Genomic DNA, 114,285 nt, shown 5'->3' with positions numbered 1-114,285 from the left:
TTGTGCGCGGTCGAACCGGAAATCGCGATCCCCAGCAGGAAGGCCCCCACCGCGGCCGACACCTGCATCGCCGAACTGATCCCGGCGATCAGAAGGGCTGCGCCGAGCAACTTCAACAACAACGTCTCACTGTCCGGGCTGTCCAGCACAGCGGAGACGTAGCGTCCGTACCGCAGGGCGATCACCAGGACGACCGAAATCACTATCAGCGAGATGCCGACTGCCTCGAGGCCACCGGCGATACTGACCCCGGCGAGCAACGCGGTGAGGATCGGAAGGTAGACGGCCATCGCGAGGTCCTCGAACACCAGGATGGACAGCACGACCGGAGTTTCCCGGTTGCCGAGGCGGCCGAGATCGGTGAGGACCTTTGCGATGATGCCGGAGGACGAGATGTAGGTGACGCCGCCCAGCACCACCGCCCCGGTGGTCCCCCAGCCGAGGAAAAACGCGACGGCCGCGCCCGGCGCGGCGTTCAGAACCAGATCGACGACACCGGCCATCCACGATCTGCGTAAACCGGTGACGAGCTCCGAGGCCGTGTATTCGAGGCCGAGAAGCAGCAGGAGCAGTACGACACCGATTTCACTGGCGATATGGCTGAATTCACTGATGTCTCCGAGCTGGACGAAGCCGCCACTGCCGAAGCACAGCCCGCCCAGCAGGTAGAACGGGATCGGCGACATGCCGAATCGTGCGGCGAGGCGGCCGAGAAGCCCGAGCGCGAAGAACACCGCGCCCAGTTCGATGAGCGCGAGCGTGGTGGTGTTCACGGGACTGTCAGCCGTTGGCCAGGAGCTTGGCCGCTGCGTCCAGTCCCTCTGTGGTTCCGACGGTAACCAGAAGATCGCCTGACGTGAGCATGAAATCCGGCTTCGGCGACGGGTACACCTCGCCCGCCCGCATCACCGCGACGATCGAGACCCCGGTGCGGGTACGCATCGCCGTGTCCCCGAGCGGACGCCCGTCGAACCGGGAATCTTCCTTGATGTAGAGCTGCTTGGTGCGGATTCCGGGGAGGTCGCGGTGCTCCTCTTCCAATTGGGCCACCAGTTGCGGCGCACCCAGCAGATTGCTGAGGACCGCCGCCTCCTCGGTACTCAACGGCAGGGACGCGGCGCACGCGTCGGGGTCGTCCTGTTTCGACACGATCAGGTCTGTGCGACCGTCACGATGGCTGACGACACCGATACGACGGCCGGAGGCGAGTACGAAGTCTTTGCGTACGCCGATTCCGGGTAGAGGCGTCACTTCTACGTTCATGCCTCCACGGTAGTCCCGCGGGGCGACACGGCGGTGTCGGGCGCGCGAGAGGGTGTTCGGCGACCGGCGCGGCCTTTCGGTTCCGTCACATCAGAGCGGGAAACCGGCCGTCGGAGCCGGGACGGTAGTCCTCGACCGAGGTGACCGCAGCCAACGGCAGTGGCCCGTAGAGGTGGGGAAAGAGCATCGAGGACGGGTCGGTCGGCACACCGGGCTCCCAGAGCACCGGCGAGCCGAGAGCGGCCGGATCGAGCCACAGAATCACCAGATCCGAGCGCCCCGCGAAGAGCCGGTTGGCCGGCAGGTGCACCTGCGCCGGCGTCGACAGATGAATGAATCCGTCGGTGCCGAACGACTCCGGTACCCGTCGGCCGCTTCCGAGCGCCTCATTCCACTCGTCGCGGCTACAGATGTGCACGAGCGGCCGTTCCGAATTCACTCGGCGAGAATAGCGTTCCGACGCGGGAGGGCGAATCAGCTGTCAGCGAACTCATACCGCGAAGTCTGTTCATATTCGCCCTCGTCACGGGGTGTAGCGCAGGTTTCCGAGCTGTTTCGTGTGTGATGCAACACTGAGAAACGCCTACGGGAACAACGCGTAAACCGCAAACGTCTGACAGAGTAGATCCACCGCGCCACCCCGACGCGGCGGACCAAGGCCCCAGGCACTCGGCACCAGTCGAAAGCCAGTACGGAGGAGTCATGCCCGGAACACTGACCAGCCCCCCGTTGACCGCAGCCGACCGGTGCGACCGGTGCGGTGCGGGAGCCCGCGTTCGCGCGGTACTTCCGACCGGAGGAGAGTTGCTCTTCTGCGGTCACCACGCCAACGAGCACGCAGACCGTCTTCGCGAGATGAACGCCACGATCGTGTCCGAAGCCGAAGCTGCAATCTGATACGTCAGCCCGGGTGACCCGTCCCAGGCTCACCTCTTCAGACCGAGAGACCGGCGAGTGCCTGCACTCGCCGGTCTCTTCTGTGTCACCCACATTTGCACGAGCTACCACTGGCGCAGGGTGGCGATCCGATCGGTCAGCTGCTCGACGGTGGCAATGGCCGTCGGCGGTCCACCACAGACGCGGCGCAGTTCCCCGTGGATGGTGCCGTGCGGCTTGCCGGTCCTGTGGTGGTGCATTGCGACGAGACTGTTCAACTCGCGCCGGAGCTGGGCGAGCTGCCCCGCTGCTGCCACCCGCTCGGCGACCTGCGGGACCGGTGGCGGAACGACGGGCGGGGCCTCCGGCTTGCTGATCTGCTCCTGCTGGCGTTGACGAAGTAGCGCACGCATCTGCTCGGCGTCGAGCAGCCCCGGCAATCCCAGGTAATCCGCCTCCTCGTCCGACCCGGAGAAGGTCGCCGTCCCGAAGGACGAACCGTCGTAGATCACCTGATCGAGTTCCGCGTCGGCGCCGATCGAGGTGAACGCCTTCTCGTCCTCCCCGAGCTCGTCCTTCTGCTTGTTCGCGTCGGCGAGGAGGTCGTCGTCGAACCCTTCCTTCTCCCGATGCGGCTTACCCAGTACGTGATCTCGCTGCGCCTCGAGCTGGCTGGCAAGGTCGAGGAGAACCGGCACCGACGGAAGGAAGACGCTGGCGGTCTCACCCTTGCGCCGCGACCGCACGAACCGTCCGATCGCCTGCGCGAAATAAAGCGGGGTTGACGCACTGGTGGCGTAGACGCCGACGGCCAAGCGGGGAACGTCGACACCCTCGGACACCATGCGGACGGCGACCATCCATTTTTGGGTGCTTGCGCCGAATTCCGCGATCCGTTTGGAGGCCGTCGGGTCGTCCGAGAGCACGACGACCGGTTCTTCGCCGGTCACGGCCGTCAACGTCTGGGCATACGCGCGCGCAACCGTCTGATCGGTGGCGATGACGAGTCCGCCCGCGTCGGGCATGCCACCCGCACGTAGCTGTCCGAGCCGGGTGTCGGCGGCGTGCAGCACAGCCGGAATCCAGTCACCCGCAGGGTCGAGCGCGGTCCGCCAGGCACGCGCAGTCTGTTCCGCGCTGAGGGGCTCGCCCAGTCGAGCCGAGAATTCCTCGCCCGCGTTGTTCCGCCACCGGGCCTCACCGGAATATGCGAGGAACACCACCGGCCGGACGACTCCGTCGGCGAGCGCATCGGAATATCCATACGAGTGATCGGCCTTCGACCGGAGAAGCCCCTCACGGTCGGGTTCGTACGTGACGAAGGGAATCGCGCTGTCGTCGCTTCGAAAGGGCGTTCCGGTCAGCGCAAGGCGGCGCGTGGCATCACCGAACGCCTCACGGATCGCATCTCCCCAGCTCTTCGCGTCACCGCCGTGATGGATCTCGTCGAGAATCACCAGCGTGCGCCGGCTCTCGGTGCGCACCCGGTGCTTGAACGGGTGGGAAGCCACCTGCGCGTAGGTGACCACCACACCCTGGTAATCACTCGAGGTCTGCCCGGTCGAGTTGGAGAAGTACGAGTCCAGGGCGATCCCGTTACGGGTTGCCGACTCGGCCCACTGATGTTTGAGGTGTTCGGTGGGCGCGACCACCGTCACCTGGTCGACCGTGCGGTCTCGCAGCAGTTCCGACGCCACCCGTAGCGCGAACGTCGTCTTACCGGCACCCGGTGTTGCGACAGCGAGGAAATCGCGCGGACCGGTGGACAGGTATTTGGCCAGGGCACGACGCTGCCAAGCGCGCAGGGACCCCGCCGCCGGTCGAGCTGGTTCGGTCTGAGCGAGATATGCCTCGGTGCCCACTATCTGCGCCGCCCCGGGACCTACGGTCTCAGCACTCACTGGCGGCCCTCCGCTGACATGGCACTGTTTGCTGCACTCCTCATGTGTCCGTCCGACGTGTTCCGGTCCAGCCCCGCGGGTGCTGTCCGTCAAGGAGCCTAGCGCCCGAGTCCGACTCGAACCGCATTCGCGGCGCCCGGCAGCGGCAGATTCTTTGCGACACGAGGAAGGCAGCGGTGGGCAACCGGGCGTGTCGTCAGGGATGCTGGAGGAATCATGAGCGAAACGCGCGCGAAGGCGTCGGACAGGGGCGCCGCCCGACACCGAGCGCGGTGGCATCCGCTACGCCGGACGCTGAGCGTGATCACGCACACAGCGAGCCAGGCGTGGGACGACTCGATCTTCGCCAAGGCGGCGACCGCGGCGTTCTGGCAGACGCTCTCGCTGCCCCCGCTCCTGCTGGGACTGCTCGGGATGCTCGGTTACGTGGGTGGATGGTTCGGGCCGGACACTGTCGACATCATCCAGTCCAAGATCATCACCTTCAGTGGAACCGTATTCAGCGACAGTGTGGTCGAGGAGATCATCCGCCCCACCGTCGGCGACGTGCTGCGTCAAGGTCGCCCGGAGATCGTCTCCCTGAGTTTCCTGCTGTCGCTGTGGGCCGGGTCGTCCGCGATCTCGACGTTCGTGGACTCGATCGTGGAGGCACACGGGCAGCAGGAGGCACGCCACCCCGTCTGGCAGCGGGTGTTCGCGTTGTTGCTCTACGTTGCTTTTCTCGTCCTCGCGGTGTTCACCCTGCCGCTGGTGGCGCTGGGACCTACCCTGGTCGGCCAGGTCCTGCCCGAGGCGTGGCGCACCATCGGAACGGAAATCGTGGACACGTTCTACTACCCGGGTGTCGGATTGCTCATGATCATCGGCCTGACCACCCTGTACAAGGTGGCGCTGCCGAAGTCGCTGCCCTGGCACCGCCTGCTCGGCGGCGCACTCGTGGCGGGAGTCTTCTTCCTGGGTGCCAGCACGGGCCTGCGGCGGTACCTGAGCTGGGCGACCGGTACCGGATACACGTACGGGGCGCTCGCCGCCCCGATCGCGTTCTTGCTCTTCACGTTCTTCCTCGGTTTCGCCGTGGTTCTGGGCGCCGAGTTCAACGCAACGATTCAGGAGTTCTGGCCGGCCCGCGCGACTCGCATCGATCAGATGCGGGACTGGATCGCCGCCCAAGCCGATAGCCCCTCGGCGGGTCCGGTGACCAACCTCACCCGCCGCATCGCCACGGGACCGATCAACATCATCGGCGACCGCAAACGGCCAGCCGGAAGACATGAGGCCTCCGACGGGGACGCCACACGGGACCGTCCCCGAGACGGCAGCCCGGAAGACGGCAGCCCTGAGAGCGCCGGCCCGGAAGACGGGGTCCTACGGGACAAAACCCCCGCGTCCCCCGGTCTGCGTGAACCGTCGACGCCTCAGTCGCCCTTGCGCAACCCCTCGTAGATCTTCTTGCAATCGGGGCAGACGGGTGATCCCGGCTTCGCGGACTTGGTGACCGGGAAGACCTCACCGCACAGCGCGACGACGTGCGTGCCCATCACAGCGCTCTCGGCGATCTTGTTCTTCTTCACGTAATGGAAAAACTTCGGGGTGTCGTCATCGGTCGACTCGTCAGTGGTGACGTCGGGCCGTTCCTTTGTTTGAGTGCTCACCCCTCAATAATGCCGCAACGGCCCGAGGATCCCACCCCCACGACCCACCGTGTGCATTTGCTCCCCGACAGTGGAACAGTGGAGGCATGGCCCGAAGTGCAGGGTTCGGCGCATCAGGCGAAGCCGGCTCACCGAACAACCCGGTTCTCATCACCGAAGCGGCGCGATCCATCGAGGATCAGCACCGCGCGCGTGTCCGCAAGTACCTGATCATCATGTCGTTCCGCTTCCCCGCACTCATTTTCTCGGCGGCGGCCTACGGCATCTGGGGCAACGCCTGGATCTCCATGGCGATCATCGGTCTGTCCATCCCGTTGCCGTGGATCGCAGTCCTCATCGCGAACGACCGGCCCCCGCGCACCAAGGACGAACCGAGTCGGTACGACCATCGAGACACGACCGCTCTGCCTGCCCCGCCGCACCGAACGATCGAAGGCTGACACCGGAGCGCGACCTGCAACAATGCACCGGTGAACCGCAACATGCTGCTGTCGATCTGCGCTCCCCTGCGAGAAGCTCTCCTTCGCAACCGGTATGACACCGACACCCTGCTCGACACACTGGGTCCGGACATCCATGCCGCACTGGGCCGCAACGAGCCCGTCCCGGTCCGGCGGGCAAGCGCGAGCTGCGGTGAACTCGGAACACTGATCCGGTTGTTCCTGCTGGGCGACGACTGCCCGACCGCCGAGGTCGCGGCAGCACTCCACCCGCTGACCGTCGAGACGGCGGTCGACGCGGGTCTCCTCGAGAGCGATGCCGGTGTCGTCCGCGCGGCACTGGACCTCCGGCCCATCGATACCGGCTCCGGGAATCGGTGGGTGCTCTCGGACCTCGACGGGTCGATGCGCCCCCGCGAGACTACGGTCGATCACGTCATCGGGGTGGGCCACGCGTCTCTGTCCTTGTTGCAGGCCACCCCGGGTGCGCCCGTCAGATCTCTCCTCGACGTGGGAACGGGGTGTGGCGTCCAGGCCCTGCACGGAACGACCTATGCGCAGTCGGTCACCGCGACCGACCTGAACGTCAGGGCGGTGGATCTGGCAGCCGTCACGATGGCCCTCAACGAAGAGGAGGTCGAACTGCTGACCGGGTCGTGGTTCGAGCCGGTGGAGGGCCGCACTTTCGACCAGGTCGTCGCGAATCCGCCGTTCGTCGTCAGCCGAGCGACAGTGGGCCACACGTATCGCGACTCCGGCCTCGACCTCGACGGTGCGAGCCAACTGATGATCTCCCGGTCCCCCGACTACCTGGCTCCCGGCGGCACCGCGACGCTCCTCGCGTCCTGGGTCCACGTCGCGGGAGAGGACTGGCGGAGCCGGGTGGCGTCATGGTTGCCCGCACACGGCATCGACGCGTGGGTGGTCCAGCGGGACGTGGCCGACCCCGCCCTCTACGTGGGCACCTGGATGCGCGACGGTGGACTGGACACCAAGGATCCCTCCACCGCCGCGACGGCCGAGCAGTGGCTCGATCACCTCGAGAGCGCCGATGTCGAGGGAGTCGGATTCGGGTTCGTCTACCTGCGTCGGACCGACGCGCCCAGTGACCTCCTGGCCGAGGATCTCACGCACGGTTTCGACGATCCGCTGGGGGCGGAGGCGCTCGCCTACTTCGACCGGGTGGCGTGGTTACGGGAGAACGACGTGCTCACGGCCCGCTTCCACGTGCAGGAGAGCACAGCGCTCGAGCGGGTCTTCCTCCCCGGTGAGGAGGGGTGGACTCAGGTGGTCGCACGACTGCATCGCGGGAACGGTCCCGCATGGCAGCACGAGATCGACGACCTGGTCGCCTCCCTCGTCGCGGGAATGCGGAGCGACGGTCTCGTTCTGGGAGAACTGATCGATCTCCTGGCTGCCGCGCACGACATGGTTGCCACCGACCTCGCCGAGTCGGCGATACCGCTCGTGCACTCTCTCGTGCGGCACGGTTTGGTGCTGCCGGTGTAGCCGCTGGGGTTCCGTGCGGTTCCCCTTATACGTGTTCTCAGCAACTTCTCAGGACCGAACGCACGAAATCGCAGGTCAGAGCCCTCCTACCGAAAAGTGTCCGGGAACTTTCCGTGCCCGTCGGAGCGTTGATCCCTATGAGACACCACCGATGAGGAGGCAAGTCATGACAAGCCCCAGCACCACTACTCGCATTCGCCCCAGCGCCGCCGATCTGGACGCCCAGAGCCCGGCTGCCGACCTGGTCCGCGTCTACTTGAACGGGATCGGCCGCACCGCTCTGCTGACGGCCGCAGACGAGGTGGAGCTGTCCAAGCGAATCGAGGCTGGGCTGTACGCCGCGCATGTTCTCGAGACCGGCAAGCGACTGTCCCCCGCGAAGAAGCGAGACCTTGCGACGATCGTCCGCGACGGACAGTCGGCCAGGTCGCATCTGCTCGAGGCGAACCTTCGCCTCGTCGTGTCGCTGGCCAAGCGCTACACGGGCCGCGGTATGCCCTTGCTCGACCTCATCCAGGAAGGCAACCTGGGCTTGATCCGGGCGATGGAGAAGTTCGACTATTCCAAGGGTTTCAAGTTCTCGACGTATGCCACGTGGTGGATCCGTCAGGCCATCACCCGGGGCATGGCCGATCAGAGCCGCACCATCCGGCTGCCAGTGCACCTCGTCGAGCAGGTGAACAAACTCGCCCGCATCAAGCGTGAGCTGCACCAGCAACTCGGTCGTGAGGCCACCGACGACGAACTGGCGGAGGAGTCGGGCATTCCGGCCCACAAGATCGCGGATCTCCTCGACCACAGCCGCGACCCGGTAAGCCTGGATATGCCGGTCGGCAACGACGAAGAGGCTCCTCTGGGCGACTTCATCGAGGATTCGGAAGCCACGTCGGCGGAGAACGCGGTCATCGCCGGTCTTCTGCACAGCGACGTTCGCAGCGTTCTGGCCACTCTCGACGAACGCGAGCAGCAGGTGATCCGCCTGCGGTACGGACTCGACGACGGTCAGCCGCGCACCCTCGATCAGATCGGCAAGCTCTTCGGGCTCTCACGCGAGCGGGTCCGCCAGATCGAGCGTGAAGTGATGGGCAAGCTTCGTCAGGGTGATCGCGCGGAGCGGCTGCGTTCCTACGCCAGCTGATCCTTCACTCTGAACCGACTGATTTGTGTCTACCCGCTGCCGGTGCCGGTCTTCGAGACCGGCGCCGGCAGCGTCGCATCTAACGGAGCCTGCGTGGCCCCAGGTCGGCGAAACTCGGTTCCGGACCGATGCGCACCCGTGAGTCGGTGACCAGAGCGCCCTCGGCGGACGCGAGTACGGGTTCGCAGGCCAGTTCCCGTACCTCGGGGAGGTCGTCGGCGAGCGCGGAGATCCGCTGGACCAGATCGACGAGCGCCGACTTGTTCACCGGCACCGCACTCCGGTACCCCGACAGCAGCGGTGCAGCCTTCGGCGCATCGATCAGTTCGGTAGCCGCGTCTTCGGTAAGCGGCAGCACCCGGTACGCGCGGTCCCCGAGGAGGTCGGAAATCACGCCGGCGAGCCCGAACGAGATGAGTGAGCCGAACGACGGGTCGTCCTGCACGCCGACCACGCAGCCGATTCCCTTCGTCGCCATTCGCTGCACGTGAAGGAGGGGTTCACCGGACGCCGCGGCCAGGTCTCGGTAGGCCAACCGAACGGAGTCGGGGCCGACGAGGTCGAGCCGTACACCCCCGAGGTCGGGACGGTGGCGCCACTGCTCACCGGTCGCTTTCACCGCCACCGGGTAGCCGAGTTCGTCGGCCGCGGCAACAGCTTCTTCCTCGGTGGTGGCCGAGCGGAACTCCACCACCTCGACTCCGTAACACGCGAGTAGTTGCGCCGCCTCGTAATCGGACAGCCACCGCCCCGACGACGTGGACAGCCAGGTGTCCACCATCTCTTTCGCCTTCTCGGGGTCGATCCCCGCGGGTCGCACAACCTTGGATGCGGGTTTGCTCTTCCACGCGGCATACCGCCAGGCGCGCGCAAGCGCCAGCGCGGCCCGTTCCGGTCCCGGATAGGACGGAACCGAGCCACGGGTGGGATGCCCGTCCTCGCCCCGCACCGCGAGGACGTCCGGGACGCCCTCCGCTGCGAGGAACGTGGTCAGAACCGGCTTGTCGGCATCGCGGACAGCTTCCTTCAGCGCCTGGGCGAACGGCTCGACCGGTATGGCAACGGGCGGAACGAAGACCGCGATGACCGCGTCGACGTCGGCCGAGGACAGCGCCGTGCGCACGGCACTGGCGAACTCGTCCGGGCCGGCCTGCGGTCCGAGGTCGACCGGGTCGCCGACGTGCAGGCCCTCACTGCGCGCCGCGTCAGCTGCCAGCACCCCCAAGGCGGTGGAATTTCCGACCACAGCGAGCCGCGGCCCCGCAGGCAGCGGTTGATATCCGAACAGGAGGGCGCAGTCGAACAACTGGGAAATCGACCCCACCTGCACGACACCGGCCTGCTCGAACAGTGCCCGCACGATCGAGTCGTCCATTTCGACGCCCGTGGCCGCCAGGGCCGGGGGAACCGCGTGCCGGCCACTCTTCACCGCGACGATCGGCTTGTTGCGGGCGACGCGGCGAGCGATGCGCGAAAACTTCCGTGGGTTGCCGAAACTTTCGAGGTAGAGCAGGACCACCTCGGTAGCAGGATCGGAATCCCAATACTGCAGGAGATCGTTACCCGAGACGTCGGCCCGGTTGCCGGCCGAGACGAACGCAGACAAGCCGATTCGACTGCGGGCGGCCTCGTCGAGGATGGCGATTCCGAGCGCACCGGACTGGCAGAAGAATCCGACGTTGCCAGGGCTCGGGAGCACGGGCGCCAGCGTGGCGTTGAGGGACACCGCGGTGTCGTTGTTGGCCACTCCGAGTGCGTTGGGCCCGATGAGTCGCATCCCGTGCGCCCGCGCCGCGTGCACGAGACGCCTCTCGGACTGCTTTCCGTCGAGCCCGGTTTCGCTGAATCCGGACGAGACCACGACGAGCGCTTTGACGCCTTTGTCGAGGCAGTCGTCCAGAACCGCGCTGATCGACTCGGCAGGGACGGCGACCACGCCGAGATCCACCTCGTCGGGAATGTCGCGGACGGTCGGGTAGGCCCGCACACCCTGGACGGAACGATGCTCGGCATTGACCGGGTACACAGGGCCGGTGAACCCGGCCCGCAGCAGATTGGTGAGCACGGCGTGCCCGACCTTGGCACTGTCGGTGGAGGCACCGATCACTGCAACCGACCGCGGACTGAGCACGTTCCGCATACTGCGCGCCTCGGCCGCCCGCTCCCGGGAATTACGCACCGAGACCATGGCTTCGGTGGGGTCGATCGCGAACTCGAGTTTGAGCACTCCGCCCTCGTAGCTGCGACTGACCTGATAGCCCGCTTCGCGGAACACCGTGACCATGTTGCGGTTCTCCGCGAGGACCTCGGCGACGAACATGGTCAGCCCGTTTTCTGCTGCTGCCCCGGCGAGATGCTCGAGGAGGATCGGCCCGAGTCCCCGCCCCTGGTGCGCGTCGGCGACGACGAATGCCACTTCCGCCGACTTGCCGTCCCCCTCACCGACGAGCCGTTCGTACCGCCCGACGGCGATGATCTCGTCGCCGAGCACCACCACGAACGCCACCCGATTCTTGTGGTCTACGGTGGTGAAGTGCACGATGTCGCGTTGGGACATGGTGGGGTACGGGCCGAAATAGCGTAGGTAGCGGGTACGTTCGGACAACTTCGCGTGAAACGCGACGAGCTTCTCGGCGTCCTCCGGCACGATCGGCCGCAGCGCCACCGCGCCGCCGTCCGCTGCCAGCACATCGACCACCCAGTGATGCGGGTAGTCGTGCGCAGAATCGGGAGCGCCGTCCGTCGATTCAGTCACGAGGATCCTCCGGGTCGAGGCCGAGTAGCGGGAAGCAGGCCCGGCGGGTGGCGATGACTGCGGAGTCGATGCGGGTCAGCGCGCGGTCGACCGAAGCGTTTCCTGTTTCGGGTGTGCCTCCCGGTCCATCCCAGGGCAGGTAGGCGACCTCGCCACCGTCACCCATCGTCTCGGGTAGGTCGACACTGGGTGCGAGCGCGGACGCTTGCTCGCGCCACACCTCGGGTACTGCGGTGCCCGTGTCGATCTCGCGGTCCAGGGCCGCGGCGATGAGGTGTGTCCACGACCGCGGAACTACCCGCACGAGCCCGTAGCCGCCGCCGCCCACAGCCAGCCAGCGACCCTCCGAGTACCGATCCGCAAGGTCACGCATCGCGAGGAACGCTGCACGCTGGCCGTCGACCGTCAGTGACAGGTCGGCGAGCGGATCCTCACGGTGGCTGTCGACGCCACATTGGCTGATCACGATCTGCGGGCGGAACGCCGCGATCGCCCCGGGAACGATGGCGTGAAACCCTCTGAGCCACAGTGCATCCACCGTGCCCGGAAGAACCGGAAGGTTGATCGAGGTACCCTCCGCCGCCCCCTCGCCGACTTCGCTCGACCACCCGGTGTTGGGCCACAACGTCGCAGGATGCTGATGCAACGAAATGGTCAGTACACGTGGATCGCCGGCAAAAGCGTGCTGGACACCGTCCCCGTGGTGCGCGTCCACGTCGATGTAGGCGATGCGGTCGAACCCGTTGTCCAGCAACCAGGAAATGGCGATGGCGACATCGTTGTACACACAGAAGCCGGACGCCCAGCCGGGCATCGCGTGGTGCATTCCCCCGCCGATGCTCACAGCCCTGCGGGTGCGCCCCGATGCGATTTCCTTGGCCGCAGCGAGAGAGCCGCCGGCGAGGATGGCGCTCGCCTCGTGCATCTGCGGAAACACCGGATTGTCCTCGGTACCGAGCCCGTACGGCGCGTCCGCGCCGAGCACGCCCGACGCTTGCGAGTGCCCGGCCTGCTTGACCGCCTCGACGTATCCGGGGGTGTGGATGCGCAGCAGATCTGCGTCGGCGGCCGCGTCGGGGCGAACCAACTCCACACCCTCGAGCGTTCCCAGCGCACGCGCGAGCGACATGGTGAGCTCGAGCCGAGTGGGATTCATCGGGTGGTCCGCACTCCACCGGTAGCTGAGATAGTCCGGACTCCACACGACTACACGGTTCGATACCACTGCAGCCGAATCCTCTCCGGAACTGAACGACGCGGTCATGAACTCACGCTACTGGTCCTCCGCAGACCGTGCGAGCAGACCCCTCCCGGGGCTTGGGGAGCGTGCGAACAGACCCGCCCGGGGCCCGGCCGAGCGCGCTCCGGGAGGGAGCGCGCCGGTGAGGGCCGATGACCGGTAGAATCGGCAAGGACGAAGGGGTGTGAGTGTGAAGGATCTGGTCGACACCACGGAGATGTACCTCCGGACGATCTACGACTTGGAAGAAGAGGGCGTCGTCCCACTTCGAGCACGGATTGCCGAACGACTGGAGCAGAGCGGCCCGACGGTAAGCCAGACCGTCGCCCGGATGGAACGCGACGGCCTTCTCCTGGTCGCCGGTGACCGCCATCTGGAACTGACGGAGAAGGGGCGCGAACTTGCGGTGTCGGTCATGCGCAAGCACCGACTGGCGGAGCGCCTTCTGGTCGACATCATCGGCCTGAAGTGGGAAGAGGTCCATGCCGAGGCGTGCCGCTGGGAGCACGTCATGAGCGAAGAGGTCGAACGGCGGCTCGTGGAGGTGCTCAACAACCCCACCACGTCGCCGTACGGAAATCCGATTCCCGGACTCGCCCTGCTCGGCCTCGAACGCCCGGTGGACGCGCCGGAGACACTCATCCGTCTCACGGACGTTCCTCCCGGTAAGCCGACAGCTGTGGTCGTGCGGCGCCTCGCCGAGCACGTTCAGTCGGATCCCGATGTCATCGGTCAACTGCGTGAGGCAGGCGTGGTTCCGGACGCCCGCGTGACGGTCGAGACGAAACCGGGATCGGTGACGATCACCGTGCCCGGTCACAGCGGGTTCGACCTTTCCGAAGAGATGGCGCACGCCGTCCAGGTGAAGGTCCAGGGATAGTCGATGAAACTTCTCGTCACCGGCGGCGCCGGTTATGTCGGCAGTGTGTGCAGCACCGTGTTGCTCGAGCGGGGACACGAGGTCGTCATCATCGACGACCTGTCCACGGGCAATGCCGACGCGGTGCCGCTCGGTGCCGAGTTCATCGAAGGTGATGTCGCCGACGTCGCCGTGGATGTCCTCGGGACCAGCGGAACTCCCCGGTTCGACGGTGTGCTGCACTTCGCGGCGCAGTCGCTCGTCGGAGAGTCCGTGGAGTACCCGGAGAAGTATTGGCGCGGCAACGTCGTCACCACTCTCGAACTCCTCGAAGCCATGCGACATTCGGGAACGCGGCGGCTCGTCTTCTCCTCGACGGCCGCCACGTACGGTGAGCCGGAGCATTCGCCGATCACCGAAGCGGATCCGACCCGTCCCACGAATCCGTACGGAGCCACCAAACTCGCCATCGACCATGCCATCACGTCCTACGCAGTGGCACATTCGTTCGCCGCGACGAGCCTGCGCTATTTCAACGTGGCGGGCGCGTACAAGTCGGTTGGCGAAAACCGGGTCGTGGAAACGCATTTGATCCCTCTTGTGCTTCAGGTCGCGCTCGGCCAACGCGAGAAGATTTCGATGTTCGGAACCGACTGGCCCACGCCCGACGGGACGGCGGTGCGCGACTACATTCACGTTCTGGATCTGGCCGAGGCGCATCTGCTCGCGCTCGAGTCGTCCATCGAAGGCCGTCACAGAATCTACAACCTCGGCAGCGGTGCGGGATTCAGTGTCCGCGAGGTGATCTCGGCATGTGCCCGGGTCACCGGACTGCCCATCCCGGTGGAGGACGCGCCGCGCCGAGCCGGCGACCCAGCGATTCTCGTCGCGTCCAGTGACCGCGCCATCGCGGAACTCGGATGGCGGCCGGAACACACCGATCTCGATGAGATCGTCGCCGACGCGTGGTCCTATCTGCAACAACTCGGCGACAGGTCCCACGCGGCGCGGCGATGATGCTGTTCTCAGGTGTCGATCGGCGGCGGCAGGGTGACGCCGATCTTCCGCGCTGAGTCGTAGCCGAGACCGGCCAGTTCGCGAACCGCGGCCGGCCGAAGTCCCGACTGCAAGGCGTTGTCCAGGAGCGCGGCCAATGCATGATCGGGATCGGATTCCAGTGCCGCGCAGAAGGCAACACCGGCCAGTGGTCCGTCGCCGCGTACGTACGCGCTGTACCCGAGAAGGGCTGCTGCGGTGGCCCGTTCGGGATCGGGAAGATGACGTGCCAGCAGAATCCACAGCTGTTCGGCGTCGTCGGCATATGCGCTGACGGCGAGTGCGAGAAGACTGTCGCGAACCACCAGATTGTCCAGTGCCAGGGCCAGCTCGACATACTCGTGCGCGGCCACTCCCTGCCCCGAATGCAACCGTGCGATGTGGGCCAGCACGAATTCCAATTCGCGACGATCACCTAGTCTGTCGGTGCGTCCCGCGAATTGGCCTCTCGGCGCGGCGGATTCGCGAACATCGTCGAGGAGTTCGGCGATGCGGACCCGCTCGCCGGCCCGACCTGCCTCTACGGTCGCTTCCAGATCCTCACGGGACGACCGGATCGCCCGGCCACTGACGACCTGCGCCACGGCGACATGAGAGGCCGCCGGATCCGATTGCACACCGTATCGTCCCCCACCCAGCAGTCCGAACCACCGGTTGCCGGCGCCGATGTCGGCGGTCACGAAGACATCGAGCAATTCGGTGGACGTCCGATCCAGGAGGTCCTCGAATTCCGACACGATACTTGCCACTTCGGCCCGTGACGTGTCCGTAGGATCCGCGAATCGGTCGTCGACGAGGACGACCAGCACGCCCGTGGCCTGTTCACGCTCGCATACCACAGCGAATTGGTCCACGGCCGCGTACATGGGTGCAGTCGGCGTATCACCGCCTCCGAGCACGAGATCGTGCCTCATCACGGCCCCGACCGTCGAATCATCCGTCAAACACACGGCCACAATGGACCGTTCCGGACGGAATCCGAGGAGCGCGGGGATCGCGGCGAGGAGATCACCGGGATCGCACAGGCGGAGTTGCTCGGGTGGCAAGAAGTGTCGGCCGGTGGGGTCGGAACCGGACCTGTGTGGAAACGCGGACGTCGTCATGCACTTGACTCTGAACGCGCACCGGAGCCCCTGAATTCACCGACCAGCGACAATGGGTCGGGCTGTGGATGAGCGGCAGGTTGTGGACAAACGGGCAGCCGAGCCGGGCGAATGCGCTGTGGATCCGCGCAGGGTGTCAGAGCCGTGTGCTATCTGCCGCGCTCAGCCTGACCGAACCTTCTGCACCGCTTTCGTGAACACGTCGTCGAGCGCCGAGGTGTCCGCCGTGGCGTGTCCGAAGGACATGAACGTTGCCGACACACGGACATCTCCTACCTGCGCGATCAACGTGAGCATCGACTGCGTGACCTTGTCGCCGTCACTGCCGGATCGAACCGTGCGGCGCAGGGCCAGCGTGTCGTCCGCTCGAATCGGCGGGGCAGGCATGATGTCGGTGGCGACCGTCGATTCGGCACCGCTGGCCGCTACGGTCATCTCACCGCATTTCGCCGTCTGCTGCTCGAGTTCGTCGAGCGGTGTGTCTGTCTTGGCGAGCTCCACCGTGATCGTCGACCGGCTCGCGTTGTCGGTGCCCACGGCCATCACCGTTCCGGTCGGCCCGTAGTCCTGGGTCGGCGGAGCACACTCCGACGGATCGACGACGGCGTCCTGGGGAACACCCGTGAGATCCGGTGCTGCCATCGACACAGCGTGCGGCGGCAGCACGATCGCCTGATATTGGGACGGGAAGTCGGACGGCTCCAACAACAGTGCCGACAAACCCTTGCCGGAGGGCACCCCGGCCGCGATGCTGCTGGAGGGTTGAGCCACACCCGGGACCTCGGACGCGCACGACGCGAGCGTCCCGGCTACCGCGGCAAGCACAGCGACAGGAACGAGGACCGCGCTTCGACTCGTCGTACGCCGCGAACTCACCGTCGACCTCCCGTACCGCTGCTGGCGGCTCGTCAACCGAGCCCTTTCCGCCACTCTGCCAGAAGCCCGCAGTGCCCTCGGGGAGGCAGAGCGTTCAACCTCGCGCAGCCATGGGCCCGCGGATTCGGCACCTCGGTATTCGCGTCCACGCCTTTTTCCGAGAGGAGCTGCCTTTGTCCTGGGCGTATCGTGAAAAGATGAAGACCAAATCGGTTCAATACGAGCTCGCCCGGCGATTGGCCGAGCGGGATCAACTGAACGTCGACATCCTCGAACTCGAGGGTCGGCTCGCACGAGCACAGCGCCGACTTCACGAGTTGTCCACCGAAATCGCTTCGCTGGGGCACGTCGAACACTGAGTGCCGCCCATCCGCCCAGGAGCGCGGATGCCGATCGCGGCGACCTGCCCACACCACGCTGGGCATGGGATCTCGCTGTGGGCGAACACGGAAACGGGGTACACGGGAATTATCCGTTGCCTTCGAGGCGTTCCCCCGAAGCAGACCTCCGCGAAGAATGTCCGACGTATCGATGCCGGAGACGATAGGGGACACTGGAGGTCACGCACGAAGGAGATGAGGTCTGTGATGGACGAACAGTCGAAGATGTACGAGCTCGAGTTTCCCGCACCGCAGCTGTCCTCCGCGGACGGGCAGGGACCGGTGCTGATCCACGGACTCGAAGGTTTCTCCGACGCGGGCCACGCCGTCAAACTCGCCACGACGCACCTCCGGGAGAGCCTCGAGAGCGAATTGGTCGCCTCCTTCGCGGTGGACGAACTGGTCGACTATCGCTCACGTCGCCCGACCATGACTTTCAAGTCCGACCACTTCTCGGACTACGACCAGCCGGAACTGAATCTGTATGCCCTCAAGGACACCGCAGGGACCCCCTTCCTTCTGCTGGCCGGAATGGAGCCCGACCTGCGGTGGGAACGCTTCACCACGGCGGTGCGCCTGCTGGCGGAACAACTCGGTGTCCGGCGCACGGTAGGTATCAATGCGATCCCGATGGCGATTCCGCATACTCGGCCGCTGGGAGTGACTGCTCATTCGACCAACAAGGAATTGATCAAGGACCACCAGCGCTGGGCCGGCGAACTTCAGGTACCCGGCAGCGCGTCGTCGTTGATCGAGTTACGGATGGCGCAGCACGGTCACGAATCGATCGGGTTTTCCGTTCACGTTCCGCACTACCTTGCGCAGACCGACTACCCGGGGGCGGCGGAAACCCTCCTGGAGAATGTTAGTGAGGTCACAGATCTTCAGCTGCCCCTCAACGCGCTCGGCGAGGCAGCCGCACGGGTGAAGGAACAGGTCGACGAGCACATCGCGGGTAACGAAGAGGTCCAAACCGTGGTTCATGCCCTCGAGCGTCAGTACGATGCCTACGTAACGGCTCAGGAGCAGCAGTCGAGCCTCCTGGCCAGCGAGGAAGACCTTCCGAGCGGGGACGAATTGGGGGCCGAATTCGAGCGTTTCCTTGCCGAGCAAGCGCAGCAGGACGGCCATGGAGAGCGCTCCGATGGCGATTCAGGAACAGCGGGCGGGGCCTGACGAGGGGACGGCTGTGCAGCCGCCACCTGGTGGCTGTGCGACCGCCCTGATCAGTTGTTCACCGGACGCCCGTGCAATAGCGTCGAACCGAAGCGGATGATTGAGAGGTCAACATTCGGGAAGTTCACCTAGTTCAGGAGGCGACATGAGCGACACTCGCATTCGTAAGCTCAGGCCTGTTCCCGACGCCGAGACCCGCATGATGTTTCGCACCATCCACGGATACCGTCGCGCGTTCCGCATGGCCGGTGAGGGCCCAGCCCTCCTACTGATCCATGGAATCGGGGACAACTCCTCCACCTGGACCGAGATCATCCCGCATCTGGCCCGCAACTACACAGTCATCGCACCGGACCTTCTCGGTCACGGACGCTCCGACAAGCCCCGCGCCGACTACTCCGTGGCGGCCTACGCCAACGGCATGCGCGATTTGCTCTCGACCCTCGGCATCGACAACGTCACCGTCATCGGGCACTCACTCGGTGGCGGAGTAGCCATGCAGTTCGCCTACCAGTTCCCGCAGATGGTCGACCGATTGGTCCTGGTCTCTGCCGGCGGCGTCACCAAGGACGTCCATCCCCTGCTCCGCCTCGCTTCGGTCCCGATCCTGAACGAGGCACTCAAACTGCTGCGCATTCCCGGGGCAATGCCGACGGTCCGGCTGCTCGGCAATGCGATCGGCCAGCTCAACGGAACCAGGCTCCGCCCCGGCGCGATCCTGCACGACACCCCGGACCTCGTCCGCGTACTCGCCGAGCTCTACGACCCCACGGCGTACGAGGCATACCTACGCACGCTGCGCGCGGTCGTCGACTGGCGCGGTCAGGTGGTTACCATGCTCGACCGGTGTTACCTGACCGAGAACCTCCCGGTGCAACTCATCTGGGGCGACCAGGATGCGGTCATCCCGGTCGCTCACGCCCACCTCGCTCATGCCGCCATGCCGGGTTCACACCTCGAGATCTTCCGTGGTGCCGGTCACTTCCCGTTCCGGGACGACCCGATGCGCTTTCTGCGCACCATCGAGAAGTTCCTCGCCGGCACTCGTCCGCTGGCATTCGACGAGGCCAGATGGCGGCAGATGTTGATTTCCGGTGTCGGCGAGGGAACGATCACCGGCAGTGCGTCCACCCGAATGGCTGTTCTCGACGCCATGGGTTCCGACGAACGCAGCGCGACATAGGCGCGAGAGCGGCGCACTGCTGTACGGCTAGCCTGTAGCAGTGCTTCTTCCCGACCTTCTCCCCGAAGACGCGGATCCTGATTCCGTTTTCGACGCCTTCACCTCATGGACCGAAGATCGAGGTCTGCGGCTCTATCCCGCCCAAGAAGAGTCGATCATGGAGCTCGTCTCCGGCGCGAACGTGATCCTGGCCACGCCCACCGGATCCGGCAAGTCGATGGTCGCGGTCGGTGCGCACTTCTTCGCCATGGCCACCGGCAAGCGCACCTTCTACACCGCCCCCATCAAGGCCCTGGTGAGCGAGAAGTTCTTCGCGCTCTGTGAGGTGTTCGGCGCGGAGAATGTCGGAATGATGACCGGTGACGCCGCCGTCAACTCCCGGGCGCCCATCATCTGCGCGACTGCAGAAATCGTCGCGAATCTCGCGCTACGTGAGGGACCCGACTCCGACATCGGGCAAGTCGTGATGGACGAGTTCCATTTCTATTCCGAGCCGGATCGTGGCTGGGCGTGGCAGGTGCCCCTCATCGAACTGCCCCACGCCCAGTTCCTGTTGATGTCGGCCACCTTGGGTGAGGTCGACTTCTTCTCCACCGACCTCACGAGGCGCACGGGCAGGCCCACCACCGTCGTCGCCGGTACCGAGCGACCCGTCCCGCTGATGTTCTCGTATGCGACCACCCCGGTGAGCGAGACCATCGAAGAACTGGTGACCACCAATCAGGCTCCGGTATACGTCGTGCACTTCACCCAGGCCGCGGCGCTCGAACGTGCCCAAGCGCTGACCAGTGTGAACTTCTGCTCCCGCGCCGAAAAAGATGCCATCGCCGAGGCACTCGGCGGCTTCCGATTCACCACCGGCTTCGGCAAGACCCTCTCCCGCCTCGTGCGGCACGGTATCGGTGTGCACCATGCGGGGATGCTGCCCAAGTACCGCAGGCTGATCGAGAAGCTGGCCCAGGACGGACTGCTCAAAGTGATCTGTGGCACCGACACACTGGGGGTGGGCATCAACGTGCCCATCCGCACCGTGCTCCTCACCGGCCTGACCAAGTTCGACGGCAGCCGCACGCGTCACCTGCGTGCGCGCGAATTCCATCAGATCGCGGGACGTGCCGGCCGCGCCGGGTACGACACCCTCGGCACCGTCGTGGTCCAGGCCCCCGAGCACGAGGTCGAGAACCTGCGGGCACTGGCCAAAGCCGGCGACGACCCGAAGAAACGTAGGAAGGTCCAGCGTAAGAAGGCGCCGGACGGATTCGTCTCGTGGAGCGAGGCCACGTTCGACCGCCTCGTCGCAGCCTCCCCCGAGCCGTTGATCTCACGGTTCTCTGTGTCGAACTCCATGCTGCTCAATGTCATCGCGCGACCCGGCAATTGTTTCGCCTCGATGCGGCATCTCCTCGAGGACAACCACGAGTCGCGGCCCGCGCAGCGTAAGCACATCTTGAAGGCACTGTCGCTGTATCGCGGGTTGATCGACGCCGGCATCGTGCAGCGGCTGGACGAACCTGATGCCGATGGGCGGATGGCCCGCCTCACGATGGAACTGCAACGGGACTTCGCTCTCAACCAACCGTTGTCGACATTCGCGCTCGCGGCGCTGGAACTACTCGACGCGGAGTCGGAATCCTATGCGCTCGACGTTGTCTCGGTCATCGAGTCGACCCTCGACGACCCGCGGCAGGTACTCATGGCGCAGCAGCATGCCGCCCGCGGCGAGGCTGTGGCGCAGATGAAGGCGGACGGAATCGAGTACGACGAGCGCATGGAACTCCTCGAGGAGGTCACGTGGCCGAAGCCGTTGTCCGATGTACTGTTCCCGGCGTTCGAGATGTATCGCGGTGGGCATCCGTGGATTTCGGAGTTTGCGCTGTCACCCAAGTCGGTGGTCCGCGACATGGTCGAGCGGGCAATGACCTTCGCCGAGCTCGTCAGCCACTACGGACTGGCACGGTCCGAGGGACTGGTCCTGCGCTACCTCGCCGACGCCTATCGCGCCTTGCGGCAGACGGTTCCGACGGAAGCTCGGACGGAAGAACTCGACGATCTCATCGAGTGGCTGGGTGAACTCATCCGCCAGGTGGATTCCAGCCTGCTCGACGAGTGGGAATCACTTACCGATCCGGGCGCGGAAGGTGACGTTCAGCAGGTCGCGTTCGGCGCCGACGTCCCACGACCCATTTCTGCCAACGAACGTGCCTTCCGGGTGATGGTGCGCAATGCGATGTTCCGGCGCATCGAGCTGGCGTCACGGCGACGGTGGTCCGAGCTCGAGGCGCTCGGCGACGGCATCGACGCGTACGAGTGGGAAGAACAGCTCCTTCCCTACTTCGACGAGTACTCCACCGTGGGCACCGGCCCCTCCGCGCGTGGACCCCAGCTTTTCCAGGTGGAGGTGGCCCCCGAGTTCTGGCGCGTGCGTCAGGTCCTCGAGGACCCGCAGGGCGATCACGGCTGGGCCTTGACCGCCGTCGTCGATCTCCCCGAGTCCGATGCCGCCGGAGAAGTGGTGTTCGACGAACTCAGCATCGTCGAGGGCTAGCGGTTCACGAACGTCGTTTCCGGGGCTGATCGCGTCGTGCCGCCTTCTTCTCCTTGATACGCACGGCCTCCTGCCGAACCTCGGCCTGGGTGGCGCGCTCCTGTTGCAACCACTCCGGCCGATCCGCCATGAGGCTGTCGATCTCCTCGGTGGTGAGGGCCTCGGTGACCCCGCCACGCGCCAGGCCCGCGATGGAGACCCCCAGCTTCGCCGCGACCACGGAACGCGGGTGCGGGCCGTTGCGCCGCAGTTCGAGCAACCACTCGGGCGGATCGGACTGCAGCGCGGTGAGCTCGTCGCGGGACACGACACCCTCCTGGAACTCGGCAGGTGTGGCTTCGAGGTACACACCCAGCTTCTTCGCCGCGGTTGCCGGCTTCATCGTCTGAGTGCTCTTGTGCGACGTCATGGTGCCAAGAGTAACGAGGATGCGCAGTGGTTCCGACCACGGCCGGTAGCCTGACGGAGTGACAGACGCGGTAGTGCCCCCTTCGTTCCGCCTTGCGTACGTCGCGGGGGTGACACCCACCAAGTGGATCCGGATCTGGAACGAGCGGATGCCCGACGTACCCCTCACCCTCATTGCGCTGTCCGCGGCCGACGCGCCGGCAGCTCTGCGAGACGGCGAGGTGGACGCCGGGCTCGTCCGGGTGCCGATCGACGGGGAAGGCCTCAGCGCCATCCCCCTCTATGCCGAGACCCCCGTGGTCGTCATCCCCCGAGAGCATGTGGTGGCAGCGGTGGACGAGATCGCCGTGGAGGACCTTGCGGACGACGTCGTGCTGCATCCCCTCGACGACATTCTCGAATGGGCAGAATTGCCCGGAGTACCGGCGAAGGAGCGTCCGGCCACGACGGCGGATGCGATCGAGCTGGTGGCGGCCGGAGTGGGCCTCGTCGTCGTACCGCAGTCGCTGGCCCGGCTTCATCACCGTAAGGATCTGACGTTCCGGCCGGTGACCGACGGCCCCGAGTCGCGGATTGCACTGTCGTGGCCCGAGGATCGGAAAACGGAACTGGTCGAGGAGTTCATCGGAATCGTGCGCGGGCGCACGGTCAACAGTTCGCGAGGGCGTCCACCGGCCGAGCCGGTGAAGAAGAAACGTCCGGAACCCGGCGCTACGCGGCAGCAGCGGGCAGCCGGGAACAAGAATGCCCGTGGAGGTTCGGGGAAGCGCGGTGGCAGCCGCGGGAAACCTCGCCGCCGGTCGTGAGTTCGCGGCGCGGGCTCAGTCCCGAGCGGTGAGCCGCCGCCTGCGGCTCAGGCCCGAGCGGTGAGCCGCCGCCGGCGGCTCAGTGCGAAGTAGTGACCGGGGCCGAGTTCGTGAGCAGGGCCGCCAGCTGCCCGTAATCTTCGGCGCGCGCACTCGACGAGCGGAAGACGAGTCCGATCGTCCGGCCCGGAGCCGGGGCGGCAAAGCGTGCGGTGGCCAAGGGGCCGCGCCCGATCTCTACCCGCACGGCACACTCGGGGACCAGCGTCACGCCGAGCCCGCCTGCAACGCACTGGACCACTGTCGACAGCGACGTCGCGCGGGTGTCGCCCGCCATGGGCTGGACCTCCGCCGATCTGCAGAGGTCGAGGGTCTGGTCCCGCAAACAGTGACCTTCGTCGAGGAGCAGGAGCGGCAACGCACCCAGCACCGAGGGCGAGATACCCGTATGTCCGGCCAGCTCATGCCCTTCGGGCACGACCATCACGAAGTCTTCTGTGTACAGCGGTATTTCGGTGAGCCCGGCCGCGCCGCTGGGCAGTGCCATCACCGCGACGTCGAGCGAGCCGGTGCGCAGTGATTCGAGAAGGCGCGCAGTCTGATCCTCGATCACCTGTGGTTCCAGAGCGGGCATGTCCTGCCGGAGGGCCGGCAGCAATGCGGGCAACACGTACGGAGCCACAGTGGGGATCAGTCCGATCCGCAGCGGTCCGGTGAGCCGCTCCCCCACGCCCGCCGCCGTCGCGACGAAACCATCGGTGGCTTCGAGGATGACCTTCGCCTGGCCGAGCAGTCTCTCACCGGCTGTGGTCACGAGGACGCGGCGAGTACTTCGCTCGATCAGCTGTACGCCGAGGCCGCTTTCGAGGGCGGCGAGGGACTGGGAGAGTGTGGGTTGGCTCACACTCAAACGTGTAGCCGCAGTGCCGAAATGGCGGTGTTCGGCCACCGCGACGAACGCACGCAGCTGCGACAGTGTGGGTTGATAACTCTGATCAGCCATGCCTATCAGTGTAGAGACATCTATCGGCTTTACCTTTCAGCCGGTTTCGTGCAGAATGGAATCACACCAGAAAACGCGGGTGCACGACCTTCGTGCCACCCGCTTCCGGTACCGAAACCCTCAACTGCGCCTTCGGGTGTGGTTGCACTGCGTTCGACGTGTTCACAAGACAAGTAGGAGGACGAATATGGCTCTGCTCACCATCGGCGATCAGTTCCCCGCGTACAACCTGAAAGCCGTCATCGGCGGTGACCTCTCCAAGGTCGACGCCCAGCAGCCCGACGACTACTTCACCACGATCACCAGCGACGACCACGCTGGCAAGTGGCGGATCGTCTTCTTCTGGCCCAAGGACTTCACGTTCGTGTGCCCCACCGAGATCGCCGCATTCGGCAAGCTGAACGACGAGTTCGCCGACCGCGACGCGCAGGTGCTCGGTGCGTCCGTCGACAACGAGTTCGTCCACTTCCAGTGGCGTGCCCAGCACGAGGACCTGAAGACCCTTCCCTTCCCGATCCTTTCGGACCTCAAGCGTGAACTGGTCGAGGCCACCGGCGTTCTCAACGCCGACGGTGTCGCCGACCGCGCCACCTTCATCGTCGACCCCAACAACGAGGTCCAGTTCGTCTCCGTCACTGCCGGTTCCGTGGGCCGCAACGTAGACGAGGTCCTTCGTGTCCTCGACGCCCTGCAGTCCGACGAGCTGTGCGCCTGCAACTGGAAGAAGGGCGATCCGACGATCGACGCCGGCGAACTGCTGACTGCGAGCGTCTGAGTCATGACTGTAGAGAATCTGAAGAACTCACTCCCCGAATACGCCAAGGACCTCAAGCTCAATCTGAGTTCCATCGCGCGCAGTACCGTGCTGAACGAGCAGCAGCTGTGGGGCACCCTCCTCGCCACCGCAGCGGCCACCAAGTCGGCGACCACCTTGAAGGAGATCGCCGAAGAGGCGGCCGACTCGCTGTCGGCCGAGGCCTACAACGCAGCTCTGGGTGCCGCGTCGATCATGGGCATGAACAACGTCTTCTACCGCACCAAGGGCTACCTTGACGGTAAGTACGACGATCTCCGCGCGGGCCTGCGGATGAACATCATCGGCAACCCGGGTGTCGACAAGGCCGATTTCGAGCTGTGGTCGCTCGCGGTCTCCGCGATCAACGGCTGCAACCACTGCCTCGAAGCCCACGAGAACACCCTCCGGCAGGAAGGCGTCGACCGTGAGGTGATCTTCGAAGCGATCCGCGCCGGTTCGATCGTCGCGGGTGTCGCTCAGGCCGTCGAGGCCAACGAGACCCTCGCCACCGCGAGCGTCTGACACCTCGCAGAGGTACTCCCGAAGGGCCCCGCTCGCGTACTGCGCATGCGGGGCCCTTCGTCGCTCATCGGAGCGATAGAGTGCGTCAATGCCCCTTCACGTAGACGTCGTCCGGGTATTCACGGACGAGAACGGACGCCACGGCAATCCGCTCGGCATCGTCGATGCGTCGACCGTCCCGCCCGGCGACCGGCAGAAAGTCGCCGCTGCCCTCGGATACAGCGAGACGATCTTCGTCGATCTCCCCGCCCCGGGCGACGACTCCGCCCGCGCGGTAATTTTCACACCCGGAACCGAGCTTCCCTTCGCAGGACACCCCACCGTCGGGCTGTCCTGGTGGCTGCGTGAACGCGGTACCGCAGTGAAGACGCTGGACGTACCAGCCGGACCTGTGACCACCCGGCACTCGGGTGCGATCACCTGGGTGCGGGCAAAGCCGGAGTGGGCGCCCGAATTCTCGCTGTACCCGATGAACAGCGTCAGGGACGTCGAGAATGCCGATCCGAAGAAGTTCGGCAAGGGCCACCACTACCTGTGGGCCTGGACCGACAAGGTGGAGCACTCGATTCGTTCACGAATGTTTGCGCCCGACATGGGCATCGTGGAGGACGAGGCGACTGGAGCCGCCGCCGTCCGTATCACCGCTCACCTCCGGCACGCCCTGCTGATCACGCAGGGCCGCGGCTCCGAACTGCGCACCACGTACGACCCCGCAGGCTGGGTCGAGGTCGGCGGGCGTGTGCGTGCCGAAAAGTCACGAACCCTCTGACGGGCGGTGGCCGCGCCCCGCGGCGAGATCGGCGTCGCTGAGGACGACCTCGATCTCGCGGCCCAGCGTGACACCGGGGACAAGGGGAAGCCGGTCGCCACTCCAGAACTTTCCGGGGTCGTACCAACTCGTGCGGTGATCCCCGGCGAGAAGGCCCATCTCTTCGTAGGTCGTGGCGACCACCTCGGCACAGTAGGCACTTTCGAGACTCCCTGAACGCCTCCTCGTACGACGGCCGAGAGGGAGCCGTCCACCGAACCAGCGAGAAGCGAGTTTCGCGGTCGAGGGGAACGGAGTTCCGTCGAGTCGCGCAATGGTCCGCATCAGCGCGTCTTCCTGTTCCTTCGTCGCGGGCTCCGCGAGCTGCCGCAACCACCCGCGCTGTCCGTAACGGGCACCCCACACCTGGACGGCGGCGCGTAGATCGTGCAACTGCACGCCGCGGTGAAAACGCCCGGTCCACATGTCCTGCAACGAGTGCCCGAGTTCCGCGTGCCACATCAGCGGCGGCAGATCTTCGAGCACCACCGACATGCCCACGTGGTTGACGGGGCTGTTGGTCAGCGTCTGAATGGCCCGGTCCGCCGGCGATTCTCCGCGGAAGATCCAGATGTCTCCGGTGCGGGTGACGTTCACCGCGGTGTCGAGGTCGATACGGGAGCCGGCCGATCGAGCGTCGGTGTGCGAGGGCGCGTGCATGGGCTCTAGCCTAAGGCGATGAGACCCCGAGGCAGACAGTGGTGGAAACTCGTCGGGCTCGCCGGTGTGGTGGGCGTGGCAGCGACCGGTGTCGTTGCGGCCCGCGCAGACCGGCAACGCAAGGCATACACGCCGGACGAGGTCCGCGCCCGGCTCCACGAGCGCTACACCCGCGCCTACGCAGCACGCGACGGGAAGCAGGAGATTCCGTTGACACCGCCTACCTGGCGGGCTCGCTCGGCCGCCGCCCTGCACCGACTCCTCAGCCGGCTACCCGGATCGCACTAGCCGAGTGCGCGTCCGAATCCGTCGGCGAGCGCGCCCACCTGCTCGTCCGTCATGACGAACGCGGGTGAAATCTGCATCGCACCTTGACCGGCGGCACGACTCGAAATTCCGTGCTCGCGAAGAGTCTTTACGAAGGGCAAGGCCTCCGCGGGGTCGGCGAGCTGCACGGCGGCGACAGCACCGAGGCCGCTGCGGATCTCCGCGACCCGCGGGTGGTCGGCGAGCGGTGCGAGGTGCCGATGTAACGAGGCCTCTAGGCGCTTCGACTCCGCGAGAAGGTTCTCCCGCTCGATGATGTCGAGGTTGGCAAGTGCAGCGGCCGCCGCGCCGGCGTGACCACCGTAGGTGTATCCGTGACGCCACCAGACACCGCCCGCGAAGAAGGGCTCCGCCACCCGGGGTGCGATGAAGACCGCTCCCATGGGGACGTAGCCGGAGGTCAAGCCCTTCGCCGTGGTCATCATGTCGGGTTCGAGACCGAACCGCGTGGACGCGAACCAGTCGCCGCCGATTCGCCCGAAGCCCGTGACCACCTCGTCGACGACGAACAGGATGTCGTGTTCACGGCAGATGTCCCGGACCTCGGTGAGGTAACCGTCCGGCGGCAGGTACACGCCACCCGCGCCGATGATCGGCTCGCAGAAGAATGCCGCGATCCGGTCGGCGCCGACCTTCTCGACGAGCTCGAGGAGACTCTTGGCGTCGTCCCATGCCACGGTCGCGGCGTCGGCCATCAACTCGCCGTAGCCCTCCCGGTTGACGGGGATTCCTGCCAGAGCGGTACCCGCGACATGCATGCCGTGGTACGCCTTCTGCCTGCCGACCACGATCGTCTTGTCGGGCCTGCCCATTTCGTGCCAGTAGCGGCGCGCCAGTTTGGCTGCCGTGTCCACGGAGTCGGATCCACCGGAGGTGAAGAAGATCTTGCTGCCCGGCACGGGAGCCAGCGCGGCCAGCCGGTCGGCGAGTGCTGCCGTGGTTGCGGGGACGAAATCGCCGAAATTCGAGAAGTGCGCGACGGTCCGAAGTTGGTCCGCCACAGCGTCCGCGATCTCCGAGCGCCCGTGGCCGACGTTGGTGAACCACAGACCTGCGGTGGCGTCGAGGTAGCGGTTACCCTGATCGTCCCAGATGTACGCGCCGTCGCCGCGGGAGACGACGAACGCGCCGCTCTCCTCCACCGCGCCCATATCCGCGAAGCCGTGCCACAGTGCCGACGCCATGATCATCCCTTCGTGAACCCCACTCCGAGGCGACTATGCCATGTCGCCGGGCAGGGATCTCGCCCGCCTACTTCTCGGCGTAGGCGGTGGGATGCGGTTCCGTGTCGATTCCCGGCAGCCCCCGGCCTCGGATGGAGGCTCCTGCCGTTTCGGCCACGAAGTAGAGCGCCACGAGACCGATCCCGCACGCGATCATCATGTAGAACGCGGGCATCAGCGTGTTGTCCGTCCACTCGATCAGCAGTTCGTTGACGGCAGGCGCCGTTCCCCCGAACAGCGAGGTGGACACGTTGTAGGCGATGGCGAATCCGGCGAAGCGCACGTGCGTGGGAAACATCGCCGGGAACGTTGCGGAGATCGTCGACAGCTGCAGCACGTACAGCAACCCCAGGACGGCGAAAGCCAAGATTGCCCAGGCGAATCCCTGGCGCATCAGCAGATACATCGGCACCGCCAGCACGATGAGACCGACGAGCGAGACGTACCACAACGGTTTTCGTCCGAATCGGTCCGACAACCCGCCCGCGAACGGGATCACCGCCATCATCACGAGTTGCCCGACGATGAACAGCGTCAACGACGCGGTGGACGACAAACCGATCTGGGTTTCCAGATACGTCGGCATATAGCTGAGCAAGGTGTAGTTGGTGACGTTCAGAGCGACGACGAGACCGGCGAGCAGCAACATCGGCCGCCAGTACTCCGTCACCAGATCCTTGAACTCCGTCGCGGCCCCCTCCTCGACTGCCCCTTCCTCGTCGAGTTCGCGGAAGACGGGTGTTTCCTCGAGTTTCGTGCGCAGGTACAGGCCGATCAGACCCATCGGGCCCGCGATCAGGAAGGGAATACGCCATCCCCAGGTCTCCATGAACGGTTCGGTGGACGCCAGCTCCACCGTCAGAACCACGATGGCGCCCAGCGCGTATCCCCCGAGCGTGCCGAATTCGAGGAAACTACCGCAGAATCCTCGCTTCCGGTCGGGCGAATACTCGGCCATGAAGGTTGCCGCGCCGCCGTACTCACCTCCGGTGGAGAAACCCTGGATCATGCGAAGAAGCACCAGCAACAAGGGTGCCCAGAATCCGATGACGTCGTATCCGGGAACAAGTCCCACGCAGAACGTCGCTCCCGCCATCAGCAGGATGGTGAGCGCCAGAACCTGACGGCGGCCGAGACGGTCACCGAGCGGGCCCCAGACGAGCCCGCCGAGGGGTCGCACGACGAAGGAGACAGCGAACACCAGCAGGGCATACAACGTGGCAGAGCCGGTGTCGCCGGGAAAGAAGGACGCCGAAATATACGACACCGTGAACGCATACACGCCGTAGTCGAACCATTCGGTGGCGTTGCCCATTGCCGAAGCCGCGATTGCGCGTCGAAGAACTCCTGGCGGCAGGGCATCCTGGTCGGCTGGTGGATTCTCGTATGCCATGTTCCGCCCCCTCGAGGCCGCTGTCAGGTGAGTCCATTGTGTCCCGAGTGGCGGATGTTGTCGCCACTTTGCCGATTGCCACCGTGTCCGCGGACGCCGATAGTTTCGACCAGCGGCAGTGTGCGCCGACTCATCGACGGGTAGTCGACCGGGATGAACAGTCGCATCATCGCCGTGGCCGTCGACTGCCGCGACGCGCAATCACTGGCCCAATTCTGGTGTGAGGCTCTGGACTATCCGTCGACCCGCCAGTGGAACGACGCGTACGGCCGCACCTACGTCGAGGCGAATCGACCGGGATTTCCGACGCTGCTCTTCCAACCCGTCGCGGAGGAGAAAGCGGCCAAGAATCGACTGCACCTCGACATCGCCCCGTCGTCGCGCACGCAGGACGCCGAGGTGCAACGACTCCTCGCGCTCGGGGCCCGGCTGCTGAGCAACGATTCGAGGGTGCCGTGGGTGGTGCTCGCCGATCCGGAGGGCAACGAGTTCTGTGTTCTTCCCCCGCACCCGGTGGGCGACGATACGGGCGGATAGCGACGCCCTTCGATCAGCGAAGAGACCGCGACACCCGCTGCCGGACCACCCGCCCCCATGCCGCCACCCGGCGACGAGCGGTGTCGATCCACGGATGCTCGGTGACCAGCAGCACGGCGTCCCGCCAGGCACTGGGTGCGGGCAGCGATTCCACCGACCTCGTGACGAGACGATCGAGCGCCTCCGAGACCAGTGACGCCCGTTCCAAGTGCACCATGTGTCCTGCGCCGGGCACCCTGACGAGTTCTGCCTCCGGCAATTGCTCGGCGATCGCCTTCGAATACCGGAACGGCGTCAGGAGGTCCCTGTCGCCGCACAGCACCAGAGTCGGAACCGGTTCGAGGAGCGGCACCGCGGCGGTTTCGTCGTGGTTCTTGAACGAGGGCAGAAAATCGACGAGCGTCTTCAGGGGTGTGTCGTTGATCATCTGTTCGGAGTGCCAGACGATGGCCGGGCTGATACGACGATCACCAAAAGACGCCGACCGCAGAATCGGCGCCAGCACGCGCTTGCTCGCGCCCCGGCCACCCTGGACTACGCGAGGCAGGGCACGTGCCGCCGTGCTGAATCCGGCGACCACCGGCGTGTTGAGGGTCCGCGCGAGGCCGACGTCCCCCAGTGCTCCCGCCGCGGTCGCGATCAGTCCGACCCCCACCACCCGGGAACCGATCAGGTCGGGATGCCGGCCGACATAGGAGAGCACCGCCATTCCGCCCATGGAGTGCCCGACCAGCACGATCGGCCCCTCGGGGACGAGTGCCCGGATCACGGCGTCGATGTCCCGGGCGAGGTGCGGAATCGTGCAGGTCTCACGTCGCGGCACACCTGAATTGCCGTGCCCACGCAGATCGAAGAACACCATGCGGATCGTAGGTCCCCACACCTCTTCGAGGTGTACGCGCTGGAAATGCCAGCCGGTCATCCGGTTGCAGAAACCGTGCACGAAGACCACGGTGAGCGGCGCATATTCGGGACCGACCTCGCGGACGGCCAGCGGAACGCCATCGTCGGCCGCGACGACGCTGCCGCGGTCGCGGCTGAGCAGGTCGAAGTTCTCACCTGCGAACTCGTCGAACATAGTCTCCCAGCCGTTGCCGATATCGGGGTACGCGTCTGACGTTGGTCGTCCTGGAGAATAGCGCGTGGCGACGACCTGTCCCTGCCGCTACGCCCGAGCCGTCGGCTCGTCGACCGCGTTGGCTAGGCTGTAGCTCAGCATGTCCATCACAGCACCGAGCCGGCGAGATCTGAAGAACTCCCTCGGCGAACTCACTTTGCGCGACGAGCACCGGCTCCGCAGGCGACTGGACCGAGCGCGCACGCCCCAGGCGCTCGCCGGCGTCTCGGACGAGATCGCGGCCGCACGCGCCCGCCTCGAGCGCCGGCGGGCGAGCGTTCCCCGCATCGACTACCCCGACGCGCTCCCGGTCAGCCAGCGCCGTGACGACATCGCGCACGCCATCTCGGAGCATCAGGTGGTAATCGTCGCGGGTGAGACCGGCTCGGGCAAGACCACGCAGATTCCGAAGATCTGCCTCGAACTCGGCCGCGGGGTACGCGGGCTCATCGGGCATACGCAGCCCCGCCGGCTCGCAGCACGGACGGTAGCCGAACGGATCGCCGAAGAGGTACACAGCGAACTCGGGGAGACGGTCGGCTATACGGTGCGGTTCACCGACCAGGTGTCGGACGGCACACTCGTCAAACTGATGACCGACGGCATCCTCCTCGCCGAGATTCAGCGCGACAAGATGCTCCGCCGGTACGACACACTCATCATCGACGAGGCTCACGAGCGCAGCCTGAACATCGACTTCATCCTGGGGTACCTACGCCAGCTACTCCCCCGGCGACCCGACCTCAAGGTCGTCATCACCTCGGCCACGATCGACCCTCAGCGGTTCGCCGAGCACTTCGCCGTCGACGGCGTGCCCGCACCGATTGTGGAGGTGTCGGGGCGAACCTTCCCTGTCGAGATGCGTTACCGCCCTCTCACCGTCGAAGTGGGCGATCAGACCTTCGATCGTGATCCCGTCGACGCGGTGTGTGAAGCCGTCGAAGAACTATCGGCGGAAGGGGACGGCGACATCCTCGTCTTCCTGTCCGGCGAGCGGGAGATCCGCGACACCGCGGACGCGCTGCGGGACAGACGACTGCGGGGTACCGACATCGTTCCGTTGTACGCGCGACTCTCCGCGGCGGAACAGCACAAAGTGTTCACTCCCCACACGGGACGTCGGGTCGTCTTGTCGACGAACGTCGCCGAGACGTCCCTGACCGTGCCCGGCATCCGTTACGTCGTGGATCCGGGAACTGCCCGCATCTCGCGCTATTCGGTGCGCACGAAAGTGCAGCGTCTCCCGATCGAGCCGATCTCCCAGGCCTCCGCCCGCCAGCGCTCCGGTCGCTGTGGACGCGTCGCGGACGGCATCTGCATTCGGCTGTACTCGGAAGAAGACTTCGAGTCCAGGCCCCCGTTCACCGAGCCGGAGATTCTTCGCACCAATCTCGCATCCGTCATTTTGCAGATGACCGCCCTCGGTCTCGGTGACATCGCCGCGTTTCCGTTCGTCCAACCGCCCGATCCGCGCGCGATCCGGGACGGCATCGGCCTGCTCGAAGAGCTGGGCGCGATCGAGCAGTCCACCCAGAAGGAGCAGCCGGTCCTGACCCCGGTCGGACGCGAACTCGCCCAGATTCCGGTGGACCCTCGCATGGCCCGCATGCTCGTCGAGGCGCACCGGAACGGCTGCCTCGCCGAAGTCCTCGTGATCGTCTCCGCCCTGTCGATCCAGGACGTGCGCGAACGTCCCGCCGAATTCCAGCAGGCGGCCGACGAGAAACATGCCCGTTTCGCCGTGGAGAACTCGGACTTCCTGGCCTTTCTCGAGCTGTGGAAGTATCTCGGTGAACAACGGAACGAACTGTCCTCCAACCAGTTCCGGAAGATGTGCCGCAACGAATTTCTTCACTGGCTTCGCATCCGCGAATGGCAGGACCTCCATGGCCAGCTCCGCCAGATCACCCGCGGACTGGGCTGGGAGGTGAGCAGTACCTCCACCGCCGGGGAGGCGGCGATTCACCAATCGCTGCTGGCGGGACTGTTGTCGCACATCGGACTTCGCGAGGGCGACAAGCGCGACTTCCTCGGTGCGCGTGGAAGCCGATTCGCCATCTTCCCCGGTTCGAGCCTGTTCAAGAAGCCCCCGCGGTGGGTGATGGCCGCAGAACTCGTCGAGACTTCGCGGTTGTGGGCACGCATGTCCGCGCGGATCGAACCCGAGTGGGCCGAGAAGCTCGCGCCGCACCTCGTGAAACGCACCTACTCCGAACCGCACTGGTCGTCCAAGCGCGGATCCGCCATGGCGTGGGAACGCGTGACGTTGTACGGGATCCCCCTCGTCGCCCGGCGCGCGGTGAACTACGCTGCCATCGACCCCGAAACGTCCCGCGAACTGTTCATCCGCCATGCACTCGTCCAGGGCGAATGGCAAACTCAGCACACATTCTTCCACGCCAACCGCGCACTGCTCGAAGATGTCGAGGAACTCGAGCATCGCGCGCGTCGCCGCGACATCCTCGTCGACGACGACACGTTGTACGAATTCTACGATCAGCGTGTGGGCGCCGAGGCAGTGTCAGCCCGTCACTTCGACTCCTGGTGGAAGGTGGCCCGCCGCGCCACGCCGGACCTCCTCACCTTCACCCAGTCGACGGTCGTCAACGCCGATTCGGTCGCCGTGCTGGGTGGCGACTACCCCGACGCCTGGCGTCAGGGAGACATGCAGTTCCCGCTCACCTACCAGTTCGAGCCCGGGAACGAGGACGACGGCGTCACCGCTCGCATCCCGATCGCCCTGCTCGCCGGTCTCCGGCCGGTGGGCTTCGATTGGCTCGTCCCCGGCATGCGCGTCGAGTTGGTGACGGCCCTGATCAAGACTCTCCCCAAAACCCTACGCCGGCAGGTGGTTCCGGCCCCCGACTTCGCGGCAGCGGCCCTCGCGGCGGTGAAACCGCGTTCCGAACCGCTCGTCACAGCGATGGCTCGGGAGTTGTCGCGACTCGGGGCATGCCGCATCGATCCGAAGGACTTCGATGTCGCGGCACTCCCCGACCACCTACGCATGACGTTCGCGGCCGTGGACGAGAAGGGCACCGTCCTGAGCCGCGACAAGGATCTGGTGGCGCTCCGCACGTCCCTCGCTCCCCGCGTGCAAAAGGAAGTCGCGAAGGCGGCCTCCGCTTCCGAGCGGCCCCCTGCGCTCACCTGGACGCCGGACACGCTCGGTTCCCTCGAGCCGACGGTGACCCGAGAACTGGGCGGGCAAAAAGTCACCGGCTATCCCGCCCTCGTTCCCGAGGGCGATGGTGTCGCCGTCCGTGTCCTGAGCACACCGTCCGAGCAACGGGCGGCTATGCGCGCCGGAACCCGCAGGCTCCTCCTCGCCGCCGTACCGACCCAGGCCAAGACGGTCGTCACCGGGCTGAGCAACACCCAGCGGCTGACCCTCGGCCAGAATCCGGACGGCAGCCTCGACGCGTTGATCGACGACTGCCGCAATGCCGCGGCTGACCAGTTGATCGCCGCCCACGGGGCGCCGATCCGCACTCCCCGTGACTTCGACGCGCTCGTCGCCGAGGCGCGAGCGGCGATGGCCCGCGAGGTCGCAATTCTGCTACGCCTCGTCCTGCCGATTCTGGAATCTGATCACCGACTGGCCGTGGTTCTCGAACGGGCCACCGGGGAGGCTGCCGACGATGTGCGGGAACAGCGCGCGGCGCTGCTCTTTCCTCGATTCGTTGCCGAGACCGGATCCGCGCGGCTCCGTGAGCTACCTCGGTATCTCACCGCCGCCGCCGCACGCCTCGAATCGCTCCCCGGCAGTGCACCCCGCGATCGGAAGGGAATGGACGTCCTCGACCGCGTATATGCAGCATATGAACGCACGCTGGCAACGCTGCCGGAGGAGCGGCACCATTCGCCCGACATCGACGCGATCCACTGGATGATCGAGGAACTCCGAGTCAGCTTGTTCGCCCAGACGATCGGGACACCGATACCGGTGTCCGAAAAGCGGGTTCTCAGCGCGATGCAGAAGGTGCGCTGATGGCCGAATCGGGTGTCATTCGCTTTCGCGGGACTCGCGATGAGCGCGTAGTTCTTTGATTTCGCGCGCGAAATCTTCCGCCGAACTGAACGAGCGGTACACGGACGCGAAACGCAGATACGCGACCTCGTCCAGATCCCGGAGGGGACCCAGGATGGCGAGCCCGACCTCGTTGCTGGGAATCTCCGCGGAACCCGAGGCCCGCACGGCATCTTCGACTTGCTGGGCAAGAAGATTCAGTGCGTCGTTGTCGACCTGGCGGCCCTGGCAGGCGCGCCGAACGCCGCGCACCACCTTCTCCCGACTGAACGGTTCGGTGACACCGCTGCGCTTGACGACCGAGAGGACCGCGGTTTCCACGGTGGTGAACCGGCGGCCGCACTCGGGGCACGAGCGTCGCCTGCGGATGGCCTGACCTTCGTCAGCTTCCCGGGAATCGACCACACGTGAATCGGGGTGCCGGCAGAACGGGCAGTGCATGGCGATTCCTTCGTCGTAGCCGTCGTGGCCGCGGCTTTTCGCCTCCCCCGATGGCGAACCGACGAATACGGATTCACGCAGCGGATGCACGATCTCGACGCGACCACACGAAGTGGTGGGACTGACAGCATTCGAGACTACTCGTCTGTCGATCGGCGGAGGCATGCAGAGCCACCACGATCACCGGGTGCCGGACGCAGGAACGATCAACGTCTGCCCCGGATGCACGACGGAGTCCGACATGGCATTGAGTTCCATGATCTGTTCGACGACCCGCGCCACAGGACGGTCCGGTAAGACAGTCGCGGCCACGGCAGCGAGAGTGTCGCCCTCCCGGACCTGAACGACCTCGGTCGCGCCCGACGACCCCATGTCGTCGACGGTGGCAAACTGCGCCACTCCCACGAGGCCCAACAGAACTGCGGCCGTGATCGCGATGCTTGCGAGGACCATCCGCCAACCCACGTCGCTTCCCCGATGCGCGTGCTCGGCGCGAGACATGCGTGACCGGGTGCCGTAGGCGACCGTTCCGGCTGCGGGACGGCGAAGGTCACCCTCGACGAAACGCCGGCGGGGCCGTGTCCGGTACGACCGCCCCCCACGCGAGCGGACGACGCGTGACCCGGCGCCCGACCGAACCGCGCGCGGGCCGAGTGCCTGCCGATCCAGGACGGCCTGGCCATCCACTTTTCGGCCGTTCAGTACTGATTGCCGATGGAGAACTGACTGCCGATGGAGAACTGCGTTGCTCATCGGGACCTCCGCTGCTCGAATCCGATTCCGTCCCGCCAGGCGTGGGAGTCTGCCGGGTGTTCGATCACGCGTTCGAAAGAACACATGTTCGATTTCTACCACGGCGGTCCGACAAAGTCTTCCCTTCGCGGTCGAACACGTGCACGACACGGTCGAACAGGTGTTTGATACTGCGGCGGAACCGAGATAGATTCGAGGCAACGAAACAACAGTCACATGCGACCCAATTTCGAGTGGATCCGCACGACCCACACCACACGATCCACATCCGCACGGCAGAAGATCGACACGACAAACGGAGGCCCCTCGCCATGAAGGACGACAGCTCGACCGACGGTTCGGCTCCACAGGTGAGCGGCGGCACCGCCGCCGGGTTGACCGATCGGCAGCGCCGCGTCCTCGAGGTGATTCGGACGTCCGTGAACGAACGGGGTTACCCGCCGAGCATCCGGGAGATCGGCGACGCGGTGGGCCTCACCTCGACGTCGTCGGTCGCCCACCAGCTCCGCACGCTCGAACGCAAGGGCTTTCTCCGCCGCGACCCCAATCGTCCACGCGCCGTCGACGTGCGCGGTGTGGACGAGGTCGCCGCAGGCGCCGCCGCGAACGCTGCCAATGCGGGCAATGCTGCCCGCGCCACCACCGGCCCCTTGGCCGCGGTTCCTACCGGTGTCGAGGGCGCACCGCTACCGGAGCCGACCTTCGTGCCGGTTCTCGGCCGAATCGCCGCAGGTGGCCCGATCCTCGCGGAGGAGGCTGTCGAGGACGTCTTCCCGCTTCCCCGCGAACTCGTGGGCCAGGGGTCGTTGTTCCTGTTGAAGGTGGTCGGTGAGTCGATGATCGACGCGGCGATCTGCGACGGCGACTGGGTGGTGGTGCGTCAGCAGAACGTGGCGGAGAACGGTGACATCGTCGCCGCGATGATCGACGGCGAGGCCACGGTGAAAACCTTCAAGCGCACGAAGAACGAGGTGTGGCTGATGCCCCACAACGCGTTGTTCGAGCCGATCCCCGGCAACGAGGCCGTGATCCTGGGCAAGGTCGTCACCGTGATGCGCAAGATCTAGAGGGCAGTCCTCACACGGAAGAGCCCGCGGCACACGCCGCGGGCTCTTCCGTGTCCTCGAGATGTCGCTGACCGGGTCAGAGGTTGAGCCCCCGACCGATGATCTCTTTCATGATCTCCGTGGTTCCGCCGTAGATCGTCTGCACACGGGAATCCATGTAGGCCTTGGCAATCGGGTACTCCTTCATGTACCCGTACCCACCGTGCAGCTGCAGGCACCGGTCGATGAGCCGGACCTGGGCTTCGGTGGTCCACCACTTGGCCATGGCGGCTTCCTGGACGGAGAGCTTCTCGTCGTTGAGCAGTTCGATGAACTTGTCGACGAGGACGCGTACAGCTGTTGTCTCCGTAGCGAGCTCGGCGAGTACGAAGCGCGTGTTCTGGAAACTGCCGATGGACTTGCCGAAGGCCTTCCGGTCGCGGCAGTACTGGATCGTCATCTCCAGTGCCGACTCCATGGCCGCCGCGGCCACCACGGCAATCGACAGACGCTCCTGCGGGAGATTCTTCATGAGGTAGAGGAAGCCCATTCCCTCCTCACCGAGCAGATTCGCCGCCGGAACACGCACGTCGGTGAAGCTCAATTCCGCGGTGTCCTGGGCCTTCATGCCGATTTTGTCCAGGTTGCGGCCGCGTTCGAAACCCTCCATGCCCCGTTCGACGACGAGGAGGCTGAATCCCTGCGCGCCCTTGTCGGGATCGGTACACGCGACGACGATCACGAGGTCTGCGTTGATGCCGTTGGTGATGAAGGTCTTGGAACCGTTGAGAACCCAGTCGTCGCCGTCACGAACCGCACGGGTCTTGATTCCCTGCAGATCACTGCCGGTACCGGGTTCGGTCATGGCGATCGCCGTGATCAGCTCACCGGAGGCGAACCCGGGCAACCAGCGCTGCTTCTGCTCCTCGTTGGAGAGCTCGAGCAGGTAGGGGGCCACCACGTCGTTGTGCAGTGTGAAGCCGATGCCGCTGTATCCCCCGCGCGTGGTCTCTTCGGTGATGATCGCGTTGTACCTGAAGTCGCGGACACCGCCGCCGCCGAACTCCTCCGGCACCGCCATACCGAGAAAGCCCTGCTTACCGGCCTCGACCCACACGCTGCGGTCGACAATGTTCTGTTCTTCCCACTTGGCATGGTTGGGTTCGGCGTGCTGGGCGAGAAACTTTCGGTACGACTCACGGAACAGTTCGTGCTCCGGTTCGAACAGGGTGCGCTCCACGCCGACTCCTCATATCAAACTTGTTCGGGTACGTCTCGTTCGACGGTAGAGGTGGCGGACGCAGCGGAGAATGACCCAGGTGATCGCGATTCGTGACCCATCCGGTTCGGTCAGGACCTGCGGAACCTCGCGAGCGACCGCATGACGGGATAGGCGACGAGGATGCCGATCGAACCCCAGGCGATTCCGCCGAGCTCCACCGAGCCGATCGTCAGTGTGAGGTCCCCGATGCCGGCAACAAGCGCCGCCGCAACGACGGTCAGATTTACCGGGTCGGTGAAATCGACCTTCGCCTCCATCCAGATGCGGACACCCAGGACGCCGATGAGCCCGTACAGCACCAGAGTCGCGCCGCCGATGACACCGCTCGGGACGGTGAAGACCAGGGCACCGAACTTGGGTGAGAATGCCAGGATCACGGCCGTGGCGGCAGCAACCCAGTACGCCGCGGTCGAATAGACCCGTGTCGCGGCCATGACCCCGATGTTCTCGGCGTAGGTGGTGGTGCCGGAGCCACCGCCGAATCCCGCCAGGGTGGTGGCGAGTCCATCCGCGACGAGTGCGTCGCCGGCAACGTCGTCGAGTGATCGGCCGGTCATCGCGGACACCGCTTTCACGTGGCCGACGTTCTCGGCGACGAGGACGATGACGACGGGCAATGTCAGCGCGATCACCGACCATTCGAACGTGGGCCCCCGCAACTCGGGCATTCCGAACCAGGCGGCATCGCGCAGGGCGGTCACGCGTTCGTCGGCGAGGCCCCCGGTGATCGCCGCGAAGATCCAGCCGAGGACAACGCCGACCAGGATCCCGAGACGGCCGAGCAATCCGGGTCCGAGAACGGTGACGACCAGAATGGCGAGCAGGGTCACGCCCCCGATGAGGGGTTGTGACTCGAACGAATCGACCGCTGTCGGAGCGAGATTGAGCCCGATCAGCGCCACGACAGCGCCCGTGACGACGGGCGGCATGACCGCGTCGATCACCCGGGAGCCCGCCAGTTTCACGGCCACGCCGACCAGCAAGAGGAGCACACCCGCCGCCGCCACCCCGCCGAGCTGGGCGGCGGGACCGGATGCCTGGGATGCCGTCAACGGGGCGATGAATGCGAAGGAGGAACCGAGGTAGCTGGGAATGCGGCCGCGGGTCAGGAGCAGGAAGAGCGCCGTTCCGATCCCGGAGAACAACAGCGTGGTGGTGACCGGGAAGCCGGTAATCGTCGGCACCAAGAGGGTGGCACCGAACATCGCGATGACGTGTTGCATCCCGATCCCGACCGTACGGGGCCAGGTCAGACGCTCGGCAGGTGCAACGACCTCGCCGTCGGCAATCCGCCTACCGTCACCGTGCAGGGTCCACCCGAAGGCCTTCGCGGGGGCGGCCTGGTCGGAACCCCCTCCGACCGGGCCGTCGGAGGCGTCGGTTTCTCTTCTCGTCACAGTTGGCCAATAGTAGGGACGATCTGCGAATTTCGCGCCGTGGGGCCCGAAACGACACGGCAAGCGTCGTCAGCCCAAGACCCGAGCCGCGACGTTCCGCGCCTCCATGGGATCGCTGGTGGCCAGTACCTCCTCGGCGGCGCGACGGCACTGTTCCTGGGACACCGTGCCTATCTTGGCGCCAACGCCGGACACCGCAGCACCTGCGCACGACAGCGACGTCACCCCGAGCCCCACCAGCACGCATGCGAGAAGAGGATCGGCTGCTGCCTCGCCGCACACTCCCACGGGCTTCCCGGCCGCGAGTCCCGCCGCAGCGGTGCGCGCGACGAGGTCGAGGACCGCAGGCTGCCACGGATCGGTGAGCGCCGCGAGTTCGGAGGACATGCGGTCGGCAGCCATCGTGTACTGCGCAAGGTCATTCGTACCGATGGACAGGAAGTCGACGTGCCGGAGCAGGCGGTCCGCGAGCAGCGCCGCGGCCGGTACCTCGATCATCACGCCGGGAGTCAGACCCCGCGCCCGGACCTCGGCAGCGAAGTTCTCGGCCTCCGCGGTGGTGGCGATCATCGGTGCCATCACCCACGGCTGTGACTGAGTCTGTTTCGCCGCAGCAGCGATGGCGTCGAGTTGCCTACCGAGAATGCCCGGGTTCTGAACCGCGATGCGGATTCCCCGGACGCCGAGCGCCGGGTTGGCCTCGTCTGCCGTAGTGGCGAAGCGCAGCGGCTTGTCCGAACCGGCATCCAAGGTGCGGATCACTACCTTCCGACCGGAAAACGCCTCGAGCACCTCCGCGTAGATGTCCGCCTGCTCGTCGACACCGGGTTCGGAATCACGGTCGAGGAAGCACAGTTCGGTGCGGAAGAGGCCGACGCCTTCGGCGGCGGTCTCCCGTGCGGATCTGGCGCCGGCGCCATCCTGCACGTTGGCGAGGATCGATACGGGTCGGCCGTCGCTGGTCTGCCCCGGACCCGACCACGTCGAAATCCTCGCCCGCTCCGCTCGGCCGTGCTCGACCGCGGCCCGCGCTTCGGCCGGATCCGGCTCCACCACCACTTCGCCTGCCGCACCGTCGAGCAGCACGGGAGTGCCTGCCGGAACCGACTCGAGATCGTGTACTGCCACCACGCACGGAATGCCGAGCTGCCGCGCGATGATCGCGGTGTGGCTGGTCGGCCCCCCGAGCAGGGTGACGAGTCCGACGATCGACGCGGGGTCGAGACCTGCGGTGTCTGCTGGAGCCAGATCCCGCGCGCACAGGATCGACGGCGCGTCGGGAACGGGGATGCCTGGTTCGGGTAGACCCCGGAGTTCCGACACGACCCGATCGCGGATGTCGCGCAGATCGGTCACGCGTTCGGCCATCAGCCCACCCATCTTGGTGAACAGCGCCGCAAACTGGTCGGTTGCTTCGGAGGCTGCTTCTTCGGCGGGCGCCCCGCCGGCAATCAGCTTCTGAGCTGCGCCCAGCCATCCCCTGTCTGCCGCCATGGCCGCGTTGGCCTGAAGGACCTCCGCAGCAGCTCCCGACACGGTGGCTGCCCGATCGCGCAGGCGCTGAGCGACCACCGCTGCAGCTTCCTCGAAGCGAACTTTCTCCTGGTCGCGCCCGGATTCGTCCACCCTCGGCAGTCCGCTGGTGACCTCAGGTCGAGCGGCGGGCCAGATGACCGGCGCATAGGCGATGCCCGGCACCACCGGGGTACCTCGCACGATTTCACGGTTCTCGGTCATCGGGTCCTCCTGGCCGGTCGGTTCAGTCATCGCGTGGTTCGCACACACATCAACTCTGTGACGGAGATTACTCTCAACTCTTGACATGTCAACACAGTCGGGCGTAAAACAACATGACACAACATTTCGTGTGATGCGGACCATATCGGACTTCGCCCCGATCGGACTTCCTCACCGAACTTCTTCGAGACAAGGAACGGGGAGACGGTGTACCCGGAAGAACGTCAGCAGGCAGTCACCACACTGATCTCGCAACGCGGCCGCATGTCGGTCGCGGATCTCTCCGACACCTTCGGCGTCACCACCGAGACGGTCCGGCGGGATCTCGCCCTGCTCGAGCGGCTGGGACACGTCCGACGCGTGCATGGTGGCGCGGTGCCCGCAGGATCTCTCACGGTCACCGAACCGGGCATGACGGAGCGGGACCACACCCGCGCCGAGCAGAAGGACCGGATCGCCAAGCGCGCGGCCTCGTTCCTGCCTCCCTCCGGGGGAAGTGTGCTGTTCGATGCGGGAACGACCACCGGCCGGATCATCCCGGAACTGCCGTCCGACGCCGACCTCACAGTGATCACGAACTCCGTGCCCATTGCCGCCCGGCTTGCCGGACTGAACTCGGTCACCCTTCATCTGCTCGGCGGCCGGGTGCGGGGTGTCACCCAGGCTGCAGTCGGCGAGGAGGCATTACGCATTCTCGACGTTCTTCGGGTGGACGTCGCATTCATCGGCACCAACGCCCTGAGCGTCGGCCACGGTCTGTCCACACCGGACACCGACGAGGCGGCGGTGAAGCGGGCCATGGTCCGATGCGCCAACCACGTCGTGGTGGTGGCCGACTCGTCCAAGGTGGGGCGCGAGCACCTGGTGAGTTTCGCACCCATCCACAGCGTCGACATTCTCGTCACCGATTCCGACATCAGCCCCGCAGACCGAGCCCATTTCCACGACCAGGGAATCGAGGTGGTGATCGCATGATCGTCACGCTGACCGCAAATCCGAGTATCGACCGCACCGTGACCCTCGGGGGACGGCTCGAACGCGGCTCCGTCCTTCGCGCTGTCGCCACCCATAACGATCCGGGTGGCAAGGGTGTCAACGTGGCGCGCGCCCTGACCTCCGCCGGCGTCGCCACGGTGGCGATCCTCCCCGCCAACGCCGGCGATCCGTTGCCGTCCACCCTCAGGGACAACAAAATCGAGCACGTCACCGTGGCCATGTCCGGCTCGGCCCGCACCAACATCACGATCACCGAACCCGACGGCACCACCACGAAGATCAACGAACCCGGTGTCCCGATGACGGCTCAGTCCCTCGCCGATCTGCACACCGCGCTTTCCGAGTTCGGTGCGCGTGCCGACTGGGTCGTGCTGGCTGGTTCCCTGCCGCCCGGTGTTCCGACCGACTGGTACGCCACGCTTGTCGAGTCGCTGCGCTCGGCGTCCTGCAAAGTGGCGGTCGACACCTCCGACGCGCCCCTGCTGGCCTTGGCGGAACGCTTTCCCGCTGCCGCACCGGACCTCGTCAAACCGAACAGCGAGGAACTCGCCCAGCTCACCGGCTACGACGGTCGTCTACTCGAAGAGGCCGCGCTGCAGGGCGATCCGACTGCGGCCGCCCACGCAGGAAGGCTGCTCCTCGATCGCGGCGTCGAGACGGTACTCGTCACCCTGGGAGCGGCCGGTGCCGTTCTGGTGACGAACGACGGTTCCTGGTGGGCGACGCCGCCACCCATCGTCGCGCGAAGCACCGTCGGGGCCGGCGATTCCTCGCTGGCCGGCTACCTGGCGGCGCACGTCGCCGGTGCAGCCCCTCCGGAGTGCCTACGATCCGCCGTCGCCTACGGCAGCGCGGCGGCGGCCCTCCCCGGTACCACCCTGCCGAGTCCCGAACACGTGCACAGGGACGCCGTCACTGTGACCGCCCTCACCTCCCCCGCCCCCGATCCGGCCTGACCCGAAGGACACCCCATGTCTCACTCCACTCCCGACCGCGATTCGGGGCCGCAGATCATCAGCGAAGATCTGATCTCCCTGGATTCCGACCTCGGAGTATCCAAGGAGGACGTGATATCCGCGCTCTCCACCCGGTTGGCCGATGCCGGCCGGGCCACCGATTCGGACGCTCTTCGCGACGCCGCGCTGGCACGCGAATCACAATCCGCGACAGGCCTTCCCGGTGGAATCGCCATTCCCCACTGCCGAGCGGAGGCCGTGTCGGCTGCCTCCCTCGGCTTCGCCCGGCTCGCACCCAAGGTCGACTTCGGCGCCCCCGACGGCCCCGCCGACCTGGTGTTCCTCATCGCCGCCCCGGAGGGCGCCGGCGCCGAGCACATGAAGTTGCTGTCCTCACTCGCCCGGGCGCTGGTGCGTCCCGACTTCGTCGGTGCACTGCGCGAGGCGTCCACCCCGGCCGACGTGGTCACCCTCGTCCAGGACGTGCTGTCCCCGGCGCCGGCCACTGCCGCGGCCTCGACACCCGCGCCGACACCGACCGCGGCGCGGACCCCCGCTGCCGCCACACCCGAACGGGCCGCCGCCACACCCGAACGGGCCGCCGAGGAGGCGTCCCGCCACATCGTCGCGGTCACTGCGTGCCCCACCGGAATCGCGCATACCTACATGGCCGCCGACTCCCTCGTCGCCGCCGGTGAGCGCGCGGGGGTGAAGGTGCACGTGGAAACCCAGGGTTCGAGTGGCAGCACTCCACTGGCCCCCGGTCTGATCGCCGGCGCCTCCGCTGTCATTTTCGCCACGGATGTCGGCGTGAAAGGCAAGGAGCGGTTCGCGGGCAAGCCCGTGGTCGCCTCCGGCGTCAAGCGCGCAATCAACGAGCCCGATGTCATGATCACCGAGGCTCTGCGCGCAGGGATGAACCCGTCGGCCGCGACGGTGGGGGGCAGCGCATCCGCCGAGCCCGCGGAACCCGCCGGCTCGATCGGCTGGGGCACCCATCTACGTCAGGTCCTGCTGACCGGTGTCAGCTACATGATCCCCTTCGTCGCCGCGGGCGGCCTGCTGATCGCCCTCGGTTTCCTGCTCGGCGGGTACGAAATCTCCGGACCCGCCGAGGACATCGTCCTGAACAACTCCCTCGGCAGCCTGCCCGAGGGCGGTCTCACCACCTATCTGGGTGCAGTGCTGTTCCAGCTCGGTTCGCTGGCTTTCAGCTTCCTCGTTCCGGCCTTGGCCGGTTACATCGCCTTCGCGATAGCCGACCGACCCGGCATCGCACCCGGTTTCACCGCCGGCGCGGTAGCAGTATTCGTCGGAGCCGGCTTCATCGGTGGCCTGGTCGGTGGGCTCATCGCGGGTGTCGTCGCCCTGTGGATCAGCCGGATCGCCGTTCCTCAGTGGTTACGCGGCCTCATGCCGGTGGTCATCATTCCGCTCTTCGCGACCCTCATCGTGGGTGCGCTGATGTTCCTGGTGCTCGGCCGTCCCCTCGCCGCCATCACGTCCGGCCTGACCAATTGGCTCAACGGGCTGTCCGGTAGTTCGGTCATCTTCCTCGGCATCATCCTCGGACTGATGATGTGCTTCGACCTCGGTGGTCCGGTGAACAAGGCCGCCTATGCCTTCGCGGTGGCAGGACTCAACGTCAACGATCCCGCCTCACTCCGCATCATGGCGGCCGTCATGGCGGCCGGAATGGTTCCGCCGCTGGCCATGGCACTCGCCTCCACCGTTCTGCGGCCGAGCTTGTTCAGTGAGGCGGAACGGGAGAACGGTAAGGCCGCCTGGCTCCTGGGTTCGGCGTTCATCTCCGAGGGCGCCATCCCGTTCGCCGCCGCCGATCCCCTACGCGTGATCCCGTCGATGATGGCCGGGGGCGCTGTCACGGGCGGCCTGATCATGGCGTTCGACGTGACCCTGAGCGCACCCCACGGCGGCATCTTCGTGTTCTTCGCCATCGGCAACCTGCTGTGGTTCCTGGTCGCCCTGGCCGCCGGCGTGGTCGTCGCCGCTCTCTGTGTCGTCGGAGCCAAAGAATTCATCAAACCCGGCGCGTCCGACGCCGAACTCGACCCCGACGTTGCGACAGTCGCAGCATAGGAAATACCACCGCGAGACAACCCGAACAGACCAAGGAGAGATCCATGCCCAGCACCACAGTCGCCGTTGGTTCGTCCATCGGACTGCACGCCCGCCCCGCCGCCGTCATCGCCGAAGCGGTGGCCGCTGCCGGAGTCCCCGTCACCCTCTCGGTCGCGGACGGCGAACCGGTCGATGCCGGCTCCGCACTCCTCATCATGACGCTCGGCGCCACCAAGGGCACCGATGTGACAGTGACCAGCGACGATGCGGATGCCGTCGAGAAAGTGGCTCAACTGGTGGCGGCAGATCTCGACGCATAGGACACACGAAGCCGCCTCATTCCGCGTCCGGAGCCCTGCACGCGCCACCACACCCGGCCAGGCAGGGCCCCGTTCGCGTTGCTACCCCGCGCCGCCGGTTTCGACAGCGGTCAGTCTCCGCTGCAGATGCAGGCGTTCGGGTTCCGTGCCGACGAGGGCGAGCGCCTCCCGGTACGCCGCCGCGGCCTCGGAAAACCGACCGAGGCGGCGCAGCAGCTCACCCCGGGTGGCCGGGTAGGGGCAATAGCCGCGCAGCCGAGGCTCGTGGTCCAGCTCCTCCACCAACGCCAATCCTGCTTCGGCTCCGTCGCGCATCGCCACCGCGGCCGCCCGGTTGAGGGCCACCACCGGCGACGGTGCTATCGCGAACAGGACGTCGTACAGCGCCACGACCTGCGGCCAATCGGTGGTCGCCACATCCGCCGCCTCGTCGTGAAGTGCAGCGATCGCCGCCTGCACTCCGTAAGGCCCGGGCGGGCCACCGGTCAGCGCGGTCAGCACCAGCGCGCTGCCCTCCTCGATCGACGCGCGCTCCCAGCGTCCGCGGTCCTGGTCCTCGAGCAGCACGATTTCTCCATCCGGGCCAGTTCGGGCCGCGCGCCGAGCATGAATCAACAGCATCAGTCCGAGGAGCCCGGCGACCTCTCGTTCGGCGGGCAACAACCTACGAAGGATCCGCCCCAGCCGGATCGCTTCCTCGGCGAGATCGAGCCGTTGCAGGTCCGGGCCCGAACTCGCTGCGTAACCCTCGGTGAAGATCGAATAGATGACCTGAAGCACTCCCGGTAGGCGTTCCGGGAGCTCGTCGGCGCCGGGAACACGGAACGGAATCCGAGCGTCACGAATCTTCTTCTTCGCCCGCACGATCCGCTGGGCCATCGTCGCGGTCGGAACGAGGTATGCCCGCGCAACCTCCGGCGTCGTCAGGCCGGCGAGGCAACGCAGCGTCAGGGCACCCCGATCTTCGGCGGGAAGAGCCGGATGGGCGCAGGTGAAGAAGAGCTGCAGCCGCTCGTCCGGCAGGTCGCTGCCGACCTCCACGGGTGCGACGGGATCCGCCCGATCAGCCTCGACTTGGAGGACGGCGAGCCGGGCGGCATAGGACTTGTCGCGCCGCAACCGGTCGACCGCCCGTCGCCGCGCCGTGGTCAGAAGCCACGCCCCCGGCTTGGCAGGCACACCTTGCACCGGCCAATGAACGAGCGCGGCCTCGATCGCTTCGGAAGACACCTCTTCGGCCAGGTCGAGATCGCCGAAGCGACGGACGAGCGACGCCAGCAACCGACCGCGTTCCTCGCGGAACACAGACTCGACTGTCCGTTCGATCCCAGGCGTCCCCTCGTCCCTCACGGTCAGGCCCCGAAGTCCGCGATCGGCCGCACCACTACGGAACCACCCCCGCGTGCGCCGGGACAGCGGGCCGCCCAATCGAGTGCGACGTCGAGGTCCGGCACGTCGATGACATAGAAGCCGCCCAACACCTCGCGGGTCTCGGCGAAGGGCCCGTCCGTGGTGATCGACCGGTCGCCGTCGGGCCCGACGCGCACCGTCGTAGCGGTGGTCAGGTCGGCCAGCGACTCGCTCGCGACCACGATGCCTGCCTCGGTGACCTGCTTGTCGTAGACCATCCAGTCTTCGACGGTGCACTGGGAGGTCGCATCCGCCGAAGCGGCGTTGATCAGCATCATGTATTTCATGTTCGACTCCTCTTGTCGTTCCGGCACGGTTGCCGTACACCATGACGACGAACGGGACGCAGCAGAATCGACACGCCCTTCAGAACATTGTTGCGATCGGGGCTGTTTTGGGCGACCGGCCCTCACGCCGCACCTATTCAGCGGGGGCGCCGAAGGCACGCGTAGGCCACGACCGCGATGAGCCCGCACAACGCGACTGCCCCCACTCCGATTGACAGCCCGGCGGAGGAACTCTTCTCCTCATCGGACACCGCTTCGGAAGAGGCGTGACCCTGCGCCATCGCCACCGCCCCTCGGAGCACCTGAACCGGGGGTATGGGACCGTCCCGCGCCTCGGAGGCAATGAGAAGATCCCCGTCCTCGGTAAACGCCACCGCCTCACCTTGCGGCTGCGCAGGCAGGTGCACCCGGACGGTGGGACCCGCGGCCAAAGCCGCCGCGACATCACCGTCCGGGGCGGCGAACAGGAACACGTCGGAGTAACTGCGCACCGCCGCAACGGTTCCGTCCGCGGATACCGCACCTCCGGTGAGCATGGTGGAATACACCGCCGGGGCCGTGGTGCCTGCGCCCGTGGTCGCACTGCCGGCCCCGTTCGGTTCCGCGACGTCGAGTGACCCCACCCTCTCGAGCGGGGTCGGCCCGGGACTGGCCAAGGCGTCGACAGAAAGTCCTCCCGCAGGCCGGTACACGATGCCCGGCCCGAAGACCTCCTTCGTCACGATCAGCGGTGTGCCGTCACGCTGGACCAGCACCGTCTCGGCGTCGTGGGGGCCATCCGGATACGTGAGCCGGTGCAATTTCCCCGCCCCGGTCGCGCGGTCCATTCCGATCAGCGCGACCGTCTCCCGCTTGCGACCGTTGTCGCCGATGTCGGCCAGCCACAGACGCCCGTCCGGGCCGGTTGCCAGATCCTCGACGTCGTAGGGATCGACGGGCACCGACAGCCAGCCGGTGACGCCGCAGGAGCCGTCCAGGTCCGCGACAGCACGATCGGAGCCGCTGTCACCGACCGCGTAGGACCGGCCCCCCACCGACACCAGCCCGGACAACTCGTCGAGCGACGCTTCGTCGGGGATCGATCCCGGATCGACTGTGTGCGGGGTGCAGAACGGTTCGAAGTCGGACGCTTCCACGGTGATCTGATCACCCAGGATCGGCTGCGCCGAACCCGTCCCGGTAGTCACCAGGGGTGCACAGAGGGCCACGACTGCGACCGCTCCCGCAGTCAACCACCGGGACCGCTCAGGCACTGCCGGCGTACTGCAGCAGCGCCGACGCCAGGGCCTGCGGCACACGCGCGTGGATCAACGTGCCGTCCTCCTCGTGCGAGGATTCGAGGATCTGTCCGTCGGAGTGGATCCGGGCCATGAGATCGCCCCGCGAATACGGGAGACGCACGTTGACCTCGATCTCGGGTCTGAGCAGCACCTCGTCGAGCTGTGTCCGCAGTTCGGCGATTCCCTCACCCGTGCGGGCGGAGACGAACGCCGCACCGGGCAACAGTCCGCGGAGCTGGGTCAACGTGACCGGATCGGCTGCGTCGATCTTGTTCACCACGATGAGTTCGGGCGGCGCCGGCGCGTCGTTCTCCCGGATCACCTCGGTGATCACGGCATGGACTGCGCGGATCTGATCGAGCGGCAACGGGTCGGCCCCGTCCACCACGTGCAGCAGAAGATCCGCATCCGTCACCTCCTCGAGTGTGGACCGGAAGGCCTCGATCAACTGCGTGGGCAGGTGCCGCACGAAACCGACGGTGTCGGTGAGGATGTACTCGCGGCCGTCGTCGAGCGCAGCCCGACGGGTGGTCGGGTCGAGGGTGGCGAACAGGGCGTTCTGCACGAGCACCCCGGAGCCGGTGAGCGCGTTGAGCAAACTCGACTTTCCGGCGTTGGTGTAACCGACGATGGCGATCGACGGCACCTCACTGCGCAGGCGCCGGGTGCGCTTGGTGTCGCGGGCGGCCTTCATACCCTTGATCTCGCGCCGCAGCTTCGCCATCCGCTCACGGATGCGACGCCGGTCGGTCTCGATCTTGGTCTCACCCGGTCCGCGCAGACCCACACCACCGTTGCTGCCGGCGCGACCACCGGCCTGCCGGGACATGGACTCACCCCAGCCGCGCAGACGCGGCAACATGTATTCCATTTGGGCCAGCGCCACCTGGGCCTTGCCCTCTCGGGATGTGGCGTGCTGGGCGAAGATGTCGAGGATCAGGGCCGTCCTGTCGATGACCTTGACCTTGACGACCTTCTCCAGTGCGGTGAGCTGCGCAGGAGTGAGTTCACCGTCGCAGATGACGGTGTCCGCCCCGGTGGACAAGACGACCTCGCGCAGCTCCTGCGCTTTACCCGAGCCGATGTAGGTGGCGGCATCAGGCTTGTCCCGCCGCTGCACGAGGCCTTCGAGGACCTCGGATCCCGCGGTCTCGGCGAGAGCGGCCAGTTCGGCCATGCTCGACTCGGCCTGCGCTGCGGTGCCCTGAGTCCAGACACCGACCAGGACCACGCGTTCGAGTCGGAGTTGTCGGTACTCGACCTCGGTAACGTCGGTGAGTTCGGTGGACAGGCCGGCAACTCGGCGCAGCGCGCTGCGATCCTCGAGTTGCATCTCGCCGACCGAGGGCCGCCCATCGTCGTGGGCGAACTCACCGGAGTCCGAGATCGGCGATTCTTCTGTGCGATGTGATTTCGTCATACACCCTCATGATCCCACGGAATGTCGAGGGTGCGCACGTCCATTTCGCGCAGGGCGATCAGGTGAGCGCGTTCCACCACGAATCGTCGACAGTGCCCGACGCCACCAGGACGGACGGCCCGCGTAGGGTCGCCCGTCCGTTGGACAGCGAAACAGTGACCTGACCACCGGGAATGCGGACGATGACTTCCCCCGAGTCGGCGCCCTCGTGACGCAAAGCAGCTGTTGCCGCGGCGACCGTTCCGGTCCCGCAGGAGCGTGTCTCCCCGACCCCACGCTCGTGGACCCGCATGTCGACTGCACCCGAATCGATGCGGGTGAGGATCTCGACGTTGACGCCGTGCGGGAAGAAGCCGGGGTCGAAACCGGGCGCGGCGGTCAGGTCGAGCGCGGAGAGTGATGCGGCGGTGAGGTGGGGGTCGACGCACGCCAGATGCGGATTTCCGACGTCGATGCCGATTCCGTTGAACACTTTGCCGTCGAGGGTGGCAGCGCTCGATCCGAGGTCGCGAACCTTTCCCATGTCGACGGTCACCTCACCGAGCGGACCCGCGGCCGAGTGGACGACGACAGGCTTACCCCCGGCACGGCTCCCGACCACGAACTCGTCGCGTGTCTCGAGTCCGGCGGACAGAAGGTAGTGGGCGAAAACCCGGACGCCGTTGCCACACATCTCGGCGAGAGAACCGTCCGCGTTGCGGTAGTCCATGAACCAGTCGTCGGCGGACGTTCCGTCGGGCAGGTCGGCGAGGACACCGGCCTCGGCGAGCGCGCCCGCCTTGGCGACCCGCAGGACGCCGTCGGCGCCGAGTCCGCGCCGGCGATCGCACAGCGCCTTCACCCGCGGCACCGTCAGGTCGAGGCGCACGTCGAGATCGGGAAGGACGACGAAGTCGTTCTCGGTTCCGTGCCCCTTGCTGAAGTCCATGGGTCCCACCTTATCCAACCGGGGTGCGCGCCCACCCGGACCGCGCTTGTCCGCGGCCGCTCATCGTCGCTGCCGGGCGATTTCATAGAGAGCCACGGCACCGGCCGACGGTGCACCGAGCGAACTGGCGGCGCCGCCGATGGGAATGTTGACCACGGTGTCGCAGGCCGCTCGCCACGCGGCGCTCATGCCGCGAGTCTCGTTGCCGATCACCAGAAGTGTGCCTCCGGTGAAGTCGTGGGCGTCGATCGTGACGGAACCTGTCTCATCCGTTCCCACGATGTGCAGATCGGTGCCGGCCGCTCGACGTGCGTCCCGGAAGGCGAGGATGTCGTCGACCGAGGACACGGTGACGACCGGCATCGCGAAGAGCGAACCGGTGGAGGCGCGCACGCTCTGCGGGTCGAACGGGTCGGCGCCGTGGCCCACCACGACGACCGCGTCGGCACCGAATGCGTTGGCGGAGCGGACAAGGGTGCCGAGGTTGCCCGGCGAGCTCGGCCGGTCGAAGACCACGATCAGCGGACTCGCCTGCAGCTGCAGATCTTTCAGTCGCGGTGCGCGGATCTTCGCCACGGCGATCAGTTCCGGGGCGGTGTCGGCCTTCTCGCCCAACTCCCCCATCAGTTCGGCACTGACACCGATCTGTTCGATCGACCGGGCGCCGCGTACGTCGCGGGCCCACTCCGACAGGGGTGGGCCGTCGACGCGGTACAGCAGCGATTCGATCGGCCACTCGTAGTCGAGCGCCAGCGTGAGGGGGCGCACACCCTGAATCAGGAAGCGCCCCGCTTTCGAGCGTTTGCTGCGGTTGGTGAGGTAGGACTGCCACTGCTGGAATCGGGCATTGCGAGCGGTGACCAGGAGATTCGAGGTCGGGCGGTTCCGTCCGGACGGCGTGCGGCTCATCGTTCTCCCGGTGTCGGCGGTTGTTGCAGCATTCGGACGGTCGTGTCGGCGAGGTGTGGATCGCTGCCGTCGACCCAGCGGATACGCGTGTCCCGGCGGAACCACGACCGCTGACGGCGCACATAGCGACGAGTCCCGATGAACGTGCGCTCCCGGGCCTCGTCCAAGTCGTATTCCCCGTCGATCCACGCGAGTACCTGCGCGTAGCCGATGGCGCGCGGTGCGGTCACCCCTTCCCGCAGGCCCACGTCGATCAGACCGCGCACCTCCTCCACGAGACCGCGATCGAACATCAGCTCGGTCCGGAGTCCGATGCGTTTATCGAGCTCCGCGGTCTCCCTGTCGACACCGACAATGCGTGTGCCCCAGCGTGGTTCACCGATGCGGGGCGCAGACGCCGCGAACGGCCGACCGGTGATCTCCACGACCTCGAGGGCCCGCACCAGACGTCTGCCGTCGGTCGGAAGGATGGATGCGGCGGCATCAGGATCCACCCGGCTCAGCTCCGCATGTACTGCGGCGACACCGTGCTCGGCGAGGACGGCTTCCCACCGGGCGCGCACCGAAGGATCGGTGGCCGGGAAGCTCCACTCGTCGAGCAGGGACTGCACATACATCATCGATCCGCCGACGATGATGGGGACGACGCCGCGCGCCGTGATCGCCTCCACGTCACGGACCGCAGCCCGTTGGTAGTTCGCCACCGTGGCGGTCTCGGTCACGTCGAGCACGTCGAGTTGGTGGTGCACGATGCCGCGTCGCTCGTCGGGTGCCAGTTTCGCGGTCCCGATGTCCATGCCGCGATAGAGCTGCATCGCGTCGATGTTGACGATCTCCCCGCCCCACCGTTCGGCAAGGTCGAGGGCAAGCTCCGATTTCCCGGTGGCCGTGGGCCCGACGACCGCCACTGGAACCGGCGACGTCATGGACGCCACTCCCCCACGTGGTACGCCACTCCGTACGGCGCCGCGCTGTAGAGCGTCCGGCAGGAGGAAGGGGGCGCGTCGAACACGCCGGCGAGCACCTGCCACGGAACCCGTCCACCGAGCCCCAGTTGGTTGCACAGCCCCGGTTCGAGGGCGAGAAGAGCATCGCGGTCGCCTGATTCCAGCGCCGCATCGACTCGGGCCTGTACGCCCTCCGCTCGCGGGTCGAACGCACCCGGCGCCTTCGCGGTAAGGGTGTTGGCCCCGTCTGCGACAATCACGAGGCCACGGGGCTCGTCATCTCGGTCGAGGAAGTCCCGCAGTGCCGCGCCGTACTCGGCGCACCGCTCGACCGGCAGGTCGGCGGCTAATATGCGGGCGTCGACCACCGCGTCCGGCGCCCAGGTTCCGCGTATCCATCCGGCTGTCAGTGCCGCGAGCGGTAGCTCCGGGTCCGGATTCTCGGCGTGTCCGGGCCGCAGCGTGATCCGAATGTCGACCCCGTAGCCCAGGTACGTGCCCTGCGCCTCGGAAGGCACATCGACGGTGGTGGCGCCCGCACCTACCGCAACCCACTCGGAGGAGAGCGCCGACAACGCCTTGGCGGCCACCGCCACCGCGTCCCTCAACGATGCCGTCTCTGCTGCCGCTGCGCCCGCCAGTTCAGGGACCAGAAGCGGCGGTGAGGGCACGAGAATTGCGGCGGTGAACACACGCGTCACGCTAGTCGACCGCCCGAACGGACCCGACATCCGATTCGGCGCCTGCACTCGTTCGGTACCAACGGTGCCAGTCTGACCTGATTCAATAGTCCCCAGAGCCCGTACCGGGTTCAATGGAACCAGCCCTGCCGGGTCGGTATGGAGCCGGTAATGCGTTCAGGCAGCCGTGACGCGCGGCAGAGATGAGGAAGCGATGACCGACAGTAGCGACGCACAGCCCGCCGTGGAGCCTGCCGCCGAGCAGCACGACACGCCGAAGCCGAGTGTCCCTAAACCGGGCGGCGCCGCGAAACCGGGTGCACCCAAACCGGGCCCCACGCCGAAGCATGCACTCTCCGCCCCCGCCGTCGCGGCCCCGCCCGGGAGCGACCCCAGCAAGTTCGGCCGGGTGGACGACGACGGCACCGCGTGGGTCAAGACCGCCGACGGTGAACGGCAGATCGGTTCGTGGCAGGCCGGTGACGCTGCCGAGGGGCTGGCCCATTTCGGTCGGCGATTCGACGACCTCGCCACCGAGGTGGCCCTCCTCGAGGCCCGGCTCAACTCCGGAGCCGGAGACGCGAAGAAGACCAAGGCCGCGGCGATCGCCCTAGCCGAATCGTTGCCGACGGCAGCGGTGATCGGTGACATCGAATCGCTCGCTGCCCGACTCGATGCCGTCATCGCCGGCTCGGACGAAGCCGCCGCGCACGCGAAACACGAGAAGGAAAAGTCGCGGCAGGCACATACCGAACGCAAGGAGGAGCTGGCCGCCGAGGCCGAGCGGATCGGCGCGGAATCCACACAGTGGAAGGCCGCGGGTGATCGCCTCCGCGAAATCCTGGAAGAGTGGAAAACCATTCGCGGAATCGACCGGAAGGTCGACGATGCGCTGTGGAAGCGTTACTCCAAGGCGCGCGAGGCATTCAACCGACGCCGCGGCGCGCACTTCGCCGAGCTCGATCGCGAACGGGCGGCGGCGAAGACGAAGAAGGAAGAGCTCGTCGCCCGCGCCGAGGCCCTTGCCGACTCCACCGATTGGGGACCCACCGCCGGGGCGTTCCGTGATCTTCTCGCCGAATGGAAGGCCGCCGGCCGCGCTCCCCGCGAAGCCGATGACGCACTGTGGAAGCGGTTCAAGGGCGCTCAGGACATGTTCTTCGCCGCGCGCAACGCCGCCTCCTCCGAACGCGACGCCGAGTTCGAGGAGAATGCGGTCGCGAAGGAGGAGCTGCTGAAGTCCGCCGGACACATCGATCCCACCAAGGACATCGACGCTGCCCGAGCCGCGCTACGCGACTTGCAAGAGAAGTGGGATGCCATCGGCAAGGTGCCCCGCGAGCGGATGCACGACCTCGAGGGCAAGTTGCGGGCCATCGAGAAGCGCGTGCGCGACGCCGCCGACGAACAGTGGCGCCGCACCGATCCCGAGGCTCTCGCCCGGGCAGCGCAGTTCCGCGAACGCGTCAGCCAGTTCGAGGAACAGGCCGCCAAGGCGACCGCGGCGGGCAAGACCAAGGACGCCGAAAGTGCTCTCGCTCAGGCGCAGCAGTGGCGTGAATGGGCCGAGGCCGCGGAAGGCGCCGTCAGCGGACAGTAAGTCGCGAGAACGGCGTCTTCAGACGTTCCAGTCGCCGCGTCGCTCCGCTTCGGCGGCAGCGGCGCGGCGTTCCTCTTCTGCGGCCAGCTGCAACGCCGTCCTGCTCCACACGACTTTCAGCCAGTGGAAGGTCAGCACGATCACGGTCAGCCAGCCGATGATCAGGCCGATACCCGGACCCGCCGCCTCGACACCCGGCGCCGGAGTCTGTCGGGTCCAGATGGCGAGCATCCCGAAGACGATCGACACGGCCGTTCCCGCGAGCGCAACCCAGGCCAGTGCCCAACGGCGCGTGATCAGCGCCAGCATCGACGCGACGACGCCGAACACCACTTCGAACCAGACGAACAGTCGCGACGGCAAAGTGATGACTTCTGCGCGGGCATCGTCCCCGTAGACCAACACCTCCCAGCCGTTCGCGACACCGGAATGCGGCAAGGTCAGGGACCCCAGCAGAATAACGACAGCGATCGCGACGACCAGCGCCCGCACTCCCGGGTCGATCTCACCGGCGACCTTCTTCTCGGCCGCGTCGAAATCTTTCAGATAGCTCTCGATCGGATCGCCCTCGCCGCTCGGACCGTTGTCCCCGCTGGTGCGATCGTCGTCGTGCGAGGAGGTCATGCGCTGCATCCCATCTGAGCGGGTAGTGGTGCCGGTGCACCGATCTGCGGGAGTCCGAGCCCGACACCGATAGGCGGAGTCTTGGGGGTGACGCCCTTCTCGAAGGAGTCACCGGCGCGGGTGCGACGGTGGGTGAGGACCGGGGTGTCGGCGACCAAGTGGTGCGGGGCCGCCGCGCTCACCACAAGGGTGACGACATCGCCGGGCCGGATGTTGCCGTCGATGTTGCCCTCGGGACGGAAATGGACGAGCCTGCCGTCGCGGGCGCGTCCGCTCATCCGCAACGTTTCCGCGTTCTTGCGACCCTCACCGGCAGCGACGAGCAGTTCCACCTCGGCACCGACCAGCTTCTGATTCTCCTCGAGCGTGATCTCCTCCTGAAGTGCAATGAGACGCTCGTACCGTTCTTGAACGACGGCTTTGGGGAGCTGACCCTCCATGTCGGCGGCGGGCGTGCCCGGACGCTTGGAGTACTGGAAGGTGAAGGCACTGGTGAACCGGGCCTGGCGGACGACGTCGAGTGTGCCCTGGAAGTCTTCCTCGGTCTCACCGGGGAAACCGACGATGATGTCGGTGGTGATCGCCGCGTGCGGCATCGCAGTGCGGACCTTCTCGATGATGCCCAGAAACCGCGTCGTCCGGTACGAACGCCGCATCGCCTTCAGCACGCGGTCGGAGCCGGACTGCAGCGGCATGTGCAGTTGCGGGCAGACCGCCGGAGTCTCCGCCATGGCCTCGATGACGTCGTCGGTGAACTCGGCCGGGTGCGGCGACGTGAACCGGATCCGCTCGAGTCCGTCGATCTCGCCGCATGCGCGGAGCAGTGAGGCGAACGCCCCCCGATCGCGCGGCTGCTCCGGGTCGGCGAATGACACGCCATAGGCGTTGACGTTCTGGCCGAGGAGGGTCACTTCGAGGACGCCCTCGTTCACGAGAGCCTGAACCTCGGCAAGAATGTCGCCGGGCCTGCGGTCGACTTCCTTGCCACGCAGGGCGGGCACGATGCAGAACGTGCAGGTGTTGTTGCAGCCCACCGAGATGGACACCCACCCGGCATACGCCGACTCTCGCTTCGCGGGCAGCGTGGACGGGAACGCCTCGAGGGCGTCGAGGATCTCGACCTCGGCTCGCTGGTTGTGACGCGCACGGTCCAGCAGCGCAGGCAGCGACCCGATGTTGTGGGTTCCGAACACGACGTCCACCCACGGCGCCTTCTTCACGACGACATCGCGGTCCTTCTGGGCCAGGCAACCACCGACCGCGATCTGCATGTCGGGGTTCTTCTCCTTCGCAGGCGCGAGATGACTCAGATTGCCGTACAGCTTGTTGTCGGCGTTCTCGCGCACCGCGCACGTGTTGAACACCACGAGGTCGGGCGTCTGCCCGGTGGCCGCCTTGGTGTACCCGGCGTCCTCGAGCAGCCCCGACAGGCGCTCGGAGTCGTGCACGTTCATCTGGCAGCCGTAGGTGCGCACCTCGTAGCTGCGCTGAGAGTTCTGGTCGATCGTGTCCACGTTCCCAGGGTACGGGCCTCGACAAATCGCCTCGTCGGGGCCGCTGTGCACCACGACACACCGTCGGCACCCGGCAGTAAAGTTTCCGTGACATCCCGAGGATTCTCGGAGTAAATGTCGAGACTGCCGCTTCCACCACATAGGGTCTTCGACTATGACGCAAGCCGACGATGCGACGCCGACACCCCCGACGGGTACGGCCACGTCCATGATCTCGATGCAATCGGTGAACAAGCACTTCGGCGCCCTCCATGTTCTTCAGGACATCGACCTCGAAGTTCCGCGCGGGCAGGTCGTGATCGTCCTCGGGCCCTCGGGTTCCGGAAAGTCGACGCTCTGCCGCACCATCAACCGCCTCGAGCCGATCGACTCCGGGGTCATCGCAGTGGACGGCAAGGTCCTGCCCGCCGAGGGCAAGGCTCTGGCAGCGCTCCGCGCGGACGTGGGCATGGTGTTCCAATCCTTCAATCTGTTCGCCCACAAGACAATTCTCGAGAACGTGATGCTCGCTCCGATGAAGGTCCGGAAGAAGAGCACCGCGGATGCGAAGGCCACCGCTCGCCAACTGCTCGAACGGGTCGGTATTGCGAATCAGGCGGACAAGTACCCCGCTCAGCTGTCGGGTGGACAGCAGCAGCGCGTAGCAATAGCGCGTGCCCTCGCCATGAATCCGAAGGTGATGCTGTTCGACGAGCCGACCTCCGCACTCGACCCGGAAATGGTCAACGAGGTCCTCGACGTCATGACCTCGCTCGCCAAGGAAGGCATGACGATGCTCGTGGTCACCCACGAGATGGGGTTCGCCCGCAAGGCCGGTGATCGCGTCCTGTTCATGGCCGACGGCCAGATCGTCGAAGACTCCGATCCCAGCACCTTCTTCACCGCTCCGGAATCGGAGCGCGCGAAGGACTTTCTCGGCAAGATTCTCAGCCACTGATCCAGTCGAAGGCCGCGGGCGGTCATCCGCTCGCGGGCTTCGGTGGACTGCCCTGTCTCAACCCGTTATTTCTATGGAGAGGAACTCGATGAGGATCAATCGCGCGATTCGTTGGGGAATCGGCGTCATGGCAGTCGCCGTCGTCGCGTCCGGCTGCGGCGGAGGTGAGGAGAAGAGCGCTTCTCAGAGTGCATCCGAGGGCAAGTTGACCGTGGGCATCAAGTTCGACCAGCCCGGTCTCGGCCTGCGTAACCCCGACGGAAGCTTCAGCGGCTTCGACGTCGAGGTGGCCGAATATGTGGCCGGCAAGCTGGGCGTCGCACCCGAGAACATCGAGTTCAAGGAGTCGCCGTCCGCGCAGCGCGAGACCCTGATCCAGAACGGTGAGGTCGACTACATCGTCGCCACCTACTCGATCACGGACGCCCGCAAGGAAAAGGTCGACTTCGCGGGACCGTATTTCGTTGCGGGACAATCACTTCTGGTGAAGTCGGAGAACACCGACATCACGGGCCCCGATTCGCTGCGCGGTGGAAAGAAGCTGTGCTCGGTCACGGGTTCCACTCCCGCGCAGAAGGTCAAGGACCAGTACGCCCAGGATGTGCAGCTGCAGGAGTTCGACACCTACTCCGCCTGTGTCGAGGCCCTGCGTAACGGCGCGGTCGACGCCGTGACCACCGACGACATCATCCTGGCCGGTTACGCCGCCCAGTACCCGGGTGAGCTGAAGGTGGTCGGTGAACCCTTCACCGAGGAGCGGTACGGAATCGGCCTCGCCAAGGGCGACGACGAGACCCGCGGCAAGATCAACGACGCCATCGACGCGATGATCGCGGACGGTTCGTGGCAGACCGCGTTCAACGACACCGTCGGAGCTTCCGGCTACCCGCTGCCTGCACCGCCGACCGTCGATCGTTACTGAGTATTTTCTCTCCGTGTCGGACGGCCTCGCTTCGGCGGGCCGTCCGACACGGTTCGACTCCAACCACCGGGATCTCGGGAGACGGTAAGTGGACCTACTGAGCAAGTACAGCGATCAGCTGATCGACGCCTTCTGGACGACGGTGCAACTCACCGCCTTCTCGGCCATCGGCGCGCTGATACTCGGCACCATCCTCGCCGCGATGCGGGTGTCGCCGATTCCCGTCGCACGCGGCGTCGGCGCCGCGTACGTGACAATCTTCCGGAACACTCCCCTGACGCTCATCATCATCTTCTGTTCGTTCGGGCTCTTCCAGACGATGGGCGTCACTCTCGCCCCCGAACAGTCACCGACTTTCTTCACCGAGAACAACTTTCGTCTCGCCGTTCTGGGTTTGAGCATCTACACCGCAGCCTTCGTCTGCGAGTCGCTCCGGTCCGGTATCAACACCGTGCACGTCGGGCAGGCCGAGGCCGGACGGTCACTCGGCCTCACGTTCTCCCAGAATCTGCGCCTGATCGTGCTGCCCCAGGCTTTCCGAGCCGTGACCGCACCCCTGGGTAGCGTCCTCATCGCCTTGACCAAGAACACCACGATCGCCTCGGTGATCGGCGTCGCCGAGGCGTCACTTCTCATGAAGGAGATGATCGAGAACGAGGCCGCAATCTTCGTCGTCGGTGGCATCTTCGCCCTCGGATTCGTGGTTCTCACACTGCCGATGGGCCTTCTGTTCGGCTACCTGAGCAAGCGATTCGAGGTTGCACGATGAGCAATTCGGCCACTGTCCTCTACGACGCCCCCGGACCCCGCGCGCGGAACACCTACCGCTTGATCTCCGTGGCGGTGGCCGTCCTCCTCCTCGGCATCGGTTACCTCGTCTTCGTAGCGCTCGACGACAAGGGACAGCTGACGTCCGCGAAGTGGAATCCCTTCGTCGAGTCGACATCGTGGACCACGTATCTGATTCCCGGCATCCGCGGAACGCTCGTGGCTGCAGCCGTGTCGATCGTGTTGGCGTTGATTCTCGGCGCGATTCTCGGAATCGGCCGACTTTCGGATCATCGCCCGATTCGGTGGATTGCCGGCGGGATCGTGGAACTTTTCCGTTCCATCCCGGTGCTGATTCTGATGATCTTCTCGTACCAGCTCTTCGCCGAATACGAGGTCTTCAAGTCGAAGTATCTGGCCCTCGCCGCCGTCATCGTGGGTCTCACTCTCTACAACGGCTCGGTGATCGCCGAAATCGTGCGCGCAGGGATCAACTCACTCCCCAAGGGGCAAAGTGAGGCGGCGATGGCCCTGGGTATGCGCAAAGGCCAGATCATGCGGACGATCCTGCTTCCGCAGGCCGTCACCGCGATGCTGCCGGCCATCATCTCGCAGATGGTGGTGGCTTTGAAGGACTCCGCTCTCGGTTACCTCATCGGGTACGTGGAGGTGGTGCGCTCGGGGCAGCAACTCGGCGCCTTCTATGGCAACTACCTGCCCGCGTTGATTGTCGTGGCCATCATCATGATTGCGCTCAACTCGACACTGACCGTGGTGGCGACCCGAGTGGAGAAGCGACTACGTTCCGGCCGCAAGGGTGGAGCGATCCCCCCTGCGGACATCGGGGTCGTCCCTGCGGTCTCGGTTCCGGGACTGGACATCACCGACAAGAGACTGTGATGTGGAGCGGCAGAGGGAACACTGTCCCACCCTGCCGCTGCTCCCGGAATGCTGCGGGGCTCAGCCGTCGTCGAACATTCCGCCGGTGTTTTCGCCGAGGTGCTCGAGCTGTTCTTTGACCACCTCGAATGCCATTCCTTGTGAAAAGCCCCGGCGGGCAAGCATCGACACGAGGCGTCGAACTGCCCGGTCGCGGTCGTCGACGGAAAGCGTCCGCAGCTTCTTCGCGACCAGTTCGGTGGCCCGTTCGCGTTCGTCTTCGCTGTCGATCTGTGCGAGCGCCTCGCTGGCGTGCTCCTGGCCGATGCCTTTGCGACGCAATTCCATGGCAAGCGCCCGCTTGCCTTTGCCGGAGTAGGTGTGCCGCGACTGGACCCATTGCTGGGCGAAGTCGGCGTCATTGACCAATCCGACTTCGCTGAGGCGATCGAGTACACGTTCGGAGATATCGGCCGAGTAGCCCTTCTTCGCGAGCCGCTCGGACAGTTCTGCTCTGCTTCGGGCACGATCCGTGAGGAGACGCAGGCACAATTCCTTGGCCTGCGTCTCCGTCCCACCTTCGCCCGTCGGACGCACGGTCGCTTCCCTAGAAGTCGACCGGGGCAGCGTCGTCCGTCACAGCGGTCACGTCGGCCCCGATCCCGAGCTTTTCCTTAATCTTCTTCTCGATCTCGTCCCGGATGTCGGTGTTCTCCAGCAAGAACTTTCGGGCATTTTCCTTACCCTGGCCCAACTGGTCGCCTTCGTACGTGTACCAGGATCCGGACTTGCGGATGAACCCGTGCTCGACGCCCATGTCGATCAGCGAGCCTTCCTTGCTGATCCCCAGGCCGTAGAGGATGTCGAACTCTGCCTGCTTGAACGGCGGGGCCACCTTGTTCTTGACGACCTTGACGCGCGTGCGGTTACCGACCGCGTCCGTGCCGTCCTTGAGGGTCTCGATACGCCGAACGTCCAGGCGCACCGAGGAGTAGAACTTCAGCGCTTTACCACCCGTGGTCGTTTCGGGGGATCCGAACATGACGCCGATCTTCTCGCGCAGCTGGTTGATGAAGATGGCAGTGGTGCCCGAATTGCTGAGCGCACCAGTCATCTTGCGCAGTGCCTGGCTCATCAGACGGGCCTGCAAACCCACGTGGCTGTCGCCCATTTCGCCTTCGATCTCGGCACGGGGGACGAGCGCCGCCACCGAGTCGATCACGAGAATGTCGAGGGCGCCGGAACGGATCAGCATGTCGGCGATTTCGAGTGCCTGCTCACCTGTGTCGGGCTGCGACACCAGCAGGGCATCGGTGTCGACACCGAGCTTCTGGGCATAGTCGGGATCGAGAGCGTGCTCGGCGTCGATGAAGGCGGCGATGCCGCCGGCAGCCTGGGCATTGGCGACCGCATGCAGAGCGACCGTCGTCTTACCCGACGACTCCGGGCCGTAGATCTCGATGACTCGGCCCCGGGGCAGGCCGCCGATGCCGAGGGCCACGTCCAACGCGATGGAACCGGTCGGGATGACAGCGATGGGCTGACGCACACCTTCGCCCAGGCGCATCACCGAGCCCTTGCCGAAGTTCTTGTCGATCTGCGCAAGCGCCAGGTCGAGCGCCTTGTCGCGATCGTGTGCTTGTGGTGCCATCGTCGGTCCCCATTCTCGAGTTCGTCTGTGCTCTGCGGTCAGGTTAGATCCAGGTACCGACAAGAACCGTGACCACCGAACATCTCCAGCATAGGGGAACGTGTGTTCGATTGTCGCGATCGGGGGTTCGACACGCCGCCTGGAGTGCCGGCCGCCTGATCAGGCAGCGGTGCCGCTCATCTGCGCTGCGGCGGTGCCGCTCATCTACCCGCGGCGGTGCCGCTCATCTACGCTGCGGGGGGACGTCGAATTCGGCGCAGAGTTCTCGCCACACTTCCCGTGGTTCGCGGCCTTCCTCGATGGCTTCGGCGGCGGTTTTGCCACCGAGGCCGAGGAGGACGTGGTCGACGAGCAGTGCGTCGCCGCGCATCTGTCCGAACTCGTCGCGGACCAGTTGGTGAAATTCGGTCAGTCGCACGTTTCCACGCTAGCGGACGCGCGCGGGGCGGGTTGTCATCGCAGTGCTCCGCGGCACACTTCGACCGGATCATCGACTTCGGCGATGGTTTTCGCGGCCCGCTGTGCCGCCTCGGCGAATGCCGCGTGGGACAGCACCTGTTCCACCGCGGCACGAAGAGCATCCGGGCTCGGTGGTCGAACGATGACGGCGCTCCCCTGCCGGACGGCACGGTTGGCCAGTTCCCATTGATCGCCGCCTCCGGGCACTACCACCACCGGGACTCCTGCAAGCAGCGCCTTTGCGAGCATCCCGTGGCCACCCCCGCAGACGACGACGTCGGCCTGCTGCAACATGACGTCCTGCCGTCCGAGCCCGGAGCGCGCCCAGGCCGGGACCGTCGTCGGCGCTCCCTCCAGGATCGAGGCGATCACCCGCACTCCGGCTCCCTCGAGTCCGCTGAGGGTGGTTTCGAGCATGCCTTCGGCGCCGGTGAAGGCGGTGGACGGCGCAACCATGACCAGCGGATCGCTGCCGTCGGGGACCGGTAGTACCTCGTCGGTGGGTTCCCACAACAGCGGGCCGACCACATACGTCTCCGCAGGCCAATCGGGTCGCGGCACCTCGAGCGCAGGGAGGGTGGCGATAAGTCGGCGCACAGGGCCCGGGTCCTCGCTCGGCAGTCCGACACTGACGCGCGCCTGCGCGCGCTGCCGCTCACCCTGCCGGATCGATCGTGCCGTCGCGGCCCGCATGAGGGTATCGCGAATCCGGCCGCGGACACCGGTCCCGGGAGCGAGACCACTACCGATCGGCGGCAATCCCTTCGACGGTGCGTAGAGCGGATGGGGTGACAGTTCGATCCAGGGGATCCCCAACCTCTCGGCGGCCATTCCTCCGCCCGCGGTGAGGATGTCGGAGACCACCAGGTCGGGGTTCATCGCGCGCAGGTCGGGCAAGAGTTCGGTGGAGATGTGCGCGGCCCGTCCGTGGATGCGCGCACCTGCGTCGAGGTCGTCATCGATGGGCCGCGGTGCGAGGCCCCTCAGCAGTTCGGTGGGCACTCCGGCTGCCCGTGCCGGCTCGATCCAGCGGGCGCCTGTGAACAGGACCGGTTCGTCGCCCGCCTCGATGAATGCCAGGCACAAGGCAAGGGCGGGAAAGGCATGTCCGGGATCCGGCCCGGCGACCACAGCGACTCGCACGAGCACAGGGTGTCACACGGCCGTTGTCACCGAGTCTCGAACGCCGATTCGGCAGCGCCCAGCGCCCGCGCCCGGTCGGCGGCGACGAGCCCGATCCGGGTACGCCGGTCGAGGAGATCATCCACGTCGAGCGCGCCCTCGTGCGAGACCCCGAAGTCGAGTTCGGCACGGCTGACGTCCAACCCGTCCACAATCGGCAACAGCATGGCCGGGTCGGCGGCGACGAGCGCGGCTTCGGTCCCGTAGCGGGCGATCAGCGACAACGGCGCGGCCACGTTTCGCAGGGCGTCCGAGGAGGCCGCACCGACAAGAGGCAGAGCGCGAGTGCGGCAGGGACCCGCCGGCAGTCCTGCGAGCTCGACGACGGCGTCGACCGCGTCTTCCGCCATCTTGCGGTAGGTGGTCAGTTTGCCACCGACCACGCTGACGAGTCCCGTGCTCGAATGCAGGACCGCGTGATTGCGGGACAGGTCGGCCGTCGAGCCGTCGCCGGTGTGGAGGAGGGGGCGCAGACCAGCGAAGGTACCCAGAACATCGGAGCGTCCCAGCGGGTTCTCCAAAGCAGTGTTGACCGTGGCCAGCAGGAAGTCGATCTCCTCCTCGGATGCGGCCGGGATGTCGGGCACAGGCCCGGGTGCCGCCTCGTCCGTCAAACCGAGGTACACCCTGCCCAATTGGGCCGGCAACGCGAAGACGAAACGATTGGACGCCCCCGGGATGGGCACGGTCAGCGCGGCGGTGGGATTGCCGAGGCGGCCTGCGGACAGCACGAGATGCGTGCCACGACTAGGCCTGAGACTGATGTCGGGGTCGATCTCCCCCGACCAGACCCCCGCCGCGTTGATCACCGTGCGCGCCTCGATCACCATTTCCGACCCGGTCAACTCGTCACGCAGTGTGGCCGACGTGCCGGTCACCTTGTACGCGCCCGTCCGTGTGAGAATTTTCGCGCCGTGCATTGCCGCCGTACGGGCGAGACCGATCACGAGTCGGGCGTCGTCGACGAGCTGGCCGTCGAACGCGATGAGACCGCCTCGCAACCCCCGCCTGCGCACTGCTGGGGCGAGCTCGGCCACACGGTCGGGACGCACCGTCCGCGACCTCGGCAGGACGGTCGGCGACGTGTGTGCCCCGGCCCGCAAGATGTCGCCCGCGAGGAAACCCGCGCGAACCAGGGTCTTGCCGAACAGGGTGGTGGAGTCGAGGACGGGAACCAGCTGCGGCAGTGCCCGGACGAGGTGCGGGGCCGTCCGGGTCATCAGAATCCCCCGTTCGATCGCACTTTCCCGTGCGATACCGACGTTGCCCGACGCCAGGTAGCGCAATCCCCCGTGCACGAGCTTGGAACTCCACCTGCTGGTTCCGAACGCGAGGTCGCGTTTCTCGACGAGCACGACATTCAACCCCCGCGTCGCGGCATCGAGGGCCACACCGGCGCCGGTCACGCCGCCACCGATCACGAGTACGTCGACGCGCCCGTCGTCTGCCAGCTGGTGCAGTTCGCGCGTCCTGCGGTCGGCATGGAGCGCCGAGGGGTGAGTCGCAATTCCGTCGGTCACCGAAGTCCTCCAGCGCTCTCGTAGTTCGGTGGTGCAAGGTAGGCACCGATCGCCCGGCGCAGCTCTTCGGTAAGCGCATCGTCGGGTAGTTCCTCGGCGACCATTGCCGCTGACTGGACCGCGGACTGTGCGATGAGCAGCACCATGGTGGCGATGTGGCGACTGTCGCCGGCGCGCACGGAGTTCTGTCGCTGGCCGGCAACCACGGCGAGGGCCACCCGGTCGATGATCGCTTTCTGGCTGGTTCCCAGGCGCTCGAGGACGTATGTCGTGAAGAGTTCCTGATCCGAGCGCAGAATCTTGACGAAGAGGGGATGATGTCGCACCGCCGCGGAGACGTCGACGACAGCGTCGACGAGTTGGTCGTATACCGGCTCGTCGAGTGTGAATGCCGGGGTGAGATCGGCGATCTCGCGCGTCATGAGGTCGGCGACCACCGCCCGGGTGTCCGCCCAACGGCGGTAGACCGTCGGTCGGCTGACCCCCGCCCGGCGCGCGACCTCGGCCAGGGTGGTTCTGCGCAACCCGAAGTCGAGGATGCAGGAACGTGCTGCGTCGAGAATGGCGTCGTCGACGCTCGGCGTGCTGTCGTCACGCGACAGAGGATTACGGATAGACATCGTGTGTAACACCGTAACGTATGGGCGATGTTCACACGTAGGCACCGCAGTACTGAAACTGCGCCCGGGACTGTGGGCGTCGGCCGTCAAGTAGAGGCGCGGACGCTAGTTCGGGAATCCCGGCGTTTCCGTCACGGTCCGAGTCTTGCGCCTCCATCGCCACCGAGTCCCGCCACGTTGCCCTACGCCACAGCGCTGCAGGAAGACGGAGTCACTCGAAGTAGTAGAGGTCGAAGCCGACGGCGCGGTCGGCTTCGAATCCGGGCTGTGGGGCGGTGACCGCCTCGACCTGGGCCCGCGCCTGTTTTCCCACGGGGATGTCGGACAGCGCTTCGAGATAGCGTGCATGCTCGGCGAGTGACACAACGGCTCGATCGACGGTGTCCGTGACGTCGACCGCATGAGTGGGTTGCATGGTGTTGACCGCGACCCAGCGCACTCCGCGCCACGGCGGCAGTCCCCTCTCCCCCAGTTCGGGAAAGATCCACTCGTTCGCGGCATCCGCTGCGGCATCGAGGACACTGCGTCCGAGGGCGCGATGGTCGGCACTGTTGGGCTGCCCGGGACCCCAGGTATCGCCGAAGTGTGCGGTCACCACCAGGTCGGGGCGATGACGCCGAATGGCCGCAGCGAGGTCGCGGCGCAGATCCAGACTTTCGACGAGCCGCCCGTCGGGGTAGCCGAGAAACTCCACTTGCGACACCCCGACGACGGCCGCCGAGCGACGCTCCTCCTCCTCGCGGATGGGACCCGATTCACGAGGGTGCAGTCCCGCGATTCCGGCTTCGCCACTGGTCGCGAGCACATATCGGATGTCCTTGCCCTGTGCGGTCCATCGGGCGATCGCCGCTGCCGCCCCGTATTCGATGTCATCGGGGTGGGCGACGACGACGAGCCCGCGATGCCAGTCCTCAGGTACCGGTTGCATAGTTCGAGACTGCACCTCAGAGGCGTGTGATGTCAGACTTCTCGCCGGATCCGGACATCGCCTTGTACAGGAGGTATGCCCCGAACACGACTGCACTGACGACAAGTACCCAGAACAGGCCCTCGATCAATGCACCGACGACGGCCAGCGCGATCCAGATCAGCACGATCGCCAGAACGATTTTCCAGAACATGACTTCCTCCACTCACATCTCCCCGATCGATTCCTGCGCGACATCCGATGGACCCCACTCGTCGGGTACGCACACCAGCCTGGCACGTGGCTGCCCGTAAAGCACCAGGTCATCGCAAAGATCAGGGAAAGTTCAGGGTTGTCCCCCACTCCCCCGAGCCCGGGCGGCGCCGGTCACGACGCCATGGGAAGACATGACAGAGCTCAGCGGTATCGGCGCACGATGTCGTCGATCTCGCCGAGCGCCGCGGCGAGGCCGGCCAGCTTTTCGGTAGCCGACACCAGCTCCGCACGTTCGGTGGCCAGGCCGCCCACTGCCCCGGACGCGCCGGGAACCGTGACTTCGGCGGCAGCAGCTACCAGTTCCTCGAATTGATCGACGCCGTCGTCGAGTTGGGCGGCGGCGGTCGCGATGGCCCGGTGGAGCGACGGCGCTGCTGCCCGGCTTCCGACGGCGGCGCTCTCCATCTCCGCGATGTCGACGGCGACCGCGTGCAGAGCGGCCGCCGCGGACCGCGCTGTGCGGTGGGTGTCCTCGATGTCATCCGGACTGATCGACGCCGAACGACCGAGCACCCCCAGAATTCCGTGGAGTGCGCGCTCGCTGTGCACGAGCCGCTCCATCGGCTCCCGGGCGGCCGAGGAGGGCGACGGAAGGGACCGTCGGTCAGGGCGGCCCGGCGGCGGCACGACGGCGTCGAGCTTCCGGTAACGGTTCAGCGCCATCACTGCCGGCACCGCGAACACGACCGCGCCGCCGCCTGCCATCACCATCGACCATTCGGGGGCAGCGGCGAGGGCGAGGCCCGCAGCACCGGTCGCCGAGGATCCGGACACGATGCCGTAGCGCTGCGCCCACCGGCGAGCGCGTCGCTTCTTCCGTAACAGGCGTTCGCGCGGATCACGCCAGCGCTGAGCAGCCTCGACGACCGACTCACCGGCGTCCCGTAAGGCGCCCTGCACTCCAACGAGGCCGGATACGACAGTGGCCGACCGGACGACACGTCCGGGTCGGCCACCTCGGGTGGAACTCATGGGGATCAGTGTTCGGCTACTGACCCGCAGTGCCGGTCTGGCCCGCGGCGGGAGGCTGCTGGTTGGCAGCTGGGGTAGCCGGGGCGGCGGCGGTCCCACCGGAAGGGAGCGCATCACCCTTCATCGACGCGCGGATCTGCTCGAGGCGGCTGTGGCCTGCCATCTGGATGCTGGCCTGCTGCACTTCCATCATGCGACCGGAGACCGAGTTCTGGGCGAGTTCGGCGGAGCCCAGTGCGTCGGCGTAGCGGCGTTCGATCTTGTCGCGCACGGCGTCGAGGCTGGGTGTATTGCCGGGCGCGGACAGCGTGCTGTCCATCGAACGCAGCGACTCGCTGACCCGCTCCTGCATCTTCGCCTGCTCGAGCTGACTGAGCAGCTTGGTGCGTTCCGCAACCTTGGACTGCAGTGCCATCGCGTTCTGCTCCACGGCCTTCTTTGCCTGCGCGGCGGCCTGGAGCGACTGATCGTGCAAAGCTTTGAGGTCTTCGACGCCCTGCTCTGCTGTGACCAGCTGAGCAGCGAAGGCCTCGGCGGCGTTGGTGTACTGGATCGCCTTCTCGGTGTCACCGGCAGCTTGCGCCTGATCAGCCAGGTTGACGGCCTGCCGGGCATTGGCGTTCAGCTTCTCGACCTCGTCGAGTTGACGGCTCAGCTTCATCTCGAGCTGGCGCTGGTTGCCGATGACAGACGCGGCCTGCTGTGAAAGGGCCTGGTGCTGACGCTGCGCATCCTCGATCGCCTGCTGAATCTGAACCTTGGGGTCAGCCTTCTCATCGATCTTGGAATTGAAGAGCGCCATCAGGTACTTCCATCCCTTGACGAAAGGATTAGCCATGGGTTTGATCCTGCCTCCATCTGTTGCGCCGCGCGATGCGCGACCCGATGCGCGACCGTCACGCACCGGAACAAGGGCTGCGCCCCGACTGCCTGTCTGACCACCGAAGACGAGATCGGCGTTACGTGAAATCTATCGGTTCGGCGGGCGCGGTGCTACGCAGCAGCGAGTGCCTGCGCCGTCGGCGCGGGAATCACGACCCTCGTGTCGCGGGCGATGGTCGTCGAACCGGCCCGTGCGGACGCCTCGGCCGAAGCTCCGTCAGCCGTACGCTCGGCCGACGATCGGTCGGACAGCGACTCGCTGACGTCGACGAGGACATCGGAGAGTGGAACCTCCAATGCATCGCAGATCGCCGCCAGAAGCTCGCTCGAGGCCTCTTTACGCCCCCGCTCGACCTCGGACAGGTACCCGAGGCTCACTCGCGCACTGTTCGACACCTCACGCAGGGTCCGGCTCTGCGAAACGCGCGTGCGCCGAAGACTGTCACCGATTGCCTCACGCAATAGCAGCGCCATCTCGCTCCTCCTTCATCCGTCACCTGTCTCGCCTACTCAACGCGCGAACAGGACCGATTGGTTCCCGACCTTAGCCTGCGGATGTTTCCTGCATGCGATCGAGGAGTTCCGACACGGCCGCAGAAACCGCAGATTTACGGATTCCCCATCTGTCGCCCGCCAATCGCAGTTCGAGCACCGAGTGCCCACCGGCACCGGAGATCCCCAGGAATACCGTGCCCACGGGGTGCCCGTCCTGCGTGTCCGGGCCCGCGACACCGGTCAGGCCGATCCCCCAGTCGGCGGTGCAGCGCACGCGTGCAGCCTCGGCAAGTCCGCCGGCGGTGGACGCGGAGACGGGCCCTTCCGCAGCCAGCGAGACGGGGTCAACGCCTGCAAGGGTCTCCTTGAGATCTGTCGCATAGACGACGAGGCCGCCGCGGAGGATCTTGCTGGCACCCGGAACGCCTGCGATGGTCGCCGCGAGAAGTCCCGCTGTCAGCGATTCCGCAGTCGCGACCGTTTCACCGCGCCGGGTCAGCAGATCCACCAGTTCGCCCACGCGGGTGCCCGGGGTCAACGGGTCGGTCATACGCCGGTGCCCGCCCTCATCTCGACTCGGTGGACCCCGGCACGTAGACGAACGGCCTGGACGACATAGTCGAGCCCGGTGATCACCGTCAGTGCCACGGCAGCGCTCATGAGTACCCAGCCGGCGACATCGAAGGCGTCGGGAAGAGGCAAGAGGTAGAAACCGATCGCGATCGTCTGCACGAGTGTCTTGAGCTTTCCTCCCCTGCCTGCCGGAATGACAGCGTGGCGCAACACGGCGAACCGCAACAGGGTGATGCCCAGTTCACGTACCGCGATGACGACCGTCACCCACCAGGGCAGATCGCCCAGCACAGAGAGACCGACCAGTGCGGCTCCGATCAGCGCCTTGTCTGCGATCGGATCGGCGAGCTTGCCGAAATCGGTGACCAGTCCGTATTTGCGGGCCAGCTGACCGTCGATCCGGTCCGTGATGGCCGCCACCGCGAACACGCCTGTCGCCACCAGCCGCCACACCAGCTCGTGACCGTCGCCGATCAGCAGTACGACCAGGAAGACCGGCACCAGCAAGATCCGCAGAATCGTCAGAATGTTGGCGATGTTGAGTAGTGGCACCTGCGTCTCACTCGCCGGCTCGACAGCGGGGTTCGGAGCCGTCGGGTCATCTGCCGCAGGCCGATCCTCACGCTGCGTACTCATCGGCACACCACGGCGTCGAACTGCGCCCCTGGACGTCCTGGGGATCGGGGAGAAGTCAGAGGCGGTACCGGCACGTGCCTAAGAATATCGGTAGGGCTGTTGGCTAATGTTCACGCCATGACATCTCGGACGCCGAACACCGCCGACAATCAGCTGATCGTGCGGCGAGCACGAACCTCCGACGTGCCCGAGATCAAGCGTCTGATCGACATCTACGCCGGCAAGATTCTGCTCGAAAAGAATCTCGTCACTCTGTACGAATCCATCCAGGAGTTCTGGGTCGCCGAGCGTGACGGCGCTGTAATCGGTTGCGGCGCAATGCACGTCCTGTGGGCCGACCTGGGCGAGGTGCGCACCATCGCAGTCGATCCGCAGGCGAAGGGCCGGGGCGCGGGCCACCAGGTGGTCGCAAAACTGATCGAGGTCGCACGCGAACTCGAACTCGAACGACTCTTCGTGCTCACCTTCGAGGTCGATTTCTTCGCCAAACACGGGTTCGTGGAAATCGACGGCACACCCGTCACCGCGGAGGTGTACGCCGAAATGTGCCGTTCGTACGACACCGGTGTCGCCGAGTTCCTCGACCTCAGCTATGTCAAGCCGAACACCCTCGGGAACACCCGGATGCTCCTCACACTCTGACGAATCCCGGCATCCGGGACGAAATCGGCCCAGCCGTGAGTGAATTTTCCATATCTACAGAGAGCGAAACCATGTCACTGTTCGTAGTGGAGTACACGTATTCGGACGAGACCGCGGCCGGCCGCGACGAACACCGTGCCGCCCACCGGGCCTGGCTCGGTGACCTCGTCGAGCGCAAGACCGTACTGTCTTCGGGTCCGTTCGCCGACGGCAGTGGTGCCTTCATCATCGTCGACGCCGCCGACGCCGAGACCGTGGAGTTGCTGTTCACCCACGACCCGTTTGCCGTCCACAACCTGGTGACGGCGTCCCGGATCGTGGAGTGGATCCCGGTACTCGGCGAGTTCAGTCTCTGACCCGCCGAGTACCGGCCCCAACCAGCGTTCCGCGAGTGAACGCTACGTGACGGAGCTCATGTTCCGCGTCTTGAGGAGGCTGGCCACGGTCGTGACGGCCAGTACCCCGACGATGACGGCGAGAGACGTTCCCGTCGTGATCTCGGGGACCGCGACGTGTTCCCCGCCGTTGACGAAGCCCAGCGTGTTCTCGTGGAGGGCGTGCAACACCAGCTTGACACCGATGAACGCCAGAATGATCGACAGCCCGTAAGACAGGTACACGAGCCGGTCGAGCAGCCCACCGATCAGGAAGTACAGCTGGCGCAGTCCCATGAGCGCGAACGCGTTGGCGGTGAAGACCAAGTACGGCTCCTGAGTGAGGCCGTAGATGGCCGGGATCGAGTCGAGGGCGAACAGCACGTCGGTGAATCCGATGGCGACGAGTGCCAGAAGCAGCGGTGTGACCACGCGCTTGCCGTTGATCCTGGTGACGAGCTTGTCGCCGTCGTAGGAATCCGTGGTGGGAAGAACCTTCTTCACCAGGGCGACGATCTTGCTGTCGCGTTCCTCCTCGACCTCTTTCTCGTGCCCGTGGTCACGTACCAGCGTGTATGCGGTGTAGATGAGGAAGGCGCCGAACAGGTAGAACACCCAGCTGTAGGTGTTGATGGCCGCCGCGCCGACCGCAATGAAGATGCCGCGCATCACCAACGCCATGACGATGCCGATCAGCAGTACCTTCTGCTGGAACTCCCGCGGCACGGAGAACGTCGCCATGATGATCACGAAGACGAAGAGGTTGTCGACCGACAGCGCTTTCTCGGTGACATAACCCGCGAAGTATTCCCCGCCGTACTGGCTGCCCCAGAGCCACATCACGATCAATCCGAACAGGATCGCGATGGCGATGTACACCGTCGACCAGAAGGCCGACTCCCGGAAGCTCGGGGCGTGCGGGGTGCGCACGTGGGCGAAGAAGTCGAAGACGAACAGTCCGAGAATCACCACACAGGTGATGACCCAGACCAGCGGCGAGACATGCATGTAGACAGACCTCCGGTAGACCTCGTTGGGTACCGGAGGTCTCTCCCGCCGAGTCGGACCGAGGTCCGACCGACTGGCAGCCCCGGATCGGCAATGGTGCCGATCGTGCTGACGATGCTGCCACAGAGGTGGGGATACTCCCCTCCAAGTCGCTGACCATTCAACCACATCGCGCCGGAATCGCACATTTCGGACACTGAGTTTTCGGACACTGAGTCCGCTCTACTCGTCGGACGGCGCCTCGTTCGGATCTCCACCGCGGATCGACCACAACAGGCCGTCCAATTCATCGGGCTTGATCAGAACCTCACGCGCCTTGGAGCCTTCGCTGGGTCCGACCACGCCCCGAGTTTCCATCAGGTCCATCAACCGGCCGGCCTTCGCGAACCCGACACGCAGTTTGCGCTGCAGCATCGACGTGGAACCGAACTGGCTGGACACGACGAGTTCGACCGCCTGCAGCAGGACGTCCATATCGTCGCCGATATCGGGGTCGACATCCTTCTTCTCCCCGACCTTCGCCGCGGTGACACCCTCGGTGTACTCCGGCTCCGCCTGGTTCTTACTGAAATCGACCACCGCCGAGATCTCTTCGTCGGTGATGAAGGCGCCCTGAAGACGGGTCGGCTTGCCCGCACCCATCGGGAGGAACAACCCGTCGCCCATACCGATCAGCTTCTCGGCACCGGGTTGATCCAGGATGACTCGGGAGTCGGTGAGCGAGGACGTCGCGAAGGCGAGCCGCGAGGGCACATTGGTCTTGATCAACCCGGTTACGACGTCCACCGACGGCCGCTGCGTGGCCAGCACGAGGTGGATGCCGGCTGCACGCGCCTTCTGCGTGATGCGCACGATCGCTTCCTCGACATCGCGCGGTGCGGTCATCATGAGGTCCGCCAGCTCGTCGACGATGGCGAGAATGTACGGATACGGACGGTAGACCCGTTCACTTCCGAGTGGGGCAGTGATTTCCCCGGACTTCACCTTGGAGTTGAAGTCGTCGATGTGGCGCACCCGATTGGCCTGCATGTCCTGGTAACGCTGTTCCATCTCTTCCACCAGCCAGGCCAGCGCGGCAGCGGCCTTCTTGGGCTGGGTGATGATGGGCGTGATGAGGTGCGGAATGCCCTCGTAAGGCGTCAGTTCGACCATCTTGGGGTCGATGAGGATCATCCGAACCTCTTCGGGCGTCGCGCGCGAGAGCAGCGACACCAGCATCGAGTTGACGAAGCTGGACTTACCGGAGCCGGTCGAGCCTGCCACGAGCAGGTGCGGCATCTTTGCCAGGTTCGCGCTGACGAAGTGGCCCTCGATGTCCTTACCGAGACCGATCACCAGCGGATGGTGGTCCTTCCGCGTCGAGGGCGCGGTGAGGACGTCGGCCAGGCGCACCATCTCACGGTCTGAGTTGGGAACCTCGATACCGACGGCGGACTTTCCGGGGATCGGTGCCAGCAGGCGCACATTGTCGGTGGCGACGGCATAGGCGATATTGCGGGCCAGAGCGGTGATCTTCTCGACCTTGACGCCGGGACCGAGTTCCACCTCGTACCGGGTGACGGTGGGGCCCCGGGTGAACCCGGTGACCGCGGCATCGATCTTGAACTGGTCGAGGACCTCGGTGATCGCCTCGATCATCGCGTCGTTGGCCGAACTGCGCTTCTTCGGTGGATCACCGTCGATCAGCAGCGACGTCGGAGGCAGCGTGTAGTCACCCTCCACAACCCGATCGGTCACGAACTTGTCGACCTCGGGCAGCGGCGGCTCCGGTTCGGGTTCCGGCTTCGGCGCCACCACCGGCTTGGTCCTGGGGCGAGCGGGTTTCGGCGTCGGAACGGGTGGCGGCGGCACCGGCTCCGCCGCGGTCTCGGCGTCCCAGAGTCCCAGCACTTCCGTCTTCGCCGTGTCGCTCACGGTGTATTCGTCGGTGGGATAGTTGTCGGCCGGTGCGCCCTTCGGTCCGGACGCGTAGTCGTCCACCGGGTAGCCGTCGGCGTCGAACAGCGTGGGGTCGTATTCGCCGTCCTCGTAGTACTCGCTGTCGTAGTCGGCGTAGTGGTCGCGGCCGAAGGAAGTGCCGAAGTACGCCTGCAGTTTGCCGGGAACTTCGCGCACCGTGGTCCCGGTGACCAACAGGACGCCGAAGAGCGCTGCCATGAGCAGTAAAGGAGCGGACAACCACACGGTCAGTCCGTCCGTCAACGGACCGCCCGCCGCATAGCCGACGAAACCCGCACCCTGCGCCCGGCCGTCGGCGTCGGTGGGGGCGCCACTCGCGATGTGCCAGAGACCCAGTGCGGGCAATCCCACCAACAGCGACCCGAGCACCAGTCGCGGCCGGATCTCCGGCTTCGGCTCCGTTCGCATCAGTACGACGGCAATGCCGACGCCGATCACGGGCAACACCGCGGAGGCGCCGCCGAATACCGCCCGGACACCGGTTTCGATCCACTCCCCCACAGGACCGCCCGCGGAGAACCAGATGCCTCCGGCGATGACGACACTCATCGCGATCAGACCGAGCGCAATTCCGTCGCGCCGATGTCCTTGTTCGATCTCGGCAGCCTTGCCGACGGTGCGGGTGGTTGCCCCGACACCCTTGGCCACCAGCGACCATCCGGCGCCGATGCCGCGGCCCACCGACTTCAACGGGCTCGCGCCGGACGCCTTCTTCGCCGCCGGCTTTCTCCCGCCGCCGCCGCGGGCGGCACCGGCACGCGGCGAGGTGGCCTTACGCGGAGTGCTGACAGTGCGGGTCGTCCGCGAATTCGGCTTGGACGCAGACGAGGCACCCCGCACGCCCGTCCTTGCCGTGGACGTCGTCGTGCTCGAACCGCGGGCGCTCGCCTTACCTGCCATGGTTCTCAGATTAGTCGCTGCGGCACCTTCCGGACCATCCGCAACACCCGTAACAGCCGTCGACCTGTGCCGAGCGCCTCAGAAGCTACGGTCCAGTGACATGATCGCGGCGACATCCTCGGCGTCCCCCGCGGCCTCGATCCGCACGGCGTTTCTCCCGAACGCGTGCAGGGCCAATTCGGCAGGTTCACCTCGGAGAACGACCTGTCGGGGCCCGGCGTTGCGCACCGTCGCCTGCTCACCCGACGGACGTTCGAGCACCACCGTGACAGGCGCGCGGCGATAGCCGAGCCGTCCCACCTTGCGTGCAAGACCCCACAGGGCGTCCTGGCGCGCTGTGGGGAGAATCCGCGGCTCCCACCCTTCGTGGGCACGGCGCACGTCCTCGTGATGGACGAACATCTCGCCCAGATTCACCTGAGCGTCGACCCAGTACATCGGCGACCACCGCGGAGGACCGGTCCGGACCTCGTCGAGCAGCCGGCTCCACGGGCGCGTCGCCGTCTCGTTCTGGACCCGCTCGGTGTAACCGGCGAGACGGCTGACGAGGATTCCCGGGGCCGCGTCGAGCCGCCGTTCACGGACGACGAGGTGGGCCGCGAGATCCCGGTTGGTCCAGTCCCCACAGAGCGTGGGCGCATCCGGGCCGAACTCGGCCATCGAGTCGACCAGGGCAAGGCGTTCATCTCGGGCGAAGGTCACCCGAACGAATCTACCTGCCGCGGAACTATTTGCCGTCGAACGACGGCACCGCGATCACGGTGGGCACGATCATCGGCCGGCGACGGTACTTGTCCGCAACCCACTTACCCACCACCCGCCGGATCGCCTGAGCGATCCGATGCGCGTCGTTGATGCCCTCCGTGGCCAGGCGCGCGAGTTCCGCCTCGACCAGCTGGGCGGCATCCTTGAGGGCGGTCGGGTCGTCGGAGAATCCGCGCCCGGACACCTCCGGGGTGCTGACGGCGCGGCCGGTGTGGTCGTCGATCACCACGTTGATCGCAATGAACCCGCCCTCCCCGAGAACCAATCGATCCGACAGCGTGGAGTCGCCGACATCACCGACGGACAGTCCGTCGACGTAGACGTGTCCTACCGGCACCTGCCCGACGATTTCGGCGAGACCGTCCACCATGTCGACCACCACGCCGTCCTCGGCGAGCACGATGCGTTCTTCCGGAACGCCGGTGGCCTTGGCCAGCGCGGCGTTGGCGCGCAGGTGCCGCCATTCGCCGTGCACCGGCATGGCATTGGTGGGCCGGACCGCGTTGTACAGGTAGAGCAGCTCACCCGCCGACGCGTGACCGGAGACGTGCACCTTGGCGCTCTGCTGCGTGACCACGGTGGCGCCGCGCTTGGCGAGGCCGTTCACCACCGCGAAGACGGAATTCTCGTTGCCCGGAATCAGTGACGAGGCGAGGACCACCAGGTCGTTGGCCCGGACATTGATCTGCCGGTGTTCACCGCGCGCCATCCGCGACAACGCCGACAGCGGTTCACCCTGAGAGCCGGTGGAGATGAGAACGAGGCGATCGTCGGGCAGGTTCGCCGCGGTGTCGATGTCGACCACCAGACCGTCGGGCACGCTCAGGTAGCCGAGATCCTGTGCGATCTGCATGTTGCGGACCATGGACCGGCCCACGAACGCAACCCTGCGGTTGTAGCGGTGCGCCACGTCGACGACCTGCTGGATGCGGTGGACGTGGCTGGCGAACGACGCCACGATCACACGTTGCTTCGCCTTACCGATGACGTTGTCGAGCACGCCGCCGATCTCACGTTCCGGTGTGACGAATCCCGGCACCTCGGCGTTGGTCGAGTCGACCAGGAACAGGTCCACGCCTTCGTCGCCGAGACGCGAGAAGCCGGCGAGGTCGGTGAGCCTGCCGTCGAGCGGAAGCTGGTCGAGTTTGATGTCACCGGTGTGCAGCACGACTCCGGCGTCCGTCCTGATGGCGACCGCGATCGCGTCCGGGATGGAGTGGTTGACCGCGAAGTACTCACACTCGAACGGGCCGTGTGCCGTGCGCTGGCCTTCCGTCACCTCGACGAGGTTGGGTCGCTGACGATGTTCCCGGCACTTGGCTGCGACGAGCGCGAGCGTAAATCGGGAGCCGATGACCGGCAGATCCGGCCGGAGGCGGAGCAGGAACGGGATCGCGCCGATGTGATCCTCGTGACCGTGGGTGAGGACGACGGCCTCGACATCGGCCATGCGATCCTCGATGTGCCGGAAGTCCGGCAGGATCAGATCGACACCAGGCTGCTGGTCCTCGGGAAACAGCACGCCGCAGTCGACGATGAGCAGTTTGCCCTGATGCTCGAAGACGGTCATGTTCCGGCCGATTTCACCGATGCCCCCGAGGGCGACCACGCGCAGTCCCTTGAAGGGCGCCTTGGGCGGTGCACCGAGCCGCGCGGTCGGATCGGGAGTTGCCGCCCGGTTGTCCGGACGCTTGTTGCCGTTGCCACCGCGACGATAGCGCGAGGGCGACTTGCCGGTGGCGCCCGTCTTGGTGGATGCAGCCTTCACCGGCGCGGATTTCGCCTGCTTCGGCGCAGTGGGGGTCTCCGCGAGCGGGGGTTCCGATTTCGGTTGCTCCGTCGCCGGCGCCGACGGCTCTGACACGGGAGGTGCTGTGGGCTGCTCGGCCGGGCTGGGAGACGGCGGTCCGGCCTGGCGGCTTGCGCTGCGACGACGAGGGGGACGGGTCATGCGAGTACCCCCGCAGCGTGAAGGTCGGCGGCCAGGAGATCGAGCTGATCGTGGGTGGGTGCCACTTGAGGGAGCCTGGGTTCGCCCACGTCGAGACCTATCAATCGCAATCCTGCCTTTGACGCACTGACGCCGCCCAACCGCGCAACGGATCGGATGACCGGGATCAGGCTGAGGTTGATGGCACGCGCCCGGGCGATATCGCCGGCCGCGAATGCCGTGTGGAGTTCACGCAGCCGGGACGGCACGAGGTGCCCGATCACGCTGACGAAACCGGTGGCGCCGACCGCCAACCACGGCAGGTTCAGCGGATCATCGCCCGAGTAGAAGAGGAGGTCGGTGGTTCCGATCAATTCGGCGCCGGCGTTCAAGTCGCCCTTCGCGTCCTTGACCGCGACGATGCGCGGATGCTCGGCGAGGCGGCGGATCGTCTCGGTCTCGATGGGGACGACGGAGCGCGGCGGAATGTCGTAGAGCATCACCGGAAGGTCGGTGGCATCTGCGACGGCAGTGAAGTGGGCGTACAGACCCGCCTGCGGCGGACGCGAGTAGTACGGGGTGACGACGAGGAGTCCCTGCGCCCCGGCGCGGGCGGCGTCGCGCGCGAGTTCGACACTGTGGGCGGTGTCGTTACTTCCTGCGCCTGCGATGATCTTCGCCCGGTCGCCGACGGCGTCGATGACGGCGCGGAGCAGCTCGAGCTTCTCGTTCTCCGTGGTCGTCGGCGACTCACCGGTAGTACCGGCGAGCACGAGAGCGTCGCATCCATTGTCGACGAGGTACGCCGCGAGGCGGACACCCGCGTCGACGTCCAGCTTTCCGTCGGAGGTGAACGGCGTCACCATCGCAGTGGAAACGGTGCCGAACGGACGCTCGACGTGAGAAGCGGAATCACCGTAGGTCATGGTCAGAAGGCTACCCGGTGGCCCAGGTACTTTCGCACACCACTCACAGGTCGGCGGAAAACGTGCTCCGCGCCACTTCCGATCCGTCTCCCCAGTCGACGATCTCGAAGTCGCCGAACACATTAGGTGCCGCCTTCTGCAACTGCCTGAGGCATTCGACAGCAAGTCGCCGAATCTCGACGTCGGCGTGCTCGGTGGCCCGCATGGACACGAAGTGACGCCACGCGCGGTAGTTGCCGGTGACCACCACCCGGGTCTCGGTCGCGTTGGGCAGTACGGCACGGGCGGCCTGGCGGGCCTCCTTGTTCCGCACGGGAAGGCTCGAGGTCTCCGCGAGCTTGGCCTCGAGTGCTTCGAGCAGCTCGCCGTATGCCGCCCGGCTCGCGTCCGTCGCTGTGGCGAAGAGCGCCTCGAGCTCGGGATCACCGGCGATCGCGGGCGGCACGACCACGTTGGAGTCGTTCTCCCGCACGAACCGCTGCGACAACTGCGAGTAGGAGAAATGCCGGTGCCGAATCAGCTCGTGGGTGCATGAGCGGGAGATTCCGGTGATGTAAAAGGTGACGCTGCCGTGTTCCAGGACGGATTCGTGCCCGACTTCCAGGAGGTGGCGAAGATACCCGGCGTTGGTCGCCGTGCGGGGATTCGGCTTCGACCAGCTCTGATAGCAGGCGCGCCCCGCGAACTCGGCCAGCGCCTCCCCGCCGTCGGCGTCCGTCTCCCACGGGATGTCCTCCGGTGGAAAGAACTCCGTCTTCGCGACGAGCTGCACCCTGAGCGACACCGTCTGCGGCACTGCCTGATCCTCCTACCGGACCCGAGAACGGATCCATTCCTGATGCATAAACCCTAGTTGCGCCGTAATTCGGGCTCCGTGCGGGTGGGGGCGCCCATGCGGCGGTCGCTGCCACGCCTCGACCGACACCCTTGACCGACGTCACCGATGACGTCATGCTGGCGTCATGAACCTCGACAGTTACGTCGCCCGGCTGCGCGACGACCTCACGGCAGCCGCAGCCCTCGGCGACGACCGGACCCGGGACACCGCGGCGGCGCTCGCGGCAGCCGTCGAACCGGCGACCCGGCTCCTCCTGCTGTCCGCACTCACCGAATTCGCTGGTGAGGTGTCTTCTGCCCTCGAGAGCCGCACCGTGAAGGTGCGACTGGAGGGTACCGAGGTCGGGGTCGACATTGCCCGCACCACCGCAAGCGCCGCAGGAGCCGAGGACAAGAACACCACCACCGCCGAAGACATCAGCGCCGCCTTCGATGACGCCACAGGTGACATCAGCCGCGTCACTCTGCGGCTGATGGATCAGATCAAGTCGAAGGCAGAGGAGGCCGCGTCACAGAACGGAGTATCGCTGAACTCGTGGGTGTCCCAGGCAGTGCAGGGCGCGCTCAAAGACCATATGCGCCGGAACCTCGGCAACAATTTCTGAAGCGCGGCCGTACTCCCTCCACTCCCCCGGCACCGACGGTGTTCTAATTACGTCGCAACAGCCACACGGTGAGAGTCGCCACGGGCTCGAAGGAGCGAAAAATATGGCCGTTTCCGGCGTCAAAGAGTTCGAGATCAAGGCCGATCCGGCCACGGTGATGGCCGCGATCGCCGCGGTGGATCGGCTGCCCGAGTGGTCGTCTGCTCACAAGTCGGTGACCATCGAAAGCACCCACGACGACGGCCGGCCCCACCGTGTTCGGATGAACGTCTCCATTCTCGGCATCAGCGACGAGCAGGTGGTCGACTACACCTTCGAGGGTGACGACACCGTGTCGTGGCACCTCGTCGAGAGCGGTCAGCAAAATGCGCAGGACGGCTCGTATGTTCTGACCGAATCAGGCTCCGGCACCAAGGTGACTTTCGAGCTGACGGTCGATCCGAAGATCCCGTTGCCCGGTTTCCTCGTGAAGAAGGCGCAGAAGACTGCACTGGAGACGGCCAGCAAGGGTCTCACCAAGTTCGTCGAAAGCCTGTAGTGATCACACTTCTCGCGGTCGCTTCGCCGCGGCCGCGAGAAGTGGGGCGAGATCTCCGCGCTTGTCTACCGTGACTTCGCCCAGCTCGAGCCACTCCGCCATCCGGTACAGCTCGGACAGCAGCGGCTCCACCACCCGCTCGGGACGCGCTCCCGCTTCGACGAAGGCCGACCGCACCTCGAGGGCTCCCCTCGCTCGGTCGGCTTTCACATCGACTCGGGCTACCAACTCGCCGTCGAGTAGGAACGGAAAGACGTAGTATCCGTGCACCCGCTTGTGCGCGGGAGTGTAGATCTCGAGGCGATACCGGAAGTCGAACATCCGCTCCGTCCGCGGTCGGAAAAATACAAGCGGATCGAACGGACACAACAACGCGGCGCCCTCTACCCGCCGCGGCGTCCGGACGTCGCGATGCATGTACGCCGGAACGTCCCAGCCTCGCACGGTGACGGCGTGGAGCACACCGTCCTCGACGAGGTCCTCGACTGCGGGCTTGATCTGCGCCGGCGACAGCCGGTAGTAGTCGCGCAGGTCCGACTCCGTCGCTACTCCCAGTGCCCGTGCGGACCGGCCGACGAGTCGCCGGATCGACTCCTCCTCCGAATACTCCTGCGCAAGAATACTTTCGGGCAGCACTCGGTCGGTGAGATCGTAGTGACGGGTGAACGCGACTCGTTTGTCGACCGCGAGGGCCCCGGCGGCGAACAACTGCTCGCATACGACCTTGGTGTCGCTGCGATCCCACCACGGCCCTTTGCGATCGGGCCGGTCGACCTCGAGGTGCTTCTCCACGTCGCGGGCGCTGCTGGGACCCACCGCCCGGATCACGTCGAGCACATCGGCGGCGAGGGTGGGATTGCGGTCGAGCACCCGGGCCTCGCCTGCCCACCTGCCGTGCCGGTAGCGGTGCATACGCCACCGGAACAACGGCCAGTCCTCGACCGGGATGAACGCCGCCTCGTGCGCCCAGTACTCCGCAAGCATGCGCGGCGTGCGGGCACGGTGCGACCACGCCGCCGAGTCGAGCAGTCCCCGGTCGTAGACGCCGATTCTGCTGAACAGCGGAACGTAGTGGGCCCGAGCCGCCACCGACACCGAATCGATCTGGAACAACCGGATCCGGTCGAGAACCGAGCGGATGTGCCGTCGGGTGGGGATACCCGTCGGCCTGGCCTCGGCAAATCCCTGCGCCCACAATGCCGACTTTCTGGCCGCGGCGGCGGTCATCTCACGCATGACCGCATCCTGTCACCAGGTGCCGACAGTATGAGGCAGGATCGCGGATTAAAACGCCCCAGCGGGCGTCAGATGCCCTCGGCGAGAACCACTGCCACCGTCGCACCGAGTTCGTAACAACGCTCACGTGCTGCCGCGTCGACCGCGCCGGTAAGTTCGAGAGCTTCGGCGGCCTGCGTGAGTGCGAGGCCGGTCACGATCTTCTGTACCGACGTGACCGCGCCGGCCGTGTCGTTGTTGCCGTGTACCCACAGACCGTAGGGGCGGCCCGCGACCGCGTCGAGACAGGGGTAGTACACGGTGTCGAAGAAGTGCTTGAGGGCTCCCGACATGTAACCGAAGTTGGCGGACGTCCCGAACAGGAAGCCGTCGGCGGCGAGAACGTCGGGCACGGTGGCGCCGAGCGCGGGTATCGACCGCACCTCGACGCCCTCGATGTCGGGGTCCCGGGCACCCTTCAGCACCGCTTCGAGGCACTCGCGGGTGACCGGCGACGGGGTGTGGTGGACGACGAGGAGTGATGGCACAGTCGTCAGCGTACGACCGGTTCCGGCACTACTGCCCCGCCCCGCTCTCGCGTTCGAGACGTTCGAGTTCCACGGCCCGCTTCATCGTCTCCCGGGCGCGGCCGCGGTCGCCGGCGTAGTCGTAGGCGCGGGCGAGCCGGTACGAACTCCGCCAGTTGTCGGGGTCCGCCTCCCATTCCGCCTTGACCTGCTGGAAGAGGGCGTCGGCAGCGTCGCGGTCTATTCGTCCGGACGGACGCTTCGGCAGATTCGTGACGTCCAGTTCGAGACCCTCGTCGCCGATGCGACGGGCGAGTTTCTGATGTTGCAGGCCGGCCCGGAGTGTCGCGTAGACGATCCACGCACCGAGGAACGGAAGGATGAGAACACCGACGCCGAGCCCGACCGCGGCGACCCCGCCGTCCTGGATCAGGGCGATCCCACGCTGACCGAGCAGCACGAAATAGAACACGAGCGCGGCGACAAGCAACGCGATCGTGACGACCGTCTTGGTCGACTCGTTACTCTTCACAGGTCGAGGAGCGGGTCGATACCCACGGTGAGGCCGGGGCGGGACGCGATCTGCCGCACCCCGAGGAGTACGCCGGGAGCGAAGGAATTGCGGTCGATCGAGTCGTGCCGGATGGTCAGCGTCTCCCCCTGTGTTCCCAGGATGACCTCCTGATGCGCGACGAGCCCGGCGAGCCGGACGGAGTGCACCCGGACACCGTCCACGTCGGCGCCACGGGCACCGTCGAGTTCGGTGGTGGTGGCGTCCGGACTGAGGCCCAGGCCCGCCTTGCGACGCGCCTCGGAGATGAGCGCCGCGGTCCGGTAGGCGGTGCCGGACGGTGCGTCCGCCTTGTTGGGGTGATGCAGTTCGATGACCTCGACGGAGTCGAAGAAGCGCGCGGCGGCCTCGGCGAACCGCATCGACAGAACGGCTCCGATTGCAAAGTTGGGAGCGATGAGGACCCCCACCGAGGGCTGATCGGCCAGCCACGACCGCACCGTGGCGAGGCGGGTGTCATCGAAGCCCGTGGTTCCCACCACTGCGTGAATGCCATTGGCAACGAGGAAGTTCAGGTTGTCCATCACCACATCGGGGTGCGTGAAGTCGACGACAACCTGAGTACCGGACTCGGTGAACGACTCCAACCGGTCGCCGTGATCGACCTCCGCCACGAGCTCGAGGTCCGACGCCTGCTCCACCGCCTCGCAGATCGCTCGGCCGACCTTGCCCTTGGCTCCGAGAACTCCGACCCTGATGGGTGCTGCTGCGCTCACTTCTCCACGCTCCGTCCAGTCACATCGATTCGCCCGAAAGCCTACGCAACCACCGGGTGACGGCCGAAGTGCAGGGGCCGACCGGGAGATCTTCCTCTCCTCACCCGTATCTTCCACACCCGTAGCCGGGTGCGATCAATCGAAGACGATGATCTGGCGGATCGCGCGGCCCTCGGCGAGTTCGTCCATGCCGTGGTTGATCTGGTCGAGTGAGATGCGGGACGAAATCAGCTTCTCCACGGGCAGCTTTCCCGAACGCCACAGATCCTCGTAGACGGGGATGTCCCGCGCGGGAACAGCCGATCCGAGGTAGCTGCCGATGATTGTGCGGGCCTCGGCCACCAGGGTCAACGGCGAGATCGACGAGCGCGCCTGTGGGGACGGCAGCCCGACGGTGATGGTTTTTCCGCCGGGGGCGGTGGCGGACACGGCCGATTCGAAGGCTCGCGCATTGCCGGCGGCCTCGATCACGATGGGCGCCCGTATGCCGGCCTCCACCAGTTCGGCAGGCGTGTATACCGCCGTCGCACCCAGTTCGAGTGCGGCCTGGAGCTTTTCCGGCACCGAGTCGACCCCGATGACCTCGCCGGCACCCCGCGAGACGGCGGTGAGAATCGCGGCCATTCCGACCCCACCGAGGCCGACCACCATGACGGCCTGACCGGGGCGCGGATTGCCGGCGTTGAGAACGGCTCCGCCTCCGGTGAGAACAGCGCATCCGAGTACCGCGGCCACATCGGCGGGCACGTCGTCACCGACAGGAACGACAGAATGGCGGTTGACCACGGCATGCGTGGCGAAACCGGACACTCCGAGGTGGTGGTGCACCGACTCGTCGCCCCGATGCAGACGCGAGCCCCCGTCGAGCAGGGTTCCGTCGTTGTTGGCTTTCGTACCCGGCACGCACGGCATCTGGCCGTCGGTGGCGCAGCCCTCGCACTGGCCACAGCGCGGCAGGAATGTCATGACGACCCGTTGTCCGACGCTGAGGTCGTCCACGCCCGCGCCGAGTTGCTCGACACGCCCGGCCGCCTCATGACCGAGCAGCATCGGAACCGGCCGGACCCGATTGCCGTCGACGACGGACAGGTCCGAATGGCACAGTCCCGCAGCCTCGATCCGGACCAGAATTTCGCCCGGACCCGGCTCGTCCAGTTCGAGTTCGGCGATAGAGATGGGCGCGGACTCCGCGAAGGGTCGTGTTCGGCCGATCTCTTCGAGCACTGCTCCGCGAATCTTCATCTCGCACGCCTCCTGTTGTCGGGGGTAGCTCGTTACCGGACGATGCCACGCACCGACGCGGGCAAATCACGTTTGCGTCGATACGGCCCTACGACGGCGGCGCCGAAGGGGCGCTGCAACAGCACCCTCGCCACGTCGCGAACCTCGTCGGTGGTGACCGCATCGATCTTCGCCAAGGTTTCGGCGATGCTGCGATGGTTGCCGTAGTTCAGTTCGCTCTTGCCGATGCGGTGCATCCGCGATCCCGAATCCTCCAGGCCGAGAACCAGACCCCCGCGCAGAGACCCCTTCGCGCGGGCACATTCAGCGTCTGTGATGCCGTCGGCGGCGACGGTGGACAGCACCTCTCGGATGACCGTGGCGACCTCGCCGAGGTTCTCGGGCTGGCAGCCCGCATAGACCGAGAACGCACCGGTGTCGGCGAACGTATCGACGCCGGAGTACACGGAATACGCGAGCCCGCGGATTTCGCGCACCTCTTGGAAGAGACGGGAACTGAGCCCGCCCCCGACGGCGGCATTGAGCACCGACAGCGCCCACCGATGCGACTCGTGCCTGCCGAAGGCCCGAACGCCGAGGGAGAGATGGACCTGTTCGCTGTCGCGGTTGGTGAGGCTCAGCGTGGGCGCTGTCCGCAGCCGCAACGCACCGGCGCGGCGAGGCGCGGGCTCGGCCGCCTCCTCGAGATGACCGGCGAACGCCCGGCGCACCATCTCCACCGTGTGCTCGTGGTCGACGTTCCCGGCCACCGCCACCACCATCCGCGGCGGTGTGTACCGGCGAACGTGGAACGAGTGCAGCTGGGTGCGAGTCATCGATTCGATCGACTCGACACTGCCGATCACGGGACGGCCGACGGGGTGGTCGCCGTACAGGGCCGTCAGGAAGGCATCGCCGAGCAAATCTTCGGGGTCGTCGTCACGCATCGCGATTTCCTCGAGGACCACCTGGCGCTCCACGTCGACATCCGAGGAACGGCAGCGGCCTCGAAGCACCACATCGCTTACCAGGTCGACTGCCAGGGGCAGATCTTCATCCAGCACGTGCGCGTAGAAACAGGTGTGTTCCTTCGAGGTGAAGGCATTGAGTTCGCCTCCTACACCGTCCATCACCTGGGCGATGTCGAGGGCACTGCGTGACGGAGTGGCCTTGAAAAGCAAATGCTCGAGGAAGTGCGCGGCGCCCGCGACCGTGGGCTGCTCATCACGGGATCCCACACCGACCCAGACACCGACGGATGCGGAACGCACGCCGGGAACGTATTCGGTGACAACCCGGAGACCGCCGGGAAGCACGGTGCGCTCGACACCGGGATCCGGTTCACGCAGGGTCGACGCTGCAATGGGGGCCGCGACGCGGCGGCGATCGATCTTGGCCATGTAGTGGTTCAGCGGTCCTCGAAAACTGGGCGACGTCGAACGGCAAACTTTACACGGAGACACCGACCGACCCGTTTCCGCCTCCGGCGGGATCACTCGTCGAAGCTACTCGGGCGTGAACCGGCTCTCGAGCCCACATCCGTGGCGGCCAGTACGACGATCCGCTCGATTCGCTGCCCAGGGAGAATCATCTCCCGCTCCTCCAGCATCCGCGCGCGGCCGGCGAGTGCTGGGCCGAACGGAACGTGTTCCGAGGCCACGACCTCGACCCGCAGACCCCGCTCCTCGAGCATGGTTCGCGACTTCTCCACACCGTTCAGGACAGACTGGACGAGGAGAAGAGTGCCGCCCGGAGCGAGGAGATCCGGGACCGCGACGCAGAGGCGGTCGAGGACGGCGCGCCCGTCGATTCCCGCATCCCAGGCCAGCCCGAGAACGCGCCCGCGACCGCGACCGCGGACAGAGTCGTCCGACGCCGGCGAGTACGGCGGATTCGCCACCACCACATCGAAGCGCAGCGTCCGCACCGGGTCGACGAGATCGCCCCGCACCACCCGCACGGTCCGGCGGTTCAGCTTGGAATTGAGCCAAGTGCTGATCACGGCGCGGCGAGACACGTCGACGGCGGTGACCCATCCCGCGCCACCTTCACAGGCGGCCACACTCAATGCGCCGGTGCCACAGCATAAATCGAGCACACGCGTGCCCGGCCCGAGCTCTCGTCCGGCAAGTACCTCGGCGAGCAACCAGGTGTCCCGCTGAGGCCGATAGACCCCGGGCAGGCGAAACAACATGACCGGCTCCCTCCCACGCCGTTGATGACCAGCGTGGGAGCGACCCACAGTTACATGCAACTCGACGGGCCGCATTTCATCCGGTGTTCACGTCGGATCCCGTCCGAGCCGGCTGAAGGCGTCGCGAATCGGGTATATGACGGGGGTGCCCCGTTCCTTTTCCGCCGATTCTCCCGCGCCGGCCGACGCGATTTGGTCCCTGCTGTCACGGCCGTCACGGTGGCCAGAATGGGCTCCGCACATTCGCGGTGCCTGGGCTCTGGGATCTCCGGAGGTGCAGTGCGGGCGCTGCGGGGCAGCACGGGTGCTGTGGTTGATTCCGGTTCCGGTGGTCATCTCCGCCAAGACGCCCGGTCGGTCCTGGACCTGGCGGGTGGGTCCCATGGACCTCGAGCACTCCGTCGAACCCCTCGGTTCCGGCTCGCGCATCACGATGACGCTGTCGGCGCCCGGGCCGGTGGAGCCGGTGCTGGCCGCCACCTACGGGCCGGTCATCGCCCTTCTCGTTCGGCGGCTCGCCCGCGTCGCCGGCGCGGCACCCGCCACCTGACAGTGGTCCCGAATACGCGAGCGGCCCCGCACGAGTAACGTGCGGGGCCGCTCGGCAGGAGCCGGGAGAGACCTACTTCTCGGCTGCCTGCTCTTCGTCCTGCTCGGTGGCCGGCGCAGCGCCGTCCTCCTCGACCGGGATCAGCGAGATCTTGCCGCGGTTGTCGATGTCGGCGATCTCGACCCTCAACTTGGAGCCGACGCTCACGACGTCCTCGACCTTGGCAATGCGCTTGCCGGAGCCCAGCTTCGAGATGTGCACCAGCCCGTCGCGGCCGGGGAGGAGCGACACGAACGCACCGAAGGCGGTGGTCTTGACGACCGTGCCCAGGAAGCGCTCGCCGACCTTCGGCAGCTGCGGGTTGGCGATGGCGTTGATCATGTCGATCGCGGCCTGCGCGGACGGGCCGTCCGTCGCACCGACGAACACGGTGCCGTCATCTTCGATGGAGATGTTGGCGCCGGTCTGCTCGGTGATCGAGTTGATCATCTTGCCCTTGGGGCCGATGACCTCGCCGATCTTGTCGACGGGCACCTTGATGGCCGTCACCCGCGGAGCGAACGGGCTCATTTCGTCCGGAGTGTCGATGGCCTCGGCCATGACGTCGAGGATCGTCGCACGCGCATCCTTGGCCTGCGACAACGCGCCGGCGAGGACCTTCGACGGGATGCCGTCGAGCTTCGTGTCGAGCTGGAGGGCCGTCACGAAGTCCTTGGTGCCCGCGACCTTGAAGTCCATGTCACCGAAAGCGTCTTCGGCACCGAGGATGTCGGTGAGGGCCACGTAGCGGGTCTCCCCGTCGACCTGGTCGGACACCAGACCCATGGCGATACCGGCAACCGGAGCCTTCAGCGGCACACCGGCGTTGAGCAGCGCGAGCGTCGACGCACACACCGAACCCATCGAAGTGGAACCGTTGGAGCTGAGGGCCTCCGACACCTGGCGGATGGCGTAGGGGAACTCCTCGACGCTCGGCAGTACAGGCATGAGTGCCCGCTCGGCCAACGCGCCGTGTCCGATCTCGCGGCGCTTCGGCGAACCGACACGACCGGTCTCTCCGGTGGAGTACGGCGGGAAGTTGTAGTGGTGCATGTACCGCTTGGTGGTCTCGGGCCCGAGGCTGTCGACCTGCTGCGCCATCTTCACCATGTCGAGGGTGGTGACGCCCAGGATCTGGGTTTCGCCACGCTCGAACAGCGCGGAACCGTGTGCCCGCGGCACGAGGGCGACCTCGGCGGAGAGCGAACGGATGTCCGTGATTCCACGACCGTCGATGCGGAACTGGTCGCGCAGGATGCGCTGACGTACCAGCTTCTTGGTCAGCGAACGGAACGCTGCGCCGAGTTCCTTCTCACGTCCCTCGAACTTGGGTGCAACCTGCTCGAGCACCTCGACCTTGACCTCGTCGGTCTTGTCGTCGCGCTCCTGCTTGCCGGCAATGGTGAGTGCGGCACTCAGCTTCTCGGCGGCGGCCTCTTCGACCGCGGCGAACACGTCGTCCTGGTACGCCGGGAAGACGGGGAACTCGCCGGTGGGCTTCGACGCCTTCGCCGCGAGCTGCTGCTGAGCGGTGCACAGCCGCGCGATGAACGGCTTGGCCGCCTCGAGGCCCTCGGCCACGATCGCCTCGGTCGGTGCCTGAGCGCCATCCGCGATCAGGGAGATCACGTTGTCGGTGGCCTCCGCCTCGACCATCATGATCGCGACATCGGCGTCGTCACCGGAACCGGAGACGATGCGGCCGGCAACGACCATGTCGAAGACTGCGTTCTCGAGCTGCTCGACCGTCGGGAATGCCACCCACTGGCCGGCCTTGTTCTCCGCCGAGGTGATGAGCGCTACACGCACACCACCGACAGGACCGGAGAACGGCAGGCCGGCGATCTGGGTGGACGCCGACGCCGCGTTGATGGCGACCACGTCGTAGAGGTCCTGCGGGTTGAGGCTCATCACCGTGACGACGACCTGGATCTCGTTACGCAGGCCGTCGACGAACGACGGGCGCAACGGACGGTCGATCAGGCGGCAGGTGAGGATGGCGTCCGTGGAGGGACGGCCCTCACGGCGGAAGAACGAGCCGGGAATGCGACCGGCCGCGTACATCCGCTCCTCGACGTCCACCGTCAGGGGGAAGAAGTCGAAGTGCTCTTTGGGGTGCTTGCTGGCGCTGGTGGCCGACAGCAACATGGTCTCGTCGTCGAGGTAGGCGACGACGGCGCCGGCGGCCTGCTGAGCGAGGCGGCCGGTCTCGAATCGAATGGTGCGGGTGCCGAAGGACCCGTTGTCGATCACGGCGGTGGATTCGAACACGCCCTCATCGATCTCTACTGCGGAGTTCTCTGTCATCTCTTCTTTTCACTTCCCTCTCGTCTTCGCCGTACCCGCGCGGGCGTTCTCACCCTCCTGGCGAGAACTGCGCACCTGAGGGACATCCCCCTCTCGAGATCTCGGGATGTCGCTGTGCGGAGGCGGCCGTCGATCGAAGTCCCCCGGACCGTGTCCGGACGACCACTACCGAAGACCGACACCACATTCTCGGGTGCATACGGTAGTGCTGCCCTACGGCAGCGAACGCCGATAGCCAGCGAGGCCCAGTCTAAGCAAGGCCACGCCGGCTACCGGAGTGATTGGCGATCGAATGATCGCCGTGCCACGAAACTCAGCGACGCAGGCCGAGACGCTCGATCAGCGAGCGGTAACGCTCGATGTCGACCTTCTGGACATACTTGAGCAGACGACGACGGCGTCCGACCAGCAGCAACAGGCCGCGGCGGGAGTGGTGGTCGTGCTTGTGCGTCTTGAGGTGTTCGGTGAGATCGACGATGCGCTTGGTGAGCATGGCCACCTGCGCCTCCGGCGAACCGGTGTCGGTCTCGTGCAGGCCGTACTCGCCCAGAACCTGCTTTTTCTGTTCGGTGGTCAATGCCACTGTTTTCACTCCTGGTAATGACGTTCGCGTGAAAGGATCGATATTCGACGCGGCCACCGCGAACCGCAGCGCACGCCAGCGGACTACTTTACCAGCTGAAATGCGGCTCGATTACGTTGCGCCGTCCAAGGCGGACAGGATCTCGCGTGACCGCTCCGCGTCGCGCCCCATCGCGACGATCAAATCGTCGACAGAGTCGAATTTTTCCATCCCTCGCAACCGCTCGACCAGATCGACAGCGACGTGCTGGCCGTAGAGGTCGGCCTCACGATCGAGAACGAAGGCCTCCACCGTACGGGTGCGGCCCGAGAACGTGGGGTTGGTGCCGACCGACACGGCCGCCATGTAGCGCTCCCCCGAGGTGACCGTACCCAGATCGACGCCGTGCCCGAGCACGGTGAACCAGGCCGCGTAAACCCCGTCCGCGGGGATGGCCGCGTACATCGGAGGCGCGACATTGGCCGTCGGATAACCGAGCTGACGCCCGCGACCGTCCCCGTGGACGACTACCCCCTCCACCCGGTGGGGCCTGCCCAGCGCCTCCGTTGCGGCGGCCATGTCGCCTGCGTCCACGCACGAACGGATGTAGGTGGAGGAGAAGGTGACGGCGTGCTCGGCGAGCAGCGTGACGCCGTCGACCGCGAACCCGAACCGGTCGCCGATCTGACGGAGCAGGTCGACGTTGCCGGCGGCCTTCTTGCCGAAGGTGAAGTTCTCACCGACGACGACCTCGGCCACGTGCAGACGCTCCACGAGAATTTCGTGGGCATACCGCTCCGGCGTCAGCTTCATGAATTCGGCGGTGAACGGCATGACGCAGAACACGTCGATCCCGAGGTCTTCCGCGAGTTCGGCGCGGCGGGCCAGCGTCGTCAACTGGGCGGGATGACTGCCCGGGCGAACCACTTCCATGGGATGTGGGTCGAAAGTCATGAGCACGCTGGGTATTCCACGCTTGCGTGCAGCCGACACCGCCCGGCTGATCAGTTGGGCGTGACCTCGGTGCACGCCATCGAATACGCCGATCGTGAGTACACAACGACCCCAGTCGGCAGGAACCTCGTCGAGACCACGCCATCTCAGCACGACTGGCAGCCTACGGTGCGGCGCGCCGATGTTCATCTCCGGACCGGCCGGTCCCCCGGGATCGTGTAGGCGGACGTGCCGTCACCTCGCCGTTCTTCCCCCGCGAGTCCCCCTTCGAGGTGTGTCGATGTGTCTGTCCGGTAAGACTTGCCTAAGCTCGGGGCGTGGCCGGAAACAAGAATGACCAGATCGCGACCGAGGACACGGCATCGGAGACCGGCTCCTTGTCGGCTGTGGCGCAGGACTACCTCAAGGTCATCTGGACCACCGGAGAGTGGTCGCAGGAGCGAGTGTCCACCAAGTTGTTGTCCGAGAAGATCGGCGTGTCGGCGTCCACTGTGTCGGAGGCCATCAGGAAGCTGTCCGATCAGGGGCTGGTCGATCACGCCCGCTACGGTTCCATCGCACTCACCGAGGCGGGCAGGGTGGCCGCCATCGGAATGGTCCGTCGCCACCGGCTCATCGAAACGTATCTGGTGCGCGAACTGGGGTACGGCTGGGACGAGGTACACGACGAAGCGGAAATACTCGAGCACGCCGTGTCCGATCTCATGATCAACCGGATGGACGCCAAGCTGGGACACCCGGAGCGGGATCCCCACGGTGACCCCATCCCCACGGTCGACGGTTCGGTTCCGACACCCCCGGCCCGCCAGCTGAGTCACTTCGCGAACGGCGAAAGCGGCCGGATCGCACGGATCTCCGACTCGGACCCGGCCATGCTGCGCTATTTCGATTCGGTCGGCGTGGCACTGGACGTCGAAGTGACGGTGCTCGAGCGACGCGACTATGCGGGGACGGTGTCGGTCCGGCTCGACGCCGGTCCGGACTCCGTCGAACTGGGCAACCCGGCGGCCCAGGCCATCTGGCTGGTGTGAGCTATCTCAGCGTCGCCGGACGAACCACCATCACCGAACTGGCACGCTTGCCGCGTTCCTGCAGCAGTGCGATGGTGGAGCCGCCCGGGTCTATGGCGGCGTACACACCCTTGATTCCGACCGGCTCGAGCCACCGGCCCTGACTGATCGACTCGGCCTCCGCAGCATCGACGAGTCGATGCGGGAACGCGGTCTGCGCTGCCGCGTCGATGTCGAGGCTGACCGCCGGCTCCTCGGCCAACTGTTCGAGGGTGCGGGCATGGTCCAGTGTGAAGGGCCCGACTCGCGTTCGCCGCAACCTTGTCAGGTGACCGCCCACCCCGAGCGCGGCGCCGAGATCGCGGGCGAGAGAACGAATGTAGGTGCCGGACGAACATTCCACCTCGACATCCAGATCGACGAACGTGCCCTCGTCGCGTCGCGCGACCACGTCGAAGCGGGACACCGTCACCGAGCGCGCCGCCAGTTCCACTTCCTCGCCCGCACGAATCCGGGCATGGGCGCGTTGCCCGTCGACCTTGATGGCACTGACGCTCGCAGGAACTTGCGAAATCTCGCCCGTGAGGAGCGCCACGTGTGCGGCGATCTCCTCGTCTCGCACAGCAGAAGCATCGGCCGACGCCAGAGTCTCGCCCTCGGCGTCGTCGGTGGCGGTCGACTGCCCCAACCGAATAGTCGCGGTGTACGCCTTCGTGGTCAACGCCAGAAGCCCGAGCATCTTCGTCGCCCGCTCCACGCCGAGGACGAGGACGCCCGTCGCCATGGGATCCAAAGTGCCCGCATGCCCGACCTTCCGGGTACCGAGGAGTTTGCGGCACCGCGCCACGACATCGTGGCTGGTGATCCCGGCGTCTTTGTCGACGATGAGCAGACCGGCACCGACGAGACCGGAGGAAGGCTTTTCACGCGCAGGCACGTGTTCCGATTCTGCCAGCCGGGCAATCGGCACTCTCACTGCACCGCAATTGTTGTGATGATGAGGCCGTCCGACACCATCCAGCGTCCGTCGAACGACGCCAGCGGCGGCCCGTCGAGGGTCTCCCCCGAGATGAGCAGATTTGAATGAAAGGTGCCCGTGCCGCCATCCGCGGCCTCGAAGGTGATGTGTGCGTCCTCGAAACCCAGCCATCTCCCGGTGAGGGGGAACCATGCCTTGTACGTCGCCTCCTTGGCACAGAACAGCAGCCGGTCCCAGTGCACCGAGTCGTCAGTCCCCGACAGCCACTTCCGTTCCACTTCGAGGCTCACCGCGTCGAGCACACCCTCGGGCAGAGCCTCGTGCGGCTCGGCGTCGATTCCGACGGACCGCACCTGCATCGCATACCCGAGCACGGCGCCGCGGTAGCCGTCACAGTGCGTCAGACTTCCGACGACGCCGCGAGGCCACACCGGCGAGCCTTTCTCTCCCCGGAGAATCGGGGCAGGGTCCACACCCAGCTTCGCCATGGCCAGTCGCGCGCAGTGCCGGGCGCTGGTGAATTCGCGGCGACGTTTCTCCACCGCCCGCCCGATCAGCGCCTCCTCCTGCGGATGCGGACGCAAACCCGGCGGGTCTTCGAAGAGCTCGGCAGACGCCACACCGGAGGGCAGGATCCTCTCGATCACAAAGTCCCCCTCGCCCGCATCTTCTCCACTTCCGCCTCCTGCTCGGGAGTCACCTTGAAGTGACCGCCCCACTTGTTGAGCGTCCCCGGCGGATACTCCGGCACCGGCATGATCTGGCGGAGCAGCTTCTCCGGAAGGCCACGCCGCTGCCACTCCCTCGGATAGCCGAGAGAGACCTCTTCGAACCGCACGCCGTCGTAGGAGGTGGTACGCGGAATGTGCAAGTGCCCGTACACCGCACAGACAGCGTTGTACCGGGTATGCCAGTCCGCCGTCATCTCGGTGCCGCACCACAACGAGAACTCCGGGTACCACAGCACCTGGGTCGGCTCACGCACGAGGGGAAAGTGGTTGATCAGCACCGTCCGGGTGCCGGCGGGCAGCGCATCGAGGCGCTCCTTCGTCGTCTCCACGCGGTGACGGCACCACGCATCCCGGGTGCCGTACGGCTCGCTCGACAGCAGGAACTCGTCCGTCGCTACCACGTTCTTCTCCCGCGCGATCGCGAGGCCCTCCTCCTTGGAGGTGGCTCCGGCGGGCAGAAACGTGTAGTCGTAGAGAAGGAACATTGGAACCAGCGTGACCGGGCCGTCCTCTGCCTCCCACACCGGGAACGGATCCTCGGGAGTGATGACGTCGATCTCGCGGCACATCGTGACCAGGTAGTCGTAGCGCGCGACACCGTGCATCTGGACCGGATCCTTGGCCGTCGTCCACAGCTCGTGATTGCCGGGCACCCAGATGACCTTGGCGAATCTGCTCCGAAGCAGCTTCAGGGCCCAGCGAATGTCGTCGGTCTTCTCGGAGACGTCACCCGCGACGATCAGCCAGTCGTCCGGAGAATCCGGGTAGATCTCCTCGGTGATCGGGCGATTTCCCCGGTGTCCGACATGGGTGTCGCTCACGGCCATCAACTTGGCTGCCACGTCCACTCCCCTTCCCGATCGCGTTTCCTTGTCGATCGCTCGTTGCACCGGTTTGCGTTTCACTCCGCGTCAGGCCTCGGGGTGCCTGGTTTGAAGGTCTGCACCGGTCACCGCCCAGCGGCCGGTGCCGACGCGCCAGACGACCGCGAGCATCCGAAGCACTATGAACACGGTCAACCCCGTCCAGATTCCCGCCAGACCCCAGTCGCGGAGCATCGACAGCCAGATCAAAGGCAGGAAGCCGACCAACGCGCAGGCCAGGGTGGCATTCCGGAGAAACACGACATCTCCCGCCCCGAGAAGCACACCGTCGAGAGCGAAGACCACTCCGGCCACGGGAATGATGGCAACGAAGAACCACCACACCACCGCCATGTCGTCCAGCACCGCAGTATCGGAGGTGAACAGGCCGGGTACGACACTGTGACCGAGCGCGAACATGAGCGCCAACGCCGACGCGAAGAGCGTGGACCACCGCGTGATACGCCACGACAGGCGGGTGGCCCCGCGGGCGTGCCCCGCGCCCAGTGCGGCACCCACCAAGGCCTGTGCGGCGATCGCGAGGGAATCCAGGGTGAGTGCGACCAGATTCCACAACTGCAGGACTACCTGATGTGCGGCGACAGCTGCGGCCCCGAACCGGGATGCGACTGCGGCTGCCGAGAGGAAACACGCCTGGAACGCGAGACTGCGGAGGATCAGGTCCCGGCCGAGGATCATCTGAGCCCGCATCACGCCCCACTGCGGACGCAGCGGCACTCGTTCGAATACCAGCGCACCGACGAAGAGACTGGCCGACACGGCCTGGCCGATCACATTCGCCACGGCCGAACCCTCGAGTCCGAGGAGCGGGGCGCCCCACAGTCCGTGTACGAGCAGCGGACACGCGATCGCCGACACGACGAGGCCCGCGATCACGAACCGTAAGGGCCGCACGGTGTTCTGCATGCCGCGCATCCAGCCATTGCCTGCCATCGCGATCAGGATCAACGGGGCGCCGAACACGGCGATGCGCAACCAACTCGCCGCCGCGTGCGCGATGTCGGAGCCGCCGGCGATCGCCGAAGTCACGGGACCGGCCAGCAGATGAACGAGCGCGACCACCGTCACGCCGATGATGAGCGCAAGCCACGTCGCCTGCACCCCCTCGCGGACGGCACCACGCTCGTCCCCGGCACCGTGCATCCGCGAAGCCCGGGCCGTGGTCCCGTAGGACAGAAACGTCAGCTGGGTGCTGACCTGCGCCAGGATCAGTCCGCCGACCGCAAGACCCGCAAGTGCCAGCGCACCGAGCCGTCCGACGACAGCGATGTCGAACAGTAGATAGATCGGTTCCGCGGCAAGCACCCCCAGCGCCGGGAGCGCAAGACCGAACACCGTGCGCGCAGCTACATCGCCCGAAACCTTCGTCCCAGCCGTTACATCGCCCGTGCTCTCCGAGACTTCCGCCAACAGACCCGAACCTCAGCCGAGCGACTCGACGAGTGACGCCACGATCTCGTCGACGGAGGTGACTGCGGTGTACCCGGCCGCGAACCGGTGTCCGCCGCCGCCGAGGTATCCGGCGACGAGCGAGACGTCCACGTCGGACTTGGAGCGCAGCGAGACCGACCAGGTGTCGTCTGCGGCCTCTTTCAGGACCGCGGCGACCTCGGCCTCCGATGTCGTGCGGACGATATCGATGACGCTTTCGATTTCTTCGGAGCGCAGACCCCGAACATCGGCCTGTCGGATGACGGCATAGACCAGACCACGGCCGCCTGCGGCGCCGGGAACGAATGTGGCTGATCCCAGCACCGTGGACAGCATCGGCAGCCAGCCGAAGGGATGGGTGTCGAGCAGTCGCCGGGCGATCCGGGCACCGTCTATACCGGTCGCGAGTAGCCGCTCGGCGAGGGTGTGGGTCCCGGGCTGGACCCAGCGGAACGAACCGGTGTCGGTCACGAGGCCGGCGTAGAGGCAGTGCGCGAGGTCGGCGTCGATCTCCACGCCCCACAAGTCGAACATCTGAGCCAGGACCGCAGTGGTCGATTCCGCCGACTCGTCCACCAGGTTCATCCGCCCGAACCGGGTGTTGGACCGATGGTGGTCGATGACGAGCGTCTCCGCCGCATCATGGAGGCGGCCCGCGAGCGTGCCGAGCCGCCCTGCACTGCCGCAGTCGACGGTGACCAGCAGATCGACGTTTCGATGCACCTGGTCCGCCGGCACCAGCAGGTGGGTGCCGGGCAGTTCGCGCATCGACTCGGGCAGTTCGTCCGGAGCAGCGAACGCCACCTGCACCGGGATACCTTTACGCTCGAGAACCAAACCGAGCGCAAGGCCGCTGCCGATGGTGTCGGCATCGGGCTGAACGTGACACAGAACCGTCACCGACGTCGCGTTCTCGAGTACGGCGACCGCCTGCGGCAGATACACCTCTTGGCGATCGAGATCAGACAGGGACGTCTCCTGAGTGTGGGTCATGTCGTCGGCGTCAGTCCGCCTGGCGGGAACCGGACGGCTCGTCGACATCCACGTCGTCCGAATCCTCGGTTCGTGGCTCCTTGTACGGGTCCGGGTCTCCGGCCGGGGACGCCGCGGCAGCGACACGGGCGACCTCGTCGTCCGCGGCACGAGCGCGGGCGAGGAGTTCTTCCATATGACGGGCAGTGTCCGGCACGGTGTCCGCGACGAACGTGAGCGTCGGCGTGAATCTCACGCCGGTGCCGGCACCGACCTTGGAGCGCAGAACACCCTTGGCCTTCTCCAGGCCTGCGGCCGCAGCAGCAAGATCAGGTTCCGACTCGAGGTCGGCGCCCATCACGGTGTAGTACACGGTCGCGTCGTGGAGGTCGGCCGTCACCTTGGTGTCGGTGATGGTCACGAACGCCAGGCGTGGGTCCTTGATTTCGTGATCGATTGCCGTCGCAACAATGGTGCCGATGCGCTTGGCGAGCTTGCGTGCCCGGGCGGGATCCACCATGACAATCAGACTCCTCTCCCTGGCCGCTCGATAAGTTTGTGGTCCTACTTTTGCTCTGTCTTTCTCATTCTGCACGCCGAGGCGTCGTGACGACCCGCCGGGCAGGGCATACCGAGTCAGTCCTCGGGCCCGAAAATTCTCCGCCGCACGGCGAGTAGTTGCAGCTCCGGCAGATCTGCAACATGCCGCTCGCAGGTGTCGAGCACTTCGTGTACGTGATCGACGGCCGAGCTCGCCATGGTGACGCCCAGCATCGACCGGCGGTACCGATCTTGTTCGCCGGTTTCCGCGGCGGACACACCGTAGCGACGCAGCTCCGCGAGAACCGGTTTGACCATTGCACGCTTCTCTTTCAGAGATCGCACGTCACCGAGCAAGATGTCGAGCTCGAGCGCACCGACGTACAACTTTCCTCCTTCGGGGAGACGTGCGCTTCTCCGGCCGAACCAGTCGGCCGGAGAAGCGCACGCCGGATAACGCTGCTACGTCACCCCACTCGAAAAGGGAGATCAGTCACGCGGCTTTTCCCGAAGCTCGTAGGCCTCGATGACGTCACCAACCTTGATGTCGGTGTAGGTGACCGTCAAACCGCACTCGTAACCCTCGCGTACCTCGACGACGTCGTCCTTCTCCCGCTTCAGCGAAGAGATGGTGACGGTCTCGGCGACAACCGTGTTGTCACGCAGCAGCCGGGCCTTTGCATTGCGACGGATGCTACCCGAGGTGACGAGGCAACCGGCAATGTTGCCGACCTTGGACGAGCGGAACATCGCGCGGATCTCCGCCTTGCCCAGCTCGACCTCTTCGTAGATCGGCTTGAGCATGCCCTTGAGGGCCTTCTCGACCTCGTCGATTGCCTGGTAGATCACCGAGTAGTACCGGATGTCGACGCCCTCGCGGTTCGCCAACTCGGTCGCCTTGCCCTCGGCGCGGACGTTGAACCCGATGATGATCGCGTTCGACGCAGCGGCCAGGTTGACGTTCGTCTCGGTGACGCCACCGACACCACGGTCGATGACGCGCAACTGCACCTCGTCGTCGATCTGGATGCCGTGCAGCGCCTCCTCGAGGGCCTCCACGGTTCCGGAGTTGTCACCCTTGAGGATGAGGTTGAGCTGCGACGTCTCCTTGAGGGCCGAATCGAGGTCCTCGAGGCTGATCCGCTTGCGGCTCTTCGCGGCCAGAGCGTTGCGCTTACGCGCATTGCGCCGGTCGGCGATCTGACGGGCGATGCGATCCTCGTCGACCACGAGCAGGTTGTCGCCTGCACCGGGGACCGACGTGAAACCGACCACCTGCACGGGACGTGAGGGCATTGCCTCGAGTACGTCCTCGCCGTGCTCGTCGACCATCCGGCGCACACGGCCGTAGGCGTCGCCGGCGACGATCGAGTCACCGACCCGCAACGTTCCACGCTGGATGAGCACGGTCGCGACGGGTCCGCGTCCACGGTCGAGGTGCGCCTCGATGGCGACACCCTGTGCGTCCATATCCGGGTTGGCCCGCAGGTCGAGGGCAGCGTCCGCCGTCAACAGCACGGCGTCGAGCAGTGCATCGATGTTGGTGCCCTGCTTCGCCGAGATGTCGACGAACATGGTGTCTCCGCCGTATTCCTCGGCCACCAGCCCGTACTCGGTGAGCTGCTGCCGGATCTTGTCCGGGTTCGCGCCTTCCTTGTCGATCTTGTTCACCGCGACCACGATCGGCACGTCGGCCGCCTGGGCGTGGTTGATCGCTTCCACCGTCTGCGGCATGACGCCGTCGTCGGCGGCGACGACCAGGATCGCGAGGTCGGTGGCCTTGGCACCACGAGCACGCATGGCCGTGAAGGCCTCGTGACCGGGGGTGTCGATGAACGTCACGAGACGCTCGTTGCCGTCGAGCTCGGTGAGCACCTGGTAGGCACCGATGTGCTGCGTGATACCGCCGGCCTCGCCCTCACGGACATTGGCCTTACGGATCGTGTCGAGCAGGCGGGTCTTACCGTGGTCGACGTGGCCCATGACGGTGACCACCGGCGGACGGGACATGAGGTCCTCTTCGCCGCCTTCGTCTTCACCGTAGGTGAGGTCGAAGCTGTCGAGCAGCTCACGGTCCTCGTCCTCCGGGCTGACGACCTGGACGACGTAGTTCATCTCGCCGCCGAGCAGCTCGAGGGTCTCGTCGTTGACGGACTGGGTAGCCGTCACCATCTCACCGAGGTTGAACAGTGCCTGCACGAGGGCAGCCGGGTTCGCGTCGATCTTCTCCGCGAAGTCCGAAAGCGAAGCACCGCGAGCGAGGCGAATGGTCTCGCCGTTGCCACGCGGCAACCGCACGCCACCGACGGCGGGCGCCTGCATGGAGTCGTATTCCTGGCGCTTCTGACGCTTGGACTTGCGACCACGACGCGGGGCGCCACCGGGGCGACCGAACGCGCCCGCTGCTGCACCGCGCTGACCGGGGCGTCCACCGCCACCGGGACGGCCGCGGAAACCACCTGCGGGTGCGCCGCCACCGGGAGCACCGGCACCGGCACCGGGGGCACCGCCACCGCGGTAGCCACCGCCGCCGCCTGCACCGCCGGGACGCCCACCGGGAGCGCCGCCGGGACGGCCGGGACGGCCACCACCGGGTGCGGGACGAGCCGAGCGTGCCGGCATCGCGCCGGGGTTCGGACGAGGAGGCATCGAACCGGGACTCGGACGAGGTCCGCCCTGACCGGGAGCCGGACGAGGACCGCCCTGACCCGGAGCCGGACGAGGACCGCCCTGACCCGGAGCCGGACGAGGTCCACCCTGACCCGGAGCCGGACGAGGTCCACCCTGACCCGGAGCCGGACGAGGACCGCCCTGACCCGGAGCCGGACGAGGAGCACCGGGACGCGGTGCGCCGGGAGCCGGACGCGGCGCCGGACGCTCGGCCGGAGCCGACGAGTACGGGTTGTTACCGACACGCGGAGGCTTGGGGCCCGGTCGCGGCCCACCCGGCTTTGCGCCGGTGGACGGGGCCGCGGACGCACTGGCGGCCGGAGCCGACGGCGCAGCGGGTGCCGGCGCGGCCGGAGCCGGGCGACCCGGCTTCGGCGCATTGCTGTTCGGTGCACTGCTTGTAGGTGCACTGCTGGTAGGAGCTGCCGGAGCCGCTGCTGCGGGCGCGGCCGGAGCCTGCGCCGCGGGCGTGGCTGCGGGAGCTGATGCAGCCGGCGCCGCCGGCGCGGGTGCTGCCGGAGCCGGAGCTGCCGGCTTGGGGCCGGGACGGGGTCCGCCCGGCTTGGCCGACGTCGTCGACGGTGCGCTCGGCGCCGGCGCGCCGGGTTTTGCCGCCGGGCGTGCCGCTGAATCGGGCGACGAAGACTTCGGGAACGACTCCCGCAGACGTCGGGCAACGGGCGCCTCCACTGTGGAGGACGCCGACTTCACGAACTCGCCCTGCTCCTTGAGCGTTGCGAGTAGTTCTTTACTTGTGACACCGAGTTCTTTAGCCAACTCGTGCACGCGGGCCTTGCCTGCCACTGCTCTCCTCACTGATGAGGTCGAGCAGGAGGCTCCCCTGAGAGGGGCCCGCACGACCTCGGGTTATCTCCGATGGACGATCATCGCTGGTGCTTCACGGTGTGCTCATGAGTGCTTGTGCCTGTTCTGTTCGAGAGGTACTGCTCTGCGTGTGCGTTCTGCTCGTACCCAATGTTCGATCTCTGACGTATCCACACTTCCGGTGACTCGCAGCGCTCTGCCGAAGGCTCGGCGTCGCTCTGCGAGACTCAGGCAAGCCTGATCGGGGTGCAGCCACGCACCTCGTCCGGGAAGCCTACGTCGTGGGTCGGGAACGAGTATATGGCCTTGCGGCCCACTCTCACTTACCACGACCCTGAGCAGATCGAGAGCCAGCGCGCGCTCTCGACATCCAATGCACGTCCGTACCGGCGAACCGGCACTGACGCGCGTGAAATCCGGGAGCTCATGCTGAACCATTGACCACTCTACCGCCGACTCGCCCCGATCTCCGCATTCCACGCTCAACGAGTGGTCGCGGCGGGTCCGTCGGCCGACTCCGGGGTGGGCGCCGCATCGCTGCGGATGTCGATCCGCCAACCGGTCAGGCGCGCAGCAAGACGGGCATTCTGCCCTTCCTTGCCGATCGCGAGGGACAGCTGGAAGTCGGGGACGACGACTCGCGCCGCGCGCGCATCCGGATCCACCACTGTGACGGAGACCACTTTCGACGGCGACAACGCGTTGCCGACGAACCGGGCGGGATCCTCGTCGAAGTCGATGATGTCGATCTTCTCGCCGGCGAGTTCACTCATCACGTTCCGCACGCGCTGGCCCATCGGGCCGATGCACGCCCCCTTCGCGTTGAGTCCGGAGACGCGCGACGCGACGGCGATCTTCGACCGGTGGCCCGCTTCCCGCGCCACGGCGATGATCTCCACCGACCCGTCCGCGATCTCCGGAACCTCGAGCGCGAACAACTTCCGGACGAGATTCGGGTGTGTCCGGGACAGGGTGATCTGTGGTCCGCGCTGCCCCCGCGACACCCCCACGACGTAGCACTTGAGACGCTCGCCGTGCTCGTAGGTCTCGCCGGGAACCTGCTCGGCGGGCGGTATCAGCCCCTCGGCACCGTTGGCCTCGCTGCCGATCCGCACGACGACCATGCCTCGGGAATTCGCCCGGGTGTCGCGCTGGATGACACCGCCGACGATCTCACCCTCGTGGGTGGAGTACTCACCGAAGCTCCGCTCGTGCTCGGCGTCACGCAGGCGCTGGAGGATGACCTGACGCGCGGTGGTCGCCGCGATGCGGCCGAAGCCCTCCGGGGTGTCGTCCCACTCCTCGCCGACCATGTTGCCGTCCGCGTCGACGTCGTGCGCCATCACGCGCACGATGCCGCTTTTCGTATCGACGTCGATCCGCGCATGATTCTTGTGGCCCTCGGTGTGCCGATAGGCCGTCAGCAGCGCCGTCTGGATCGTCGAGATGACGGTTTCGATCGAAATGCCTTTGTCAGCCTCGATGGCGCGCAACGCCGCAATGTCGATATTCACTTGTCCAACTCCTCTACTACTTCTTCCTCTTCCGATATATCGGAGTCGGACGGCGACACCCGACCCTCGGGTATTCCACCTGCGAGCTCCAACTCTCGCGGGTCCGGCTTGGAAAACTCCACCTGCACAATGGCTTTCTCGATGTCCGACACGGATACTCGGCGAACCTCCGGCCCGGAGCGCGACCCGATCACCACCTCGACTGCGTCGTCGTCCCACCGACCGATCCGGCCCACGACGGTCTCGTTCGGAAGGTCGATGCGCACCTTCCGGCCGCGGGCCCGGCGCCAGTGCCGCTCATGTGTGAGCGGCCGGTCGATACCGGGAGAGGTGACCTCGAGCGTGTACGGAGTCTCCCCGAAGTCGGGAACCGAGTCGAAGACCTCCGAGATCGTGTGACTCAGGCGCGCCACGGCATCGAGCTCGAGCCCGGCGTCGCTGTCCACCATGATCCGGACCGCGCTGTGCTTGCCCGCAAGGTTGACGGCAACGTCCTCCAAGTCGTAACCCTGGCTGTGCACCAGGTCGGAGATGAGCTCCGTCACCCTCTCCTTGGATGGAACCGGCATCGGGAAAGCTCCTCGTTTCAGTTGTCGTTCGTCGGGCGGGTCGTTCGTCGGGCGGGTCGTTCGTCGGAAGTCCGGGGCTGCAGCGTCACGTGCTGGGCGCACGCGGCACCGCTACCCGTTCCGACGGGTTCGGGCATCTAAGAGTAACGCCGATCGGAGGCTTCCGTGACCAGCACCGCTCGCCGATTCCCGGCTTCGCCACCCGACCTGGCACCATGGACCGGTGCTCACGCCCACCGCCTCCCGACCGCCGACGTTCGGCCCGGCCGTGTCCCGGCGCGCCGCTCTCCGGCTCGCAGCAGTCTCCGCCGTCGGTGCCACCGGTGTCGCTTTCCTGGCGGGGTGCACCGAGGACACGAACGACCGGGCAGAGGTCGATTCCCTCGTCGCCCAGTCGCAGCTGGCCCGACGTGATGCCGCAGGCGCTGCGGCCGCGATCGCACTGCACCCCGACCGCAGCGCCGCGCTCGACCTCGTCCGCGTCCAACGCACCGCGCACGCAGACGCGTTGGACGCCGAAATAGCTAGAGCTGCAGGAACTTATCCGGACGGAACGACGCCGACCACCTCGCCGTCCGCGTCCGCGGCACCGACCGCGCCGGCTCCCCCGCCGACATTGGATCAGCTACGCGCCGAACTCGCCGAGTCCCAGCGCAGTGCAGCTGATTCGGCGCGGACTCTGAGTGGCTACCGCGCCGGGCTGTCGGCGTCCATCAGCGCTGCGTGCGCCACCTACCTGGCGGTGGTGCTGTCGTGACCGCTCCTACCGAATCCGAGGGGCGGAGTCTCGCCGACGCACTCGCCGCCGAGCATGCCGCAGTATTCGCCTACGGGGTGGTCGCTGCATTCTCCAATCCGGTTCGTGCGGATCAGGTGGCTGCCGGCGCCGCGGGCCACCGTGCACGCCGCGACGCCCTGATCGACACGTTGACGGCCGCAGAGTTGACGGCCCCGGCCGCCGAGGCGGGTTATACCCTGCCGTTCCCGGTCACCGACCCTGTCTCGGCGGCCCAGCTCGCCGCACGAGTTGAAGCCGATACCGCTATCGCCTGGCGCGCTGTCGTCGAGCACGGCGAGACGGAGGACACCCGGTCGCTGGGGGTCGCCGGGCTGACGGAGTCGGCGATCCGGGAGGCGGGCTGGCGTCTCGCGCTCGGAACAAACCCCACGACAGCGGTCTTCCCCGGCCAACCGTAACCCCGCCCAGGTTCCCGACAACCCGGTTCCCGGCCACCGGGATGCGCACACCCACGCGGCTCGTTTCGGCCTAGCGTCTCAGCCAGGCCACTGGTGAACGAGAGGACGACGGCGTGGACGATCGCTCGATGGAACGGCGTCTGGACGATCTCGAGAGGGTCGAGGCCATCAAGGCGCTGAAGTACCGGTACTGGCGCGCCTGTGACGGTAAGGATCCGGACGCGTTCCGGGCCTGCTTCGTTTCGTCGGGCGCGTCGATCGACTTCGGCGTCCTCGGCCGGTTCGACGACGCTGACCGCATCACCCAGGTGTTCACGGACATCGCCCTACGGGAAGTGGACGGTCGGCCGGTCATCCTCGACATGCATCACGGCTTTCATCCCCACATCGAGTTGCACGGCGAGAGCGAGGCGTCCGGCGCGTGGACGCTGGCTTTCCGTCAAGTCGATCTGCTCCACGGTACGGAGACGGTGTCCTCCGGCGAGTACGACGACGACTATCGGGTCGAGAACGGTGAATGGCGAATGTCGCGGTGCCACTACAGCGTGAGATGGTCGATAACCCGTCCGCTCACTTCGGACACGGTGGTGGTGCAGTGACCGCCCGCGTTGCCCTGGTCACCGGGGCGAGCCGCGGCGTCGGCAAGGGTGTGGCCACGGCTCTGGGTGCGGCGGGATGGACGGTGTACCTGACCGGCCGGGGCCCCGCACCGGAAGGCAGCCCACTGGTTGCCGCTGCCGAGACGGTCTCCGACTCCGGCGGCACCGGAGTCGCCGTTGCGTGCGATCACCGGAACGACGACGAGGTGCGGACCCTGTTCCGGCGCATCGCCGACGAGCAGGGTGGCCGGCTCGACCTGCTGGTCAACAACGTGTGGGCGAGTCCGCCAGGGTTCGGGGGATTCAGCACTCCCTTCTGGGAACGTCCGCTCGACGACTGGGACTCCCTCATCGGCGTCGGATTGCGGGCCCACTACGTTGCGTCCGTGGAGGCTGCCCGGTTGATGGTTCCCCGGCGCCGCGGCCTGATCGCCAACATCTCGTCGTTCGGCACCCGGAGCCACCTTCATTCCGTCCTCTACGGCATGTCGAAGGCGGGGCTGGACAAGATGGCCAGTGACATGGCCGTCGAGCTGGCGCCGCACGACGTGCGGACGGTGTCCCTGTGGCCGGGGATCGTCCGGACGGAAATGATTCTCGCCAGCGGTGTCGACAGCATCGCGGGATTTCCTGTCGCGGACGCCGAGTCGCCGCAGTTCGTCGGCCAGGTGATCTGCGGGCTCGTCGACGATCCGTCCCTCTCCGACCGTAGCGGTCACACCTTCGTGACCGCGGAACTCGCGCGCGAGTACGGAATCACCGACACGAACGGCCGCACCCCGCCGTCCCACCGGGCGGCGTTCGGCGGCGGACCCGTCTTCTGAACCGCCGCTGTCGATGCGACCGACACCGCAAGCACCCCGCCGCACTTGATCTTGCTCAGCACACCCGCGGCGGGGCAGGATAGGAACGTGCCGAAGGGTTGTCGCCGTGGACCGAGACACTGAATCTCGTCTGAGCTATTCCGATCGGGAAGGTCACCACCACACCGTGGACCTTTCCCTGGAATCGCCGCGCGTCACCATCGGACGATCGCCGGGTTCCGACCTCCCCCTCACCGAAGACGATGAGGTGTCACGACTCCACGCGGTGGTCGAATGCGTGGGCTCGCACTGGACCATTCTCGACGACGGACTGTCCCGTAACGGCACCTTCGTCAACGGCGAACGCCTCGCCGGACGGCGGCGACTACGGCAGGGCGACAGCATCCGCATCGGTGCCACCCGAATCCGCTATCAGGAGTTCGGCGGCGGACCCGACGAGGCAACCCGGATGGGCACCGACATGCCCGACGTCCGGTCTCTCACGGAGACGCAGCGCGGCGTGCTCACGGCGTTGTGCCGGCCCTACAAGCACGGTGCCGCCTTCGCGAATCCGGCGTCGAATCAACAGATTGCCGAGGAGCTCTTCCTCAGCGTCGATGCGATCAAGACGCATTTGAGGACATTGTTCGCAAAGTTCGGGGTCGGGGATCTGCCGCAGAATCAGAAGCGCGTTCGCCTGGCGGAGCGGGCGATGCGCAGCGGCATCATCAACGAACGCGATCTCTGATCAGCCGACCGCCATCAGTTCACGGCCGGAGGCGGCGGGCACGGTGTGCGCAATCCGCTCGACGAGCCCGATGATCGCGGCTGCCACATCGGCCGCACGTTCGAGAATGACGGAGTGTCCCGCCCCGTCGACACTGACCAATTGCGATGCGGGCAGCAGCGACGCCATGGCAGCGGAGTGCTGGAACGGTGTGAGCATGTCCACCGAGCCGCAGAGGACCAACGACGGGATATGCGCGAGAGCCGCGAGGGAGGCGCGCTCGTCGAAGCCGAGCAGCGACTCGAGGAAGCTGGACATCGTCACCACGGAGGTCGTGTTGACCATGGCGGCCACCAGAGCGGCGAGCCGCGGGTCGACGGGCCGATTACGTACCTCCGCCGCTTTCGCCAGTGCAGTACCGACTGTCCGGCCGAGCTTTTTCGATCCGTGCACGACCCGCGGCGCCCGCCGGACAGCGCTGCGAAGCAACGACACTGCCGGACTGCGCAGATGGCGGGCGAGGCCCGCCTCGGCGAGATCGTATGCGGCGGTCGATATCAGGGCCATCCCGACGATGCGCGAACCGATCGTGTGCGGATTCTGCCGCGCATACGACAACGCGGTCATTCCTCCCATCGAGTGTCCGACGAGAACGATCGGACCCCGGGGCGCCACCGCGTTCAGCACCGAACCGAGATCGCGACCGAGTTGGTCGATGGTATACGTCGACGCAGGGGCTTCTCCGGACTCGCCGTGCCCGCGATGATCGTAGAAGACCATGCGCACCTCGTTGCGCCAGAAGCGGACCAGCTGCTTGCGCAGCGCCCACCAGGATTCGGTGCGGAGGCAATGTCCGTGGACGAACACCACCGTGGTCGGCGCATCGGGTGACCCGAACTCTCGCACCGCAAGAGGAATCCCGTCTTCGGTCCGGACCGTGAGCCGGCGACCATCGTGCTCGGATGAAACCGGGGTGTTCGACATGAGGGCCTCCTCGGTATCTTCGCTCGGGACGGGTGGAGTGTTACCGCTCCTCGACTGATGTCCACCTTGCCGTCCGGCAACCGAACCCTCCAGCACCCTCAGAGGTGGCGCTCGCCCCCGAAGGTGTCGTCATTTACACCCTTGGTGGGGATGACGACATGGCGAAGCCCCCTCGGAGAGGGGGCTTCCGGGACAATCCTCCACGCCGCTCTATCAGCTCGAGTCACCACCCGCGGGACCGGCTTCGATAGTCCGATGCTCACCGGCACCGAGGCTGGATACTTCGATCCGGCGCGGCTTCGCCCGTTCGGCGACCGGAATGGTCACACTCAGCACCCCGTTCTCGTACGACGCCGAAATCTTGTCGGAGTCGATACCTTCGCCGAGCGAAAGCTGCCTCCGGAATGTACCGGTGAACCGTTCCGAGGCGATCCACTGCACGTTCTCCTCGGATTGAGCGCTCCGATGAGCCGTCAGCGTGAGCGTCCCGTTGTCGACACTGACGTCGACCGATCCCGGATCGACACCGGGCAGGTCGGCGTGCAGAACATAGTGGTCGTCGACCTTGTACAGATCCATCGGCATGAATCGCGGCACCCGGGCGGAACCGACCGGAGTGCCGAGCATGCTCTTCGTCATGGATTCGAGATCACTGAAGGGGTCGAAGCGAAGCACAGCAACACACCTCCCACGTCTCCAACGGTGCCCGCCACCGCGGCGGACATCCACCATCACTGTGCACTTGAAAATTTAGCACTCAACACCCGAGAGTGCCAGCATAATTCTTCTGAAAAACCGGCACCCGCTGGTGCCGGTCCACCGCGAAAACGGCACCCGCCGAGCGCAACCCGTAGCTGCTGCATTCCACGTGAATGTCGGCGAGTGTCTCTGCCACACCAGAATGCACTGCCTACACCACCTCGGCCAGCCACCCTGGGATGGCCATCCCACACCCCTGCCGCACGACCGACGTCGCCACCACCGACCGTCGAAGGCCGCGACCAACCCCTACGGGCTCATCTCGTAGGCGCCGTCGTAACTCTCCAGCTGCGTCCACACTCGCGAGAATCGCTCGGCGTCCACGACCGGACGCCGGATCGCACCGAGCGCCCACTTCTGCTGCCCTTCGGTTGCGGACGACTTTCCGTGCAGCGCAACGGCGTAGCCGGAGAAGTCCCGAATCTGGAAGTGGAAGATCTGGTCGATCAGTTCGTGGTTCAGGTGAAGGATGTCCGCCTGCTCGAGGATCAGCTGCCCATAGACGACGAGCGAGAACAGGTGACCGAGGTCGAGGAGGAAATCGAGATCCTTCTGCTGCGCCGCATCGGGCGGAGCGGTGGTGAGCAGTTCCCGCAATGCGGTTGCCTGCTCGTAGAACCGGGCCACGTTGGGAATGTCCGAGTGCGCCTCGTATGCCTTCGTCCAATCGTGGAACCGGATCTTGCCCGCGCCGCGGGTCGGGCCCTGAGCCCAGAAGAAGGTGTCGTCGACGGCGTCGAGCCGGATGCCGATCTCCGGGTACTCCGCGGGGTTGAGCAGGTAGTTCGGCATGAACTTCAGAATGAGTCCGACGTTGACGTGCACAGTCCCCTCGAGCTTCGGCAGGGTGCCGATCAGCTGAGCCGCCTCCCGGAAGTAGGTGTTCTTCTCGTACCCCTTCGCCGCGATCACGTCGTGCAGTAGCGCGATCACCTTCTCCCCTTCGGAGGTGACCTTCGCCTTCGTCATCGGGTTGAACAGCAGGTACCGGCGATCGTCGAGACTCGCGCTGCGGAAATAGTCGACTGCGCGGGCACTGAAGAGCTTCATCGCGATCAACCGGCTGTAGGCGTCGACGAAGTTTCCGCGCACGTGCGGAAAGTCGGTGACCGGGTTGCCGTACAGGACCCTGTTGTGGGCATGGGTGATCGACTCGTAGAAGGCGTGCTCGGAGATTCCGATCGACCCGGTGCACAGATTGAATTTCCCGACGTTGACGGTGTTCAGTGCCGCCTCGAACGCCGCCACGCCGGTGTGCAGGATGTCCTCCTCGCGCACCGGGTACTCCTCGAGCCGGAAGGTGCTGACGTACATCTGCCCGTGCACCACGTTGCCCGCGAGGTGGTAGGCGGGATGCCTGCTGTCGGCGACGAAGAAGACGTACCCGTCGTTGCCCTCGACGTCGGTGCGGCGCCCGAACACCGACACCATGCCGGCGACGTTGCCGTTGCCGATGTAGTACTTGTCGCCGGTCGCGGTAAAGGCGAGGTCCCGGTCCGGTGAGGGTGTGAGAAGCATGTCCGTCGAGTAGACGTCGGCGCCGTGTGCCTTCTCCGACAGACCGAAACCCAGCACCCCGCCCTCGTCGAGGAGACGGGCGGCGCGTTCCTTCGCCGCCCGGTTTGCACTCATCCAGATCGGACCGAGCCCCAGTACTGTGACCTGCCACGCGTACCAGTACGCCAGCCCGTAGAACCCGAAAATTTCGCTCAGCGCGGCGTTGCGCGCGGCGTCCCAGCGCTTGTCCGGGTTGCCGTCCGCGAGTTCGGCAGGAGTCAGGAAGGTCGCGAACAGCTTCTCCCGTTTCACGAACTCCAGGAATTCGGCCGGCCATACCGCCCCGAGATCGTCCTCGAGCAGCCTCTTCTTACCCCGCGCCTCGAACCAGTCGATCAGCGACCGCAATTGCCGTCGCGTCTCGGGGTCGAAATGCTCGGGGTCGTAGGAAGTCGGGTCGAACAGCAGCGAGTTCGTCACAGCGGGCCTTTCGTCCGGACGTGTCAGGCCAAGCTAACAGTCGAGACGAAAGGCGCGCGGCGATTTGATCAGCCCCTGACGGTCTGCACGATCTCGCTCAACGCGGACTCGGCGGCAACCTCACGACTCTCGCCGGTGAAGCGATCGCGGACCTCCACCTTTCCCTCACCCCAGCCGCGCCCGACCACCACGACCAGTGGCACGCCGAGCAGCTCGGAGTCCTTGAACTTCACGCCGGGCGAAGCCTTACGGTCGTCGAGAATGACCTCGAGTCCGGCCTTGTCGAGTTGTGCCGCGAGCCCCTCCGCACCCTCACGCGCGGTGTCGTCCTTGTTGGCGATCACTACGTGCACGTCTGCGGGAGACACCTCCGCCGGCCAGCGCAAACCCTTGTCGTCGTGGTGCTGTTCCGCGATCACGGCGACGAGGCGGGACACGCCGACACCGTAGGAGCCCATCGTGGGCCGGACCGGCTTGCCGTTCTCGCCCAGAACGTCGACGGAGAACACATCCGTGTACTTGCGACCGAGCTGGAAGACGTGGCCGATCTCGATGCCACGGGCAGCCACCAGGGCACCGGCGCCGTCCGGCGAGGGGTCCCCGTCTCGAACCTCCGCCGCCTCGATGGTGCCGTCCGGGGTGAAGTCGCGGCCGGCGACGAGACCCACCACGTGCTTACCCTGCTCGTCGGCGCCGGTGATCCAGCTCGTGCCGTCCACCACCCGGGGGTCCACAAGGTAGCGAACAACGTTCTCCTGCAGAGCCTTCGGTCCGACGTACCCCTTCACGAGGAACGGGTTGGCCTCGAAATCGGCCTCGTTGAGCATTTCGAACTCCGCCGGCTCCAAGGACGCGCCGAGGCGCTTGTCGTCGATCTCTCGGTCACCGGGGATGCCGATTCCGAGCAACTGCCACTTGCCGCCGGGCTGCCGGGTCTTGACCAGGATGTTCTTCAACGTGTCGGCGGCCGTCACGGTCCGGCCGAGGTCGGCCCCGTTGGCCCAGTCGACGAGCGTCGCGATGGTCGGTGTGTCCGGCGTGTCGTGCACCTGCGCGGGAGGAAGCCCGTCGAAGGGAATGGGCTCGGGCGCCAGCGTCTCGACGGCTTCGACGTTGGCGGCGTAGCCCGACTCGAGGCAGCGGACGTAGGTGTCCTCGCCGATCTCGCTCTCCGCCAGGAACTCTTCGGACGCACTTCCGCCCATAGCGCCCGAAGTGGCCGACACGATCACATACTTCACACCGAGACGGGTGAAGATCTTCTCGTAGGCGTCCCGGTGGGCCTGATATGAGGCGATGAGACCGTCATCGGTGAGGTCGAAGGAGTACGAGTCCTTCATGATGAATTCGCGACCACGGAGAATCCCGGCGCGGGGGCGCTCCTCGTCGCGGTATTTGGTCTGCACCTGGTAGAGGGTGACCGGGAAGTCTTTGTAGGAGTTGTACTCACCCTTGACGGTGAGGGCGAACAGCTCCTCGTGAGTGGGGCCCAGCAGATAGTCGCCGCCCTTGCGGTCCTTGAGGCGGAAGAGCCCGTCGCCGTACTCGGTCCAGCGGTTGGAGGCCTCGTAGGGTTCGCGCGGCAGAAGCGCGGGGAGGGAAATCTCCTGGCCGCCGATCGCGTTCATCTCTTCCCGCACCACCCGCTCGACCTCACGCAGCACGCGCAGACCCAACGGCAGCCACGAGTACACACCGGGCGCGATACGCCGTACGTAGCCGGCACGGACCAGCAGCTTGTGGCTCGGAACCTCGGCGTCGGCGGGGTCGTCACGCAAGGTGCGGAGGAACAGGTGGGAGAGGCGGGTAATCACGGGTCATCAGAATAGTCCGCTGGTAGCCGCACCACTGCGTCGGCACGGCTTCGGCATCGATGAAAGGGCCGATCGGTAGGGTCTCCACCG

114 protein-coding genes (2 of these 114 only partly in view) are annotated in these 114,285 nt (G+C 66.3%); 40 read left to right on the top strand and 74 right to left on the bottom strand.

Annotation, left to right across the window (positions count from 1 at the left end):
* From L1080_RS08290 to L1080_RS08280, 3 genes are all read right to left on the bottom strand, one after another.
* Positions 1–773 carry the 5' portion of a cation:proton antiporter gene (locus L1080_RS08290; protein WP_159926370.1) on the bottom strand. Its footprint begins 400 nt before the window's first position, so only the first 773 of its 1,173 coding nucleotides appear in the window; the start codon lies at positions 771–773; the stop codon falls past the left edge of the window.
* Between the two features lie 7 nt (positions 774–780).
* Complete coding sequence (locus L1080_RS08285) at positions 781–1,263, bottom strand: cation:proton antiporter regulatory subunit (protein ID WP_109330669.1); 483 nt, start codon at positions 1,261–1,263, stop codon at positions 781–783.
* An 85-nt stretch (positions 1,264–1,348) separates the two neighbouring features.
* A complete protein-coding gene (locus L1080_RS08280; protein ID WP_250763741.1) occupies positions 1,349–1,702 on the bottom strand; it encodes a DUF952 domain-containing protein in 354 nt (117 codons plus the stop codon).
* 263 nt (positions 1,703–1,965) lie between these two features.
* Between L1080_RS08280 and L1080_RS08275 the strand changes: the two genes are divergently transcribed.
* Entirely contained in the window at positions 1,966–2,160 is a 195-nt protein-coding gene (locus L1080_RS08275) for a DUF7455 domain-containing protein (protein WP_005240831.1), read from the top strand.
* 104 nt (positions 2,161–2,264) lie between these two features.
* Here L1080_RS08275 and L1080_RS08270 read toward each other — a convergent pair whose 3' ends face one another.
* Positions 2,265–4,040, bottom strand: coding sequence for a DEAD/DEAH box helicase (locus L1080_RS08270; RefSeq protein ID WP_374432495.1), 1,776 nt, complete (start codon positions 4,038–4,040; stop codon positions 2,265–2,267).
* A gap of 216 nt (positions 4,041–4,256) precedes the next feature.
* Between L1080_RS08270 and L1080_RS08265 the strand changes: the two genes are divergently transcribed.
* On the top strand, positions 4,257–5,483 hold the full coding sequence (locus L1080_RS08265) for a YihY/virulence factor BrkB family protein (RefSeq protein WP_250763747.1): 1,227 nt from the start codon (positions 4,257–4,259) through the stop codon (positions 5,481–5,483).
* Here the strand turns inward: L1080_RS08265 and L1080_RS08260 are convergent.
* Positions 5,456–5,692, bottom strand: coding sequence for a DUF3039 domain-containing protein (locus L1080_RS08260; protein WP_005240826.1), 237 nt, complete (start codon positions 5,690–5,692; stop codon positions 5,456–5,458). The two genes, L1080_RS08265 and L1080_RS08260, sit on opposite strands and share 28 nt — an antisense overlap.
* An 86-nt stretch (positions 5,693–5,778) precedes the next feature.
* Here L1080_RS08260 and L1080_RS08255 point away from each other — a divergent pair, with 86 nt between their 5' ends.
* From L1080_RS08255 to L1080_RS08245, 3 genes are all read left to right on the top strand, one after another.
* On the top strand, positions 5,779–6,132 hold the full coding sequence (locus tag L1080_RS08255; protein WP_109330675.1) for a DUF3099 domain-containing protein: 354 nt from the start codon (positions 5,779–5,781) through the stop codon (positions 6,130–6,132).
* Between the two features lie 30 nt (positions 6,133–6,162).
* Entirely contained in the window at positions 6,163–7,641 is a 1,479-nt protein-coding gene (locus tag L1080_RS08250; RefSeq protein ID WP_250763750.1) for a DUF7782 domain-containing protein, read from the top strand.
* Positions 7,642–7,807: 166 nt separating this feature from the next.
* Positions 7,808–8,779, top strand: coding sequence for a sigma-70 family RNA polymerase sigma factor (locus tag L1080_RS08245; RefSeq protein WP_250763752.1), 972 nt, complete (start codon positions 7,808–7,810; stop codon positions 8,777–8,779).
* Between the two features lie 79 nt (positions 8,780–8,858).
* Here L1080_RS08245 and L1080_RS08240 read toward each other — a convergent pair whose 3' ends face one another.
* A complete protein-coding gene (locus L1080_RS08240; RefSeq protein ID WP_250763754.1) occupies positions 8,859–11,534 on the bottom strand; it encodes a bifunctional acetate--CoA ligase family protein/GNAT family N-acetyltransferase in 2,676 nt (891 codons plus the stop codon).
* The gene (locus L1080_RS08235) at positions 11,527–12,798 is read right to left on the bottom strand and encodes an acetoin utilization protein AcuC (RefSeq protein WP_250763756.1); all 1,272 of its coding nucleotides are present in this window, start codon (positions 12,796–12,798) and stop codon (positions 11,527–11,529) included. Before L1080_RS08235 ends, L1080_RS08240 begins: the two co-directional genes overlap by 8 nt.
* A gap of 166 nt (positions 12,799–12,964) precedes the next feature.
* Between L1080_RS08235 and L1080_RS08230 the strand changes: the two genes are divergently transcribed.
* Both L1080_RS08230 and galE read left to right on the top strand, forming a co-directional pair.
* A complete protein-coding gene (locus L1080_RS08230; protein ID WP_109335161.1) occupies positions 12,965–13,654 on the top strand; it encodes a metal-dependent transcriptional regulator in 690 nt (229 codons plus the stop codon).
* Between the two features lie 3 nt (positions 13,655–13,657).
* The gene (galE, locus tag L1080_RS08225) at positions 13,658–14,650 is read left to right on the top strand and encodes a UDP-glucose 4-epimerase GalE (protein ID WP_250763758.1); all 993 of its coding nucleotides are present in this window, start codon (positions 13,658–13,660) and stop codon (positions 14,648–14,650) included.
* 8 nt (positions 14,651–14,658) lie between these two features.
* On the opposite strand, the gene L1080_RS08220 is transcribed toward galE, so the two are convergent.
* Positions 14,659–15,792, bottom strand: coding sequence for a DUF4192 domain-containing protein (locus L1080_RS08220; RefSeq protein WP_250763761.1), 1,134 nt, complete (start codon positions 15,790–15,792; stop codon positions 14,659–14,661).
* A gap of 162 nt (positions 15,793–15,954) precedes the next feature.
* Positions 15,955–16,668, bottom strand: coding sequence for a DUF5642 family protein (locus L1080_RS08215; RefSeq protein ID WP_250763764.1), 714 nt, complete (start codon positions 16,666–16,668; stop codon positions 15,955–15,957).
* 197 nt (positions 16,669–16,865) lie between these two features.
* Between L1080_RS08215 and L1080_RS08210 the strand changes: the two genes are divergently transcribed.
* The 4 genes from L1080_RS08210 (at position 16,866) to L1080_RS08195 (ending at position 21,952) form a co-directional block, all read left to right on the top strand.
* Complete coding sequence (locus tag L1080_RS08210; RefSeq protein ID WP_159926358.1) at positions 16,866–17,027, top strand: hypothetical protein; 162 nt, start codon at positions 16,866–16,868, stop codon at positions 17,025–17,027.
* Positions 17,028–17,255: 228 nt separating this feature from the next.
* Positions 17,256–18,224: a proteasome assembly chaperone family protein gene (locus tag L1080_RS08205; protein ID WP_250763766.1), complete on the top strand. Its 969-nt coding sequence runs from the start codon at positions 17,256–17,258 to the stop codon at positions 18,222–18,224.
* 145 nt (positions 18,225–18,369) lie between these two features.
* Entirely contained in the window at positions 18,370–19,407 is a 1,038-nt protein-coding gene (locus tag L1080_RS08200; protein ID WP_109330693.1) for an alpha/beta fold hydrolase, read from the top strand.
* 40 nt (positions 19,408–19,447) lie between these two features.
* Entirely contained in the window at positions 19,448–21,952 is a 2,505-nt protein-coding gene (locus L1080_RS08195; protein ID WP_213571758.1) for a DEAD/DEAH box helicase, read from the top strand.
* A gap of 4 nt (positions 21,953–21,956) precedes the next feature.
* Here the strand turns inward: L1080_RS08195 and L1080_RS08190 are convergent, their stop codons facing one another.
* The gene (locus tag L1080_RS08190; RefSeq protein WP_109330697.1) at positions 21,957–22,361 is read right to left on the bottom strand and encodes a DUF5997 family protein; all 405 of its coding nucleotides are present in this window, start codon (positions 22,359–22,361) and stop codon (positions 21,957–21,959) included.
* A gap of 58 nt (positions 22,362–22,419) precedes the next feature.
* Here L1080_RS08190 and L1080_RS08185 point away from each other — a divergent pair, with 58 nt between their 5' ends.
* Positions 22,420–23,166 carry a LysR substrate-binding domain-containing protein gene (locus L1080_RS08185; protein ID WP_250763768.1) on the top strand — a complete coding sequence of 249 codons (747 nt, stop codon included), beginning with the start codon at positions 22,420–22,422 and terminating at the stop codon, positions 23,164–23,166.
* A gap of 79 nt (positions 23,167–23,245) precedes the next feature.
* On the opposite strand, the gene L1080_RS08180 is transcribed toward L1080_RS08185, so the two are convergent.
* Positions 23,246–24,169, bottom strand: coding sequence for a hydrogen peroxide-inducible genes activator (locus L1080_RS08180; protein WP_250763775.1), 924 nt, complete (start codon positions 24,167–24,169; stop codon positions 23,246–23,248).
* Positions 24,170–24,356: 187 nt separating this feature from the next.
* On the opposite strand from L1080_RS08180, the gene L1080_RS08175 reads away from it, so the two are divergent.
* The 3 genes from L1080_RS08175 to L1080_RS08165 all read left to right on the top strand — a co-directional run bounded on the left by L1080_RS08175 (position 24,357) and on the right by L1080_RS08165 (position 26,256).
* On the top strand, positions 24,357–24,944 hold the full coding sequence (locus L1080_RS08175) for a peroxiredoxin (RefSeq protein ID WP_109330702.1): 588 nt from the start codon (positions 24,357–24,359) through the stop codon (positions 24,942–24,944).
* 3 nt (positions 24,945–24,947) lie between these two features.
* Positions 24,948–25,487: a carboxymuconolactone decarboxylase family protein gene (locus L1080_RS08170; protein ID WP_109330704.1), complete on the top strand. Its 540-nt coding sequence runs from the start codon at positions 24,948–24,950 to the stop codon at positions 25,485–25,487.
* Between the two features lie 88 nt (positions 25,488–25,575).
* Positions 25,576–26,256, top strand: coding sequence for a PhzF family phenazine biosynthesis protein (locus tag L1080_RS08165; protein WP_159926348.1), 681 nt, complete (start codon positions 25,576–25,578; stop codon positions 26,254–26,256).
* Here L1080_RS08165 and L1080_RS08160 read toward each other — a convergent pair.
* Positions 26,242–26,955 carry a C40 family peptidase gene (locus L1080_RS08160; RefSeq protein WP_250763781.1) on the bottom strand — a complete coding sequence of 238 codons (714 nt, stop codon included), beginning with the start codon at positions 26,953–26,955 and terminating at the stop codon, positions 26,242–26,244. The two genes, L1080_RS08165 and L1080_RS08160, sit on opposite strands and share 15 nt — an antisense overlap.
* Positions 26,956–26,973: 18 nt before the next feature.
* Here L1080_RS08160 and L1080_RS08155 point away from each other — a divergent pair, with 18 nt between their 5' ends.
* Complete coding sequence (locus L1080_RS08155; RefSeq protein ID WP_201453470.1) at positions 26,974–27,243, top strand: hypothetical protein; 270 nt, start codon at positions 26,974–26,976, stop codon at positions 27,241–27,243.
* Here L1080_RS08155 and L1080_RS08150 read toward each other — a convergent pair.
* Both L1080_RS08150 and L1080_RS08145 read right to left on the bottom strand, forming a co-directional pair.
* Positions 27,240–28,472 (bottom strand): aminotransferase family protein, encoded by a 1,233-nt coding sequence (locus L1080_RS08150; RefSeq protein ID WP_250763808.1) that lies wholly within the window; start codon positions 28,470–28,472, stop codon positions 27,240–27,242. The genes L1080_RS08155 and L1080_RS08150 overlap by 4 nt on opposite strands.
* Before the next feature lie 61 nt (positions 28,473–28,533).
* Positions 28,534–29,898 carry an MFS transporter gene (locus L1080_RS08145; protein ID WP_159926344.1) on the bottom strand — a complete coding sequence of 455 codons (1,365 nt, stop codon included), beginning with the start codon at positions 29,896–29,898 and terminating at the stop codon, positions 28,534–28,536.
* Positions 29,899–30,051: 153 nt separating this feature from the next.
* Between L1080_RS08145 and L1080_RS08140 the strand changes: the two genes are divergently transcribed.
* Positions 30,052–30,435: a VOC family protein gene (locus L1080_RS08140; protein ID WP_159926343.1), complete on the top strand. Its 384-nt coding sequence runs from the start codon at positions 30,052–30,054 to the stop codon at positions 30,433–30,435.
* Positions 30,436–30,448: 13 nt separating this feature from the next.
* Here the strand turns inward: L1080_RS08140 and L1080_RS08135 are convergent, their stop codons facing one another.
* Positions 30,449–31,513 (bottom strand): alpha/beta fold hydrolase, encoded by a 1,065-nt coding sequence (locus L1080_RS08135; protein WP_159926342.1) that lies wholly within the window; start codon positions 31,511–31,513, stop codon positions 30,449–30,451.
* A gap of 139 nt (positions 31,514–31,652) precedes the next feature.
* Here L1080_RS08135 and hrpA point away from each other — a divergent pair, with 139 nt between their 5' ends.
* Complete coding sequence (hrpA, locus tag L1080_RS08130; RefSeq protein ID WP_250763811.1) at positions 31,653–35,543, top strand: ATP-dependent RNA helicase HrpA; 3,891 nt, start codon at positions 31,653–31,655, stop codon at positions 35,541–35,543.
* 15 nt (positions 35,544–35,558) lie between these two features.
* Here hrpA and nrdR read toward each other — a convergent pair whose 3' ends face one another.
* Both nrdR and L1080_RS08120 read right to left on the bottom strand, forming a co-directional pair.
* A complete protein-coding gene (gene nrdR, locus L1080_RS08125; protein WP_109335162.1) occupies positions 35,559–36,023 on the bottom strand; it encodes a transcriptional regulator NrdR in 465 nt (154 codons plus the stop codon).
* Positions 36,024–36,203: 180 nt separating this feature from the next.
* Positions 36,204–36,776: a LysM peptidoglycan-binding domain-containing protein gene (locus L1080_RS08120; protein ID WP_250763814.1), complete on the bottom strand. Its 573-nt coding sequence runs from the start codon at positions 36,774–36,776 to the stop codon at positions 36,204–36,206.
* 311 nt (positions 36,777–37,087) lie between these two features.
* Between L1080_RS08120 and lexA the strand changes: the two genes are divergently transcribed.
* Positions 37,088–37,843 (top strand): transcriptional repressor LexA, encoded by a 756-nt coding sequence (gene lexA / locus L1080_RS08115; RefSeq protein WP_250763825.1) that lies wholly within the window; start codon positions 37,088–37,090, stop codon positions 37,841–37,843.
* A gap of 76 nt (positions 37,844–37,919) precedes the next feature.
* Here the strand turns inward: lexA and L1080_RS08110 are convergent, their stop codons facing one another.
* The 3 genes from L1080_RS08110 to ptsP all read right to left on the bottom strand — a co-directional run bounded on the left by L1080_RS08110 (position 37,920) and on the right by ptsP (position 42,238).
* Positions 37,920–39,062 (bottom strand): acyl-CoA dehydrogenase family protein, encoded by a 1,143-nt coding sequence (locus tag L1080_RS08110; RefSeq protein ID WP_250763847.1) that lies wholly within the window; start codon positions 39,060–39,062, stop codon positions 37,920–37,922.
* Positions 39,063–39,172: 110 nt separating this feature from the next.
* Complete coding sequence (locus L1080_RS08105; protein WP_250763850.1) at positions 39,173–40,501, bottom strand: uracil-xanthine permease family protein; 1,329 nt, start codon at positions 40,499–40,501, stop codon at positions 39,173–39,175.
* A 69-nt stretch (positions 40,502–40,570) separates the two neighbouring features.
* Positions 40,571–42,238, bottom strand: coding sequence for a phosphoenolpyruvate--protein phosphotransferase (ptsP, locus tag L1080_RS08100; protein WP_250763870.1), 1,668 nt, complete (start codon positions 42,236–42,238; stop codon positions 40,571–40,573).
* Positions 42,239–42,445: 207 nt separating this feature from the next.
* On the opposite strand from ptsP, the gene L1080_RS08095 reads away from it, so the two are divergent.
* The 4 genes from L1080_RS08095 to L1080_RS08080 are packed head-to-tail and all read left to right on the top strand — an operon-like array spanning position 42,446 to position 46,592.
* The gene (locus tag L1080_RS08095; RefSeq protein ID WP_159926334.1) at positions 42,446–43,213 is read left to right on the top strand and encodes a DeoR/GlpR family DNA-binding transcription regulator; all 768 of its coding nucleotides are present in this window, start codon (positions 42,446–42,448) and stop codon (positions 43,211–43,213) included.
* Entirely contained in the window at positions 43,210–44,190 is a 981-nt protein-coding gene (gene pfkB, locus L1080_RS08090) for a 1-phosphofructokinase (protein WP_159926333.1), read from the top strand. The genes L1080_RS08095 and pfkB overlap by 4 nt, the downstream gene beginning before the upstream one ends.
* 15 nt (positions 44,191–44,205) lie before the next feature.
* Positions 44,206–46,290: a PTS fructose transporter subunit IIABC gene (locus L1080_RS08085; protein WP_250763886.1), complete on the top strand. Its 2,085-nt coding sequence runs from the start codon at positions 44,206–44,208 to the stop codon at positions 46,288–46,290.
* 44 nt (positions 46,291–46,334) lie between these two features.
* Entirely contained in the window at positions 46,335–46,592 is a 258-nt protein-coding gene (locus L1080_RS08080) for an HPr family phosphocarrier protein (RefSeq protein WP_109330731.1), read from the top strand.
* 81 nt (positions 46,593–46,673) lie between these two features.
* Here L1080_RS08080 and L1080_RS08075 read toward each other — a convergent pair whose 3' ends face one another.
* From L1080_RS08075 to L1080_RS08040, 8 genes are all read right to left on the bottom strand, one after another.
* The gene (locus L1080_RS08075) at positions 46,674–47,948 is read right to left on the bottom strand and encodes an RNA polymerase sigma factor (RefSeq protein WP_284707252.1); all 1,275 of its coding nucleotides are present in this window, start codon (positions 47,946–47,948) and stop codon (positions 46,674–46,676) included.
* Positions 47,945–48,289, bottom strand: coding sequence for a YciI family protein (locus L1080_RS08070; protein ID WP_159926331.1), 345 nt, complete (start codon positions 48,287–48,289; stop codon positions 47,945–47,947). Before L1080_RS08070 ends, L1080_RS08075 begins: the two co-directional genes overlap by 4 nt.
* A 137-nt stretch (positions 48,290–48,426) precedes the next feature.
* On the bottom strand, positions 48,427–49,542 hold the full coding sequence (locus tag L1080_RS08065; protein ID WP_250763891.1) for a hypothetical protein: 1,116 nt from the start codon (positions 49,540–49,542) through the stop codon (positions 48,427–48,429).
* Positions 49,535–50,989 carry a GTPase HflX gene (hflX, locus tag L1080_RS08060; protein ID WP_159926329.1) on the bottom strand — a complete coding sequence of 485 codons (1,455 nt, stop codon included), beginning with the start codon at positions 50,987–50,989 and terminating at the stop codon, positions 49,535–49,537. The genes L1080_RS08065 and hflX overlap by 8 nt, the downstream gene beginning before the upstream one ends.
* A 58-nt stretch (positions 50,990–51,047) precedes the next feature.
* Positions 51,048–51,917: a diaminopimelate epimerase gene (gene dapF / locus L1080_RS08055; protein ID WP_250763901.1), complete on the bottom strand. Its 870-nt coding sequence runs from the start codon at positions 51,915–51,917 to the stop codon at positions 51,048–51,050.
* A 60-nt stretch (positions 51,918–51,977) separates the two neighbouring features.
* Positions 51,978–52,826, bottom strand: a complete 849-nt coding sequence (locus L1080_RS08050) for a TrmH family RNA methyltransferase (protein ID WP_250763904.1) — start codon at positions 52,824–52,826, stop codon at positions 51,978–51,980.
* A complete protein-coding gene (gene miaA, locus L1080_RS08045) occupies positions 52,823–53,752 on the bottom strand; it encodes a tRNA (adenosine(37)-N6)-dimethylallyltransferase MiaA (RefSeq protein WP_250763910.1) in 930 nt (309 codons plus the stop codon). Before miaA ends, L1080_RS08050 begins: the two co-directional genes overlap by 4 nt.
* Positions 53,749–54,465 carry a class III extradiol dioxygenase subunit B-like domain-containing protein gene (locus L1080_RS08040; protein WP_159926323.1) on the bottom strand — a complete coding sequence of 239 codons (717 nt, stop codon included), beginning with the start codon at positions 54,463–54,465 and terminating at the stop codon, positions 53,749–53,751. Before L1080_RS08040 ends, miaA begins: the two co-directional genes overlap by 4 nt.
* A gap of 202 nt (positions 54,466–54,667) precedes the next feature.
* Here L1080_RS08040 and L1080_RS08035 point away from each other — a divergent pair, with 202 nt between their 5' ends.
* On the top strand, positions 54,668–56,053 hold the full coding sequence (locus tag L1080_RS08035) for a DUF349 domain-containing protein (RefSeq protein WP_250763922.1): 1,386 nt from the start codon (positions 54,668–54,670) through the stop codon (positions 56,051–56,053).
* Positions 56,054–56,071: 18 nt separating this feature from the next.
* Here the strand turns inward: L1080_RS08035 and L1080_RS08030 are convergent, their stop codons facing one another.
* Together L1080_RS08030 and miaB are read right to left on the bottom strand one after the other, a co-directional pair.
* Positions 56,072–56,677, bottom strand: a complete 606-nt coding sequence (locus tag L1080_RS08030; protein WP_250763950.1) for an Rv2732c family membrane protein — start codon at positions 56,675–56,677, stop codon at positions 56,072–56,074.
* Positions 56,674–58,191, bottom strand: coding sequence for a tRNA (N6-isopentenyl adenosine(37)-C2)-methylthiotransferase MiaB (miaB, locus tag L1080_RS08025; protein WP_250763954.1), 1,518 nt, complete (start codon positions 58,189–58,191; stop codon positions 56,674–56,676). Before miaB ends, L1080_RS08030 begins: the two co-directional genes overlap by 4 nt.
* Before the next feature lie 208 nt (positions 58,192–58,399).
* On the opposite strand from miaB, the gene L1080_RS08020 reads away from it, so the two are divergent.
* The 4 genes from L1080_RS08020 (at position 58,400) to L1080_RS08005 (ending at position 61,718) form a co-directional block, all read left to right on the top strand.
* Positions 58,400–59,128, top strand: a complete 729-nt coding sequence (locus tag L1080_RS08020; RefSeq protein ID WP_109335165.1) for an amino acid ABC transporter ATP-binding protein — start codon at positions 58,400–58,402, stop codon at positions 59,126–59,128.
* Positions 59,129–59,216: 88 nt separating this feature from the next.
* A complete protein-coding gene (locus tag L1080_RS08015) occupies positions 59,217–60,050 on the top strand; it encodes a glutamate ABC transporter substrate-binding protein (RefSeq protein WP_159926315.1) in 834 nt (277 codons plus the stop codon).
* A gap of 88 nt (positions 60,051–60,138) precedes the next feature.
* Complete coding sequence (locus tag L1080_RS08010) at positions 60,139–60,819, top strand: amino acid ABC transporter permease (protein ID WP_109330755.1); 681 nt, start codon at positions 60,139–60,141, stop codon at positions 60,817–60,819.
* Positions 60,816–61,718, top strand: a complete 903-nt coding sequence (locus tag L1080_RS08005; protein ID WP_159926313.1) for an amino acid ABC transporter permease — start codon at positions 60,816–60,818, stop codon at positions 61,716–61,718. The genes L1080_RS08010 and L1080_RS08005 overlap by 4 nt, the downstream gene beginning before the upstream one ends.
* Positions 61,719–61,778: 60 nt before the next feature.
* On the opposite strand, the gene recX is transcribed toward L1080_RS08005, so the two are convergent.
* The 13 genes from recX to pgsA all read right to left on the bottom strand — a co-directional run bounded on the left by recX (position 61,779) and on the right by pgsA (position 71,870).
* Positions 61,779–62,294, bottom strand: coding sequence for a recombination regulator RecX (gene recX / locus L1080_RS08000; RefSeq protein WP_250763957.1), 516 nt, complete (start codon positions 62,292–62,294; stop codon positions 61,779–61,781).
* Between the two features lie 10 nt (positions 62,295–62,304).
* Positions 62,305–63,348 (bottom strand): recombinase RecA, encoded by a 1,044-nt coding sequence (gene recA, locus L1080_RS07995; RefSeq protein ID WP_109330760.1) that lies wholly within the window; start codon positions 63,346–63,348, stop codon positions 62,305–62,307.
* Positions 63,349–63,571: 223 nt separating this feature from the next.
* Complete coding sequence (locus L1080_RS07990) at positions 63,572–63,766, bottom strand: DUF3046 domain-containing protein (RefSeq protein ID WP_109330762.1); 195 nt, start codon at positions 63,764–63,766, stop codon at positions 63,572–63,574.
* Between the two features lie 35 nt (positions 63,767–63,801).
* Positions 63,802–64,950 carry a glycosyltransferase gene (locus L1080_RS07985; protein WP_250763960.1) on the bottom strand — a complete coding sequence of 383 codons (1,149 nt, stop codon included), beginning with the start codon at positions 64,948–64,950 and terminating at the stop codon, positions 63,802–63,804.
* Positions 64,951–64,976: 26 nt separating this feature from the next.
* The gene (locus tag L1080_RS07980; protein ID WP_374432498.1) at positions 64,977–66,509 is read right to left on the bottom strand and encodes a glycerol-3-phosphate dehydrogenase/oxidase; all 1,533 of its coding nucleotides are present in this window, start codon (positions 66,507–66,509) and stop codon (positions 64,977–64,979) included.
* Positions 66,506–67,129 (bottom strand): TetR/AcrR family transcriptional regulator, encoded by a 624-nt coding sequence (locus L1080_RS07975; RefSeq protein ID WP_250763964.1) that lies wholly within the window; start codon positions 67,127–67,129, stop codon positions 66,506–66,508. Before L1080_RS07975 ends, L1080_RS07980 begins: the two co-directional genes overlap by 4 nt.
* A 211-nt stretch (positions 67,130–67,340) precedes the next feature.
* Complete coding sequence (locus tag L1080_RS07970; RefSeq protein ID WP_250764047.1) at positions 67,341–68,057, bottom strand: PIG-L deacetylase family protein; 717 nt, start codon at positions 68,055–68,057, stop codon at positions 67,341–67,343.
* 16 nt (positions 68,058–68,073) lie between these two features.
* Positions 68,074–68,250 carry a hypothetical protein gene (locus L1080_RS07965; RefSeq protein ID WP_201453468.1) on the bottom strand — a complete coding sequence of 59 codons (177 nt, stop codon included), beginning with the start codon at positions 68,248–68,250 and terminating at the stop codon, positions 68,074–68,076.
* A gap of 203 nt (positions 68,251–68,453) precedes the next feature.
* Positions 68,454–69,284 carry a phage shock envelope stress response protein PspM gene (gene pspM / locus L1080_RS07960; RefSeq protein ID WP_250764049.1) on the bottom strand — a complete coding sequence of 277 codons (831 nt, stop codon included), beginning with the start codon at positions 69,282–69,284 and terminating at the stop codon, positions 68,454–68,456.
* 16 nt (positions 69,285–69,300) lie between these two features.
* On the bottom strand, positions 69,301–70,122 hold the full coding sequence (gene pspA, locus L1080_RS07955) for a phage shock protein PspA (protein ID WP_159926303.1): 822 nt from the start codon (positions 70,120–70,122) through the stop codon (positions 69,301–69,303).
* A 155-nt stretch (positions 70,123–70,277) separates the two neighbouring features.
* Positions 70,278–70,640 (bottom strand): helix-turn-helix domain-containing protein, encoded by a 363-nt coding sequence (locus L1080_RS07950; RefSeq protein ID WP_250764051.1) that lies wholly within the window; start codon positions 70,638–70,640, stop codon positions 70,278–70,280.
* A 70-nt stretch (positions 70,641–70,710) separates the two neighbouring features.
* Positions 70,711–71,211 (bottom strand): CinA family protein, encoded by a 501-nt coding sequence (locus L1080_RS07945; protein WP_250764053.1) that lies wholly within the window; start codon positions 71,209–71,211, stop codon positions 70,711–70,713.
* Positions 71,208–71,870, bottom strand: coding sequence for a CDP-diacylglycerol--glycerol-3-phosphate 3-phosphatidyltransferase (gene pgsA / locus L1080_RS07940; RefSeq protein WP_250764055.1), 663 nt, complete (start codon positions 71,868–71,870; stop codon positions 71,208–71,210). Before pgsA ends, L1080_RS07945 begins: the two co-directional genes overlap by 4 nt.
* Positions 71,871–71,987: 117 nt before the next feature.
* Here pgsA and L1080_RS07935 point away from each other — a divergent pair, with 117 nt between their 5' ends.
* Entirely contained in the window at positions 71,988–72,512 is a 525-nt protein-coding gene (locus tag L1080_RS07935; RefSeq protein WP_159926295.1) for an amino-acid N-acetyltransferase, read from the top strand.
* 71 nt (positions 72,513–72,583) lie between these two features.
* Positions 72,584–72,868 (top strand): YciI family protein, encoded by a 285-nt coding sequence (locus tag L1080_RS07930; RefSeq protein ID WP_109330781.1) that lies wholly within the window; start codon positions 72,584–72,586, stop codon positions 72,866–72,868.
* A gap of 42 nt (positions 72,869–72,910) precedes the next feature.
* Here the strand turns inward: L1080_RS07930 and L1080_RS07925 are convergent, their stop codons facing one another.
* From L1080_RS07925 to thyX, 6 genes are all read right to left on the bottom strand, one after another.
* Entirely contained in the window at positions 72,911–73,894 is a 984-nt protein-coding gene (locus L1080_RS07925; RefSeq protein ID WP_159926293.1) for a TerC family protein, read from the bottom strand.
* 222 nt (positions 73,895–74,116) lie between these two features.
* Positions 74,117–76,753, bottom strand: a complete 2,637-nt coding sequence (locus L1080_RS07920) for a DNA translocase FtsK (protein WP_250764058.1) — start codon at positions 76,751–76,753, stop codon at positions 74,117–74,119.
* 78 nt (positions 76,754–76,831) lie between these two features.
* A complete protein-coding gene (locus tag L1080_RS07915) occupies positions 76,832–77,455 on the bottom strand; it encodes a TIGR03085 family metal-binding protein (RefSeq protein ID WP_250764062.1) in 624 nt (207 codons plus the stop codon).
* Positions 77,456–77,480: 25 nt separating this feature from the next.
* A complete protein-coding gene (locus L1080_RS07910) occupies positions 77,481–79,469 on the bottom strand; it encodes an RNase J family beta-CASP ribonuclease (RefSeq protein ID WP_250764065.1) in 1,989 nt (662 codons plus the stop codon).
* On the bottom strand, positions 79,466–80,374 hold the full coding sequence (gene dapA / locus L1080_RS07905; protein ID WP_109330791.1) for a 4-hydroxy-tetrahydrodipicolinate synthase: 909 nt from the start codon (positions 80,372–80,374) through the stop codon (positions 79,466–79,468). The genes L1080_RS07910 and dapA overlap by 4 nt, the downstream gene beginning before the upstream one ends.
* A 43-nt stretch (positions 80,375–80,417) precedes the next feature.
* Entirely contained in the window at positions 80,418–81,170 is a 753-nt protein-coding gene (gene thyX / locus L1080_RS07900; protein WP_159926285.1) for an FAD-dependent thymidylate synthase, read from the bottom strand.
* 166 nt (positions 81,171–81,336) lie between these two features.
* Here thyX and L1080_RS07895 point away from each other — a divergent pair, with 166 nt between their 5' ends.
* Positions 81,337–81,816, top strand: coding sequence for a toxin-antitoxin system HicB family antitoxin (locus tag L1080_RS07895; RefSeq protein WP_250764067.1), 480 nt, complete (start codon positions 81,337–81,339; stop codon positions 81,814–81,816).
* Between the two features lie 103 nt (positions 81,817–81,919).
* Complete coding sequence (locus L1080_RS07890) at positions 81,920–82,354, top strand: SRPBCC family protein (protein WP_159926281.1); 435 nt, start codon at positions 81,920–81,922, stop codon at positions 82,352–82,354.
* Between the two features lie 3 nt (positions 82,355–82,357).
* On the opposite strand, the gene L1080_RS07885 is transcribed toward L1080_RS07890, so the two are convergent.
* From L1080_RS07885 to L1080_RS07855, 7 genes are all read right to left on the bottom strand, one after another.
* Positions 82,358–83,590 (bottom strand): winged helix-turn-helix domain-containing protein, encoded by a 1,233-nt coding sequence (locus tag L1080_RS07885; protein ID WP_250764069.1) that lies wholly within the window; start codon positions 83,588–83,590, stop codon positions 82,358–82,360.
* A gap of 68 nt (positions 83,591–83,658) precedes the next feature.
* Positions 83,659–84,117: a flavodoxin family protein gene (locus L1080_RS07880; protein ID WP_109330801.1), complete on the bottom strand. Its 459-nt coding sequence runs from the start codon at positions 84,115–84,117 to the stop codon at positions 83,659–83,661.
* Between the two features lie 28 nt (positions 84,118–84,145).
* The gene (locus L1080_RS07875; protein WP_159926277.1) at positions 84,146–84,628 is read right to left on the bottom strand and encodes a hypothetical protein; all 483 of its coding nucleotides are present in this window, start codon (positions 84,626–84,628) and stop codon (positions 84,146–84,148) included.
* On the bottom strand, positions 84,625–85,383 hold the full coding sequence (gene dapB, locus L1080_RS07870; RefSeq protein ID WP_250764071.1) for a 4-hydroxy-tetrahydrodipicolinate reductase: 759 nt from the start codon (positions 85,381–85,383) through the stop codon (positions 84,625–84,627). Before dapB ends, L1080_RS07875 begins: the two co-directional genes overlap by 4 nt.
* 135 nt (positions 85,384–85,518) lie before the next feature.
* Entirely contained in the window at positions 85,519–86,625 is a 1,107-nt protein-coding gene (locus L1080_RS07865; protein ID WP_159926273.1) for an alcohol dehydrogenase catalytic domain-containing protein, read from the bottom strand.
* A gap of 32 nt (positions 86,626–86,657) precedes the next feature.
* Positions 86,658–88,004, bottom strand: a complete 1,347-nt coding sequence (locus tag L1080_RS07860; RefSeq protein WP_250764073.1) for a M16 family metallopeptidase — start codon at positions 88,002–88,004, stop codon at positions 86,658–86,660.
* A gap of 92 nt (positions 88,005–88,096) precedes the next feature.
* A complete protein-coding gene (locus L1080_RS07855) occupies positions 88,097–88,798 on the bottom strand; it encodes a HemK2/MTQ2 family protein methyltransferase (RefSeq protein ID WP_250764075.1) in 702 nt (233 codons plus the stop codon).
* Between the two features lie 136 nt (positions 88,799–88,934).
* Here L1080_RS07855 and L1080_RS07850 point away from each other — a divergent pair, with 136 nt between their 5' ends.
* A complete protein-coding gene (locus L1080_RS07850; RefSeq protein ID WP_236603305.1) occupies positions 88,935–89,348 on the top strand; it encodes an SRPBCC family protein in 414 nt (137 codons plus the stop codon).
* A 72-nt stretch (positions 89,349–89,420) separates the two neighbouring features.
* Here the strand turns inward: L1080_RS07850 and L1080_RS07845 are convergent, their stop codons facing one another.
* The 3 genes from L1080_RS07845 to L1080_RS07835 all read right to left on the bottom strand — a co-directional run bounded on the left by L1080_RS07845 (position 89,421) and on the right by L1080_RS07835 (position 93,363).
* Positions 89,421–91,694 carry a polyribonucleotide nucleotidyltransferase gene (locus tag L1080_RS07845; protein ID WP_109330812.1) on the bottom strand — a complete coding sequence of 758 codons (2,274 nt, stop codon included), beginning with the start codon at positions 91,692–91,694 and terminating at the stop codon, positions 89,421–89,423.
* Between the two features lie 313 nt (positions 91,695–92,007).
* Positions 92,008–92,277, bottom strand: coding sequence for a 30S ribosomal protein S15 (gene rpsO / locus L1080_RS07840; protein WP_109330815.1), 270 nt, complete (start codon positions 92,275–92,277; stop codon positions 92,008–92,010).
* 111 nt (positions 92,278–92,388) lie between these two features.
* Positions 92,389–93,363: a bifunctional riboflavin kinase/FAD synthetase gene (locus L1080_RS07835; RefSeq protein ID WP_250764077.1), complete on the bottom strand. Its 975-nt coding sequence runs from the start codon at positions 93,361–93,363 to the stop codon at positions 92,389–92,391.
* A 164-nt stretch (positions 93,364–93,527) separates the two neighbouring features.
* Between L1080_RS07835 and L1080_RS07830 the strand changes: the two genes are divergently transcribed.
* A complete protein-coding gene (locus L1080_RS07830; RefSeq protein ID WP_250764079.1) occupies positions 93,528–94,241 on the top strand; it encodes a metal-dependent transcriptional regulator in 714 nt (237 codons plus the stop codon).
* Between the two features lies 1 nt (position 94,242).
* Here L1080_RS07830 and truB read toward each other — a convergent pair whose 3' ends face one another.
* The 11 genes from truB to rimP all read right to left on the bottom strand — a co-directional run bounded on the left by truB (position 94,243) and on the right by rimP (position 105,335).
* Positions 94,243–95,157 carry a tRNA pseudouridine(55) synthase TruB gene (truB, locus tag L1080_RS07825; RefSeq protein WP_250764123.1) on the bottom strand — a complete coding sequence of 305 codons (915 nt, stop codon included), beginning with the start codon at positions 95,155–95,157 and terminating at the stop codon, positions 94,243–94,245.
* A 35-nt stretch (positions 95,158–95,192) separates the two neighbouring features.
* Positions 95,193–95,846 (bottom strand): 4'-phosphopantetheinyl transferase Npt, encoded by a 654-nt coding sequence (gene npt / locus L1080_RS07820; protein WP_250764143.1) that lies wholly within the window; start codon positions 95,844–95,846, stop codon positions 95,193–95,195.
* Positions 95,843–96,772, bottom strand: coding sequence for a metallophosphoesterase family protein (locus L1080_RS07815; protein ID WP_250764146.1), 930 nt, complete (start codon positions 96,770–96,772; stop codon positions 95,843–95,845). The genes npt and L1080_RS07815 overlap by 4 nt, the downstream gene beginning before the upstream one ends.
* Positions 96,773–96,841: 69 nt before the next feature.
* Positions 96,842–98,224: an MATE family efflux transporter gene (locus L1080_RS07810; RefSeq protein WP_374432501.1), complete on the bottom strand. Its 1,383-nt coding sequence runs from the start codon at positions 98,222–98,224 to the stop codon at positions 96,842–96,844.
* 12 nt (positions 98,225–98,236) lie between these two features.
* Complete coding sequence (locus L1080_RS07805) at positions 98,237–99,238, bottom strand: DHH family phosphoesterase (protein WP_159926259.1); 1,002 nt, start codon at positions 99,236–99,238, stop codon at positions 98,237–98,239.
* Positions 99,239–99,248: 10 nt separating this feature from the next.
* Positions 99,249–99,737, bottom strand: coding sequence for a 30S ribosome-binding factor RbfA (rbfA, locus tag L1080_RS07800; protein ID WP_109330825.1), 489 nt, complete (start codon positions 99,735–99,737; stop codon positions 99,249–99,251).
* 116 nt (positions 99,738–99,853) lie between these two features.
* A complete protein-coding gene (locus L1080_RS07795) occupies positions 99,854–100,144 on the bottom strand; it encodes a DUF503 domain-containing protein (RefSeq protein ID WP_109330827.1) in 291 nt (96 codons plus the stop codon).
* A gap of 102 nt (positions 100,145–100,246) precedes the next feature.
* Positions 100,247–103,231, bottom strand: a complete 2,985-nt coding sequence (infB, locus tag L1080_RS07790) for a translation initiation factor IF-2 (RefSeq protein WP_250764149.1) — start codon at positions 103,229–103,231, stop codon at positions 100,247–100,249.
* A 105-nt stretch (positions 103,232–103,336) separates the two neighbouring features.
* Positions 103,337–103,690 carry a YlxR family protein gene (locus L1080_RS07785; RefSeq protein ID WP_159926255.1) on the bottom strand — a complete coding sequence of 118 codons (354 nt, stop codon included), beginning with the start codon at positions 103,688–103,690 and terminating at the stop codon, positions 103,337–103,339.
* A 44-nt stretch (positions 103,691–103,734) separates the two neighbouring features.
* Positions 103,735–104,766, bottom strand: coding sequence for a transcription termination factor NusA (nusA, locus tag L1080_RS07780; protein WP_109330833.1), 1,032 nt, complete (start codon positions 104,764–104,766; stop codon positions 103,735–103,737).
* Complete coding sequence (rimP, locus tag L1080_RS07775) at positions 104,763–105,335, bottom strand: ribosome maturation factor RimP (protein ID WP_159926251.1); 573 nt, start codon at positions 105,333–105,335, stop codon at positions 104,763–104,765. Before rimP ends, nusA begins: the two co-directional genes overlap by 4 nt.
* Positions 105,336–105,558: 223 nt before the next feature.
* On the opposite strand from rimP, the gene L1080_RS07770 reads away from it, so the two are divergent.
* The 5 genes from L1080_RS07770 to L1080_RS07750 all read left to right on the top strand — a co-directional run bounded on the left by L1080_RS07770 (position 105,559) and on the right by L1080_RS07750 (position 108,682).
* Positions 105,559–106,092: a hypothetical protein gene (locus L1080_RS07770; RefSeq protein WP_250764156.1), complete on the top strand. Its 534-nt coding sequence runs from the start codon at positions 105,559–105,561 to the stop codon at positions 106,090–106,092.
* On the top strand, positions 106,089–106,532 hold the full coding sequence (locus tag L1080_RS07765) for a ferritin-like domain-containing protein (RefSeq protein WP_250764159.1): 444 nt from the start codon (positions 106,089–106,091) through the stop codon (positions 106,530–106,532). Before L1080_RS07770 ends, L1080_RS07765 begins: the two co-directional genes overlap by 4 nt.
* 113 nt (positions 106,533–106,645) lie before the next feature.
* Complete coding sequence (locus L1080_RS07760) at positions 106,646–107,131, top strand: nuclear transport factor 2 family protein (RefSeq protein ID WP_250764163.1); 486 nt, start codon at positions 106,646–106,648, stop codon at positions 107,129–107,131.
* Positions 107,128–107,955 carry an SDR family NAD(P)-dependent oxidoreductase gene (locus L1080_RS07755; RefSeq protein ID WP_250764259.1) on the top strand — a complete coding sequence of 276 codons (828 nt, stop codon included), beginning with the start codon at positions 107,128–107,130 and terminating at the stop codon, positions 107,953–107,955. Before L1080_RS07760 ends, L1080_RS07755 begins: the two co-directional genes overlap by 4 nt.
* Positions 107,956–108,061: 106 nt before the next feature.
* The gene (locus tag L1080_RS07750; RefSeq protein WP_159926242.1) at positions 108,062–108,682 is read left to right on the top strand and encodes an FHA domain-containing protein; all 621 of its coding nucleotides are present in this window, start codon (positions 108,062–108,064) and stop codon (positions 108,680–108,682) included.
* Here L1080_RS07750 and L1080_RS07745 read toward each other — a convergent pair whose 3' ends face one another.
* The 4 genes from L1080_RS07745 to L1080_RS07730 all read right to left on the bottom strand — a co-directional run bounded on the left by L1080_RS07745 (position 108,683) and on the right by L1080_RS07730 (position 114,195).
* A complete protein-coding gene (locus L1080_RS07745; RefSeq protein ID WP_159926240.1) occupies positions 108,683–109,645 on the bottom strand; it encodes an alpha/beta fold hydrolase in 963 nt (320 codons plus the stop codon).
* A gap of 213 nt (positions 109,646–109,858) precedes the next feature.
* A complete protein-coding gene (locus L1080_RS07740; protein WP_159926238.1) occupies positions 109,859–110,320 on the bottom strand; it encodes an Hsp20/alpha crystallin family protein in 462 nt (153 codons plus the stop codon).
* A 333-nt stretch (positions 110,321–110,653) separates the two neighbouring features.
* Positions 110,654–112,381 (bottom strand): acyl-CoA dehydrogenase family protein, encoded by a 1,728-nt coding sequence (locus L1080_RS07735; RefSeq protein ID WP_250764261.1) that lies wholly within the window; start codon positions 112,379–112,381, stop codon positions 110,654–110,656.
* Positions 112,382–112,449: 68 nt separating this feature from the next.
* Positions 112,450–114,195, bottom strand: a complete 1,746-nt coding sequence (locus L1080_RS07730) for a proline--tRNA ligase (RefSeq protein WP_250764264.1) — start codon at positions 114,193–114,195, stop codon at positions 112,450–112,452.
* A gap of 89 nt (positions 114,196–114,284) precedes the next feature.
* On the opposite strand from L1080_RS07730, the gene yaaA reads away from it, so the two are divergent.
* Position 114,285, top strand: partial view of a peroxide stress protein YaaA gene (gene yaaA / locus L1080_RS07725; protein WP_250764291.1) — a 1-nt sliver only. Its footprint extends 743 nt past the window's final position; a 1-nt sliver of its 744-nt coding sequence is all that appears in the window; the start codon is cut by the window's right edge — 1 of its three bases falls inside, at position 114,285; its stop codon lies off the right edge, out of view.

Source organism: Rhodococcus sp. MSC1_016 (genome assembly GCF_023667485.2).
Lineage (GTDB): Bacteria > Actinomycetota > Actinomycetes > Mycobacteriales > Mycobacteriaceae > Rhodococcus_F > Rhodococcus_F oxybenzonivorans.
Note: the sequence above shows the minus strand (reverse complement) of the source record. Positions and strands in the feature narration are given on the sequence as shown.

What these genes read in the sequence shown, in the direction of transcription:
- L1080_RS08285 (WP_109330669.1), bottom strand. Translation starts at nt 1,263, where the DNA reads ATGAACGTAGAAGTGACGCCTCTACCCGGAATCGGCGTACGCAAAGAC.
- L1080_RS08275 (WP_005240831.1), top strand. Translation starts at nt 1,966, where the DNA reads ATGCCCGGAACACTGACCAGCCCCCCGTTGACCGCAGCCGACCGGTGC.
- L1080_RS08265 (WP_250763747.1), top strand. Translation starts at nt 4,257, where the DNA reads ATGAGCGAAACGCGCGCGAAGGCGTCGGACAGGGGCGCCGCCCGACAC.
- L1080_RS08255 (WP_109330675.1), top strand. Translation starts at nt 5,779, where the DNA reads ATGGCCCGAAGTGCAGGGTTCGGCGCATCAGGCGAAGCCGGCTCACCG.
- L1080_RS08245 (WP_250763752.1), top strand. Translation starts at nt 7,808, where the DNA reads ATGACAAGCCCCAGCACCACTACTCGCATTCGCCCCAGCGCCGCCGAT.
- L1080_RS08235 (WP_250763756.1), bottom strand. Translation starts at nt 12,798, where the DNA reads ATGACCGCGTCGTTCAGTTCCGGAGAGGATTCGGCTGCAGTGGTATCG.
- galE (WP_250763758.1), top strand. Translation starts at nt 13,658, where the DNA reads ATGAAACTTCTCGTCACCGGCGGCGCCGGTTATGTCGGCAGTGTGTGC.
- L1080_RS08220 (WP_250763761.1), bottom strand. Translation starts at nt 15,792, where the DNA reads ATGACGACGTCCGCGTTTCCACACAGGTCCGGTTCCGACCCCACCGGC.
- L1080_RS08210 (WP_159926358.1), top strand. Translation starts at nt 16,866, where the DNA reads ATGAAGACCAAATCGGTTCAATACGAGCTCGCCCGGCGATTGGCCGAG.
- L1080_RS08205 (WP_250763766.1), top strand. Translation starts at nt 17,256, where the DNA reads ATGGACGAACAGTCGAAGATGTACGAGCTCGAGTTTCCCGCACCGCAG.
- L1080_RS08200 (WP_109330693.1), top strand. Translation starts at nt 18,370, where the DNA reads ATGAGCGACACTCGCATTCGTAAGCTCAGGCCTGTTCCCGACGCCGAG.
- L1080_RS08190 (WP_109330697.1), bottom strand. Translation starts at nt 22,361, where the DNA reads ATGACGTCGCACAAGAGCACTCAGACGATGAAGCCGGCAACCGCGGCG.
- L1080_RS08180 (WP_250763775.1), bottom strand. Translation starts at nt 24,169, where the DNA reads ATGGCTGATCAGAGTTATCAACCCACACTGTCGCAGCTGCGTGCGTTC.
- L1080_RS08175 (WP_109330702.1), top strand. Translation starts at nt 24,357, where the DNA reads ATGGCTCTGCTCACCATCGGCGATCAGTTCCCCGCGTACAACCTGAAA.
- L1080_RS08170 (WP_109330704.1), top strand. Translation starts at nt 24,948, where the DNA reads ATGACTGTAGAGAATCTGAAGAACTCACTCCCCGAATACGCCAAGGAC.
- L1080_RS08165 (WP_159926348.1), top strand. Translation starts at nt 25,576, where the DNA reads ATGCCCCTTCACGTAGACGTCGTCCGGGTATTCACGGACGAGAACGGA.
- L1080_RS08160 (WP_250763781.1), bottom strand. Translation starts at nt 26,955, where the DNA reads ATGCACGCGCCCTCGCACACCGACGCTCGATCGGCCGGCTCCCGTATC.
- L1080_RS08155 (WP_201453470.1), top strand. Translation starts at nt 26,974, where the DNA reads ATGAGACCCCGAGGCAGACAGTGGTGGAAACTCGTCGGGCTCGCCGGT.
- L1080_RS08150 (WP_250763808.1), bottom strand. Translation starts at nt 28,472, where the DNA reads ATGATCATGGCGTCGGCACTGTGGCACGGCTTCGCGGATATGGGCGCG.
- L1080_RS08145 (WP_159926344.1), bottom strand. Translation starts at nt 29,898, where the DNA reads ATGGCATACGAGAATCCACCAGCCGACCAGGATGCCCTGCCGCCAGGA.
- L1080_RS08140 (WP_159926343.1), top strand. Translation starts at nt 30,052, where the DNA reads ATGAACAGTCGCATCATCGCCGTGGCCGTCGACTGCCGCGACGCGCAA.
- L1080_RS08135 (WP_159926342.1), bottom strand. Translation starts at nt 31,513, where the DNA reads ATGTTCGACGAGTTCGCAGGTGAGAACTTCGACCTGCTCAGCCGCGAC.
- hrpA (WP_250763811.1), top strand. Translation starts at nt 31,653, where the DNA reads ATGTCCATCACAGCACCGAGCCGGCGAGATCTGAAGAACTCCCTCGGC.
- nrdR (WP_109335162.1), bottom strand. Translation starts at nt 36,023, where the DNA reads ATGCACTGCCCGTTCTGCCGGCACCCCGATTCACGTGTGGTCGATTCC.
- L1080_RS08120 (WP_250763814.1), bottom strand. Translation starts at nt 36,776, where the DNA reads ATGAGCAACGCAGTTCTCCATCGGCAGTCAGTTCTCCATCGGCAATCA.
- lexA (WP_250763825.1), top strand. Translation starts at nt 37,088, where the DNA reads ATGAAGGACGACAGCTCGACCGACGGTTCGGCTCCACAGGTGAGCGGC.
- ptsP (WP_250763870.1), bottom strand. Translation starts at nt 42,238, where the DNA reads ATGACCGAGAACCGTGAAATCGTGCGAGGTACCCCGGTGGTGCCGGGC.
- pfkB (WP_159926333.1), top strand. Translation starts at nt 43,210, where the DNA reads ATGATCGTCACGCTGACCGCAAATCCGAGTATCGACCGCACCGTGACC.
- L1080_RS08085 (WP_250763886.1), top strand. Translation starts at nt 44,206, where the DNA reads ATGTCTCACTCCACTCCCGACCGCGATTCGGGGCCGCAGATCATCAGC.
- L1080_RS08080 (WP_109330731.1), top strand. Translation starts at nt 46,335, where the DNA reads ATGCCCAGCACCACAGTCGCCGTTGGTTCGTCCATCGGACTGCACGCC.
- L1080_RS08070 (WP_159926331.1), bottom strand. Translation starts at nt 48,289, where the DNA reads ATGAAATACATGATGCTGATCAACGCCGCTTCGGCGGATGCGACCTCC.
- hflX (WP_159926329.1), bottom strand. Translation starts at nt 50,989, where the DNA reads ATGACGAAATCACATCGCACAGAAGAATCGCCGATCTCGGACTCCGGT.
- dapF (WP_250763901.1), bottom strand. Translation starts at nt 51,917, where the DNA reads ATGGACTTCAGCAAGGGGCACGGAACCGAGAACGACTTCGTCGTCCTT.
- L1080_RS08050 (WP_250763904.1), bottom strand. Translation starts at nt 52,826, where the DNA reads ATGAGCCGCACGCCGTCCGGACGGAACCGCCCGACCTCGAATCTCCTG.
- miaA (WP_250763910.1), bottom strand. Translation starts at nt 53,752, where the DNA reads ATGACGTCGCCGGTTCCAGTGGCGGTCGTCGGGCCCACGGCCACCGGG.
- L1080_RS08035 (WP_250763922.1), top strand. Translation starts at nt 54,668, where the DNA reads ATGACCGACAGTAGCGACGCACAGCCCGCCGTGGAGCCTGCCGCCGAG.
- L1080_RS08030 (WP_250763950.1), bottom strand. Translation starts at nt 56,677, where the DNA reads ATGACCTCCTCGCACGACGACGATCGCACCAGCGGGGACAACGGTCCG.
- L1080_RS08020 (WP_109335165.1), top strand. Translation starts at nt 58,400, where the DNA reads ATGATCTCGATGCAATCGGTGAACAAGCACTTCGGCGCCCTCCATGTT.
- L1080_RS08015 (WP_159926315.1), top strand. Translation starts at nt 59,217, where the DNA reads ATGAGGATCAATCGCGCGATTCGTTGGGGAATCGGCGTCATGGCAGTC.
- L1080_RS08005 (WP_159926313.1), top strand. Translation starts at nt 60,816, where the DNA reads ATGAGCAATTCGGCCACTGTCCTCTACGACGCCCCCGGACCCCGCGCG.
- recA (WP_109330760.1), bottom strand. Translation starts at nt 63,348, where the DNA reads ATGGCACCACAAGCACACGATCGCGACAAGGCGCTCGACCTGGCGCTT.
- L1080_RS07975 (WP_250763964.1), bottom strand. Translation starts at nt 67,129, where the DNA reads ATGTCTATCCGTAATCCTCTGTCGCGTGACGACAGCACGCCGAGCGTC.
- L1080_RS07970 (WP_250764047.1), bottom strand. Translation starts at nt 68,057, where the DNA reads ATGCAACCGGTACCTGAGGACTGGCATCGCGGGCTCGTCGTCGTCGCC.
- L1080_RS07965 (WP_201453468.1), bottom strand. Translation starts at nt 68,250, where the DNA reads ATGTTCTGGAAAATCGTTCTGGCGATCGTGCTGATCTGGATCGCGCTG.
- pspM (WP_250764049.1), bottom strand. Translation starts at nt 69,284, where the DNA reads ATGAGTTCCACCCGAGGTGGCCGACCCGGACGTGTCGTCCGGTCGGCC.
- pspA (WP_159926303.1), bottom strand. Translation starts at nt 70,122, where the DNA reads ATGGCTAATCCTTTCGTCAAGGGATGGAAGTACCTGATGGCGCTCTTC.
- L1080_RS07950 (WP_250764051.1), bottom strand. Translation starts at nt 70,640, where the DNA reads ATGGCGCTGCTATTGCGTGAGGCAATCGGTGACAGTCTTCGGCGCACG.
- L1080_RS07945 (WP_250764053.1), bottom strand. Translation starts at nt 71,211, where the DNA reads ATGACCGACCCGTTGACCCCGGGCACCCGCGTGGGCGAACTGGTGGAT.
- pgsA (WP_250764055.1), bottom strand. Translation starts at nt 71,870, where the DNA reads ATGAGTACGCAGCGTGAGGATCGGCCTGCGGCAGATGACCCGACGGCT.
- L1080_RS07935 (WP_159926295.1), top strand. Translation starts at nt 71,988, where the DNA reads ATGACATCTCGGACGCCGAACACCGCCGACAATCAGCTGATCGTGCGG.
- L1080_RS07930 (WP_109330781.1), top strand. Translation starts at nt 72,584, where the DNA reads ATGTCACTGTTCGTAGTGGAGTACACGTATTCGGACGAGACCGCGGCC.
- L1080_RS07925 (WP_159926293.1), bottom strand. Translation starts at nt 73,894, where the DNA reads ATGCATGTCTCGCCGCTGGTCTGGGTCATCACCTGTGTGGTGATTCTC.
- L1080_RS07920 (WP_250764058.1), bottom strand. Translation starts at nt 76,753, where the DNA reads ATGGCAGGTAAGGCGAGCGCCCGCGGTTCGAGCACGACGACGTCCACG.
- L1080_RS07910 (WP_250764065.1), bottom strand. Translation starts at nt 79,469, where the DNA reads ATGACCCGTCCCCCTCGTCGTCGCAGCGCAAGCCGCCAGGCCGGACCG.
- dapA (WP_109330791.1), bottom strand. Translation starts at nt 80,374, where the DNA reads ATGACCTACGGTGATTCCGCTTCTCACGTCGAGCGTCCGTTCGGCACC.
- L1080_RS07895 (WP_250764067.1), top strand. Translation starts at nt 81,337, where the DNA reads ATGAACCTCGACAGTTACGTCGCCCGGCTGCGCGACGACCTCACGGCA.
- L1080_RS07890 (WP_159926281.1), top strand. Translation starts at nt 81,920, where the DNA reads ATGGCCGTTTCCGGCGTCAAAGAGTTCGAGATCAAGGCCGATCCGGCC.
- L1080_RS07885 (WP_250764069.1), bottom strand. Translation starts at nt 83,590, where the DNA reads ATGCGTGAGATGACCGCCGCCGCGGCCAGAAAGTCGGCATTGTGGGCG.
- L1080_RS07865 (WP_159926273.1), bottom strand. Translation starts at nt 86,625, where the DNA reads ATGAAGATTCGCGGAGCAGTGCTCGAAGAGATCGGCCGAACACGACCC.
- L1080_RS07860 (WP_250764073.1), bottom strand. Translation starts at nt 88,004, where the DNA reads ATGGCCAAGATCGATCGCCGCCGCGTCGCGGCCCCCATTGCAGCGTCG.
- L1080_RS07855 (WP_250764075.1), bottom strand. Translation starts at nt 88,798, where the DNA reads ATGTTGTTTCGCCTGCCCGGGGTCTATCGGCCTCAGCGGGACACCTGG.
- L1080_RS07850 (WP_236603305.1), top strand. Translation starts at nt 88,935, where the DNA reads ATGACGGGGGTGCCCCGTTCCTTTTCCGCCGATTCTCCCGCGCCGGCC.
- L1080_RS07845 (WP_109330812.1), bottom strand. Translation starts at nt 91,694, where the DNA reads ATGACAGAGAACTCCGCAGTAGAGATCGATGAGGGCGTGTTCGAATCC.
- L1080_RS07805 (WP_159926259.1), bottom strand. Translation starts at nt 99,238, where the DNA reads ATGACCCACACTCAGGAGACGTCCCTGTCTGATCTCGATCGCCAAGAG.
- rbfA (WP_109330825.1), bottom strand. Translation starts at nt 99,737, where the DNA reads ATGGTGGATCCCGCCCGGGCACGCAAGCTCGCCAAGCGCATCGGCACC.
- L1080_RS07785 (WP_159926255.1), bottom strand. Translation starts at nt 103,690, where the DNA reads ATGGTTCAGCATGAGCTCCCGGATTTCACGCGCGTCAGTGCCGGTTCG.
- rimP (WP_159926251.1), bottom strand. Translation starts at nt 105,335, where the DNA reads ATGCCGGTTCCATCCAAGGAGAGGGTGACGGAGCTCATCTCCGACCTG.
- L1080_RS07745 (WP_159926240.1), bottom strand. Translation starts at nt 109,645, where the DNA reads ATGTCGAACACCCCGGTTTCATCCGAGCACGATGGTCGCCGGCTCACG.